This is a genomic window from Agromyces sp. NPDC058136 (genome assembly GCF_042884375.1).
Taxonomy (GTDB): Bacteria; Actinomycetota; Actinomycetes; order Actinomycetales; family Microbacteriaceae; genus Agromyces.
In genome coordinates, this window is record NZ_JBHVUA010000001.1 from 1 (window position 1) to 115343 (window position 115343).

A 115343-nucleotide genomic window follows, 5' to 3' on the forward strand; every position below is an offset into this window, starting at 1 on the left:
CGTCCGGTCACCTTCGGCTGGGGCCCGCGGTTCCTCCACTCGACCGGCCAGTTCCACAAGGGCGGCCCCGCGGTCGGCGTGTTCCTCCAGATCACCCAGACGCCCGCGACCGATGTCGCGATCCCCGAGCGCCCGTTCACCTTCGGCGAGCTCATCGCCGCGCAGGCGTCGGGCGACGCGAGCGTCCTCGCCGAGCACGGCCGACCCGTGCTCACCTTGACGCTCACCGATCCGGCCGCGAACATCCCGGCCCTCTTCGACGCCGTCGCCTGACCGACGAAAGGATCCGCATTGACTTCGGCAGAGATCTCGGCGCACCACAACCCGCTCCGCTCCCCGAAGGACTACCGACTCAATCGCATCGCGGGGCCCTCGAGCCTCATCATCTTCGGCGTGACGGGCGACCTGTCGCGCAAGAAGCTGATGCCCGCGGTGTACGACCTCGCGAACCGGGGGCTCCTGCCCCCCGGCTTCGCGCTGGTCGGCTTCGCGCGCCGCGATTGGGAGGACCAGGACTTCGCACAGGTGGTGCACGACTCGGTGAAGCAGTACGCCCGCACGGAATTCCGTGAGGACGTCTGGCAGCAGCTCGCCCGTGGCATCCGATTCGTCACCGGCACCTTCGACGACGACACGGCCTTCGACCGGCTGCGCGACGTCGTGGAGGAACTCGACCGCGAACGCGGAACGATGGGCAACCACGCGTTCTACCTGTCGATCCCGCCGAAGTCGTTCCCGATCGTGACCGAGCAGCTCAAGCGCTCGGGCCTCACCGAGCAACGGGCCGGCCAGTGGCGCCGCGTGGTCATCGAGAAGCCGTTCGGCTCCGACCTCCAGACGGCGCGCGAGCTCAACGACGTCGTCGCGAGCGTCTTCCCGCCCGACTCGGTGTTCCGCATCGACCACTATCTCGGCAAAGAGACGGTGCAGAACATCCTCGCGCTGCGCTTCGCGAACCAGCTCTACGAGCCCATCTGGAACGCCAACTACGTCGACCACGTGCAGATCACGATGGCGGAGGACATCGGCGTCGGCGGCCGAGCCGGCTACTACGACGGCATCGGCGCGGCGCGCGACGTCATCCAGAACCACCTGCTGCAGCTCCTCGCCCTCACGGCGATGGAGGAGCCGATCTCCTTCGACGCCGCCGACCTGCGCGCCGAGAAGGAGAAGATCCTCGCCGCGGTGCGTCTCCCCGACGACCTCGCGACCGGAACGGCGCGCGGCCAGTACGCGGGTGGGTGGCAGGGCGGTGAGAAGGTCATCGGCTTCCTCGACGAGGACGGGATGAACCCCGAGTCGACGACCGAGACCTACGCCGCCATGAAGCTCCTCATCGGCACGCGCCGTTGGGCCGGCGTGCCGTTCTACCTCCGAGCGGGCAAGCGTCTCGGGCGACGCGTCACCGAGATCGCGGTCGTGTTCAAGCGTGCGCCGCAGCAGGTGTTCGCCGACAGCCAGACCTCCGAGCTCGGGCAGAACGCGCTCGTGATCCGGGTGCAGCCCGATGAGGGCGTCACCATCCGCTTCGGCTCGAAGGTGCCGGGCGCGGGCATGCAGGTGCGCGACGTGACGATGGACTTCGGCTACGGTCACGCCTTCACCGAGGCGAGCCCCGAGGCGTACGAGCGGCTCATCCTCGACGTGCTCCTCGGCGACCCGCCGCTCTTCCCCCGTCAGGAGGAGGTCGAGCTCAGCTGGAAGATCCTCGACCCGATCGAGGAGTTCTGGGCCACGCAGGGCCAGCCCGAGCAGTACCGCCCGGGCACCTGGGGGCCGAGCTCCGCCGACGAACTGCTTGCACGCGACGGACGGAGCTGGAGACGCCCATGATCGTCGAACTTCCCGACACCACCACGAGCCAGGTCTCGAAGACCCTGGTGAAGATCCGCGAGGACGGCGGCGTCGTCGCCCTCGGACGTGTGCTCACGCTCGTCATCGCCACGGCGCCGGGCGCCGAGGAGGAAGCGATCGAGGCGGCGAACGACGCCTCGCGCGAGCACCCGATGCGCGTCATCGTCGTCTCGACGGAACCCGGCACCGAGACCGCGGCGGTCGCGCCGCGGCTCGACGCGGAGATCCGCGTGGGCGGCGACGCCGGCGCGAGCGAGGTCATCATCCTGCGCGCGAGCGGCGATGCCGCCCGCGACGAGGAGAGCCTCGTCATGGGCCTCCTCCTCCCCGACGCGCCGGTCGTCACCTGGTGGCCCGGCGCCGCTCCGGCGGTACCCGGTCGCTCACCGCTCGGTCGCATCGCGCAGCGTCGCATCACGGATGCCTCGGCGCAGCCCGACCCGCAGGCCGCCCTGCATGCGCTCGCCGACAGCTACACCCCCGGCGACGCCGACTTCGCATGGACGCGGCTCACCCTGTGGCGGGCCCAGCTCGCCGCGGTACTCGACCAGCCGCCATACGAGCCGATCACGCGGGTGCACGTGAGCGGAGCGATCGACTCGCCGTCGACCACGCTCCTCGGCGCCTGGCTGCGACTGCAGCTCGAGTGCGCGACGAGCGTGGAGCTCACCCCCGTCGAGGACGGCTCGCACGGCATCCACGGGGTGCAGCTCGAACGGCCCAGCGGGCTGATCGAGCTGGTCCGCGACGTCCCGGGCATCGCGACCCTGCGTCAGCCGAACCAGCCGCTCCACGACGTCGCCCTCCCCCGCCGCAGCCTCCGCGACTGCCTCGCGGACGAGCTCCGCCGCCTCGACCCCGACGAGCTGTACGGTGAAGTGATCGCGAAGGGGCTGGCGCTCCTCGACGGAGCCCAGGAGGTCACTGCGTGACGAACGAACGACGGGTGCTCGTGCACCCCGACAAGGCCACCCTCGCGGGGGCGGTCGCCGCCCGCTTCATCACGAAGACGCTCGATCTGCTCGACGCGCAGCCGATCGTGCACATCGTGCTGACCGGCGGCTCGATGGGGTCGGCCGTGCTCGAAGCGGTCGCGGCATCGCCAGCCCGCATGTCGATCGACTGGTCGCGCGTCCACTTCTGGTGGGGCGACGAGCGATGGCTGCCCCGGGGCGATGCCGAGCGCAACGACCGGCAGGCGTTCGACGCCCTGCTCGACGACCTCGACCTCCCGGCCGACAACCTGCACCCGTTCCCGGCCTCCGATTCGGGGCTCACGCTCGACGAGGCCGCGGTCGACTACGCCGCCGAGCTCGCCGACCACGCCGCCGAGGGACTCGCGCACCCGGTGTTCGACATCACCTTCCTCGGCGTCGGCCCCGACGGCCACATCGCCTCCCTGTTCCCGCACCGTTCGGGCATCGAGGTCACCGACCAGACGGTCATCGCAGTGCGCGAGTCGCCGAAGCCGCCGCCCGAGCGACTCAGCCTGACGCGCCCCGTGATCAACAGCTCGCAGCGGGTCTGGATGGTGCTCGCGGGTGCCGACAAGGCCTCTGCGCTCGGCCTCGCCCTCGCGGGCGCGAGCCGCGACGAGGTGCCGGTCGCCGGCATCAAGGGGCGCCGGCGCACGGTCTTCTTCATCGACTCCGACGCGGCGGCCGAGGTGCCCGAGGCACTCATCGCACGCGACTACTGATCGACGCGTCGCCGACGTCTCCCACGAGGTCGCACGACGACGAAAGCGGGGCGGGCCATTCGGCCCGCCCCGCTTTCGTCTGCTCGCGTCCGCGAGCGGTGGTCAGTCTTTCGACGTGCCGCGGCGCTCGCGCAGCTGCGTGAGCGCGTCGTCGAGCAGCTGTGCCGCCTCGTCCTCGGTGCGGCGCTCCTTCACGTACGCGAGGTGCGTCTTGTACGGCTCGAGCTTCGACACCGACGGCGGGTTCTCGCGGTCGCGACCGGCGGGAAGTCCCGTCGAGGGGCTGTCGATGATCTCGGGGATCTCCTCCGCGGGGAGGGTCGCCGAGAAGTAGCGAACGGTCTCGTTGCCCTGCGCGTCCCAGTAGCTGACGGCGACGCGATCGGCGTGGAAGCCGCGATCCTGCTCGCCCATGGGGCCGGCGCCGACCCGTGAACCACGAATGGCGCTGTTACCTGATGCCATGTCGTCTCCTCGTCAGATGCCGGCGTCGAACTTGGTGATCAGCCCGAGCACCACGATGCAGGTGACCCAGACGAGTCCGAGGATCACCGTGATGCGGTTCAGGTTGCGCTCGGCGACACCGGAGGCGCCGAGACTCGAGGTGACGCCGCCGCCGAACATGTCGGACAGACCGCCACCGCGGCCCTTGTGCAGCAGGATGAGCAGCGTCAGCAGGAGGCTCGTGAGACCGAGCAGGACCTGCAGGACGACCTGGAGAATCTCCACGGTGAACCTTTCCGGGCACGACGCAGGGGGTCGATGCCGCTGATCAGACTATCAGCACGGCCGAGATTCGGCGGGCGGACTCGTCGGGGTGGGGCCGTTCGCCCCACCCCGAGCGAATCAGGCGCCGACGTGCTTCTTGAAGCGGACGATGCTCGAGAACTCGTCGATGTCGAGGCTCGCGCCGCCGACGAGCGCGCCGTCGACGTTCGGCTCGCGGAGGAAGGAGGCGATGTTCGCTGCCTTCACCGAGCCGCCGTACAGGATGCGCGTCGACGCGGCGATCTCGTCGCCGGCGATCTCGACGAGCACGGCGCGCAACGCGGCCGCGACCTGCTCGGCCTGGGCCGGCGTCGCCGCCTGCCCCGACCCGATTGCCCAGACCGGCTCGTACGCGACGACGAGCCCCTTCGAGGCGTCGACGCCCTCGAGCGCCGCACGAAGCTGCGCCACGGGCACGGCGCTCGCGCCGTGCTGCTCGAGATCTTCGGCCGTCTCGCCCACGCACAGCACCGGCACGAGACCGTGACGGTGCGCGGCGATCACCTTCGCGTTGACGTCGGCGTCGCTCTCAGCGTGCAGCGTGCGCCGCTCGGAGTGACCGATGATGACGTAGCGGCAGTCGAGCTGCTTGAGGAACGCGCCCGAGATCTCGCCGGTGTAGGCACCCGAGTCGTGCTTCGAGAGGTCCTGCGCGCCGTAGCCGATCGGCAGCGAGTCCGCCGCGACCAGCGTCTGCACACTGCGCAGATCGGTGTACGGCGGGAACACCGCGACCTCCGCGTCGGCGAAGTCGTGCTTCGCGTCGGCGAGCGCCCATGCGAGCTTCTGCACGAACGCGATCGACTGCAGGTGGTCGAGGTTCATCTTCCAGTTTCCCGCGATGAACGGGGTGCGCTTCACTGCCATCCGAGGACCTCCAGTCCGGGGAGCTTCTTTCCTTCGAGGAACTCGAGGCTCGCGCCTCCGCCCGTCGAGATGTGTCCGAATCGTTCGTCGGCGAACCCGAGCTGGCGCACGGCCGCAGCCGAGTCGCCGCCGCCGACGACGCTGAGGCCGTCGACCTCGGTGAGCGCCTCCGCCACCGCCAGGGTGCCGGCGGCGAAGGGGGCGAGTTCGAAAACGCCCATCGGGCCGTTCCAGAACACGGTCTTCGAGTCGCGAACGAGGGCGGCGAAGTTCGCCGCGGTCTCGGGTCCGATGTCGAGGCCGAGTCCGGATGCCCCGAACGGCGTGTCTTCGATGGCGTCGGCCGCGGCGACCACGTGCTCGGCGTCCGCCGAGAAGGCGGCTGAAACGACGACCTCGCTCGGCAGCACCAGTTCGACCCCGCGCTCGGCGGCTTCGGTGAGGTAGCCCTTCACCGTGTCGATCTGGTCGGCCTCGAGCAGGCTCGAAGCGACCTTGTGGCCCTGCGCGGCGAGGAAGGTGAAGAGCATGCCGCCGCCGATGAGCAGGCGGTCGACGCGTGGCAGCAGGTGCGCGATCACACCGAGCTTGTCGGAGACCTTCGACCCGCCGAGCACCACGGTGTAGGGGCGCTCGGGGTTCTCGGTGAGGCGGTCGAGCACGTCGAGCTCGGCGGCGATGAGGAGGCCCGCGGCGCTCGGCCGCAGCTGCTCGAGCTCGTAGACGCTCGCCTGCTTGCGGTGCACGACGCCGAAGCCGTCCGAGACGACCGCGTCGGCGTACGCCGCGAGCTCGCCGGCGAAGGCGGTGCGCTCGGCCTCGTTCTTCGAGGTCTCCCCCGGGTTGAACCGGAGGTTCTCGAGCACGAGCACCTCGCCGTCGGCGAGGGCGGCGGCCTTGGCCGTGGCATCCGCGCCGACGGTGTCGCTCGCGAACGCCACCGGGGCGTCGAGGAGCTCGCCGAGTCGCGCCGCGACCGGGGCGAGGCTGTAGCGCGCGTCGGGCGCCCCCTCGGGGCGGCCGAGGTGCGAGATCACGATCACGCGGGCGCCCTGCCCGAGGAGGGCCTGGATGGTGGGGACCGACGCCCGCACGCGGCCGTCGTCCGTGATGATCCCGTCCCGGAGGGGGACGTTGAGATCACAACGGACGACGACGCGCTTGCCGGCGAGCGGACCCAGGGAATCGATGGTTCGCAGGGTCATTCAGTGCTCTTTCAGAGACGGTCGGCGACGTACTCGGTCAGGTCGACGAGACGGTTGGAGTAGCCCCACTCGTTGTCGTACCAGGCGGACAGCTTCACCTGGTCGCCGATGACGCGGACGAGGCCGGCATCGAAGATCGACGAGTGCGGGTCGGAGACGATGTCGCTCGAGACGATCTCGTCCTCCGTGTACTTGAGGATGCCCTTCAGCGGACCCTCGGCGGCGGCCTTGTAGGCGGCCTTGATCTCGTCGACCGTGACCGGCCGCGACGCGGTGACGGTGAGGTCGGTGATCGAACCGGTGGGCACGGGCACGCGCAGGGCGAAGCCGTCGAGCTTGCCGACGAGCTCGGGCAGGACGAGGCCGATGGCCTTCGCGGCGCCCGTCGACGTCGGCACGATGTTGATCGCGGCGGCGCGCGCGCGACGCAGGTCGCGGTGGGGGCCGTCCTGGAGGTTCTGGTCGGCGGTGTATGCGTGCACCGTCGTCATGAGGCCGCGCTCGATGCCGAAGGCGTCGTTGAAGACCTTCGCGAGCGGCGCGAGGCAGTTCGTCGTGCACGAGGCGTTCGAGATGATGTGGTGCCGCTCGGGCACGTAGCTGTCTTCGTTCACGCCCATGACGAAGGTCGCGTCCTCATCGGTGGCGGGCGCCGAGATGAGCACCTTCTTCGCGCCTGCTTCGAGGTGCTTGCGTGCGTCGGCGGCCTTCGTGAAGAAGCCCGTCGACTCGATGACGATGTCGACGCCGAGCTCGCCCCACGGGAGATTCGCGGGATCCCGCTCCGAGAAGGCCTTGATCGCCTTGCCGTCGACGTAGATGTTCTCGTCGTCGTAGTCGACGGGCACGTCGAGTCGGCCCGTGATCGAGTCGTACTTCAGGAGGTGTGCGAGGGTCTTGTTGTCAGTGAGGTCGTTCACCGCGACGATCTCGAGGTCGGCGCCCTGGGCGAGAGCCGCGCGGAGGTAGTTGCGGCCGATGCGACCGAAGCCGTTGATGCCGATCTTTACAGACACAGATGTCTCCTGGATGACGTGGCGCGAGCGCCGTTGCACGGATGGACTGCTCGGACGACGGTGTCCCCGGACAGGTCCGGGGACACCATCCGTTTACGACAGTAGCAGCAGCCCTGAGGTCTTCTCACCAGCTGCGGTGAAGCGGCGCTGGACGTTCTCCCAGTTCACGATCGTCCAGAACGCCTTCACGTAGTCGGCCCGCACGTTCTTGTAGTCGAGGTAGTACGCGTGCTCCCAGACGTCGAGCATGAGCAGCGGCACGATGCCGGCGGGCAGGTTGCCCTGCTGGTCGAAGAACTGCACGATGATCAGGCGCTGCCCGAGCGAGTCCCAGGCGAGCACCGCCCAGCCCGAGCCCTGCACGCCGAGCGCGGTGGCGGTGAAGTGCGCCTGGAACTTGTCGAACGACCCGAACTGGTCGTCGATCGCCGCGGCGAGGTCGCCGGTCGGCTTGTCCCCGCCCTCGGGCGAGAGGTTGGTCCAGAAGATCGAGTGGTTGACGTGCCCGCCGAGGTTGAAGGCGAGGTCCTTCTCGAGCTTGTTCACGTTCGCGAGGTTGCCCGAGTCGCGCGCCTCGGCCAGCTGGGCGAGCGCGGTGTTCGCACCGGTCACGTAGGCCTGGTGGTGCTTCGAGTGGTGCAGCTCCATGATCGCGCCGCTGATCGCCGGCTCGAGCGCCGAGTAGTCGTAGGCGAGATCGGGGAGGGTGTAGTCAGCCATAGCTTCTCCTTGTCAGGTGCGCCGGGGCACCCGGGCGTCTCCCCGGGTCTCCGCGGCGGCTTTTCGAGTCTATGCCCGCGGGGCGGTGCCGTGCCGGGTCGCGTCGCCCGGTGACAGGGGTCGCGGATGCCACGGGGCAGGAGTACCCTCCCTCCCCCGTCGCCGCCCGCGGTTCGAGCCCCGGGCGCCGCTCAGACCTCGTCGAGGTCGGCGGACTTCGTCCCCGCTCAGACCTCGGCGGGCACTGCAGGGCACAGCCTGGCTTCGTCCCCGCTCAGACCTCGTCGAGGTCGGCAGGCAGGCTGGCCTCCGTGCCCGGCACGCCGAGGTCGGCCGCACGCTTGTCGGCCATCGCCAGCAGGCGCCGGATGCGACCGGCGACCGCGTCCTTCGTCATCGGCGGGTCGGCGTGGTGTCCGAGTTCGTCGAGGCTCGCCTCGCGGTGCGCGAGGCGCAGTTCGCCGGCGTACTTCAGGTGGTCGGGGATGTCGTCGCCGAGGAGTTCCATCGCACGCTCCACCCGGGCGCACGCGGCGACGGCGGCCTGCGCCGAGCGGCGGAGGTTCGCGTCGTCGAAGTTCACGAGCCGGTTCGCGGTCGCCCGCACCTCACGGCGCTGGCGCAGCTCCTCCCAGTTGCGGACGGTGGTGCTCGCGCCCATCGCGGCGAGCATGGCGCTGATCGCCTCGCCGTCGCGGATCACGACGCGGTGGACCCCGCGCACCTCGCGGGCCTTCGCCGAGATGCCGAGGCGGCCGGCCGCGCCGACGAGCGCCATCGCGGTCTCGTTGCCCGGGCAGGTCACCTCGAGCGCCGCCGAACGGCCGGGGTCGGTGAGGCTGCCCTGCGCGAGGAACGCCCCGCGCCAGATCGCCGCGACCTCGTCGCGCGAGCCGGTGGTGAGCTTGTTCGGCAGGCCGCGCACCGGGCGGCGGCGTGCGTCGAGCAGGCCGGTCTGCCGGGCGAGCGTCTCGCCGCCCTCGAGGATGCGGACGAGGTAGTTGTTGGTGCGGCGCACGCCCGTCGGCGACACCACCGAGACGTCGGGGCGAACCCCGTAGATCTCGCCGAGGTCGCGGGTGACCCGCCGGGCGACGTTCTTGGAGTCGAGCTCGGCCTCGATCGCGATGCGGTTCGAGATGATGTGCAGCCCGCCGGCGAATCGCAGCACCGAAGCCAGTTCGGCGATGCGCACGCTCGTCTTCGAGACCTCGACCCGTGCGAGCTCTTCTTTCACCTCAGCGGTCAATGCCACCTGTCATCCAATCTGTGTTGCGGGGACCCGACGTCATTCGCGACCGAGGTCGCGATGCTTGACGCTCACGACGACGCCGGGCATCTTCGCGACCCGCTCGGCCAATTCGCGGACCATTGCGACGGAACGGTGTTTGCCGCCCGTGCAGCCGATCGCGATCGTCGCGTGTCGCTTGTTCTCTCGTTGATAGCCGGCCACCACGGGCTCGAGTGCCCGCGCGTACGCGTCGAGGAACTCTCTCGCTCCGGGCTGGCCGAGCACGAACTCGCTCACCTCGGCGTCCTCGCCGGTGAGGTGCCGCAGCTCGGGGTTCCAGAACGGGTTCGGCAGGAACCGGGCGTCGGCGATGAGGTCGGCATCGGTCGGCGCCCCGTACTTGAAGCCGAAGCTCTGCATCGTCACGCGGAGGCCTGCGTGATCGGCACCCGCGAACGTCTCGGTGACGAGATTCGCGAGCTGGTGGATGTTGAGGTCGGAGGTGTCGACGACGAAGTCGCTCGCCTCGCGGAGGGTCGCGAGGCGCGCCCGTTCGGCACCGATGCCGTCGAGGAGGGTGCCGTTGCCCTGCAGCGGGTGGGGCCGTCTGACCGACTCGAAGCGCCGCACGAGGACGGCGTCGTTCGCGTCGAGGAACACGACGCGGACGTTCACGCCGGCGCGGAGGGCCTGGATGATGTCCTGCAGTTCGGAGAAGAAGTCGCGGCCGCGGATGTCGACGACCGCCGCGATGCGCGGCAGCGAGGTGCCGGCGCGTTCGACGAGTTCGACGAGCGGGCGCAGCATCTGCGGCGGGAGGTTGTCGACGACGTACCAGCCCAGGTCTTCGAGCGCGTTGCCCACGGTCGATCGACCGGCGCCGCTCATCCCCGTGACGATGAGCATCTCCTGCTCTTCGGGCTCCCCCGCGGTCATCCCGGCCCCCTTCTGCGTACCGACTTCCCAGCCTATCTGGGTGCCGGGGCCAGATCGGCGTGAAGCCGGGCGTACACGGTCGCGGCGAGCGTCGGGCCGACCCCCTTGACCTCGGCGATCGCCGCCTCATCGGCCGCCTTCAGACGTGCGACGGAGCCGAAGTGCCGCAGCAGCTCCTTCACCCTGGCGGGGCCGAGCCCCGGGATCTCGGAGAGCACCGAGCCGATGTCGCGCTTGCGTCGCTGCCGCTGATGCGTGATCGCGAAGCGGTGCGCCTCGTCGCGCACCCGCTGGAAGAGGAAGAGGGCGTCGCTGTTGCGCGGAAGGATCACCGGGAAGTCGGACTCGGGCGTCCAGATCTCCTCCAGGCGCTTGGCGATGCCGCACAGGTAGATGCCCTGGACGCCCGACTCGCGCAGCGCCCGCTCGGCCGCGGCGACCTGCGGCTGCCCGCCGTCGACGATGAGCAGGTTCGGGCGGTACGCGAACTTCTTGCGTCGCTCGGCGACCTCGGGCGCGTCGTCGACGGCGGATGCCTCGCCGTCGGCCTCGATCGCGTCGATCGACTCGATCGCCTCGGCGAGCTCGTCTCGAGGCTCGGCGCCGGAGAGGTAGGCCAGACGGCGGGTGAGCACCTGGTGGATCGAGTCGGTGTCGTCCGTCGAGTTCGGGATCGTGAAGCGGCGGTACTCGTCTTTGCGCGGCAGGCCGTCCTCGAAGACGACCATCGAGGCGACGATGTTCGTGCCGCTGAGGTGCGAGACGTCGTAGCACTCGATCCGGAGCGGCGCGTCGGCCATGCCGAGCGCCTCCTGGATGTCTTCGAGCGCACGGGACCTCGTCGTGAAGTCGGCGCTGCGCCGGGTCTTGTAGAGCATGAGCGACTGCTTCGCGTTCTGCGTGGCGGTCTGCAGCAGCGAGGCCTTGTCGCCGCGCTGCGCCACGCGCAGGCGCACCTTCCGCCCGGCGCGTTCGCCGAGCCACGACTCGAGCGCCGAGGCGTCGTCGGGCAGCTCGGGAACGACCACCTCTCCGGGAGGACGGAGGTCGTCGCCGTACGCGTTCTGCACGACCGAGTCGACGAGCTCGCCGAGCGGCACATCGAGCTCTTTGTCGACCGTCCACGAATGGATGCCTCGGACACGACCGCCGCGCACGATGAACAGCTGCACCGCCGCGGAGAGCTCGTCGTGCTCGATGCCGAACACGTCGAGGTCGACCTTGTCGCCGAGCACCATGGCGCTCTTCTCGAAGAACGCCGTCGCGGCGACGAGTCGGTCGCGGTAGCGCGCCGCCGCCTCGTACTCCTGTGCGGCGGCGGCCCGGCGCATCCGCTCGTCGAGCTCGCCGAGGATCCGGCGATCCTGGTTCTGCATGAACGAGACGAATCGATCGACGTTCTCCCGATGCTCGGCGATCGTGACCTTGCCCGAGCACGGGCCGAAGCAGCGCCCGATCTGCCCGGCGAAGCAGGGCTTGCCGGTGGCCATCGCCCGACGATAGTCGCTGTCTTTGCAGGTGCGGATGGGGAACAGCTTCAGCAGGATCTCGAGCGTCTCGTTGATCGCCCACACCTTGGGATACGGCCCGAAGTAGCGGGCACCGCGCAGCTTGCGGTTGCGGGTGACGAAAGCGCGCGGCGCCTCGTCGGCGAGCGTGACGGCGAGATACGGGTACGACTTGTCGTCCTTGAACCTCACGTTGAACGGCGGGTGGAACTCGTTGATCCACGTGATCTCGAGCTGCAGCGCCTCGACCTCGCTGCCGACGACCGTCCACTCGACGGAGGCGGCACTCGTCACCATGCGCCGCGTGCGCTCGTGCAGGCTGCGGAGCGGCGCGAAGTAGTTCGAGAGCCTCGCCCGCAGGTTCTTCGCCTTGCCGACGTAGAGCACCCGCCGCTCGGCGTCGCGGAACCGGTAGACCCCGGGATCGGTCGGGATCTCCCCGGCCTTCGGCCGATAGGGGACGCTCTGCTCGGACGGGTTCGCGCTGCTCATCGCCTCAGCTGGCCACGTCGGCGCGCTCGGCCGCGGCGTCGAAGATCTCGCGGAGGAAGTACCCCGTGTGACTCTCGGGCACCGTGGCGACGTGCTCGGGCGTGCCGGTCGCGACGAGCTGACCGCCGCCCGATCCGCCCTCGGGGCCGAGGTCGATGATCCAGTCGGCCGACTTGATGACGTCGAGCGAATGCTCGATCACGATGACCGAGTTGCCCTTGTCGACGAGCTTGCCGAGCACCTTCAGGAGCTTCTGAACGTCTTCGAAGTGCAGACCCGTGGTCGGCTCGTCGAGCACGTAGACGCTGCGCCCGTTCGACCGGCGCTGCAGTTCGGTCGCGAGCTTCACACGCTGCGCCTCACCGCCCGAGAGGGTGGTCGCGCTCTGACCGAGCTGCACGTAGCCGAGGCCCACGTCGACGAGGGTCTTGAGGTAACGGTGGATCGCGGAGATCGGCTCGAAGAACTCGGCCGCCTCGCTGATCGGCATCTCGAGCACCTCGGCGATGTTCTTGCCCTTGTAGTGCACCTGCAGCGTCTCGCGGTTGTAGCGCTGGCCGCCGCACACCTCGCAGGCGACGTAGACGTCGGGCAGGAAGTTCATCTCGATCTTGATCGTGCCGTCGCCCGAGCATGCCTCGCACCGGCCACCCTTGACGTTGAAGCTGAACCGGCCGGGCAGGTAGCCGCGCGCCTTCGCCTCGTTCGTCTCGGAGAAGAGCGTGCGGATGCGGTCGAACACGCCCGTGTAGGTCGCGGGGTTCGACCGCGGGGTGCGGCCGATCGGCGCCTGGTCGACGTGTACGACCTTGTCGAGGTGCTCGAGCCCGGTCACCCGACGGTGCTTGCCCGGAACCTTGCGGGCGCCGTTCAAGCGGTTGGCGAGCACCCGGTAGAGGATGTCGTTGACGAGCGAGGACTTGCCGGAACCGCTAACGCCGGTGACCGCCGTCAGCACCCCGAGCGGGAACTCGACGTCGACGCCGCGGAGGTTGTTCGCCTCGGCGCCCTGCACCGAGATCATGCGCTCGGGATCGATCGGACGTCGGTGGGCGGGGATCGCGATCTCGCGTCGGCCCGACAGGTAGTCGCCCGTGAGCGAGCGCGTGTTCTTGAGCAGCTCGGCGTAGCTGCCCGAGTGCACGACGGTGCCGCCGTTGATGCCGGCGCCCGGACCGATGTCGACGATCCAGTCGGCCGTGCGGATCGTGTCCTCGTCGTGCTCGACGACGATGAGCGTGTTGCCGAGGTCGCGAAGCGCGACGAGCGTGTCGATGAGGCGCCGGTTGTCTCGCTGGTGCAGACCGATGCTCGGTTCGTCGAGCACGTAGAGCACGCCCGTGAGCCCGGAGCCGATCTGGGTCGCGAGGCGGATGCGCTGCGCCTCGCCGCCCGAGAGCGTGCCCGCCGCGCGGGCGAGGTCGAGGTAGCTGAGGCCGACGCGGATGAGGAAGTCGAGTCGCAGCTTGATCTCGCGCAGCACCTGCGCACCGATCTTCTGCTCGCGCTCGGTGAGTTCGAGGCGGTCCATGAAGGCGCGCGCATCGGTGAGGCTCAGGAGCCCGACGTCGGCGATGCTGTGGTCGTGGATGAGGACCGAGAGCACCTCGGGCTTCAGCCGCTTGCCGTCGCAGACCGGGCAGGGCACCTCGCGCAGGTACTCGGACCAGCGCGCACGCTGCACGTCGGTCTCGGCCTGCAGGTACTGGCGCTCGATGTACGGGACGACGCCCTCGAAGCCCGAGCTGTAGCTCATCTCGCGGCCGTAGCGGTTGCGCCAGCGGACCTTGACCTCGAAGTTGTCGCCGCGGAGCACCGCGTTGCGGGCGTCGTCGGCCAGTTCCTCCCAGGGGGTGTCGAGGGAGAAGTCGAGATCGCGGGCGAGCCCGTCGAGCAGCTTCTCGTAGTAGTTGTAGAGGCTCTTGCCCTGCGAGGTCCACGGGAGGATCACGCCCTCGGTGATGCTCAACGCAGGGTCGCCGAGCAGGAGCGCCTCGTCGACCGACATGCGGGTGCCGAGGCCCGAGCACTCGGGGCAGGCGCCGAACGGCGCGTTGAACGAGAAGGTGCGCGGCTCGATCTCGGTGAGCTGGATGGGGTGCTGGTTCGGGCACGAGAGCTTCTCGGAGAAGGTCGCCCACGCTGCGGGCCCCTCTTCGTCGACGTAGTTGACCTGCACGAGCCCGTCGGTGAGGCGCAGCGCCGTCTCGAGCGAATCGGTGAGCCGGCCGAGCACGTCGGGGCCGGCGACGAGCCGGTCGACGACGACCGAGATGTCGTGCTTGATCTGCTTCTTCAGCTTCGGGGGTTCGTCGAGCCGCACCATCTCGCCGTCGACGACGGCGCGGGAGTAGCCCTGCGCGGCGAGCTCGCGGAAGAGGTCGACGAACTCGCCCTTCTTCTTCGAGACGACCGGGCTCAGGACCTGGAACCGGGTGCCCGCCTCGAGCTCCATCAACTGGTCGGCGATCTGCTGCACGGTCTGGCGCTGGATCTTCTCCCCGCAGACCGGGCAGTGCGGCACGCCGATGCGCGCCCAGAGCAGACGCATGTAGTCGTAGATCTCGGTGATCGTGCCGACCGTCGACCGCGGGTTGCGGTTCGTGGACTTCTGGTCGATCGAGACCGCCGGGCTCAAGCCCTCGATGAAGTCGACGTCAGGACGGTCGACCTGCCCGAGGAACTGCCGGGCGTACGCCGAGAGCGACTCGACGTAGCGGCGCTGCCCCTCGGCGAAGATCGTGTCGAAGGCGAGCGACGACTTGCCCGAACCCGACAGGCCCGTGAACACCACCATCGCGTCGCGAGGAATCTCGACATCGACGTTGTGCAGGTTGTGCACGCGGGCACCGCGGACACTCAGGCGCGAATGGGCATCGAGACGTGAAACTGGCACCCTTCGAGTCTACGAAGCACCACCGACATCGTCGGCCGGCCTGCACGCGCTCTCAGCGAACATATGTTCGATCCTCGCTCTGCGGCCGACTGGACGCGGGCGGCGGCGGCCCCGGGTTTCAGCCCAGGTGCCCCGCCTTCTCCATCTGCCGGAGCTCGCGCTTGAGCTCGGAGACCTCGTCGCGGAGCCGCGCCGCGAGTTCGAACTTCAGCTCCCCGGCGGCCTCGAGCATCTGCTCGTTGAGGTCGCGGATGAGCTCCTCGAGGTCGTTCGCCCCCTCGGCGGCGATCCCCTCACGGCGGAGGTTCGGCACCGGGGACTTCTTGCGGCCGTCGCGGCCGGCGAGGAGCTCGGCGGTGTCGGCCTCTTCGCGGGCGAGCAGCTGGGTGATGTCGGCGATGCGCTTGCGGAGCGGCTGCGGGTCGATGCCGTTGACCCGGTTGTACTCGAGCTGCAGCTCGCGACGCCGTGTCGTCTCGTCGATCGCCTGCTTCATCGAGTCGGTGAGCACGTCGGCGTACATGTGCACCTCGCCCGAGACGTTGCGCGCCGCGCGACCGATCGTCTGGATGAGCGAGGTCGCCGAACGCAGGAACCCCTCTTTGTCGGCGTCGAGGATGGCGACGAGCGAGACCTCGGGGAGGTCGAGGCCCTCGCGCAGCAGGTTAATGCCGACGAGCACGTCGTAGACCCCCGCGCGCAGTTCGGTGAGGAGTTCGACCCGTCGCAGCGTGTCGACGTCGGAGTGGAGATAGCGCACCCGCACACCGGCTTCGGTGAGGAAGTCGGTGAGCTCTTCGGCCATCTTCTTCGTGAGGGTCGTGACGAGCACGCGCTCGTCGCGCTCGGCGCGCGTGCGGATCTCCTCGAGGAGGTCGTCGATCTGGCCCTTCGACGGCTTCACGACGATCTCGGGGTCGACGAGGCCGGTGGGGCGGATGATCTGCTCGACGATGCCGTCGGCGATGCCCATCTCGTAGCGGCCGGGCGTCGCCGAGAGGTACACGGTCTGCCCGACCCGGTCTTTGAACTCGTTCCACTTCAGGGGGCGGTTGTCGAGCGCACTCGGCAGCCGGAACCCGTGCTCGACGAGCGTGCGCTTGCGCGACGAGTCTCCCTCGTACATCGCACCGATCTGCGGGACGGTGACATGCGACTCGTCGATCACGACGAGGAAGTCGTCGGCGAAGTAGTCGAGCAGGCAGTGCGGCGCCTCGCCGGGCGCTCGCGCGTCGATGTGCCGCGAGTAGTTCTCGATTCCCGAGCAGAAGCCGATCTGCTCCATCATCTCGAGGTCGAAGGTCGTGCGCATGCGCAGCCGCTGAGCCTCGAGCAGCTTGCCCTCGCGCTCGAGCTCGGCGAGCCGTTCGTCGAGCTCGGTGCGGATCGTGCCGATCGCGCGCTGCATGACCTCGGTCGAGGCGACGTAGTGCGACCCGGGGAACACCGGCACGGCGTCGAGCTTCTCGATGACCTGGCCGGTGAGCGGGTGCAGGCTGTAGAGCGCCTCGATCTCGTCGCCGAACATCTCGATGCGGATCGCGAGCTCTTCGTAGATCGGGATGATCTCGATGGTGTCGCCGCGCACGCGGAAGTTGCCGCGCGAGAAGTCGACGTCGTTGCGCTGGTACTGCATCGAGACGAACTTGCGGATCAGCCAGTCGCGGTCGACCCGCTGCCCCACCTGCAGCGGCATCATCGCGTTGAGGTACTCCTCGGGCGTGCCGAGGCCGTAGATGCACGACACGGTCGACACGACCACGACGTCGCGCCGGCTGAGGAGCGAGTTCGTCGTGGAGTGCCGCAGCCGCTCGACCTCGGCGTTGATCGAGCTGTCCTTCTCGATGAAGGTGTCGGTCTGCGGGACGTAGGCCTCGGGCTGGTAGTAGTCGTAGTAGGAGACGAAGTACTCGACCGCGTTGTTCGGCAGCAGTTCGCGGAACTCGGTGGCCAGCTGCGCCGCGAGCGTCTTGTTGTGTGCGAGCACGAGGGTCGGCCGCTGCACCTGTTCGATGAGCCACGCGGTCGTCGCCGACTTGCCGGTGCCGGTCGCGCCGAGCAGCACGACGTCGGTCTCGCCGGCGTTGATGCGGCCGGCGAGCTCGGCGATCGCCTGCGGCTGGTCGCCGCTCGGGCGGTACTCGCTGACGACCTCGAACGGACGGACTGAACGCGTGGCCTGCATGGTGCAAGTCTAGGATCGGCCACCGACACCACGGCCGGCGTTCGCCTCGGGCGGAGCGCCGGGCCGCACTCCCCCGAACAGCCGACCGAGCGCCGCGCGACGATTCAGGCGCGCGCAGCCCGCCGCGCTGCGATGTCGGCCCAGAGCGCGTCGGTCTGGCTCATCGTGTGCGCGAGGGTGCCGTCGGTGTCGATCACGACGTCGGCGATCTGCAGCCGACGCGTGTTGTCGACCTGCGCGTCGACCCGCGCCTCGGCCTGGTTGAGGTCGAGCCCGCGTTCTTCGACGAGTCGCTTCACCTGGGTCTTGCGCGGTGCGTTCGTCACGACGATGAGGTCGAACGGGTGATCGACGGATGCCTCGACGAGGAGCGGCACGTCGTACACGACGACCGCGTCGGGGTTCTCGGCCTCGGCCTTCGCGATGAGCCGACCCGAGAGTTCGCGCACCGCGGGGTGCACGATGGCGTTCAGCCGTGCGCGGGCGGCGTCGTCGTTGAAGACGAGCTCGCCGAGCTTCGCGCGGTCGAGCGAGCCGTCGGCCTGAAGCACCCTCTCGCCGAACTCGGCGACGATCGCCGCCAGACCCGGCGTGCCGGGGGCGACGACGCGACGCGCGAGCTCATCGGCGTCGAGGTGAACGGCGCCGTGCTCGTAGAGGCGCCGCGCGACGGTGGATTTTCCTGAGGCGATGCCGCCCGTGAGGCCGATCAGATACACGTGACCACTCTAATCGTGCGACACTCGACTCGTTCGATGAGGAGGCGGCATGCTCGAACTGCTCACCGGGACGGGGCTCGCCCTCGCCGCCGGTCTCAATGCATGGATCCCCCTGGTGATCCTCGGGGCGCTCGACCGCTTCACCGGGCTCGTCGAGCTGCCGACGGCCTGGGCATGGCTCGCGAACGAATGGGTGCTGCTCATTCTCGTGGTGCTGCTCGTCGTCGAGTTCGTCGCCGACAAGATCCCGGGCCTCGACTCCGTCAACGACCTCGTGCAGACGGTCGTGCGCCCGACGGCGGGCGGCCTCGCGTTCAGCTCGGGCATCGGCTCCGAGACGGTCGCCGTCACCGACCCCGAGACGTTCTTCGCGTCGTCGCAATGGGTGCCGATCGCCGTCGGCGTCGGCCTCGCGCTCCTCGTGCACCTCGCGAAGGCCGCGGCCAGACCGGTCATCAACACCGCGACGGCCGGCGTGGGCGCCCCCATCGCGAGCGCGGTCGAAGACGCCGGAAGCTTCACCCTCGCGTTTGCCGCGATCCTCGCACCGGTGCTCGTGATCCTCGGAATCGTACTCCTCGCGATCGCCGTCGTCCTCGTCGTCCGCCGCCGTCGCCGCACACGTCGGGCGCGGAGCGCGGAGCATCCGCTGCCCGCCCCCTGAACGGCGGCGCACTCACCGCCGCAGGGCGAGGTACGCCCCACCAACGCCGGAAGGCCGGCCCCCGAGGGGACCGGCCTTCCGTCTTCTCGCGAAATGCGATCAGTTGTTGCTCGAGAGCTTCTCGCGCAGCGCCGCGAGCGACGCGTCGTCGGCGAGGGTGCCGGCACCGGCCGACTCGCTCGAGTACGAGGCACCGCCGGCCGAGAACGAGTCGTCGGCAGCCTGAGCGGCGAGCGAAGCAGCAACCTGCTTCTTGTGCGCCTCCCAGCGAGCCTGAGCGGCAGCGTAGTCCTGCTCCCACTTCTCGCGCTGAGCCTCGAAGCCCTCGCGCCACTCGTTGGTCTCGGGGTCGAAGCCCTCAGGGTACTTGTAGTTGCCCTGCTCGTCGTACTCGGTGAGCATGCCGTAGAGCGCCGGGTCGAACTCGGTGCCCTCGGGGTCGACGCCCTCGTTCGCCTGCTTCAGCGAGAGCGAGATGCGGCGACGCTCGAGGTCGATGTCGATGACCTTGACGAAGACCTCTTCGCCGACCGACACGACCTGCTCTGCGAGCTCGACGTGCTTGCCCGACAGCTCGGAGATGTGGACGAGGCCCTCGATGCCGTCGGCGACGCGAACGAACGCACCGAACGGAACGAGCTTCGTGACCTTACCCGGGGCGACCTGGCCGATCGCGTGGGTACGGGCGAAGACCTGCCACGGGTCCTCCTGCGTCGCCTTGAGCGACAGCGAGACGCGCTCGCGGTCGAGCTCGACGGAGAGCACCTCGACGGTGACCTCCTGGCCGACCTCGACGACCTCGCTGGCGTGCTCGATGTGCTTCCACGAGAGCTCGGAGACGTGGACGAGACCGTCGACGCCACCGAGGTCGACGAACGCACCGAAGTTGACGATCGACGAGATGACGCCCTTGCGGATCTGGCCCGGGTGGAGGTTCGCGAGGAACGTCGAACGCGACTCGGACTGCGTCTGCTCGAGGAGCGCGCGGCGCGAGAGCACCACGTTGTTGCGGTTCTTGTCGAGCTCGAGGATCTTCGCCTCGATCTCCTGGCCGAGGTACGGCGTGAGGTCGCGCACGCGGCGGAGCTCGATGAGCGACGCCGGGAGGAAGCCACGGAGGCCGATGTCGACGATCAGGCCGCCCTTGACGACCTCGATGACCGAACCGGTCACGACGCCATCGGCTTCCTTGATCTTCTCCACGTCGCCCCATGCGCGCTCGTACTGAGCACGCTTCTTCGACAGGATGAGGCGGCCTTCCTTGTCCTCCTTCTGGAGAACGAGGGCCTCGACGGTGTCGCCGACGCCGACGACCTCGCTGGGGTCGACGTCGTGCTTGATCGAAAGCTCGCGCGAGGGGATGACGCCCTCGGTCTTGTAGCCGACGTCGAGGAGGACCTCGTCGCGGTCGATCTTCACGACGGTGCCCTCGATGAGGTCGCCGTCGTTGAAGAACTTCAGAGTCTTTTCGACCGCGGCAAGGAAGTCTTCAGCAGATCCGATGTCGTTGATGGCGACCTGCTTGGGTGCCTTGGTCGTTGCGGTTGTCATGTAGTGAATGCTCCGTAAAGGACAATATCGAGCCCATCGCTCGGTAGAGCGTTATTGTGTTTCCGCGATGGGCATGCGGACAGGGATGTCACAAGAGTGACATTGCATCCTAACGGAATCCGTCGGCTCTCGGCAACCGCGGCGGGCCGGGCCGGGCGTGCAGTCCGGCCGCCCGCCCGCACCGATCAGCCGAGCAGCGCCGAACGCAGCGTGTCGAGCCCCACGCCGCCGAGCGCGAGCGCGCTGCGGTGGAACTCGCGGATGTCGAATGCGTCGCCCTCACGACGCGCGACCTCGTCGCGCAGCTGCTCCCAGATGCGCTGCCCGACCTTGTACGACGGCGCCTGCCCCGGCCAGCCGAGGTAGCGGTTGACCTCGAAGCGCACGAAGCCCTCGTTCATGTTCACGTTCTCCGCGAGGAACTCGAAGGCGTACTCCCCCGTCCACGCGCCCTGCCCGTCGGGACGCTGCTTGCCGAGGTGCACGCCGATGTCGAGCACCACCCGGGCGGCGCGCATGCGCTGGCCGTCGAGCATGCCGAGGCGGTCGGCGGGGTCGTCGAGGTAGCCGAGCCCCTCCATCAGACGCTCGGCGTAGAGCGCCCAGCCCTCGGCGTGCCCCGAGGTGCCGGCGAGCTGGCGCCGCCACGTGTTCAGCTGCCCGCGGTTGACGACCGCCTGGCCGATCTGCAGGTGGTGCCCGGGAACACCCTCGTGGTACACGGTCGTGAGTTCGCGCCAGGTGTCGAACTCGGTCACGCCCTCGGGCACCGACCACCACATGCGGCCGGGTCGGGTGAAGTCGTCGCTCGGCCCGGTGTAGTAGATGCCGCCCTCCTGTGTGGGGGCGATCATGCACTCGAGCGTGCGGATCTCCTGGGGGATGTCGAACTGGGTGCCGGCGAGCTCGGCGACCGCGCGGTCGCTCGTCTCCTGCATCCACCGCTGCAGGGCGTCGGTGCCGTGGAGCTTGCGCGAGGGGTCGCGCTCGAGGTGGGCGATGGCCTCGGCCACGGATGCGCCGGGCAGGATCTCCTTCGCGATCGACTCCTGCTCGGCGACCATGCGGGCGAGCTCCTCGATGCCCCACTCGTAGGTCTCGTCGAGGTCGATCACGGCCCCGAGGAAGTGGCGCGACTGCAGCGCGTAGAGCTCACGCCCCACGCCGTCCTGCTCCCCGGCGACGGGCTGCAGCTCGCCCTCGAGGAACGCGGCGAGGCGGCCGTACGCCGCGGTCGCCTCCGCAGCGCCCTCGCCGAGGTGCCGTCGAAGAGGTTCGGGGAGCTCGGCGTCACCGGCGCGCGCCTCGGCGGCGAAGCTCGTGAAGAAGCCGTCGGCCCGGGCGATGCGGTGCGCCTGCGCGGCGACCTCGCGGACCTGTCGGACCGCCGGAACGACACCCGCACCGATGCCGGCGCGCAGGGTCTCGATGTAGCCCTCGACCGCGCCCGGGACCGCGCCGAGGCGGCTCGCGACGCGCTCCCAGTCGGCCGTCTCGGCCGTCGGCATGAGGTCGAAGACCTCGCGGATGTCTTGGGCGGGGCTCGCGATCACGTTGAGGTCGCGCAGGTGGAGCGCCGCGTCGTGCCGCTCGAGGGCGAGCTCGAGCTCGGCGCCGAGGTCGGCGACCGTGATGCGGTCGACGTCGTCGACGGGGGTCGCCGCCCGGAGTGCCGCGAGCGTCTCACGGGTCGCGGCGATCTCGCGCTCGTGCCCCTCGGGCGAGTAGTCGGCGAGCCGGTCGTCGTGGCTCGTGCGACCGATGTAGGTGCCGACGCCCGGGTTCAGTTCGACGAGTGTGTCGACCCACCCTTCGGCGATCCGGTCGACGTCGGACGGGGTGCGCTCACGAGAGGTCATCCCCCGAACCTAGGACAGCGGGTGTCAGTCTGTCGACGTCGAGGATCCCTCGCTCAGTGGCCCGCGTCCTCCCAGTTGGGACCGCGCCCGACCTGCACCTCGAGCGGAACGAGGAGATCGGCGGCGCTCGCCATCTTCTCGCGCACGAGCAGTTCGAGCGGCTCGCTCTCACCGTCGGCGACCTCGAAGATGAGTTCGTCGTGCACCGTCATCAGCATGCGGCTCGCGAGGCCCTGCTCGACGATCGCCCGCTCGACGCCGACCATCGCGATCTTCATGATGTCGGCGGCCGAGCCCTGGATCGGCGAGTTGAGCGCTGCGCGCTCGGCGTTCTCGCGGTGCACCCGGTTGGGGCTGTTGAGGTCGGGGAAGGGGCGGCGACGACCGAAGATCGTCTCGGTGTAACCGTCGATCTTCGCCTGCTCGACGACGCCGCGCAGGTAGTCGCGCACCGCGCCGAACCGCTCGAAGTACTCCTTCATGAGCTGGGTCGCCTCGGACCGGTCGATGCGCAGCTGCTTCGAGAGGCCGAAGGCGCTGAGCCCGTACGCGAGCCCGTACGACATCGCCTTGACCTTCGTGCGCATGAGCGGGGTGACGTCGGCCGGCTCGACCCCGAAGACGCGGGCGCCGACGAAGCGGTGCAGGTCTTCGCCCGCATTGAAGGCCTCGATGAGGCCCGGGTCGCCCGAGAGGTGCGCCATGATGCGCATCTCGATCTGCGAGTAGTCGGCGGTCAGCAGCTCGGTGTAGGCCTCGCCGTGGCGGAACGCCTTGCGGATGCGACGGCCGTCCTCGGTGCGGATCGGGATGTTCTGCAGGTTCGGGTCGTTCGACGACATGCGACCGGTGGCGGCGCCGATCTGCCCGTACGTCGTGTGGATTCGCCCGTCGGGGGCGATCGCCTTGTCGAGCGACTCGACGATCTGCCGCAGCTTCGTCGCGTCGCGGTGTTCGAGCAGATAGCCGAGGAAGGGGTGCGGGTTCGACTCCTGCAGGTCGGCGAGGGCCGCGGCGTCGGTCGTGTAGCCCGTCTTCGTCGCTCGGGTCTTCGGCATCGCGAGCTGGGCGAAGAGCACCTCCTGGAGCTGCTTCGGCGAGCCGAGGTTCACCTCGCGACCGATCTCGGCGAAGGCGAGCTGCGCGAGCCCGGCCGCCCGGTCGCCGAGCTCGGCCGACAGCGCCGCGAGCTCTCCGTGGTCGACCGTGACGCCGCGCAGCTGCATCGCGGCGAGCACCGGCACGAGCGGCATCTCGACCTCGGCGAGCAGCCTGCGCGTCGGCTCGGGCAGCGCCCGCAGCACGAGGGGCGCGAGCCGGAGGGTGAACCACGCGTACTCGGGGGCGCCCGCGTCGCTGCCCTCTTCGGGCACGAGCTGCGACGGGTCGGACTGCGGCACCGTCTCGCCGAGGTATCGGTCGACGAGGTCGGCCAGGGTCTTCTCGGTGAGGTTCGGCCGGGCGAGCCACGCGGCGACGAGAGTGTCGAGCACGAGCCCGTCGAAGGCGAGACCGGAGCGCTCGAGCGCCTCGAGCTGCGGCTTCGCGTCGGTCATGACCTTCGGCGCATCGCTCGCGAGCCACGCCTCGAACGGCGCGTAGTCGCTTCGACCGGCCTGCCACGGCAGGCGCACGGTCTCGGAGGCGGTGGCGATGCCGGCACCGATGACGCGACCCTCGAAGATCTCGAGGCTGAGGCCGAGCCCTGCGGGCTCGGCGGCGACGGCCTTCGAGAGCCACGCCTCGAGTTCTTCGTCGAGCAGCAGACGCGGCGTCGGGATCGGCGCCGCCTCGGCCGCCGGCTCCGCAGCCGCGGCGACCGCGCCGTTGCCGTTCGCGCCACCGTTGCCGTTGCCGTTCGCGTCACCCTCGGCGAGCTTGCGCAGTCGTTCGAACAGGGTGCGGAACTCGAGACGCTCGAACACCGGGCGCACCGCCTCGATGTCGATCGGCTTCGCCGCGAGCTCGCCGATGACGACATCGAGGTCGACGTCGGTCACGAGCCGGTTCAGGCGGCGGTTGCGGATCGCGTTCTCTTTCTGGTCGCGCAGGTTCTGCCCGACGACGCCCTTGATCTCCTCGGCGTGGGCGAGGATGCCGTCGAGGTCGCCGTAGAGCCCGAGCCACTTGAGCGCCGTCTTCTCGCCGACCTTCGAGATGCCGATGAGGTTGTCGCTCGTCTCGCCGACGAGGGCCGCGATGTCGGGGTACTGCTCGGGGCGGATGCCGTAGCGCTCCTGCACCGCGGCGATGTCGTAGCGCTTCAGCTGCGACACGCCCTGCGTGTTCGGATAGAGCAGGGTGACGTCGTCGTTGACGAGCTGGATCGTGTCGCGGTCGCCCGAGACGAGCAGCACCCGGTACCCCTCGGCGCGGCCGCGCGCGGCGAGCGTCGCGAGGATGTCGTCGGCCTCGAAGTCCTCCTTCTCGAGCGTCGTGACGCCCATCGCGTTCAGCGCGTCCTGCAGCAGCGGCACCTGGCCCTTGAACTCGGCCGGCGTCTCGCCGCGGGTGCCCTTGTACTCGGGGTACTCGCGAGTGCGGAACGAGTGCCGCGAGATGTCGAACGCGACCGCGAGGTGGGTCGGCTTCTCGTTCTGCAGGAGCAGCAGCAGCATCGACAGGAAGCCGTGGATGGCGTTCGTGTGCTGGCCGTCGCGGGTCGTGAAGCTGTCGACCGGGAGGGCGTAGAAGGCTCGGAAGGCCAGCGAGTGGCCGTCGACGACGAGGAGGGTGGGCTTATCTGCGTCCGTCACTCGACAAGACTACAAGCGGCCGCCGACACCGCCCGACGCGCTCCGCTCCCCCGAAATGCGAACGACGGATGCCTCGACGACACGTGTCGTCGAGGCATCCGTCGTTCGGGGCGCGAAGCCCTACTTCTTGGCGGCGAGCTGCTCGATGATCGCCTGCGAGACGTCCTTCATGGTGAGGCGCCGGTCCATCGACGCCTTCTGGATCCAGCGGAACGCCTCGGGCTCGGAGAGGCCCATCTTCTCGTTGAGGAGGCCCTTCGCCCGGTCGACGAGCTTGCGGGTCTCGAAGCGCTCGACGAGGTCGCCGACCTCGGCCTCGAGCGCGATGATCTGGGCGTGCCGGGCCAGCGCGATCTCGATCGCGGGCAGCAGGTCGTTCGGCGTGAACGGCTTCACGACGTAGGCCAGGGCCCCCGCCTCGCTGGCGCGCTCGACGAGCTCCTTCTGGCTGAACGCCGTGAGGAGGACGACCGGGGCGATGTGCCCCTTCGAGAGACGCTCTGCGGCGGAGATGCCGTCGAGCTGGGGCATCTTGACGTCCATGATGACGAGATCGGGGCGCAGTTCGGTGGCGAGTGCCACGGCAGTCTCGCCGTCACCCGCCTCGCCGACGACCTCGAAGCCGTTGTCGCGCAGGATCTCGACGATGTCGAGGCGGATGAGCGACTCATCCTCCGCCACGACCACGCGGCGCGGAGCTGCCGGCTGAGTAGATTCGGTGTCTGTCACGGAGGAAAGCCTACGGTATTCTGGGCGAGGCCCAAGGCCGGTGTGGCGGAATGGCAGACGCGGAGCACTCAAAATGCTTTGCCCGAAAGGGCGTGTGGGTTCGACCCCCACCACCGGCACCACGAAGATCCCCGCCGGGGATCACACCTCACCCAGCGCCGCGAGATGCCGGTTGCGCCGCTCGATGAGTCCTTGCAGGTACGGAGCGAGCACGAGCTCGGCGAGGCGCCCGACCGGGCCGAACGGCGCCGAGAACGCGACCTCGTCGATCATCAGCGTCGCCCGGTCGCCGGCCGGTTCGAAGCAGTGCACGTGCCGGAATGCGTGGAACGGTCCGCGCACCTGCTCGTCGACGAAGCGCGAAGGGCGCTCGAGCTCGGTGATCCGGCTCGTCATGCGCCAGACGAGCCCGAAGTGGCGCGCACGCCAGGTCACCTCCTCGCCGAGGCCGATCGTCCCCGCGGTCACTCCCCCGACCGCGCGCTCGCTCGTGTGCGACATCGAGGCGAGGTGCTCGTCGATGTCGAGCGAACGGTCGAACGCTTCCGCCGGGGACATCGCCAGCATGGTCCGGCACTCGAATCGCACACTCACCCCTGCAGTGTGCCACGGCGGCACCCGGTGGCATCCGCCCCCGAACGCCGAAGGAGCCGGCCCTCGTGGGCCGGCTCCTTCTCATGGCGGGGTCTAGAGCACCTCGCCGACGACGTGCACGCGCACGTCGTTCGTGGTGCCGGGGATTCCGGGAGGGGAACCCGAGATGATGACGACCTTCTCGCCCTTGACGGCCTTGCCGGTCTTCGCGAGCGCCTCGTCGACCTGGCCGACCATCTGGTCGGTGTGCGTGACGCGCGAGACGACGAACGACTCGACGCCCCAGTTGAGCGCCATGCGGCGACGGATCGCGGGGTCGGGCGTGAACGCCAGGATGGGGATCTTCGAGCGGAGGCGCGTCATCCGGCGCACCGTCTCGCCCGACTCGGTGAACACGCAGAGGTACTTCGCCTCGACGAAGTCGGCGACCTCGACGGCCGCTGCGGTGATCGCGCCCGACTGGGTGCGCGGCTTCGTGCCGAGCGGCGCGATGCGGTCGAGGCCGTGCTGCTCGGTCGACTCGACGATGCGCGCCATGGTCTGCACCGTGATGACCGGATACTCGCCCACGCTGGTCTCACCCGAGAGCATGACCGCGTCGGCGCCGTCGAGGACGGCGTTCGCGACGTCGGAGGTCTCGGCGCGCGTCGGCACCGGGCTGTGGATCATCGACTCGAGCATCTGCGTCGCGACGATGACGGGCTTCGCGAGACGACGGGCGATCTCGACGGCGCGCTTCTGCACGATCGGCACCGCCTCGAGGGGCAGCTCGACGCCGAGGTCGCCGCGGGCGACCATGACGGCGTCGAACGCCTCGGTGATCTCCTCCAGCGCGTCGACGGCCTGCGGCTTCTCGACCTTGGCGACGACGGGCACGCGACGGCCCACCTCGTCCATGATCTCGTGCACGCGGGTGATGTCGGCGGCGTTGCGCACGAACGACAGCGCGATGAGGTCGGCGCCGAGCTCGAGGCCCCAGCGCAGGTCGGCCTCGTCCTTCTCGGAGAGGGCCGGCACGTTGACCGCGACGCCGGGCAGGTTGATGCCCTTGTTGTTCGAGACGGGGCCGGCGACGACGACCTTCGTGGTGACGACGGTGCCGTCGGTCTCGACGACCTCGACGCGCACCTTGCCGTCGTCGATCAGGAGGAAGTCGCCCGGCTTCACGTCCTGCGGGAGGCCCTTGAACGTCGTGCCGACGATCTCCTTCGTCCCGAGGATGTCTTCAGTGGTGATCTTGAAGATGTCGCCCTCGGCGAGCTCGTGCGGTCCGTCGGCGAACTTGCCGAGACGGATCTTCGGCCCCTGCAGGTCGACGAGGACTGCGACCGCGCGACCCGAGTCGCTCGCCGCCTTCCGCACGTTCTGGTAGACGCCCTCGTGGACGTCGTAGGTGCCGTGGCTGAGGTTCATCCGCGCGACGTCGACGCCCGCATCGATGATCGCCCGGATCTGCTCGTAGCTCGATGTCGCCGGCCCGAGGGTGGCGACGATCTTCGCTCGTCTCATGTGATTGTGCTCCCGGTGTTCCGCGCCGAAGCGCTGGTGTTGGTACGGAGACGCGCCGACGGCGCGCCGGGTTCAGACGGCGAACGCGCGCGCGTTCGCCGGGATCGGGCTCGGCAGCGAGGTCTCGCCTTCAAGGTACCGGTCGACGGCCGCGGCCGCTGCACGACCCTCGGCGATCGCCCAGACGATGAGCGACTGGCCGCGGCCCGCGTCGCCCGCGACGAAGACGCCCGGCTGGGCCGTGGCGTACGCGGCGTCGCGATCGAGGTTGCCCCGGTCGGTCACCGCGAGCGAGAGCTGCTCGTCGAGTTCACGGCTCTCGGGGCCGGTGAACCCGAGTGCGAGGAGCACGAGGTCGGCCGGGATCTCGCGCTCGGTGCCCGCCTTCGGCACGCGGCGCCCGTCGAGGTACTCGGTCTCGGCGACCCGGATGGCCCGGAGCTCGCCCGCGTCGTTCGCGATGAACTCGACCGTGGAGACGAGGTACTCGCGGTGCCCGCCCTCCTCGTGGGCGCTCTGCACCTCGAAGAGCGTCGGGTGCATCGGCCACGGCTGGTGCTCGGGGCGCGCCTCGCCGGGCTGCTTGCCGATCGCGAGGTTCGTCACCGAGAGCGCGCCCTGGCGGTGCGCGGTGCCGATGCAGTCGGCGCCCGTGTCGCCGCCGCCGAGGACGACGACGTGCTTGCCCTCTGCCGAGATCTGGTCGAAGACCTCGTCACCGGCGAGGTGCCGGTTCGACTGCACGAGGTACTCCATCGCGAAGTGCACGCCGGGGAGGTCGCGCCCGGGGATCGGCAGGTCGCGCGGCACCATGGCGCCGGTCGCGACCACGACGGCGTCGTACCGCTCGCGCAGCTGCTCCCAGGTGATGTCGACGCCGATGTTCATGCCAGCGCGGAAGCGGGTGCCCTCGGCCGTCATCTGCGCGAGACGCTGGTCGAGGTGCTTCTTCTCCATCTTGAAGTCGGGGATCCCGTACCGCAGCAGACCGCCGATGCGGTCGTCGCGCTCGAACACGGCGACCGTGTGGCCGGCGCGCGTGAGCTGCTGCGCCGCGGCGAGTCCCGCGGGTCCCGAACCGACGACGGCGACCGTCTTGCCGGTCAGGCGCCCGGGGGGCTGCGGCTGCACCCAGCCGCTGCCGAAGGCCTGGTCGATGATCGAGACCTCGACCTGCTTGATCGTCACGGCGGGCTGGTTGATGCCGAGCACGCACGCCGACTCGCACGGCGCCGGGCAGAGCCGACCCGTGAACTCGGGGAAGTTGTTCGTGGCGTGGAGACGCTCGCTCGCCGCGCGGCCCTCGCCGCGGTACATGAGGTCGTTCCACTCGGGAATGAGGTTGCCGAGCGGGCAGCCCTGGTGGCAGAACGGGATGCCGCAGTCCATGCAGCGGCCCGCCTGACGACGCAGCTGGGCCGGGTCCCCCTGCTCGTACACCTCCTTGAAGTCCATGATCCGGACCGGCACGGGCCGCCGCTTCGGCAGCTCGCGCTCGGTGACCTTCAGAAAGCCCTTGGGGTCAGCCATTCGTCACCTCCACGGTGGTCGTCGATGCGGTGTGCTTCGGTGCGGCGTCGGGCCGCGGGTATGCGAGATCGCCGTCAGCCATTGGTGACCTCGAGGATGCGCGACCAGACCACGTCGCCGTCGGGGTCGAGCCCCTCGTCGACCGCGCTCTGGCGCGTGCGGAGCACCGCGGCGTAGTCGCGCGGCAGCACCTTGGTGAAGCGGTCGAGCCCCTCGTCGCCGGCCGCGAGCAGCGCGGCCGCGACTGCGGAGTCGGTCTCGGCGACGTGCTGCTCGAGCAGGTCGCGCACGATCTCGCGGTCTGCGCCGCCGAGCGGGAGGAGCTCGAGCTCGCCGCTCGTGAGCGACTCGCGGTTCACCCGCTCTTCGCGGAGACCGAGCACGTACGCGGTGCCGCCCGACATGCCGGCGCCGAGGTTGCGGCCGGTCTCGCCGAGGATGAGCGCGAGCCCGCCGGTCATGTACTCGAGCGCGTGGTCGCCCACGCCCTCGACGACCGCGGTCGCACCCGAGTTGCGCACGAGGAACCGCTCGCCCACGATGCCGCGGATGAACATGCTGCCGCTCGTCGCGCCGTAGCCGATGACATTGCCGGCGATGACGTTGCGCTCGGCGACGAAGCCGCTGTCTCGCGAGGGGCGCACGACGATCCGGCCACCCGAGAGGCCCTTGCCGACGTAGTCGTTCGAGTCGCCCTCGAGGCGCAGGGTGATGCCGCTCGGCATGAACGCGCCGAGCGACTGCCCGGCCGACCCGCTGAGCGTCACGTCGATCGACCCGGCCGGGAGCCCCTGCTCGCCGTGGCGCGCCGTGACCTCGTGGCCGAGCATGGTGCCGACGGCCCGCTCGGTGTTCTTGATCGGCAGCGAGATCTCGACCGCGCCGCCCTCCTCCAACACGATGCCGCTGCGGCGGATCAGCTCGTTGTCGAAGTGCTCGTCGAGCTCGTGGTCCTGGGCGCGACCGTTGCGGCGGGGCTCGGACTCGGAGAAGTCGGGGCCGACGAGCACGGGGGTCAGGTCGAGACCGGACGCCTTCCAGTGGTCGAGCGCACGGTCGACGTCGAGGAGCTCGCGCCGCCCGATGATCTCGTCGATCGAGCGGAACCCCAGCTCGGCGAGGTACTCGCGCACCTCCTGGGCGATGAACTCGAAGAAGTTGACCACGAACTCGGGCTTGCCCGTGAAGCGCTTGCGCAGTTCGGGGTTCTGCGTCGCGACGCCCACCGGGCAGGTGTCGAGGTGGCAGACGCGCATCATGACGCAGCCCTCGACGACGAGCGGAGCCGTCGCGAAACCGAACTCCTCGGCGCCGAGCAGCGCACCGATGACGACGTCGCGGCCCGTCTTCAGCTGACCGTCGACCTGCACCACGACGCGATCGCGCATGCCGTTCAGCATGAGCGTCTGCTGCGTCTCGGCGAGGCCGAGCTCCCACGGGGTGCCCGCGTGCTTCAGGGAGTTGAGCGGGCTCGCCCCCGTGCCGCCGTCGTGCCCCGAGACGAGGATCACGTCGGAGAGCGCCTTCGCGACGCCCGCGGCGACCGCGCCGATGCCCGACTGGCTGACGAGCTTCACGTGGATGCGCGCCTTCGGGTTCGCCCGCTTCAGGTCGAAGATCAGCTGCTTGAGGTCCTCGATCGAGTAGATGTCGTGGTGCGGCGGCGGCGAGATGAGCCCCACGCCCGCGGTCGCGTGCCGGGTGCGCGCCACCCAGGGGTAGACCTTCGTCGGCGGCAGCTGTCCGCCCTCGCCGGGCTTGGCGCCCTGCGCGAGCTTGATCTGGATGTCGTCGGCGTGCGTCAGGTACATGCTCGTGACGCCGAAGCGGCCCGAGGCGACCTGCTTGATCGCGCTCCGGCGCTCGGGGTCGAGCAGTCGGTCGAGGTCTTCGCCGCCCTCGCCGGTGTTCGACTTCGCGCCGAGTCGGTTCATCGCGATCGCGAGCGTCTCGTGCGCCTCCTTCGAGATGGAGCCGTAGCTCATCGCACCGGTCGAGAACCGCTTCACGATGGATGCCACGGACTCGACTTCGTCGATGGGCACGGCCGGGCGGGTGCCCGTGCGCAGCGCGAACATGCCGCGGAGCGTCGCGAGCTCCTCGGCCTGCGAGTCGACGAGCGAGGTGTACTCGCGGAAGACGTCGTAGCGGCGGTTGCGCGTCGAGTGCTGCAGGCGGAACACCGTCTCGGGGTTGAAGAGGTGCGGTGAGCCGTCGCGGCGCCACTGGTACTCGCCGCCCGTCGCGAGCCGCTCGTGCGCGCGCACCGCGACGTCCTCGGGGTAGGCCTTCGAGTGCCGGTCGAGGTTCTCGGCGGCGATGACGTCGAGCCCGACGCCGCCGAGCTTCGACGTGGTGCCGGTGAAGTACTCGTCGATGAACCGCTGGTCGAGGCCGACGGCCTCGAACGCCTGGGCGCCCGCGTAGGAGGAGATCGTCGAGACGCCCATCTTCGACATGATCTTCAGTACGCCCTTGCCGAGCGCCTTGATCACGTTGTGCACGGCGTCTTCGGGGCTGACGCCCGTGATGACGCCCGCCCGGACGAGGTCCTCGCAGCTCTCCATGGCGAGGTACGGGTTCACCGCGGAGGCGCCGTAGCCGACGAGGAGCGCGATGTGGTGTACCTCGCGCACGTCGCCCGCCTCGACCACGAGCCCGACCTTCATGCGGTTCTCGGCGCGGATGAGGTGGTGGTGCACGGCCGACAGCATCAGCAGCGACGGGATGGGCGCCAGGTCCTTGTTGGAGTCGCGGTCGGAGAGCACGATGAACTTCGCACCCTGCTCGATCGCCTCGTCGACCTCGCCGCACATCGCGGCGATGCGGTCGCGCATGGCGTCGGGGCCCTCGTCGAAACGGTAGAGGCCGCGGATCGTGACGGTCGTGCGACGACCGGGCATCGGGTCGATGTGCACGATCTTCGCCAGCTCGTCGTTGTCGATCACCGGGAAGGTGAGCGAGACCTGACGGGCGTGCTCGGGGCCGGCGTCGAGCAGGTTGCGCTCGGGCCCGAGCGAGGTGCCGAGGGAGGTGACGACCGCCTCGCGGATCGAGTCGAGCGGCGGGTTCGTGACCTGCGCGAACTGCTGCGTGAAGTAGTCGAAGAGGAGGCGCGGGCGCTTCGACAGCACCGCGATCGGCGTGTCGGAGCCCATCGCGCCGAGCGGCTCCTGCCCGGTGCGCGCCATCGGCGCGAGCAGGATCTTCACCTCTTCCTCCGTGTAGCCGAAGGTGCGCTGTCGGCGGTTGACCGACGCCGGCGGGTGCACGATGTGCTCGCGCTCGGGCAGGTCGGCGAGGCGGATGCGCCCCTCCTCGAGCCAGTCGCCCCACGGCGCAGAGGTCTCGAGCTGCGACTTGATCTCGTCGTCCTCGATGAGTCGCCCCGCCTCGGTGTCGACGAGGAACATGCGGCCAGGCTGCAGGCGGCCCTTGCGCACGATCCGGGACTGCTCGAGGTCGAGCACGCCGATCTCGCTCGCGAGCACCACGAGGCCGTCGTCGGTGACGACGTAGCGGCCAGGACGGAGGCCGTTGCGGTCGAGCGTCGCGCCGACGAGCGAGCCGTCGGTGAAGACGATCGCGGCGGGGCCGTCCCACGGCTCCATGAGCATCGAGTGGTACTCGTAGAAGGCGCGACGCTCGGGGCTCAGCTCGGCCTGGTTCTCCCACGCCTCCGGCACCATCATCATGATCGCGTGCGGCAGGCTGCGCCCCGCGAGGGTGAGCAGCTCGACGACCTCGTCGAACGAGGCGGAGTCGCTCGCTCCCGGGGTCACGATCGGCATGACGGGGGCGAGGTCGCCGAGCACCTCCGACTCGAGCTGCGACTGACGAGCCCGCATCCAGTTGCGGTTGCCCTGGATGGTGTTGATCTCGCCGTTGTGCGCGATCATGCGGAACGGCTGAGCGAGCGGCCACGACGGGAAGGTGTTCGTCGAGTACCGCGAGTGCACGAGCGCGAGCTTCGAGGTGAAGCGCTCGTCGGAGAGGTCGGGGTAGAACGGCTCGAGCTGGAGCGTCGTCACCATGCCCTTGTAGACCATCGTGCGGCACGACAGCGAGGCGAAGTAGAGCTCGAGCTCGCGCTCGGCGCGCTTGCGGAGCCGGAATGCGAGACGGTCGAGCGCGATGCCCTCCAGCCGCGCGCCCGCCGCCGTCGTCGCGCTCGACTGCAGGAACAGCTGCTGCACCGCCGGCATCGCCGCGCGGGCGAGCGTGCCGAGCTCTTCGGGTCGCACGGGCACCTCGCGCCAGCCGAGCACCTCGAGCCCCTCGGAGGCGGCGAGCTCGGCGAGCTGCCGCTTCACCGAGCTGCGCGTCGTCGGGTCGACGGGGAGGAAGGCGTTGCCCACGACGTACGAACCCGCCGCGGGCAGCGGGAAGCTCGCCACCGCACGCAGGAACTCGTCGGGGATCTGGGTGATGATGCCGGCGCCGTCGCCCGTGCCCGCGTCGGAGCCGACCGCACCACGGTGCTCGAGGTGACGCAGTGCGTCGAGCGCCGCCGTGATGATGTCGTGCCCCGCGGTGCCGCGGAGCGTGGCGACCATCGCGAGGCCGCAGGCGTCTTTCTCGGCCGCCGGGTCGTACATGCCCTGGGCAGGGGGGATCGTTCCGAACCGCGAGAAGGGTGGGGTGAGCGACACAGGGACCGTCCTCATCGTCAAAGGGATGCGGGGACATCGTCGGCCCTACGCGGGGATGCGCGACGCATGGTGCGGCGTCGCTTCGGAGAACGTGGTGTGGGGCGGCCTGCCTATGAGGTGGAACGGCTGGGGCTTGTGGCCGCCGTCTCGCCCGGGGATTCGTTCTGAACCTCGACGCCGTCGTCGAGAGAGTCTGAGTCGGACTCGATTTCGTCTGAGTCTACCTCAGCGTCGGGGCCCTTCCATTCACGTCCGGGCACATACGGGCTCGGCTCGATTCCGGTGTGCCGGCGACGCTGCACGATCAGGATGACGATGCCCAGGACGACCGCGGCGAGGGACGCCCACACGTTGACCCGGATGCCGAGGAACATCTCGCTCGGGTCCACGCGGATCGACTCGAAGAACGAACGGCCGAGGCCGTACCAGATCAGGTAGACGGCGAAGGCCTTGCCCCAGCGCAGGTTGACCCGGCGCTCGAGGAGCACGATGAACGCCGCACCAAGGAGGTTCCAGACGAGCTCGTAGAGGAAGGTCGGGTGGAACAGCGTGCCCTCGACGAGGCCCTGCGGCCAGGCCGCGTTGTCGTACTCGATCTCGAGACCCCAGGGCAGGTCGGTGGGGGCGCCGTAGAGCTCGTGGTTGAACCAGTTGCCGAGGCGGCCCACGGCCTGCGCGACGAGGAGGCCGGGCGCGAGCGCGTCGGCGAAGGTGAGGAAGCGCAGGCCGGTGAACCTGCACCCGATCAGAACACCGATGGCACCACCGATGAGCGCGCCGTAGATGGCGTTGCCGCCCTCCCAGATCGCGAAGACCGTCCACCACTCTTGGCCGGCGAAGTAATCGTCCGGGTGTGTGAACACGTGGTAGAAGCGGGCGCCGATGATGCCGAGAGGCACCGCCCAGAGGGCGATGTCGAGGACGACGCCGGGCTCTGCGCCGCGCTTGGTCAGACGACGCGAGGTGATGATCACCGCGAGGATGATTCCTGCGAGGATGCACAGCGCGTACGTCTGGATGGGCAGGGTGCCCCAGGGCACGGGGATCTCGAGCGTACGCCAGTCATAGTCGGGGCTCGGAATGCTGATCGGGGCGATCACTCGGGCTGCTGCCTTTCCTCGGGAGAAACTCGGCCGCGTGGGCCTCAGTCAGCGTACTTCACTCGCCGCGGGTACCGCGCGCGAGCTCGGCGGCGAGCTGACCCGCCGCCTGCACCCCGCCGTCGGCGAGGGCCTTCACGAGCGCGGAGCCGACGATGGCGCCGTCGGCGTACCCGAGCACCTCGCGCACCTGCGCGGACGTCGAGATGCCGACGCCGACGCAGCTCGCGGGCGCCCCGGCCGACTGCAGACGTTCGACGACCGAACGCGCGGCGCGATCGACGTCGGCGCGGGCGCCGGTGATGCCCATCGTCGACACCGCGTACACGAAGCCGCGGCTCGCCTCGACGACCTGCTCGATGCGGGCCTCGGTCGAGGTCGGCGCGGCGAGGAACACCCGGTCGAGCCCGGTGCGCTCGGAGGCGGCGATCCACTCGGCGCCCTCGTCGGGGATGAGGTCGGGCGTGATGAGCCCGGCTCCCCCGGCGGCGGCGAGGTCGTCGGCGAAGCGCTCGACGCCGTACTGCACGACGGGGTTCCAGTACGTCATGATCAGCACCGGGGCATCCACCCGCTCGGTGACGCGGCGCACCGCCTCGAAGCCGTCGGCGAGGCGGAAGCCGTTCGCGAGCGCCTGCTGGGTCGCCGCCTGGATGACGGGACCGTCCATGACGGGGTCGGAGTACGGCAGTCCGAGCTCGAGCACGTCGACGCCGTTCTCGACGAGCGCGACCGCGGCTTCGACGCTCTCGTCGAGCGTCGGGAAGCCCACGGGCAGGTAGCCGATGAGAGCGCCGGATGCCTCGGCGTTGCGCCGTGCGATGACCGGGCCGACCGTGTTGCGAGCGCTCATTCGGCGGCCTCCGCGTCGTACAGCTCGAAGTACCGGGCTGCGGTGTCCATGTCCTTGTCGCCGCGACCCGAGAGGTTCACGAGGATCGTGGCGTCGGGGCCCAGCTCACGGCCGAGCTCGAGGGTGCCGGCGAGCGCGTGCGACGACTCGATCGCGGGGATGATGCCCTCGGTGCGAGTGAGCAGGCGCAGCGCCTGCATGGCGGCGTCGTCGGTGACGGGGCGGTACTGCGCCCGCCCGATCGCCGCGAGCCACGAGTGCTCGGGGCCGACGCCCGGGTAGTCGAGGCCGGCCGAGATCGAGTGCGACTCGATCGTCTGGCCGTCTTCATCTTGCAGCATGTAGCTGCGGGCGCCGTGCAGCACGCCCGGGCGGCCCTTCGTGATGGTCGCCGCGTGACGCGGGGTGTCGACGCCCTCGCCGCCCGCCTCGAAGCCGTAGAGGCCGACGCCCTCGTCGTCGAGGAAGGCGTGGAAGATGCCGATCGCGTTCGATCCGCCGCCGACGCACGCCGTGACGGCGGTCGGCAGCGCACCGGTGAGGTCGAGCACCTGCTGGCGCGCCTCTTCGCCGATGATCTTCTGGAAGTCGCGCACCATCTCGGGGAACGGGTGGGGCCCGGCGACCGTGCCGAAGATGTAGTTGGTGGTCTCGACGTTCGTGACCCAGTCGCGCATGGCCTCGTTGATCGCGTCCTTCAACGTCCGCGAGCCCGCCTTCACCGCGACGACCTCGGCGCCGAGGAGGCGCATGCGGGCGACGTTGAGCGCCTGCCGCTCGGTGTCGACCTCGCCCATGTAGATCGTGCACTCGAGGCCGAAGAGGGCCGCAGCGGTGGCCGTCGCGACGCCGTGCTGGCCGGCGCCCGTCTCGGCGATCACCCGCTGCTTGCCGATGCGCTTCGTGAGGAGCGCCTGGCCCAGCACGTTGTTGATCTTGTGCGAGCCCGTGTGGTTGAGGTCTTCGCGCTTCAGGATGATGCGGGCGCCGCCGGCGTGCTCCGCGAATCGAGGCACCTCGGTGATGATCGAGGGGCGCCCCGTGTAGCTGCGTCCGAGCTCGGCGAGCTCGGCGCCGAACGCCGGGTCGAGCTTCGCGAGGTCGTAGGCCTCGCCGAGCTCGTCGAGGGCGGCGACCAGGGATTCGGGCACGAAGCGCCCACCGAAGTCGCCGAAGTACGGACCGGTCTGCGCTCGAAGCGCCATGTCACACCGCCAGGAAAGCTGAGAGGTTGGCAATCGGGTCGCCCGTGACGAGGGCCTCGCCCACGAGCACGACGTCGGCACCCGACGCCCGGTAGTGGGCGACGTCGGCGGGCGAGAGCACCGCCGACTCGGCGACGCGGATCGCACCCTCGGGGAAGCGATCGGCGAGGCGGCCGAAGAGGTCGCGGTCGAGCTCGAAGCTCGAGAGGTCGCGGGCGTTCACGCCGATGAGCCGGGCACCGAGCGCCGCGGCCCGGTCGAGCTCTTCGGCGGAGTGCGTCTCGACGAGCGGCGTCATGCCGAGCGAGACGATGAGGTCGAACAGCTCGCGGAGCGTCGCGTCGTCGAGCGCCGCGACGATCAGCAGCACGAGGTCTGCGCCTGCGGCGCGCGCCTCGAACACCTGGTACGGCGTCGCGATGAAGTCTTTGCGCAGCACCGGCAGCGCCACCGCGGCGCGCACCGACTCGAGGTCGGCGAGCGATCCGCCGAACTTGCGGCCCTCGGTGAGCACGCTGATCGCGCTCGCCCCGCCGAGTTCGTAGCTGCGGGCGAGCGCAGCCGGATCGGCGATCGTCGCGAGCGAGCCGCGTGAGGGGCTCGAACGCTTGATCTCGGCGATGACCTTGACGTGCGCGGCGGGCCTCAGCGCTTCGAGGGCGTCGAGTGCCGCAGGACGCGCGAGCGCGGCGGCCTCGACCTCGGCGAGCGAACGGAGCTCACGGCGCGCGGCCGCATCGGCGACCGCGTTCGCCGTCAGTTCGGCCAGCACCTAGTGCGCCTTTTCAGCGACCTTCGAGCCGCCGACACCGTAGCCGACACGGGCGAGGACCCAGCCGACGAGGAGACCGACGACGAGGAGACCGGCCGACGCCCAGACGAGCCACTGGGTGTCGAAGTAGAACGCGACCGTGCCGATCACGAATGCGATGAGCATGATCGTGACGGCCGTCCATGCCGCGGGCGAGTGTCCGTGGCCGGGGTCTGCGGTCTCAGTGCTCATGTTGCTCCTTCGTGCGGGGTTTCCGCCAGCCAGTCTAGCGGTTCGGTTCGGGGTCGTTCGTGTCATCGGTCGGGTCGTCGCCGCGGCTGAGTTCGTCCCAGTCGTCGATCGCGCGGTCGGATGCCGCGCGCTCGGCTGCGGGTGAGGCGCCGCCCGTCGGCGCGGTGTCGCCGTCGACGGGCTCGAGGCCGCTGCGGTACCGGCGGGTCGAAGCGGGCCAGCGGGTTCCGGTGACGAGGACGAGCACACCGGCGACGACGACGAGGACGCCGCCGACGATCGCCACGATCGGCCAGATCGTCGCGGCGGCGGCGCCGACGAGTTCGGCGGTGGGCGCTTGGCCGGCGACTCCGGTGGCTTCGGTCACCGCTGGCGACACCGAGCCCACCGGGTCGCCGAGCGAGAGCGCGGCAGCGAGCACGAGGCATCCGCCGAGGAGCACCTCGAGCACGCCGAGCACCAACCGGATGCCTGGGCCCGCGAGCGAGAGCGCCGCCGCGAGCGCGAGCCCCGCGAGCGAGAGCGCGGCGATCGCCGGCGAGGCGACGCTGCCGGGCACCGCGATCACCTCGGCGGTGACGTGCGCGCCTGCGCCCGCCGCGAGGACGAGGTCGAACCACGTCTGGCTCCACGCGAGCAGCCCGAGCCCGGCGCCGAGGATCGTCACGACGATCACCGGCAGCTTCATGCGCGCGGCGCTCACGAGCCGAGCCTGCGCATCGCGTTCGCGACCGCGACCGCGCGCAGCGGTGCGGCGGCCTTGTTCCGCGACTCCTCGAACTCGCTCAGCGGGTCGGAGTCGGCGACGAGGCCGGCACCCGCCTGCACGCGGGCGATGCCGCCCGAGATCGTCGCCGTGCGGATCGCGATCGCGAGGTCGGCGTCGCCGCCGAAGCCGAAGTAGCCCACCACTCCCCCGTAGACCCCGCGCTGCGCGGGCTCGAGCTCGTCGATGATCTCGAGGGCGCGCGGTTTCGGCGCGCCCGAGAGGGTGCCGGCCGGGAACGTCGCCCGGAACACCTCGATCGCGTTCGTCCCGGGCACGAGGTCGCCCTCGACCGACGAGACGAGGTGCATGATGTGGCTGAAGCGCTCGACCCGCATGAACTCGGTCACCTCGACCGTGCCGGCCGCGCACACCTTCGCGAGGTCGTTGCGCGCGAGGTCCACGAGCATGAGGTGCTCGGCCTGCTCCTTCGGGTCGGCGACGAGCGCGGACTCGAAGTCCGCGTCCTCCTCGGGGGTCGCGCCGCGCGGCTTCGACCCGGCGATGGGGTGCGTGAAGACGCGGCCGTGCTGCACCTTGACGAGCGCCTCCGGCGAGGAGCCGACGATCCAGTACGGCTCGCCGCCCGCGTTCTCGAGATGCACGAAGTACATGTACGGGCTCGGGTTCAGGCTGCGGAGGACCCGGTAGACGTCGATCGCGGGCGCCGTGGCCTCGTGCTCGAAGCGCTGCGAGATGACGACCTGGAACACGTCGCCGTCGCGGATGAACTCTTTCGAACGATCGACCGCCGCGAGGAAGTCGGCCTCCTCCGTGCGGTGCGTGGGCGCTGCGGCACGGCCCAGGTCGATCTCGGCGAGCCACGCCTCGGCGGGCGCGGCGAGCGCCGCCTGCATCGCGTCGAGCCGCGCCTGTGCCTCGCCCCAGAGCTCGTCGGCGGTCGCATCGGTGTCGTTCAACGCCGAGGCGATGAGCTGCACGGTGCCCGTGCGGTGGTCGATGACGACGAGTTCGGCGACGAACGAGAACGCCTGCCCGGGAACCGTCGACTCCGCCGGCGGCCGGTTCGGGAGGTGCTCGATCTGCCGCACGGCCTCCCAGCCGATGAAGCCGACGAGGCCGCCGGTGAGCGGCGGCGCCCCCGGGACGTCCTCCGTCTGCCAGCGTTCGAAGAGCGCTTCGAGCGCCGCGAGCGGCGGCAGGGCGGATGCCTCGCCGAGCGCCCGCTCGGCCGGCAGCCCGTAGTCCTGCCAGACCACCCGGTCGTCGTGCTCGGTGAGGACCCCGTACGAGGAGACGCCGACGAAGGAGTAGCGCGACCAGATGCCGCCCTGCTCGGCCGACTCGAGGAGGAAGGTGCCGGGGCGGCCCTGTGCGAGCTTGCGGTAGATGCCGACGGGCGTCTCGCCGTCGGCGAAGAGCTCGCGCACGACGGGCACGACGCGTCGGCCCTCGAGCAGGGCGCTGAACTCGTCGAAGCTCGTCGTGGCGGCGGTCATCGTGTCTCCTCGTCGCGTCAGTCGGTCGGCGGGCGCCCGGTGACGACCTCGATCGGGTCGCCGTCGAAGCAGGTGCGGGTACCGGTGTGGCAGGCCGCGCCGATCTGCTCGACCTTCACGAGCAGCGTATCGGCGTCGCAGTCGAGCGCCGCTTCGCGCACGTACTGCGCGTGCCCCGAGGTGTCGCCCTTGCGCCAGTACTCCTGCCGCGAACGCGACCAGAAGGTGACCCGCCCCTCGGTGAGCGTGCGGCGCAGCGCCTCGCGGTCCATCCAGCCGAGCATGAGCATCTCGCCGGTGTCCCACTGCTGGATCACCGCGGGCAGGAGGCCCTGCTCGTTGAAGACGGCGCGCTCGAGCGCCTGCTCGGCCGTCGACTCCGGCACGTTCGACGATCCGCTCATCGCACGACCCTCCCGTCGGCGGCCAGGGCCGCCTTGACCTCGCCGATCGTCACCTCGCCGTTGTGGAACACGCTCGCCGCGAGCACCGCGTCGGCGCCCGCCGCGATCGCCGGTGCGAAGTCGGCCACCCGGCCCGCACCGCCGGAGGCGATCACGGGCACCGTCGAGAGCTCGTGCATGAGACCCGTGAGTTCGAGGTCGAACCCCGCCTTCGTGCCGTCGGCGTCGATCGAGTTGACGAGCAGTTCGCCCGCACCGAGCTCGATCGCCCGACGCGCCCACTCGAGGGCGTCGAGCTCGGTCTCGGTGCGACCGCCGTGGGTCGTCACCACGAAGCCCGACGGCGTGCGCTCCGAGCGCTTCACGTCGAGCGAGAGGACGCACACCTGCGCGCCGAAGCGGTCGGCGATCTCGGCGATGAGCTCGGGCCGCGCGATCGCCGCACTGTTCACGCCGATCTTGTCGGCGCCGTGGCCGAGCAGACGCGCGACGTCGTCGGTCGACCGGACACCGCCGCCGACCGTGAGCGGGATGAACACCTGTTCGGCGACCCGCTGCACCATCTCGTACGTCGTCGAACGGTCGTCGACCGTCGCCGTCACGTCGAGGAAGGTGAGCTCGTCGGCGCCCTGCACCGCGTAGCGCGCGGCGAGCTCGACGGGGTCGCCCGCGTCGCGCAGGTTCTGGAAGTTGACGCCCTTCACGACCCGGCCGGCGGCCACGTCGAGACACGGGATGACCCGGACGGCGAGACTCATGCGCGGCCCCTCACAGACGGGCGGCGTGGATGGCGGACACGAGGATCGCCCGTGCGCCGAGCGCGTAGAGCTCGTCCATCACGTGGTTCATCTCGGCTCGCGGGATCATGACCCGGACGGCCACCCACTCGGGGTCGTGCAGCGGCGACACGGTCGGCGACTCGAAACCGGGGGCCGCGGCGGTCGCACGCTCGAGGAACTCGACCGGCACGTCGTAGTCGAGCAGCACGTACTGGCGGGCCACGAGCACGCCCTGCAGACGTCGCAGCAGCGTGGAGGCGCCGGGCTTCTCGACGCCCGAGCCGATGAGCACGGCCTCGGACTCGAGGATGACGGGGCCGAAGATGTCGAGCCCCGCCGCGCGGAGCGTCGCACCGGTCGACACGACGTCGGCGACCGCGTCGGCGACGCCGAGGCGCACGGCCGACTCGACCGCGCCGTCGAGCTTCACGAGCTTCGCCGGGGTCACGCCCTGGCGTTCGAGGAACGCGCCCACGAGCCCCGGGTAGCTGGTGGCGACGCGGACCCCCTCGAGGTCGGCGAGCTCGCCGAACGACTCGGCCGGCCCGGCGAAGCGGAAGGTCGAGTCGCCGAATCCGAGCGGGGCGATCTCCGTGGCATCCGACCCGGAATCGAGCAGCAGATCGCGACCCGTGATGCCGACATCGAGCGCGCCGGAGCCGACGTACGTCGCGATGTCGCGGGGGCGGAGGTAGAAGAACTCGACCCCGTTGCGCGGGTCGGCGGTGTGCAGTTCGCGCGGATCGCGGCGGCCGGTGTACCCGGCCTCCCACAGCATCTGCGCGGCGGTCTCGGACAGCGAACCCTTGTTGGGCACGGCGATTCTGAGCATTTTCGGTACTTTCGTGTCGACGGTCTGACGGGCCGGGGCGCGATCAGAGATGTCGGTACACGTCGGCCGGCGAGAGCCCCTTCGCGAGCATGAGCACCTGCAGGTGGTAGAGCAACTGCGAGATCTCCTCAGCGGTCTCGGCGTCGCTCTGGTACTCGGCGGCCATCCACACCTCGGCCGCCTCCTCGACGATCTTCTTGCCGATGGCGTGCACGCCGGCGTCGAGCTCGCGCACGGTGCCGGAACCCTCGGGGCGGGTGCGGGCCTTGTCGCTCAGCTCGACGAAGAGTTCGTCGAAGGTCTTCACCGCTCCAGACTACCGGTGCGCGACGGCCCTCAGTGCGCGTGCGTCGCCGCGGCCGCGCGGAGCGCCGCGATCTGCTCCTCGGGCACGCCGCGGAAGACGGCCGACCCGGCCACGAAGGTGTCGGCACCGGCCTCGGCCGCGATCCCGATCGTGTCGACCGTGACGCCGCCGTCGACCTGCAGCCACACGTCGAGCCCGGCCGCACGCACCGCATCGGCGACGCGCCGCAGCTTCGGCATGGTCTCGGGCATGAACGACTGACCGCCGAACCCCGGCTCGACCGTCATCACGAGGACCTGGTCGAACTCGTGCAGGACGTCGAGGAACGGCTCGACATCGGTGCCCGGCTTCAACGCGATGCCCGCCCGTGCCCCGATCTCGCGGAGGCGACGCGCGAGCCGCACCGGGTCGGCCGCGGCCTCGACATGAAACGTCACACTCGCCGCACCGAGCTCCGCGTAGCCAGGCGCCCACCGATCGGGGTCGTCGATCATGAGGTGCACGTCGAGCGGGATCGGGCTCGTCTGCTGGATGCGCTCGACCATCTGCGGTCCGAAGGTGAGGTTCGGCACGAAGTGGTTGTCCATCACGTCGACGTGCACGAGATCGGCCGTCGCGATGCGCGCGAGCTCGTGCTCGATGTTCGCGAAATCGGCGGCGAGGATGCTCGGGTTGATGCGCGTCGTCATGGTTCGAAGCCTACCGAGCGTTCGAAGGCGATCGAGTGCGGATGCCGCGTGCCGCCGCCGCCCCCGCGCTCAGCCCGTGCGGCGCACGAGTGCGATGAACATCGCGTCCGTGCCGTGCCGGTGCGGCCACAGCTGCACCGTCTCGGGGGCGCCCGCGAGGTCGAGCGGTTCGCGCACGAACGACTGCACGACCGCTCGGGTGTCGAGCTGCTCGAGCTCGCCCTGCCAGCGGCGGAGTCCCGCGGCGAGCGTACCGTGCGTCTCGGCCGTGTGCGGCGAGCACGTCACGTAGGCGAGCACGCCGCCGGGCGCGAGGAGCCGCACCGCCTGGTCGAAGAGCTCTCCCTGCAGCTGCGTGAGCTCGGGCACGTCGCCGGGCTGCTTGCGCCAGCGCGCCTCGGGGCGGCGACGCAGTGCGCCGAGCCCCGTGCAGGGCGCGTCGAGCAGGATCCGGTCGAAGCCGCCGTCGGAGCCCAGCTCCGAGGCATCCGTCTCCCGGCCGTCGCCGACGGCGACGCGCACCTCGAGCGGGACGCCCGCGATCGCCCGGCGAACGAGCTCGGCACGAGCCGGGACGAGCTCGTTCGCGACGAGCACCGCGTCGCTCGCGAGCGCCTCGGCGGCGAGCACCGCCGTCTTGCCACCGGGTCCGGCGCAGAGGTCGAGCCAGCGCTCCCCCGGCGCGACCTCGCGCGCACGGGTCAGCGCGAGGGCGGCGAGCTGCGAGCCCTCGTCCTGCACGCGCACCCGACCCTCGTGGGCCGCGACGAGGGCGAGCGGATGCTTCGCGCCCACGCCGATCGGAGAGAAGCGGTTCGGCTCGCCGAGCTCCTCTGGCGTCTCGTCGCCGAGGCCGGGCAGCACCGCGAGGTTCACGCGCGGAGCGAGGTTGTCGGCGTCGAGCAGCGCTTCGAGCTCTTCGCCGCGCCCCTCTTTCACGAGGGCCTGGCGCAACGCCCGCACGACCCACTCGGGATGCGAGGCGAGCACCGAGATGCGGGCGTCCTCGCTCGTCTCACGGGCGGCGATCTCGTCGCGCCACGACTCGAGGCTCGACCGCGACACCGTGCGGAGCACGCCGTTGACGAAACCGCTCGCCTGGGGTGCGAGGCGCTTCGCAAGCACGACCTGCTCGTTCACGGCCGCGTGCGTCGGCACCCGCGTCGCGAGCAGCTGGTGCGCGCCGAGCCGCAGGATGTCGAGCACCGGCGGGTCGATGCGATCGGCCGGCCGCCCCGCGGCGAGCTCGATCACCGCGTCGTAGAAGCCCTGCATGCGCAGGGTGCCGTAGGTGAGCTCGGTCGCGAGCGCCGCGTCGGCCTCGCTGAGCTTCGACCGCTCGATGCGCTTGGGCAGCAGGAGGTTCGCGTACGCCTCGTCGGCGCGCACCGCCTCGAGCACTTCGTAGGCGACGATACGGGCTGGCGACACGCGCACCTGGCGGGGTCGCTGCGGGCCGCGGTCTCGATCGGGGCGTCTTGCGGGGCGTTGCTGCTGCACCCGTCAACTGTACGCGGCGCGGGCCGCGTGCGGGCGGCTACGCGAGCGTGCGGAGCTCGGTGGCCAGGCCGCGACCCCAGTCGGCGGCGGCCATCGCCCCCTTGCCCGCGGGCTGCACGCGCACGAGTTCGATCGGGGCGTCCGCCGTGCCGACGAGCACCCGGCGTCGCTCGACGCGGAGCTCGCCCGGGGCGAGCGGCGCGGCGGCCCCGTCGTCGCCGTCGCCACCGGCCTCGCGCGCCTCGCGCGCCTCGAGCACCTTGAGCCGCTCGCCGCCGATCGTGGTCCACGCACCGGGCTCGGGCGTGACGCCGCGATAGCGGGCGAGCACCTCGCGAGCGCCTCGGCTCCAGTCGAGTCGCCCGTCGTCGATCGAGAGCTTCGGCGCGAGCGTCGGCTCGCCCAGCTGCGGCACCGCCGACGCGGTGCCCGCACCGAGCCCGTCGACGACCTCCGCGAGGAGATCGGCGCCGAACTCGGCGAGCATCTCGAGCGCGGCCCCAGCCGTGAGTCCCTCGTCGTTCGGCCGGCTGCGCACCGCGAACACGTCGCCCGCGTCGAGTGCGGGCACGAGCTGGAAGACGGATGCCCCGAGCTCGGCGTCGCCCGCGATGATCGCGTGCTGCACCGGCGCGGCGCCGCGCCAGTCGGGCAGCACCGAGAAGTGCAGGTTGATCCAGCCGAGCCGCGGGGTCGAGAGCAGCGGTTCGCGCACGAGCCCGCCGTACGCGACGATCACCCCGAGATCGGCGTCGAACGCCGCGATCGCCGCGGTCGCCTCCTCGTCGAGCCGCGCCGCCTTCACGATCGGCAGCCCGTGCGCCTCGGCGGCCGACCCGACCGGCGATGGGGTCAGCACGCGCTTGCGCCCGAGCGGCGCATCGGGCCGGGTGACGACCCCGACCACCTCGTGCCCGCTCGCGACGAGCCGTTCGAGGCTCGGAACGGCGGCGGCAGGGGTTCCGGCGAAGACGAGGCGCAATGGGGTCACCTCACCATTGTTCCGGATACCGCGCAGCCGGTCGAACCCCGATCGCCGGTGCTGTTCGGCCTACGGCACCTCGGGGTCGTCGAAACGCACGCGCAGCACTCTCGGGCGCTGCGGGCGTCGGCCCGCGACCGGCCGCCGCCGCTCGGTCGCCACCCGGATCATCTCGGCGCGGAGCGCCCGTGCCACCGCAGCCCCGGCCGAGTAGTCGAAACGCACGATCGCCCGCTCGAGCTCGTCGTCGACCGGCGTCGGCCCCAGCACATCGACCCCCGGCGCGGCCTCCGTCGCCGCCGTGATCGCCCGCTCGAGGCTCGCGTGCGCCGCCGTGACGCTCGCCACCCGCACCGCGGGCGGAAACCGCAGCGCACGACGGGCGGCGAGCTCGGTGCCCGCCCACTCGAGCTGCCGCCACCCCGCGAGCGCCTGCGCGAGCGCGCCCGCCACACCCACGAGGAACACCGGCGCACCGGGCGTGGCAAGTGCGACCGCGTTCGACCACCACCGGAGGCAGTCCTCGGCGACGCGTAGCGACTCGCGCAGCAGCATCCGCTCGCCGTCGAGGAGGAGGATCGCGCGGTACCCGCCCTCGGCGACCGGTTCGGCGCCGCGCGTCGCGACGACCAGCGCCGGCTCGGCACCGACCCGCAGCACCGTCTTCTCGCCGTCGGAGAGGATGACGCGAGCGCGCGGGAACGCCCGCCCGAGCTCGTCGGCGGTGCGGCTGGCACCGATGGTCGCCGCGCGCAGCTTCGTCGACTCGCACACCGGGCACTGCCAGGTCGCGGCGCTCGTGCCGCAGAGCGTGCACCGGGGCAGCCCGCCCGTTCGTGGCACCGCGAGGGCACCGCTGCACGCCGTGCAGCGCGCCGGCTCGCGGCAGCGGTCGCACACGAGCATCGGCGTGTGCCCCGGTCGCGCGACCTGCACGAGCACCGGGCCGTGTGCCAGCGCCTCCTGCGCCTGACGCCATGCGGCCGACGGTATGCGCGCCGAACCGGGCTCGGGTGACGCCTGCTGCTCGGTCGGGATGACCCGGGGCCGCACGTGCCGGTGCGCGGCGACCGGCACGACCCACCCGATCTCGACGAGCCGCTCGACCTCCACGCTGCGCGTGTGCCCGAGGAAGACGAGGGCCGCGCCCGACTGCTCCTGACGGATCAGCGCGACGTCGCGGGGGTGCACGCCCGGGCTCAGCGGCTCGTTCATGAGCGCGTCGCCGTCGTCCCAGAGGGCGATGAGACCGAGCCTGGGCGCCGGGGCGTACACCGTCGATCGGTTGCCGATGATCACGCGCGCGGCCTCGCCCGAGGCGTCGAGGAACGCCCGGAACCGGGCCCCGCCCGTCTGCCGGGCATCGGTGCGCAGCACCCGCCGCGGATCGACGAGCGCCGCGAGCGCCGCCTGCAGCTGCTCCTGGTCGCGGTAGTCGGGCACGACGAGGAGGCTCGAACGATCGCTCGCGAGGGTCGCCGCGGCGGCCTCGGCGAGCGTCACCGCCCAGGCGCCCACCCACTCCCCCGACGGCAGCTTCACCGGTCGCGGATCGGCGGCGAGGGCCATCCGCTCGCCGCGGGCGATGCCCGCTTCGACGACGCCCTCGGCGAAGCCCGTGACCGCCGTCGCACCGGGCAGCTCGCCCGGGTCGGGCTCGGCGGCCCGCCACGCGCGCTCGACGCGCACGTACCGGCTCGGGATCGCGAGCCGCAGGACATCGCTCGCGTTTCCGGCCGCGCGATCGGCGACCGCCCGCGCAAGCGCCCACACCTCGGCGGAGAGCAGCGGCACCTCGGAGACGACGAGGTCGAGCTCGGCCAAGCGGCCCTCGAACTCGCTCGAATCGGCCAGCTCGACGAGCCAGCCGTCGGCGATCCGCCCGCCCGAGCGCAGCGGCACGCGCACGCGGACGCCCGGCTTCGCCTCGTCGGCGAGCCGTTCGGGCACGCGGTAGTCGAAGAGCTGGTCGAGCTGCGGCAGCGGCGAATCGACGAGCACTCTGGCGACCGGGCCGCCCGTCACCTCAGAGCCCGGCGGCGGTACGGAGGTCGTCGACGCGGTCGAGGCGCTCCCACGTGAAGTCGGGCAGCTCGCGACCGAAGTGGCCGTAGCTCGCGGTCTGGGCGTAGATCGGGCGGAGCAGGTCGAGGTCGCGGATGATCGCCGCGGGGCGCAGGTCGAACACCTCGCGGATCGCACCGATGATCTGCTCGTCGGGCAGCAGCCCGGTGCCGAAGGTCTCGACGTAGAGGCCGACCGGGGCCGCCTTGCCGATCGCGTACGCGACCTGCAGCTCGAGCCGGTCGGCGAGGCCCGCGGCGACCGCGTTCTTCGCGACCCAGCGCATGGCGTACGCCGCCGAACGGTCGACCTTCGAGGGGTCCTTGCCGCTGAAGGCGCCGCCGCCGTGGCGGCTCGCGCCGCCGTAGGTGTCGATGATGATCTTGCGACCGGTGAGCCCGGCGTCGCCCTGGGGGCCGCCGATCTCGAAGCGGCCGGTCGGGTTGATGAGCACGGCGAGCTCGGGGCGCGCGAGTTCGACCTGGTCGAGCACGGGGCGGATGACGAGCTCTTCGACTTCGGCGCGCAGCTGCTCGTTCGAGACGGCGGGCGAGTGCTGCGTCGAGAGCACGATCGTCTCGATCGTCTTCGGCGTCGGTCCGTCGTACCCGACCGTGACCTGGGTCTTGCCGTCGGGGCGCAGGTAGTCGAGCTCGCCGGCCTTCCGCACATGGGCGAGACGCTCGGCGAGACGGTGCGCGAGCCAGATCGGCACCGGCATGAGCTCGGGGGTCTCGCGCGTGGCGTAGCCGAACATGATGCCCTGATCGCCGGCGCCCTGCCGGTCGAGCGCGTCGTCGCTCGCGCGCTCGCGCGCCTCGAAGGCGTGATCGACGCCCTGGGCGATGTCGGGCGACTGCCCGCCGATCGACACCGACACGCCGCACGAGCGACCGTCGAACCAGACGTCGGAGGAGTCGTAGCCGATCGAGGTGACTCGCTCGCGCACGATCGCCGGGATCTCGACGTAGCCCGAGGTCGTGACCTCGCCGGCCACGTGCACGAGGCCCGTGGTGACGAGGGTCTCGACGGCGACCCGGCTGTACGGGTCTTCTGCGAGCAGCGCATCGAGGATCGAGTCGGAGATCTGGTCGCAGATCTTGTCGGGGTGGCCTTCGGTCACGGACTCGGAGGTGAACAGGCGGAGGGCGCTCATGCGGGGTCTGCTGCTTTCGTGGTGCGGTCGTCGGTGGTGTGCGCGAACTTCGAGGCAACCACATCGAGGATGGCACCGGCCACCGACAGTTTCGTTCCGTGAAGTCGTGTGACGATCTCGTCGTCGGAGCCGAGGATGACGACCGAGTTGTCGTCGCTCGCGAAGCCCTCCGTCCAGCCGACGCGATTGACGACGAGCACGTCGGCGCCCTTCGCACGTCGCTTCGCGCGGCCGAGTTCGAGCAGACGCTCGTCGTCGGGTTCGGTCTCGGCCGCGAAGCCGACGAGGAGGGTGCCGTCGTGCGGGGCGTGCCCGAGGCCGGCGAGGATGTCGGGGTTGCGGACGAGCTCGATCGTCAGGCCGTCGTTCGAGGCGTCCTTCTTGATCTTCTGCTCGCTGACGTTCGCCGGACGGTAGTCGGCGACGGCCGCGGCCATGATCACCGCGTCGGCGCCGCGCGCCGCCTCGGTGACGGCCGCCTGCAGTTCGATGGCGCTCGACACGGGGCGCATCTCGCAGCCGTTCGGGTCGGCGACCTCGAGGTTCGCGGCGATGAGGACGACCTCGGCGCCGCGGGCGCGGGCGGCCTCGGCGATCGCGACGCCCTGCTTGCCGCTCGAACGGTTGCCGAGGAACCGCACGGGATCGAGCGGCTCGCGGGTGCCGCCGGCGGTGACGACGACGCGGCGACCGGCGAGGTCGCCGGGCTGCGCCGCACTGCGGGATGCCGCGACCGCGAGTGCCGCGGCGACGATGACCTCTGGCTCCTCCATGCGGCCGGGGCCGCTGTCGGTGCCCGTCAGCTGGCCGACGGCGGGGCCGACGACGGTGACGCCGCGGGCCTCGAGCGTCGCGATGTTGGCCTGGGTCGCCGGGTGCCGCCACATCTCGGTGTGCATCGCCGGGGCGATGACGACGGGCGCCTCGCTCGCGAGCAGGCTGTTGCCGAGCAGGTCGTCGGCGAGGCCGACCGCCATCTTCGCGATCGTGTTCGCGGTCGCCGGAGCGATGACGATGAGATCGGCGGCCTGTCCGATCGCGACGTGCCGAACCTCGGCGACGCCCTCGTACAACTCGGTGTGCACCGGGTTGCGCGAGATCGCCTCCAGGGTCGGCTTGCCGACGAACCGCAGCGCGCCCTCGGTGGGGAGCACGTGCACGTCATGGCCGGCGAGCACGAGCGCCCGCACGACGCCGACGGCCTTGTACGCCGCGATGCCGCCGGTGATGCCGACGACGATGTTGAGGGTCACGCGGCCCCCGACGTCACTCGCCCAGGGGGCGGAGCCGGAGCTTGTCCTCGTTGATCTCGTGCATGGCGACCGAGAGCGGCTTGTCGTCGATCGACGAGTCGACGAGCGGGCCGACGTTGTCGAACAGGCTGCCCTCGTGCAGGTCGGCGTAGTAGTCGTTGATCTGGCGGGCGCGCTTCGAGGCGAAGATGACCAGCTGGTACTTCGAGTCGACCTTCGAGAGCAGGTCGTCGATGGGCGGGTCGATGATGCCGGAAAGCTTCTCAGCCATGGAATGACTCCTTGTTTCGTGGGTGCGCGCCCAGCGCGCGAAAGCTCGTGGCGAGGGGATCCGAGCCGCGACGGCTCAGCGACGCCCCTTGCGCGGTCTCATCAAGTCTACGACCTTCTGCGCGGCCTCGCCGACTTCGTGGTTCACGACCTGGTGGTCGAACTCGTCGACGGCGGCCAGTTCGACCTTCGCCGTCTCGAGACGGCGCTGTTGTTCCGCCGCCGTCTCGGTGCCGCGACCGACGAGTCGACGCACGAGTTCGTCCCACGTCGGCGGCAGCAGGAACACGAGGGTCGCATCGGGCATCGCGCGGCGCACCGAGCGGGCGCCCTGGATGTCGATCTCGAGCAGGACGCTCTGGCCGGCGGCGATCGCCGCCTCCACCGGGCCGCGCGGCGTGCCGTAGCGGTACGCGTTGTGCACGGTCGCCCACTCGAGCAGTTCGCCCGCCTCGACCATGCGGTCGAACTCGGTGTCGTCGACGAAGAAGTAGCTCTCCCCCTCGACCTCGCCGGGGCGCGGCGCGCGGGTCGTCGCCGACACCGAGAGCTTCACCTCGGGGTGGTGCTGCCGGATGTACCCGGCCACGGTGCCCTTGCCGACCGCGGTCGGGCCGGCGAGCACGACGAGCCGGTCGCCGGTGCCGCCGTGCGCGGCGACCCACTCGGCGATGAACTCGCGCAGGCGTCGGCGCTGGAGCCGGCCGAGCCCGCCGAGTCGCTTCGACGTCGAGATCTCGAGCTCCTGCATGATGCGGGCCGACTTCGTCGAGCCGATCGCGGGGATCGAGGTGAGGAACTCGGTGACGCGCAGGCGCCCCTCGACGCCGTCGGGCTCCTCGAAGGCGACGCGCAGCACGTCGAGCGGGCTGCGGCGACCCGAGGCGACCTCGGCCTTCACGCTCGCGCGCGCACGGCGGGCGGCGACGGCGGCGCGCGATGCGGCGACGCGGTCGACCTCGGGTGGGGTGGATGCAGCAGGACGGGCGTCAGACATCGACGCTCCCCACTTCGTCCGCACGACGGGCCACGGCGTCGGCGAGCCCGTCGGGGCCCGCCGCGAGCAGCGAACGCGACTCGCTCACGATGACGCCCGCGCTGTACGCGCCGTAGATCGAGCGCAGCTCGCGGAGCTCGCCGCCCTGGTGGCCGAAGCCCGGCGCGAGCACCGGCAGCCCCGGTCGGGGCGGTTCGCCGTCACGGTCGAGGCCGGCCGCACGCAGGTCGACGGTGGCCCCGATGACGACGCCGATGGAGCCCATCGACCGCTCCGTGGCATCCGCTCGCCCCTGGTTCCAGGCGACGACGCCCGCGGTGATCGCACCGGCGACCGTCGAACCCTCACGGCTCGACTGCTGCAGCACGGCGCGCTGCACGGCGGCGGCCTCGGGGTTCGAGGTCGCCGCGAGCACGAAGAGGCCCTTGCCCGCGCGCTCGGCGGCGACCATGACCTGCTCGATCGAGCCGAGGCCCTGATAGGCGCTGATCGTCATCGCGTCGGCTTCGAGCGTGGAGCCCGGCCGCAGCCACGCCTCGCCGTAGGCGTCGACGCTCGACCCGATGTCGCCGCGCTTCGCGTCGGCGATCACGAGGAGCCCCGCGTCGCGGGCCTCGGCGAGCACCCGCTCGAGCGCGGCGTAGCCCGCCGCGCCGTGCCGCTCGAAGAACGCGACCTGCGGCTTCACGATGCCGGCGCGGCCGGCAGCCGCGTCGACCGTGCGCAGGCCGAACTCCCGCACGCCGGCGGCCGAGTCGTCGAAGCCCCACGAGGCGAGCAGGGATGCGTGCGGGTCGATGCCGACGCAGAGGCGACCGTACGCGGCGAAGACGGCTTCGAGCCGTTCGCCGAACGGCAGCGGTTCGACACTCACGCCGAGGCCTCCCGCTTCAGCCGGTAGTCCTGCAGGCTCGTGACCTCGAAGCCGTCGCCGTTCACGTCGAGCGACGCGACGGCGGCCGACAGTTCGGCGATGGTCGTGAACAGCGGGATGTCGGCGGCGACCGCCGCTGCGCGGATCTCGTAGCCGTCGGCGCGCGCCGAACGACCGCTCGGGGTGTTCACCACGATGTCGACCTCGCCGCGGTTGATGAGCTCGACCACCGAGACGGCGTCCTCGCTCTGCTTCTCGCTGAACTTGCCCACCTCGCGGGCGCCGATGCCGTTGCGGCGCAGCACCTCTGCGGTGCCCTCGGTCGCCGTGATCTCGTAGCCGAGCTGCTGCAGACGCAGCACCGGCAGGATGATCGCGCGCTTGTCGCGGTCGGAGACCGAGACAAAGACGGTGCCCGAGTCGGGCATGCCGCCGTACGCGGCGAGCTGGCTCTTCGCGAACGCGCGCGGGAAGTCGCGGTCGATGCCCATGACCTCGCCGGTCGAGCGCATCTCGGGGCCGAGCACCGAATCGACCATGATGCCCTCGCGGGTGCGGAAGCGGTGGAACGGCAGCACGGCCTCCTTGACCGCGACCGGGGCGTCGAGCGGCACGCGCGAGCCGTCGGTGGCGGGCAGCATGCCCTCGGCGACGAGCTCGGCGACGGTCGCGCCGACCATGATGCGGCTGGCCGCCTTCGCGAGCGGGATGCCGAGCGCCTTCGACACGAACGGAACCGTGCGGCTCGCGCGCGGGTTCGCCTCGAGGACGTAGAGCACGCCCGCGCCGATCGCGAACTGCACGTTGAGCAGACCGCGGACGCCGATGCCCTCGGCGATGGCACGGGTCGCCTCGCGCACCCGGTCGACCTCGGCGCGGCCGAGGGTCACGGGCGGGAGGGTGCAGCTCGAGTCGCCCGAGTGCACGCCGGCCTCTTCGATGTGCTCCATGACGCCGCCGATGTAGAGGTCGGTGCCGTCGTAGAGGGCGTCGACGTCGATCTCGATCGCGTCGTCGAGGAACCGGTCGACGAGCAGCGGGTGGCTCGGGCCGACGATGCCCTGACCCTCGATGCGCGCGAAGTAGTCGGCGAGCGAGGCGGTGTCGTAGATGATCTCCATGCCGCGGCCGCCGAGCACGTAGCTCGGGCGCACGAGCACCGGATAGCCGATGCCCTCGGCGACGTGCACGGCGCCGGCCAGCTCGGTCGCGGTGCCGTTGCGGGGGGCGAGGAGGCCGGCGTTGTCGAGGATGCCGGCGAACAGGCCGCGCTCCTCGGCGAGGTCGATCGCCTCGGGAGTGGTGCCGAGGATCGGCACGCCCGCGGCCTCGAGGCCCTTCGCGAGCCCGAGCGCGGTCTGGCCGCCGAGCTGCACGACGACGCCGACGAGCTCGCCCGACTGGGACTCGGCGTGGATGACCTCGAGCACGTCCTCGAGCGTGAGCGGCTCGAAGTAGAGCCGGTCGCTCGTGTCGTAGTCGGTCGAGACCGTCTCGGGGTTGCAGTTGATCATGATCGTCTCGAACCCGGCGTCGGCCAGGGCGAACGAGGCGTGCACGCACGAGTAGTCGAACTCGACGCCCTGACCGATGCGGTTCGGGCCGGAGCCGAGGATGATCACCTTGCGGCGGTCGCTCGGGGCGACCTCGGTCTCCTGGTCGTAGCTCGAGTAGTGGTACGGCGTGAGCGCCGGGAACTCCCCCGCGCAGGTGTCGACGGTCTTGTACACCGGGCGGATGCCGAGGATGTGACGCACCTCGCGCGCGTCGGCCTCGCTGCCGAAGCCGCGGAGCTCGGCGACCTGCGCATCGGAGAAGCCGTGGTCCTTCGCGAGGAGCAGCGTGTCGTGGTCGAGCGCCTCGGCCGCGGCGACGTGCGCGGCGACCTCGTTGATGAGCACGATCTGGTCGAGGAACCACGGGTCGATCTTCGTCGCCTCGAAGGCCTGCTCGATCGTCGCGCCCTTGCGGAGCGCCTGCTGCACGAGCACGATCCGACCGTCGGTCGGTACCTTCGACTGCTCGAGCAGTTCCTCGACGGTGCGCGCCTCTTCGCCCCAGTGGAACGACGAGCCGCGCTTCTCGAGCGAACGGAGCGCCTTCTGCAGCGCGGTCGCGTAGTTGCGGCCGATCGCCATCGCCTCGCCGACCGACTTCATGGTGGTCGTGAGCGTCGGGTCGGCCGCCGGGAACTTCTCGAACGCGAAGCGAGGCACCTTGACGACGACGTAGTCGAGCGTCGGCTCGAAGCTCGCGGGCGTCACCCGGGTGATGTCGTTCGGGATCTCGTCGAGGCGGTAGCCGATGGCGAGCTTCGCGGCGATCTTCGCGATCGGGAAGCCGGTCGCCTTCGATGCCAGCGCCGAGGAGCGCGAGACGCGCGGGTTCATCTCGATGACGATGATGCGGCCGTCGGCCGGGTCGATCGCGAACTGGATGTTGCAGCCGCCGGTGTCGACGCCGACCGCGCGGATGATGTCGATGCCGATGTCGCGGAGCTTCTGGTACTCGCGGTCGGTGAGGGTGAGCGCCGGCGCGACGGTGATCGAGTCGCCCGTGTGCACGCCGACGGGGTCGACGTTCTCGATGGAGCACACGACGACGGTGTTGTCGTGCGTGTCGCGCATGAGCTCGAGCTCGTACTCCTTCCAGCCGAGGATCGACTCCTCGAGGAGCACCTCGGTGGTGGGCGAGTCGTGCAGGCCCTGGGTGACGATGCGGACGAGGTCTTCCTCGGTGTAGGCGAAGCCCGAGCCGAGGCCGCCCATCGTGAACGAGGGGCGCACCACGAGCGGGTAGCCGAGGTCGAGGGCGAACTCCTTCGCCTCGTCGAGCGTCTTCGCGACGTGCGAGCGGGCGACGTCGGCGCCGCACTCGACGACGAGGTCCTTGAAGAGCTGGCGGTCTTCGCCCTTGCGGATCGCCTCGACCTTCGCGCCGATGAGCTCGACGCCGTGCTTCTCGAGGATGCCGGCCTCTTCGAGCGCGATGGCCGCGTTGAGGGCGGTCTGGCCGCCGAGCGTCGGGAGCACCGCGTCGGGGCGCTCCTTGATGATGATCTTCTCGATGATCTCGGGCGTGATCGGCTCGATGTACGTCGCGTCGGCGAAGTCGGGGTCGGTCATGATCGTGGCCGGGTTCGGGTTCACGAGGATGACTCGGACGCCCTCGGCGCGGAGCACGCGGCAGGCCTGCGTGCCCGAGTAGTCGAACTCGGCCGCCTGGCCGATGACGATCGGCCCGGAGCCGATGACGAGGACGGAGTTGATGTCGTCGCGCTTGGGCATTAGTTGCCTGCCTCCTGGCTGGTTTCGTTGGACTTCGCCGCGATGACCATGTCGCGGAACCGGTCGAAGAGGTAGTTCGCGTCGTGCGGGCCGGCCGCCGACTCGGGGTGGTACTGCACGCTGAACGCGGGGATGTCGAGGCAGTTGAGCCCCTCCACGACGTTGTCGTTGAGGCCGACGTGGCTCACCTCGACGCGGCCGAAGCCCTCGGTGGAGTCGCTCACGCGGTCGATCGGCGCGTCGACGGCGAAGCCGTGGTTGTGCGCGGTGATCTCGACGCGGCCGGTGGCCCGGTCGAGGACGGGCTGGTTGATGCCGCGGTGACCGAACGGCAGCTTGTAAGTGCCGAAGCCGAGCGCGCGGCCGAGCAGCTGGTTGCCGAAGCAGATGCCGAAGTACGGGACGCCCGCGCGGAGCGCGGAGCGGAGGATCTCGACGTGACGGTCGGATGCCGCGGGGTCGCCCGGTCCGTTCGAGAAGAACAGCGCGTCGGGGTGCAGCGCGAGCACCTCGTCGGCAGTCGTCGTCTGCGGCAGCACGTGCACGTCGAAGCCGCGCTCGGCGAGGTAGTTCAACGTCGACGTCTTGACGCCGAGGTCGAGCACGGCGACCGAGCCGACCCGCTCGCCCTGTGCGGGCAGCGAGTAGGGCTCGACGGTCGAGACCGCGCCCGAGAGGTTCTGCCCGGCCATCTCGGCACCCGACTGCACGACGGCGAGCTGCTCGCCGGCGCTGAGGGCCGCGTCGTCACCCGAGAAGATGCCGGCGCGCATGGAGCCCGCCGAGCGCAGGTGGCGGGTCAGCGCGCGGGTGTCGATGCCCGAGATGCCGACGACCCCCGAGGCGACGAGGTCGTCGTCGAGGCTGCGCTGTGCGCGGAAGTTCGAGACGACGCGGGAGGGGTCGCGCACGATGAAGCCGGCGACCCAGATGCGGTTCGACTCCTCGTCGGCGTCGTTCATGCCGGTGTTGCCGATGTGCGGCGCCGTCATCATGACGATCTGGCCCGCGTAGGACGGGTCGGTGAGGGTCTCCTGGTAGCCGGTCATGCCGGTCGCGAAGACCGCCTCGCCGACGGTGCGGCCGAGGGCGCCGTAGGCGCGCCCTTCGTAGCGCTTCCCGTCCTCCAGGACGAGCACGGCGGGGGCCGACGTGCGGGTGTGGGTCTCAGTCATCCGAGGCCTCGCTCTCGTGTTGTTCCGGCCGCGGTGCGGCGGGCGCCGCGGCGATGTCGTCGATGGCCCGGAGGATTCGGGCCTGGTCGCCCGGGTACCGGGCGCGGAGGTAGCTGTCGACGCGGGGCGGTCCGGCCTCGGTCGTTTCGCTGGTCGCGGCGATCCAGCTGATCGCGATGAGCCCTTCGGGCTCGACGCCGCGGTCGATGGCGTAGCTCGCAGTGGCCGCACCCGTCAGGCGGTCGGCGGGGATGAAGCTCACCGGCTCGCCCGCGATGCGGAGGGCGACGCCCTCGGGCATCACCTCGACGCGGCCGGCGCCGCGGAAGGCGAGGCCCTGCACGGCGAGGCGTTCGAGCGGTTCGTCGACGGGCGTCGTGGCGACGTAGAGGATCTCGGCCTCGAAGGTGGTCGCACCGCGGGAGGCGGGCACGGGGTAGGCCGAGAGCACCGAGTCCCGCTGCGCGCGCCTGCGCCACGAGCGCACCATGAGCCACGCGATGACCGCGAGGACCAGGATCGCGACGAGCGCGCCGATCCACTTATCCATGCGCACCCCCGTCGACGGCGGCCGCGAGCTCCGCGATCTCCTCGGCGGGACGGACCCGGCCGTCGAGGAGGGTCGCGTAGCCCTGGTGGAACGTCGCGACGACCCGGCCCGGCAGCGTGCGACCGAGGTAGGGCGAGTTCGTGCTGCGGCCGGCGAGCCGGTCGAGGTCGAACACCCCGGAGGCGTTCGGGTCGTACAGCGTGATCTCGGCGGCCGAGCCGACCGCGATCGCCTCGCCCTGGCCGCGCAGGCGGCCGATCCTCGCGGGCGTCTGCGAGAGCACGCGTGCGACATCGCCCCAGCCGAGCTGCCCCGACGCGACGACCGAGGCGTGCACGACCGACAACGCCGACTCGAGCCCGACCATGCCGTTCGCCGCGGCGTCCCACTCGCTCTCCTTCGCCTCGACCGGGTGCGGTGCGTGGTCGGTGGCGACGATGTCGATGGTGCCGTCGGCGAGGGCCTCGCGCAGCGCGAGGGTGTCTTCGGTGCGGCGCAGCGGCGGGTTCACCTTGAAGCGCGGGTCGTAGCCGCGGATGAGGTCTTCGGTGAGCAGCAGGTGGTGCGGGGTGACCTCGGCGGTCACGTCGATGCCACGGGCCTTCGCCCAGCGGATCACCTCGACCGAGCCCGCGGTGGAGACGTGGCAGACGTGCAGTCGGCTGCCGACGTGCTCCGCGAGCAGCACGTCGCGCGCGATGATCGATTCCTCGGCGACCGCCGGCCATCCGGCCAGACCGAGCTCGCCGGAGAGCGCACCCTCGTTCATCTGGGCACCCTCGGTGAGGCGCGGCTCCTGCGCGTGCTGCGCGATCACGCCGTCGAAGGCCTTCACGTACTCGAGCGCCCGCCGCATGAGCAGCGGGTCGGAGACGCAGAAGCCGTCGTCGCTGAACACGCGCACGTTCGCCCGCGAGCGGGCCATCGCGCCGAGTTCGGCGAGCTCGGAGCCCTTGAGGCCGACGGTGACGGCGCCGATCGGCTGCACGGTGGCGTAGCCTGCGGTGCGGCCGAGGCTCGCCTCCTGCTCGACGACGCCGGCGGTGTCGGCGACCGGGAACGTGTTCGCCATCGCGAAGACGGCCGTGAAGCCGCCCGCTGCGGCGGCCTGGGTGCCCGTCAGCACCGTCTCGCTCTGCTCGTAGCCGGGCTCGCGGAGGTGGGTGTGCAGGTCGACGAGGCCGGGCAGCGCGATGAGCCCGTCGGCGTCGTGCACGGTCGCGCCCGCGGCGCTCGAGATCGAGCCGAGCTCGACGATGCGCCCGCCGTCGATGAGGAGGTCGGCGCGTTCGCCGCTCGGGAGGGTCGCTCCGGTGATGAGGTGACGCGTGGACATCAGGCCTCACCCCGTTCGCCCGACATCAGCATGTAGAGGGCGGCCATTCTCACTGATACTCCGTTCGCGACCTGTTCTCGCACCGTGGACTGGGATGAATCCGCCGCGCGGGCCGAGATCTCGAGCCCGCGGTTCATGGGCCCGGGGTGCATGACCATCGTAGTGGCGGGCAGCTGGGCGAACCGTGCGTCGTCGAGGCCCCAGGTGCGCGCGTATTCGCGGCTGTTCGGGAAGAACGCGGCGTGCATCCGCTCGGCCTGGATGCGGAGCATCATGACGACCTCGGGGCCGCCGGCGAGTGCCGCGTCCAGGTCGTAGCCGACCTTCGCGGGCCAGGCGCCCGTCGCGACGGGCACGAGGGTCGGCGGCGCGACGAGCTCGACCTCGGCGCCGAGGGTCGTGAGCAGCCACACGTTCGAGCGGGCGACGCGGGAGTGGAGGATGTCGCCGACGATGACCACGCGGATGCCGTCGAGACCGCGGCCCCGGGAGGATGACCCGTGCAGCCGCCGGCGGATGGTGAAGGCGTCGAGCAGTGCCTGAGTGGGGTGCTCGTGGGTGCCGTCGCCGGCGTTGACGACGCCGGCGTCGATCCATCCGCTCGTCGCGAGCGTCTGCGGCGCACCGGAGGCGTGGTGGCGGATCACGACGCCGTCGGCGCCCATCGCCTGCAGCGTCTGCGCGGTGTCCTTCAGGCTCTCGCCCTTCGAGACGCTCGAGCCCTTCGCGCTGAAGTTGATGACGTCGGCCGAGAGTCGCTTCGCGGCGGCCTCGAACGAGATGCGCGTGCGGGTGGAGTCCTCGAAGAAGAGGTTGACGACGGTCTTGCCGCGGAGCGTCGGGAGCTTCTTGACCTCGCGCTCCTGCACCGCGGCCATGTCCTCGGCGATGTCGAGGAGTGCGATCGCCTCGTCGCGCGCGAGTTCGCGGGTGCCGAGCAGGTGCTTCACTCTGCGCCTCCCGCGGTCGCGACGTCCTCGATGGAGACGGCGTCGTCGCCGTCGCCGTCGATCTCGACGAGGTGCACGTTGATGCGCTCCCGCGTCGAGCTCGGCAGGTTCTTGCCGACGAAGTCGGCGCGGATCGGGAACTCGCGGTGGCCCCGGTCGACGAGCACGGCGAGCCGCACCGCGCGGGCCCGGCCGAGGTCGGCGAGGGCGTCGAATGCGGCGCGGATCGTGCGCCCCGAGTAGAGCACGTCGTCGACGAGCACGACGGTCTTGCCGTCGATGCCGCCCGGCGGCAGCTCGGTCGGCGAGGGCGTGCGCAGCCGCGTGTGCGAGAGGTCGTCGCGGTACATCGTGACGTCGAGCGCCCCCGCGAGCACGGGCGGCGCATCGGGTTCGATGCGGGCGATCGTCTCGGCGATGCGACGGGCGAGGATCACGCCACGGGTCGGGATGCCGAGGAGGACGAGATCGTTGGAACCGCGATTGGATTCGAGGATCTCGTGCGAGATGCGGGTCAACGCCCGCTGGATGTCAGCCTGACTGAGCACAGCACGTGCCATGGACCGACTCCCTTCTCCGTCTCACAGGACGGCTTTAAAGGTTGCCAACTCCCCCATGCTATCAGCGCGCACGGATGCCACGGGGCCGACGTCGCGAGACGTCGACCCCGTGGCCGCCGATTTCAGAGTTCTCCACTCTTGGTCACATCACGTGCAAGAAGCTCCCCCAACCGTTACCGATCTTCACCGGCGCCGAGAGACCCGACCCGTTGTGCGGGTAATAGTACAGATCGCCCGCCGCGTCCACTCCGAGCACGTCGGCTGCACCGTCGCCGCTGAAGTCGGAGGCGATCACCTGCTTGAAGCTTCCCCAGCCGTTACCAATCTTCACTCGAGTGGAGAGGCCCGACCCGTTGTGCGGGTAGTAGTACAGATCGCCCGCCGCATCGACACCGAGCACATCGGCGGCACCATCACCGCTGAAGTCCGCTGCCATCACGTGCTTGAAGCTGCCCCAGCCAAAGCCGATCTTGACCGGCGTAGAGAGCGTCTGACCGTTGTTCGGGTAGTAGTACAGGTCACCGGCCGCATCGACTCCGAGCACATCAGCCGCACCATCACCGCTGAAATCTGCTGCCATCACATGTTTGAAACTGCCCCAGCCGTTCCCGATCTTCACGGGCGCTGAGAGTGCAGACCCGTTGTGCGGGTAGTAGTACAGGTCACCGGCCGAGTTGACTCCCAGCACATCAGCCGCCCCGTCGCCACTGAAGTCCGCAGCCATCACGTGTGGGAAGGAGGCCCATCCCTGGCCGAGACGCACCGGCATCGACAGCGTCTGCCCGTTGTTCGGATAGTAGTAAAGCTCTCCAGCCGCGTTCACTCCGAGCACATCCGCCGCACCATCACCACTGAAGTCTGAGACATTCACCGGCGTCGAGCCCGAGCCCGAGCCCGAACCCGCTCCTGAGAGGACTGCACGGATGATCGGCGCGGGATCACGAACGTTGCCTGTGTTGAAGCCCGTCGCGGTCGAAGAGTTCGTGAGGTGCAGGTGCGAGCCACTCCAACACGATCCGGTGACCTGCCCCGAACGCGCAGTCTCACCGATCGAGTCGCCCTGCCGCACACTCCCGGACGTCCGCGTGTTCACAAGATGCGAGTACCCGTCGAAGTCGCTCGTCCCGACCTTGACAATCACGTAGTTGCCGAGGCAGCTGCTCGTTCCTGCTGCGACGATGGTGCCGCCCCGCAACGCGGGCACGGGAGTGTTCGAATAGCCGGGAACCACAATGTCGATCCCCTGATGGTTACGGCTACCGCCGAACTGATCGCCCCAGTGGCTTGTGTCGTAGAAACCAGACACGCCCGCCCAGGTCGTCGACGCTGACGCAGGGGCCGCCGTGAGGGTTGCAGATGCGGCGATCGCGATCGCACCGATCACGATCGCGAGGCGGCGGCGGAGAATCCGCCAACGCGAGAGTGCTCCCTGGTCTTTCATTGCTCTCGTCATTCAAGGTGCCTTTCTGTAGGGTCCCCACCTGATGACACTTGGAAGGTCGAAGCGGCCCGTCCGCGTGCCTCGATGGGCGCGGCCAGCCTATGAACGGGACGGTGGTGCGGAAATCAGGAGAGACCCCGACGACGACGCACTCGACCTGTGGTAGGCACCGGACTCAAACGACCGCCGGATCAACATTCCCAGCTGCTGTCTGTCACCGGGCGGCCTCGCAACGTCGTGTCAACCTGACGGTGTCTTACCCGATCCCACTCAAGACGGGCGGATGCCACGGGGCCGACGTCGCGAGACGTCGACCCCGTGGCATCCGGATCGTTCAGCGACGGCCGATCGGGCGCGTGAGCGCCTTGGCCGCGACGACCACGGCGGCTGCGACGAGCACGACGTCCTTGAGGATGTACTGCGCGGTGAGCGTCGGGCCGGCGCCCGTGAAGAGTTCGCCGGCGAAGAACACGAGCGGCGAGAAGATGCCGACGAAGGTGCCGGCGAGGGCGAGCAGGCCGATGCGGAGGAGGAACCCGGTGATGAAGGTCAGGCCGACGAAGACCTCGAGCGAGGCGGTGAGCGCCATCGCGGCGTAGCCGTCGACGATGCCGAACGAGAGGGCGTTCCAGGTGCGCATGACGAGATCCTCGACGGGGCTCGCGCCCGGGAGGAACTTCAGCGCGCCGAAGACGACGAAGACGAGGCCGAGCGAGACGCGCAGCGCCGGGACGCCGACGCGGGCGAAGAAGCGCTGGACGACGGCCTGGGCGTCGTTGGCCCGTTCGAGCACGGAATCGAGTCCCGAAGCCGTCGAGACGCGTCCGGTGCCGAGAGTGGTGCTGGACATGGTGGATCCTTTCGGTGCGTGCGATGAAGGGGGATGTGGCAGCCGGATGCGGCAGCACGTCCATCACACCGGTGCGGGCGCCCCGGGTCGCCATGGCGACCGCTGAAACGGGTTCGTGGCCCGCCCCGAATCGCGTCTCAGGGTTGTGCCCGCCGTACCCCCCGAGCGCGGGGCGCGCCGCGACCGTCCGCCGTGGTGCAATGGCGCCATGGCAGAGGTGATGATCGCGGTCATGCCGTTCCACGGCCACGTCGCACCCATGGCGGCGGTCGCCGAGGCTTTCCTCGCCGCCGGGCACGGGGTGCGCGTCTACACGGGCGCCGCCCACGCCTCCCGGTTCGAGGGTCTCGGGGCGCGTGTCATCCCCTGGAACGCCGCGCCCGACTTCGACGAGCACGACCTGCCGGCCACCTTCCCCACCCTCCGCGGCCGCAAGGGCCCGCGCCAGATGCTCGCGAACGTCGAGGAGGTCTTCGTGCGCACCGCGGCGGCGCAGGCGGTCGACCTGACCCGGGCGTACGACGAGCAGCGGTGGGACGCCATCGTCGCCGACGGCCTGAGCGTCGGCGCGCATCTCGCCTCCGAACTGACCTCGACACTATGGGTGACGGTGAGCATCGTGCCGCTCACGATCCCGAGCCGCGACCTCCCACCGCCGATCTTCGGCCTCCGACCGGCCCGCAACTTCGCAGGGCGGCTTCGCGACCGCGCGCTGCGCTCGTTGTCGGGGGTCGCGTCGCGGGGCATCAGCCGCGCGTACGCCGAGCAGCGCACGATCGCCGGCCTCCCGCCCGACGGACTGAAGCTCGAGCAGGCGTTCATGTCGCCCGACCTCGTGTGCGCCTCGGGGGTGGCCGAACTCGAGTACCCCCGCTCCGACCTCGCGACCCAGGTGGTCTTCGTCGGCGAACTCACGAGACCACGCCCCGACGACACCCCGCTGCCGGTGTGGTGGCCCGACGTCGAGTCGTCGGCGCTGCCGATCGTGCACGTCACGCAGGGCACCCTGAACGTCGACCCGCACGACCTGATCGAGCCCGCCTTCGCCGCCTTCGGCCGGCAGCGCGTGCTGCTCGTCGCCGCGACCGGCCGGGCCGACGCCCCCGGACTGCCGTTCCCCGCGCCGTCGAACGCGCGGGTCGCGGGACTCGTCCCCTACGCGGTGCTGCTCCCCCGGCTCGACGTCATGCTCACCAACGGCGGCTGGGGCGGCGTCCTCGCCGCGCTCGGGCACGGCATCCCGCTCATCGTGGCCGGCGGCGACCTCGACAAGCCCGAGATCGCCGCGCGCGTCGCATGGGCCGGAGCCGGGGTGAACCTCCGCACGGGCCGTCCGCGTGCCCGGGCGGTGCTCAGGGCGTGGCGGCGGGTGAATGCCGATCCCGGCTATCGCGCGAACGCGCGTCGGATCGCCGAGTCGCTCGCGGCGCACGACGGGCCTCGCGAGGTCGTCGAGCACACTCTGCGGCTCATCGACGAGCCGTCGAGCACGCCGGCCCGAACGCCGCCGACGGCCCCGCGACCGCGCTCATGACGACGGCGGCCGACCGCGCGTGTGCGCGATCGGCCGCCGTTGCAGAACCGGAGCGGTCAGGCCTTCGAGTGCGAGATGGCCGCGAGGAGCCCGTTCACGAAGCCCGCCGAGTCGTCGGTGGAGAGTACCGTGGCCGCCTCGACGGCTTCCGAGATCGCGACCGCGTCGGGCACCTCGTCGTTGTAGACGATCTCCCAGACGCCGATGCGCAGGAGCGCGCGGTCGACCGCGGGCATGCGCTCGAGGGTCCACCCGCGCGAGTTCGTCTCGATGAGCTCGTCGATCTCGGCGCGGTGGTCGACGATGCCGTCGACGATCTCGCGCGCGTAGAGCCACGACGCGGCCCGCTCGGGCTCGTTCGCGGCCTTCTGCGCCTCGACGACGAGCATCTGCTCGACCGGCACCTGGCGCATGTCGGCCGAGTACAGCATGTCGAGCGCGCGCTTGCGCGCCTTGGTACGGGCGCTCACTAGTCGTTCACGCGGCCGAGGTAGTCACCCGTGCGGGTGTCGACCTTGACCTTGGTGCCCGTCTCGAGGAAGAGCGGGACCTGGATCTCGTAGCCGGTCTCGACGGTGGCCGGCTTGGTGCCGCCGGTCGAACGGTCGCCCTGCAGGCCCGGCTCGGTGTAGGTGATCTCGAGGACGACCGAGGCGGGCAGGTCGATGTACAGCGGGTTGCCGTTGTTCAGGGCGATGGTGACGGCCTGGTTCTCCAGCATGAAGTTCGCTGCGTCGCCGACGACCGTGGCCGAGACGGTGATCTGGTCGTAGTCGGTCGCGTCCATGAACACGAAGCCGTCGCCGTCGTTGTACAGGTAGGTGAAGTCGCGGCGGTCGACGTTCTCGATCTCGATCTTCGCGCCCGCGTTGTAGGTGCGGTCGACGGTCTTGCCGCTGACGACGTTCTTGAGCTTGGTGCGCACGAACGCACCGCCCTTGCCCGGCTTGACGTGCTGGAACTCGATGACGCTCCAGAGCTGGCCGTCGATCGAGAGGACGACGCCGTTCTTGATGTCAGCGGTGCTTGCCATGCGTATACGTTCCATTCAGTTGCGAAGAGGCTCGGCCGGATTCGGCCCGAGAGTTCAGTCGATCGAGTGTAGTCGCTCAGCTCCGAGCGCGCCAATGCGAGCCGATGCGAGCGGATGCCACGCGGCCCGCCGTCGGGGATGCCCTAGCCTGACGGGGTGATCGACACCCCGCGCTCCGGCCCCCGTCCGACCGTCTCGACCGAGGGCCCGCAGCGTCAGCTCGACCAACGGTCGACGCCCGAGTTCTGGGGCCGGCTCGTCGCCGAGGTGTTCGCGCTCGACGGCGTCGTCGAGGGGCACAGCCAGGTCTCGCCGAAGTCGTCGCGCGCGGTGTTCCTCGAGGGCGTCGAGACGGCGCGCGCGCCCGAGACCTCGCTCTTCCCCGAGGGGCGGCTCGAACCGGTCCACCTGCACGGGGTCACCGACACGAGCGTGCACCTCGTCCTCCGCGCCGAGCGGGGCGCGCGGCTCACCGAGCTCGGGTGGGCCGAGCCCCACCAGTACGAGGACTTCGGCACCGAGTTCATGGTCTACGGCCCTCGCGATGCCGACGAGCTCGCGGTCGTCGTCTCGATCGTCGAGGAGAGCCTCGCCTACGCGCGAGGCGACTGACGCACGGCGCGGCCCGCTCAGCCCTCGGCGCGACCCGTGATGACGTCGAGGAGCAGCCGCACGGCCGTCGCGTAACCGGGCACGCCCTCGCCCACGACGTGCACGGACGCGATGTCGGCGACGTACGAGTGGTGACGGAACTCCTCGCGCTGCCGCACATCGGAGATGTGCACCTCGGCGACCGGCAGGTCGACGCCCGCGAGCGCATCGCGCAGCACGACGGAGGTGTGCGTCAGCCCGCCGGGGTTGATGACGATGCCGGCGCAGTCGAGCCGCGCCGCATGGATCGCGTCGAGGAGCACGCCCTCGTGGTTGGACTGCACGGCCCGCACCTCGAAACCGCGTGCGGCCGCGGCATCCGCGACGACCTGCTCGACGTCGGCGAGCGTCTGCGAACCGTAGATCTCGGGTTCACGGGTGCCGAGCAGGTTGAGGTTCGGGCCGTTGACGAGCAGCAGCCGGCGTTCGGTCACGAGCCGATCTCCTGGTAGGCGGCGAACAGCAGCGACTGGTCGGGCGCCTGCATGACCGTCGGCTTCGCGAGGTCGTCGAGCACGATGAAGCGGAGCTGGCCCGCGCGCGACTTCTTGTCGCGCTGCATCGTCGCGAGCAGCGTGTTCCATCGGCCGGCCGGGTAGCTCGTCGGCAGGCTCAACAGGTCGAGCACCCGGCGGTGCCGGTCGGCGACGTCGTCGGAGAGACGCCCCGACAGTCGCCCGAGCTCGGCGGCGAACATCATGCCGACCGAGACGGCCGCACCGTGCCGCCACTGGTAGCGCTCGGCGTGCTCGACGGCATGGCCGAGGGTGTGACCGTAGTTGAGGATCTCGCGGAGGCCCTGCTCGGTCAGGTCCTCCGACACGACATCGGCCTTCATCTGGATCGCGAGCTCGACGACGCGCCGGAACTCGGGCGTCGTCGGGTCGGTCGCGACCTCGACATCGGCCTCGACGATGTCGAGGATCTCGGGGTAGCGGATGAACCCGGCCTTCACGATCTCGGCGAAGCCCGCGAGGATCTCGTTCTTCGGCAGCGTGTCGAGCAGATCGAGGTCGCACAGCACGGCGGCCGGCGGGTGGAAGACGCCGACGAGGTTCTTGCCTTCGTTCGTGTTGATGCCCGTCTTGCCGCCCACGGCCGCGTCGACCATGCCGAGCACCGTCGTCGGCACCTGCACGACGCGCACGCCGCGCAGCCACGTCGCGGCGACGAAGCCCGCGAGGTCGGTGATCGCTCCCCCGCCGAAGCCGACGATCGCGTCGCTGCGGGTGAAGTCCGCCTGGCCGAGCACCTGCCAGCAGAACGCCGCCACCTCGACGCGCTTGCCGGCCTCGGCGTCGGGCACCTCGGCGAGGAGCACCTCGAAGCGGTCGGACAGCTCTTCACGGAGCGTCGCCGCCTTCGCGCCGAGCGTCGCCGGGTGCACGACGAGCACCTTCTTGACCGACGAGCCGAGCGCGTCGCCGAGGTCGCCGATGACGCCGCGGCCCACGACCACGTCGTAGCCGGTCTCGCCGCCGACTCGGATCGTCGTGCGCTCGTCTGCCGTCATCGTTGTCCTCCGAAGTGCCCGGTGATGTCGTCGACGATCCGCCCGACCGAGCGTCGGGAGGTGTCGATGGCGAGGTCGGCGACCGCGGTGTACAGCGGGCGCCTTGCCTCGAGGATGGCCGACCAGCGGTCGAGACCGCCGTCGGCGATGAGCGGGCGGTTGCCGCCGGCCAGTCGCGGGGCCACCGCCTCGCGGGAGACCTGCAGCCACACGACCGAGAGCCCTGCGAGGTCATCGCGGGTGTCGTCGTGGAGCACGGCGCCGCCCCCGAGCGAGACGACGGCCTCCTCGCGGAGGGCCTCGGCGACGACCTCGCGCTCGATGACGCGGAAGTACTCCTCGCCCTCACGGGCGAAGATCTCATCGATCGCGCCGTAGCGTTCGACGATGCGGGCATCGGTGTCGACGAACGGTGCGCCGACCGCCGCTGCGAGCCGCTGACCGACCCGCGACTTGCCGGCGCCCATCGGCCCGACGAGCACGACGGGAAGCCCGATGCGGGGCTGGTCAGACACGAGCGTCGGCCGCGCCCGTCGCGACCCCGGTGCGGAGCGTGTCGGGGATGGCGGCGAGGTAGGACTCGAGGTTGCGGCGGGTCTCGACGACCGAGTCGCCGCCGAACTTCTCGAGCACGGCGTTCGCAAGGACGAGCGCGACCATCGCCTCGGCGACGACGCCCGCCGCGGGCACCGCGACGACGTCGGAACGCTGATGGTGGGCGGGCGCGGGCTCGCCCGTTGCGACGTCGATCGTCGGCAGCGCGTGCGGCACCGTCGCGATCGGCTTCATGCCGGCGCGGACGCGGAGCACGGTGCCGGTCGACATGCCGCCCTCGGTGCCGCCCGCACGGTCGCTCGCGCGCTCGATGCGGCCGTCGCCGGGGTGGAGTTCGTCGTGCGCGACCGAACCGCGTCGCCGGGTCGTCTCGAAGCCGTCGCCGACCTCGACGCCCTTGATCGCCTGGATGCCCATGAGCGCGGCGGCGAGCTGCGCATCGAGCCGGCGGTCCCAGTGCACGTGAGAACCGAGCCCCGGCGGCAGGCCGTAGGCGAGCACCTCGACGACGCCGCCGAGCGTGTCGCCCGACTTGTGCGCGTCGTCGACCTCGGCGACCATGCGGGCGCTCGTCTCGGGGTCGAAGCAGCGCAGCGGGTCGGCGTCGACCGTCTCGAGGTCGCCGGGCAGCGGCAGCGCGGCCCCCTCGGGCACGCGGACGGGCCCGATCGAGAGCGTGTGCGCGATGGTCCGGATGCCGAGTTCGGCGAGGAACGACTTCGCGATCGCGCCGAGGGCGACGCGTGCGGCCGTCTCGCGGGCGCTCGCGCGCTCGAGCACGGGGCGGGCCTCGTCGAAGCCGTACTTCTGCATGCCGACGAGGTCGGCGTGGCCCGGGCGGGGCCGGGTGAGGGGCGCGCCGCGACCGCGACCGAGGCGCTCGGCATCGATCGGCTCGGGGCTCATGACCTCCTGCCACTTCGGCCACTCGGTGTTGCCGACGCGGACCGCGACGGGGCTGCCGAGGCTCAGGCCGTGGCGCACACCGCCCGAGATCGCCAACTCGTCCTGCTCGAACTTCATGCGCGCACCGCGGCCGTAACCGAGTTTGCGGCGCGCCAGATCGGCGCGGATCGAATCGAGCGAAACGGGGATACCGGCGGGAAGACCCTCGAGGATCGCGACGAGCTCAGGGCCGTGCGACTCTCCGGCAGTGAGCCAACGGAGCATGACTCCTATCCTTCCACAGCGTCAGGCGACGGATTCGCGCATGACGTCGAGCACGTCGTGCTCATCGGGCAACGGCGAGAACGGGTCGCCGTGCACGAAGATGCGGATCTGCAGGAGCGCCTGGTGCAGCAGCATGCCGAGCCCGTGCACGACTCGCCCGTCGCCGGCCTGCCAGGCGCGCCCGAGCGGGCTCGGCCACGGGTCGTAGGCCACGTCGAGCAGGGCCGCGTTCGCGACGAGCTCGGGTGAGGGCTCGACTCCGAGGTCGGTGCCGCCGGGGCGCGGTCAGTTGACGAGTTCGGCAGCCGTGCGGTCACCGGCCTGATCAACGAACGAGGCGATGGGATGCTTCGTTGGGACTTGGCGTTGCCGGTTCCAGCAATGCCCCACCGTCGCCAGGACATTTGCGAAGTCCTACAGGTCGGCGGCGTACGTGAAGCGGCGCACATTGCTACGAACGTGATGTGGTGTGCATCGTCATCGTGGCTGAAGACTACGTGAGGCGCTCACGTGGACGGCATACGATACAGAAGGACCTCCTGGCTGGCAACGGGCCTGAGCAGCTCCGCCTCCAACGCAGGAGGCCCTCGCCGGTCTACAAATGACCGCGGTCATCCGCAGATCCAACGTCTCGGGGCACGGTCCCGGAGATCGCGCCTTGATTCAGTACTTGTAGCCGAACTGCCAGTATCCAAATGTGTTCTGGAAGCACGTGCGCCAGATGGTGTATCCCTCTGCTCGGTACGTCTGCATCGAGCTGACGCACGTCGAACTCAGACGGTACTCAGGTGAGTACGTTGTGGTAGCAGCAGATGCGACACCAGCACCCCCAAGGGAAAGAGCCAACCCAACCGCGACGGCGGCACCTGCGCTCGACAGTCTTCTCACACTCTTCTTCACATATCTCCCTCTGTTAGGCCGAGTACTCGGCGGCGATTCTTGGCCGCCAACCTATCAGAGCTGAGTATTCCCTGAGCGTGCAATTTGAGGCGAGAGCTACAACCAAGGTCCAATTCGGTCAATTGGCGGCTGGTCAACTTCTCAGCGCGGAGCGCATAACCGTCAGTATTCCTGATTCGTCGGAAAGCACGGCGGCCGGATCACCGCCCGCAAAAATGCGCACCTGCAAGAAAGCTTGCTGCAGCAACATGCCGCTGCCGTCGATGACCCGTCCTCTGCCTTCGATCCACCACTTCGCGAGAGGAGTCGGCCAGGGCGCGTACGCGACATCGAGCAAGAGTGCACTCGACACTAGTTCAGCGGGCACCTCTGAGCCGGTGTCCGTTCCACCAGGCAGTGTACTGACGACGAGATCCGCCGGCCCAGCATGGGCGAGCGCGCCGAGATGGTCGACGTCCACGATCAGCCCGACCGAGCGTCCAAGATCAACGAGTTTCGCTCCCGCCTCGGGCCGCCGAAGCAATACCCTCACGTGGGCAACGCCGAGCTCCGCGATCGCAACCATCGAGGATGCCGCGGTGGCGCCGCCCCCGATGATGATCGCAGTTCGGGCCACCTCAAGGCCCGCCTCGGCCAGCGACCGAACAATCCCACCAACATCCGTGTTGAAGCCGAGGCGCCGGCCGCCTTCGAAAAGCACGGTGTTGGCCGCACCCGTCAGCTGCGCCAGCTCGTCGACCTCGTCGAGGAGCGGCAGGACGTCCTGCTTGAGCGGCATCGTCAGCGAGAGGCCCCGCCACGAGGCATCCAGCCCCTCGAGGAACGCCGGAAGCCGGTCGCCGGTCATCTCGACCGCCGTGTACTCCCAGTCGAGGCCGAGCCGCGCGTAGGCGGCGCGATGCAGCGCCGGGCTCTTCGAGTGGGCGATCGGCGAGCCGAGCACCGCGAGGCGCGCCGTGGGCGACGACTCAGCCATACTCGGGGTGCTCCTCCATCCAGGCGAGCCACTTCTCGACGGCGGCGTCGTGCTCCTCGACCGCCTCGGAGAAGATCGTCTCGCCCGTGTCGAGGTTCCACGTCACGAAGAACAGCCACGGGCCGTCGGCCGGGTGCACGGCTGCGTCGATCGCGAGATCGCCGGGGTTCGAGATCGGTCCGATCGGCAGCCCCGGGTGCACGTACGTGTTGTAGAGGTTCGACGCGTCACCGCGCTCGGCGTCGGTGGTCGTCACGAGGTGCGTGTTGCCCGTGCCGTACGCGACGGTGGCGTCGGACTGCAGGAGCCCGCTCTCCCACTTCGCCGGGTCGAGGCGGTTGAGGAACACGCGGGACACCTTGTAGAAGTCGTCCTTCAGCCCCGCCTCGCGCTGCACGAGCGCCGCGAGCACGATCGTCTTCCACCGGTCGGCGGGTGCGACGCCGGCCTCGTCGAGCGCCTGGAACTGCCGGTCGACGAGCGTCTGCAGCACGGCATGCGCGTCGAGGTTCGGGTCGAGCGTGTACGTCGCCGGGAACAGGAAGCCCTCGAGGTTCGTGGCCTCGGCGGGCAGCCCGTAGTTCGCCGGCGGCTCGGCCGCGGCGGCCTGCAGCTCTTCGAGCGGGATGCCGGTGCCCTCGGAGATGCGCGGCAGCGCATCGACGGTCGCCGTGCCCTCGGGGATCACGAAGGTGTTCTCGAGCTTGTTCGCCGGGTCGACGAGCGCGTCGAGCGCCGCCTTCGCGCTCATCTGCTCGGCCAGGCGGTACGCGCCCGGGTAGAACACCGGAGCCGTGGCGGCCTCGTCGATCGCCTCGAGGAAGGCATCGGTCGAGGCCACGACATCGTCGGCGACGAGGTTGTCGCCGATCGAGGAGCCCGTGTCGCCCTCGTGGATCATGAAGATCACCTCGCCCGTGCCCTGGCCCTCGTAGTCGGCCGCAGGCTCGAAGCGTTCGATGACCGCACGGATCGGCCCCTCGAGGAAGAAGTAGGCGCCTGCGCCGAGCCCGGCGACGATGAGGAGCGCCACGAGGCAGCCCCAGCCCCCGCGTCGCTTCTTCGGCTTCTCGTCGCCGTAATGGTCGTAGGGGTCGGATGCCGCGGCACGACGCTCGGCCCGTGAGGGCTTGCGCCGCACGGGCTCGTCGTCGGCCGCGTCGTGGTCGACGGACTGGTGCGGGTCGGCGAGGAGATCGGCGAACGGCGAGGCGGAGGAGGTCGCCGTCGCCGTCGCCCCGGTGACCGGCTGCGGCCGCTCGTTCGGGCTCGGCTGCGCCGCGCCGCGCCGCGGGCCGGGTGCCCCGGGCGCCAGGTGCGCGTCGAAGTCGAAGCGGGCGGGCGTCGGTTGCGGCGCCGGAGCCTGGGCCGCCGACGGGAACGGGGCCTGCGTCGCCGGAATCGGCGCCGGAGTCGTCGGTCGCGGCGCCGGGATCGGCTCGGCCGAGAAGCCGCCGGCCGCCGCCTCGGCCTGCGCGGCCGCGCGCTGCTCAGCCTCGCGGAGCTCGCGCCGCGTCATCGGACGGGCGGAGTCGGGGTGCTCTGGGGGGAGCTGGGTCACAGGGGTGAGAGCCCTTCGTCGAGGTCGAGCACGCGGCCGGGTGCGAGGCCTGCGGCCCGCTCGGCGTCGATCGCGTGTTGCAGAATGATAACGGCTGCGACTTGGTCGACGATGGGACGCTGCTTCTTCGACGACTTCCCGCTCGCCCTCAGCGCCTGCTGCGCGCTCACGGTCGACAGCCGTTCGTCGACGAGCCGCACCGGGATCGCGGCGCCCGAACGCCCGAGCCGTTCCGCGAACTCCAGCGCGTCCTCGGTCGACGGCGTCGAACCGCCCGAGAGCGAGAGCGGAAGCCCGACGACGAACTCGATCGCGTCGTACTCGGCTGCGAGCTCCGCGATCCGGCGCACATCCGCGTCGCCGTCGGCGGCGCGTGCCACGGTCTCGATCGGCACCGCGAGCATCCCGCTCGGATCCGACCGCGAGACCCCGATCCGCGCACGGCCGACGTCGATGCCGAGCCTCGCCCCGAAGCGCATGACGCGACTACCCTCCGAGACCGCGACGCACGGCCTCGAGCGCGGCGGGGATCGCCGCGACGTCGGTGCCGCCGCCCTGCGCCAGGTCGGGCTTGCCGCCGCCACCGCCGCCGAGCACGCCGGCCGCGGACTTCGCGAGCGCACCCGCGTTCGCGCCGTGGTCGCGAGCTGCGGGAGAGGTCGCCACGATCGCGAGCGGCTTGCCGCCCACTTCGCCCGCGAGCGCCACGACGCTCGCCGCATCGCCGAGCTGCGAGCGAACCGAGAGTGCGAGCGAACGCAGCTCGTCGCCCGAACCGAGCGAGCCGACCGACTCGGCCACGAGCAGCACGTCACCGACGCGGCCCGCCTTCGCCGCGAGCGCCGGCACGCGGTCGTTGAGCGCCTTCGCCTCGAACGCCTGGATCTTCTTCTCGGCCGCCTTGAGGCTCGTGACGAGCTCGCCGACGCGGTCGACGAGCTGTTCAGGACGAGTCTTCAGCGAGGAGGTGAGCTCGTTCACGAGCGCACGCTCGGCAGCGAAACGACGGAACGCCTCGAGGCCGACGAGCGACTCGACACGACGGTTCGACGCACCGACCGACGACTCGCCGACGATGTTGATCATGCCGATCTCGGCGCTCGTCGACACGTGGGTGCCCGCGCAGAGCTCGCGCGACCACGGGCCGCCGATGTCGACGACGCGCACGACGTCGCCGTACTTCTCGCCGAACAGCGCCATCGCGCCGAGCGCCTTCGCCTCGTCGAGCGGGAGTTCACGGGTGACGACCTGCAGGTTGTCGCGGATCGCGGAGTTCGAGATCTCCTCGAGCTCGCTGCGGGTCTCGGCGGACAGGGCGGAGTTCCACCCGTAGTCGAGGCGGAGGTAGCCGGCCTTGTTGAACGAGCCCGACTGGTGCGCGTTCGGGCCGAGCACCTGGCGCAGCGCCGCGTGCACGATGTGCGTGCCGGAGTGCGCCTGCGTCGCGCCGCGCCGGTAGTCCTCGTCGACGAGGCTCGTCGCACGCTCGCCGACGCCCACCTCGCCCGAGGTGACCTTCACCGTGTGACTGATCAGCCCCTTGACGGGCTTCTGCACGTCGAGCACCTCGAGCTCGAAGCCGTCGCCGACGATGCGGCCCTGGTCGGGGGCCTGGCCGCCCGACTCCGCGTAGAGCGCGGTCTCGGCGAGGATGACCTCGGCCGTCTGGCCCGCGACCGCGTGCTGCACGGGGCGACCGTCGACGAGGATGCCGAGCACGCTCGACTCGGTCGACAGCTCGGTGTAGCCCGTGAAGATGGTCTCGCCCTTGGCGCGGTAGTCGGCGTAGACCGAGAGGTCGGCGAGCACCTTCTTCTTCGACTTCGCATCGGCCTTCGCACGCGTGCGCTGGGCCGTCATGAGCTCGTCGAACGCACCGCGGTCGACCGCGAGGCCGGCCTCTTCGGCCATCTCGAGCGTCAGCTCGATCGGGAAGCCGTAGGTGTCGTGCAGCAGGAACGCGGTGTCGCCCGCGAGCTCGCCACGGCCCGAGTCCTTCGTCTTCGCGACCGCGAGGTCGAGGATCGAGGTGCCGGCGGAGAGCGTGCGGAGGAAGGTCTCCTCCTCGCCGAGCGCGAGCTGCTCGATGTGCGCGTAGTCGCGCGCGACCTCGGGGTACGCGGACTTCATCGCGTCGCGCGAGGCGGCGAACAGCTCGCGGAACGTCGGACCCTCGACGCCGAGCAGGCGCATCGCGCGGATCGAGCGCCGCAGCAGGCGGCGCAGGATGTACCCGCGACCCTCGTTCGACGGGCTGACGCCGTCGCTCATGAGCATGAGGGCGGAGCGCACGTGGTCGGCGATCACGCGCATGCGCACGTCGTCCTCGTGGTCGGCGCCGTAGCGTCGGCCCGAGATCTCGGAGGCGCGGTCGAGCACCGGACGCACCTGGTCGATCTCGTACATGTTGTCGACGCCCTGCTTGAGGAACGCGACGCGCTCGAGCCCCATACCGGTGTCGATGTTCTTCTTCGGCAGCTCCTTCACGACGGTGAAGTCGGTCTTCGACGTCACATCGGTGATGAGGTACTGCATGAAGACGAGGTTCCAGATCTCGACGTACCGGTCGTCGTCGGTCGCGGGGCCGCCGTCGATGCCGAAGGCGGGGCCGCGGTCGAAGAAGATCTCGGAGCACGGGCCGGCCGGGCCGGGCTGCCCGGTGTGCCAGTAGTTCGTCTCCTTGCCGAGCCGCTGGATGCGCTCGTCGGGCAGACCCGCGACGCGCTTCCAGATCTCGATCGCCTCGTCGTCGTCCTCGTAGACGGTCACCCAGAGGTCGTCGGGCGAGAACCCGTAGCCGCCGGCCGACTCGGGGCTCGTGAGCAGCTCCCACGCCATCGAGATGGCGCCTTCCTTGAAGTAGTCGCCGAACGAGAAGTTGCCGTTCATCTGGAAGAACGTGCCGTGGCGCGGCGTCTTGCCGACCTCTTCGATGTCGTTCGTGCGGATGCACTTCTGCACGCTCGTCGCGCGCGGGTACGGTGCGGGAACGATGCCCGTGAGGTACGGCACGAACGGCACCATGCCGGCGACGGTGAAGAGCAGCGTCGGGTCGTCGGAGACGAGCGAGGCAGAGGGGACGACGGTGTGGCCGCGCTCGGCGAAGAAGTCGAGCCAGCGCTGGCGGATTTCGGCGGTCTGCATGGTTCCGTTCTGGGGTCGAGCCCGGTCGCCCGGGCCGGAGGGAAGGGTGGTGCTCAGCGTTCGGCGGCGGCCGCGTCGCCCTCGGCGCGCAGCTCGGCGTCGCGGGCGTGGTAGCCCTCGGCGATCGCATGGCCGAAGGCCCGCGCCTTCGCATCGACCGAGGAGAAGAAGTCGCGTCCCTGCTTGGTCTGGTTGACCTGGTGCGCGACGACGAATCCGGTCGCGATGCCCACGGTGAACCACAGAATGCTCTTCACTGGTGCTCCTGTTCGATGTCTCTCGCCGGCGCGGTGGCGCTCGGCACGCCTCGAACCAGTCTAGTGGCGCGTCGGCGCGCCGCGTCCGGAGACGCAACAGGGGCCGCGGGAAACCCGCGACCCCTGTTCGAGACGACTCGCGTCAGCGAGCGGCGTAGTACTCGACGACGAGCTGCACGTCACAGGTCACGGGGACCTCGGCGCGCTTCGGGCGACGCACGAGACGCGCCTGGAGCTTGTCGAGCTCGACCTCGAGGTAGCCCGGAACCTTGGGGAGCACGTCGACGTGACCGCCGGCCGCGGCGACCTGGAACGGCTCGGTGCCCTCGCTGCGGGTCTTCACGTGGACGAGCTGGCCCGGCTTCACGCGGAACGAGGGGCGGTCGACGAGCTGGCCGTCGACGAGGATGTGACGGTGCACGACGAACTGGCGGGCCTGCGAGATGGTGCGGGCGAAGCCGGCGCGGAGCACGAGCGCGTCGAGACGCATCTCGAGCAGCTCGACGAGGTTCTCACCGGTCTGGCCGGCGGTGCGCTTGGCCTCGACGTAGGCGATCTTCAGCTGCTTCTCGCGGATGCCGTACTGGGCGCGGAGACGCTGCTTCTCGCGCAGACGAACGGCGTAGTCGCTGTCCTGCTTGCGCTTGGTGCGACCGTGCTCACCGGGAGCGTAGGGGCGCTTCTCCATGTAGCGGGCGGCCTTCGGGGTGAGGGCGACGCCGAGCGCGCGGGAGAGGCGGGTCTTGCTGCGTGACTGGTTCGACACGAATGTCCTTTCGGAAGAATCTCAAGTGAATCACCGGCGCGTTCGTGCGCCGGGGATCTGTGTCAGAGGGATTCGCCAAGGGTGGATCGGCTACAGATCGCACCCGTTCGCCGGTGACCCTCTCGCAGCCGCGCTCGAGGATCTGGCTTCAGGCCAGCGACCATGCTACCACGACGAACCGGGCGTGATCAGCGCCCGCCGCGCACGATGCGGCGCAGCTTCGCGAGCCGCGCCGAGACCTCGCGCTCGTTGCCGTGCTCGGTCGGCGAGTAGTAGACGGCGCCGCGCAGCGTGTCGGGCAGGTACTGCTGCTCGACCACCCCGATCGCGTCGTCGTGCGGGTAGCGGTACCCCTTGCCGTGCCCGAGCCGCTTCGCGCCCGAGTAGTGCGCGTCGCGGAGGTGCTTCGGCACACGACCGGCCTTGCCGGCGCGCACGTCGGCGATCGCCTGGTTGATGCCGAGGTAGGCGGCGTTCGACTTCGGCGCGGTCGCGAGGTGCACCACGGCCTGCGCGAGCGGGATGCGCCCCTCGGGCATGCCGATGAGCTGGACCGCGTCGGCCGCGGCGACCGCCACGACGAGCGCCTGCGGATCGGCGAGGCCGATGTCCTCGGACGCGAGCACGATGATGCGACGCGCGATGAACCGCGGGTCCTCCCCGGCCTCGATCATGCGGGCGAGGTAGTGCAGCGCGGCGTCGACGTCGCTGCCGCGCACCGACTTGATGAACGCGCTGATGACGTCGTAGTGCTCGTCGCCGTTGCGGTCGTACCGCAGCATCGCGCGGTCGACGGCGCGGGCGACGATGTCGGCGGTGATCACCGGCGGCGCGGATGCCACGGCGCCGCCCTCGTCGCGCTCGTCGATCTGGTCGTCGTCGTCCGTCTCGTCGTCATCGACGTCGTCTGCGGTCGCTTCCGCCTCCTCGGTCGCCATCGCCGCCGCCGACACCGCCGCCGCCTCGAGCGCGGTGAGCGCCCGCCTGGCGTCGCCCGACGCGAGCCGCACGATCGCCGCGCGCGCCTCGTCATCGAGCACGACCTTGCCCGCGAGCCCGCGCGGATCGGTCACCGCACGGTCGACCACCACCCCGAGGTCGTCGTCGCCCAGGAGCTCGAGCGTGAGGAGCAGCGAACGCGACAGCAGCGGCGAGATGACCGAGAACGAGGGGTTCTCGGTCGTCGCGGCGACGAGGATCACCCAGCCGTTCTCGACGCCGGGGAGCAGTGCGTCCTGCTGGGCCTTCGTGAAGCGGTGGATCTCGTCGAGGAACAGCACGGTCGACAGCCCGTAGAGGTCGCGGCTCGCCCGCGCCTCCTCCATCACCTGGCGCACGTCGCGAACACCTGCGGTGACCGCCGAGAGCTCGACGAACTTGCGCCCCGAAGAGCGGGCGATCGCCTGCGCCAGGGTCGTCTTGCCGGTGCCGGGCGGCCCCCAGAGGATCACCGAGACCGACCCGCTCTCGCCGGAGCGGTCGCCCGCGAGGGCGACGAGCGGCGAACCCGGCGTCAGCAGATGACGCTGACCGGCGACCTCGTCGAGGCTCGTCGGACGCATGCGCACCGCGAGCGGAGTGGCGCCGGAGCGCAGCCCCGTACCGGTTTCGACCATGGATTCAAGCGTAGTCGTGGCATCCGACACCACTGCCCGATGAACCTGCCGCCTGCCGCTGCACGGTGCGGCGATTGGTGCGGTCACGCCCGCTTAAGTAGAGTCGGCTCGCAGGATTCCGGAGAAGGAGCAGGCGTGGCATCGAACGACCGACAGGCGCGCGAAGAGCGTGCGCGCCTGCGCACCTACCAGGCACGGCAGGAAGTCCACGCCGGCAAGCAGAAGCGGCGCACCCGCGACAACGTGATCGCGGTGCTCGCGCTCGTCGTCGTGCTCGCGCTCGCGGTGGGCGCCCAGCTCTTCTTCTTCAACGGCGGCCCCGGCACTCCCGAACCCGTCGCGAGCGAGACCCCGGCGCCGACCGAGGCGGCGGGCGAGAACCAGGGCGACGTCCCCTCCCCCGAGCTGGCCGAGGGCCGCACCTGGACGGGCACCCTGACGCTCAACGACATCCCGCTCGGCATCGAGCTCGACGGCGCCGCCGCTCCGCAGGCGGTCGCGAGCTCGATCAGCCTCATCCGGTCGGGCTTCTACGACGGCGTCTCGTGCCACCGACTCACGACCGAGGGCCTCTACGTGCTGCAGTGCGGCGACCCCGAGGGCACCGGCAGCGGCGGCCCCGACTACAGCTACGGCCCCGTCGAGAACGCCCCCGCCGACAACCTGTACCCGGCGGGCACCATCGCCATGGCCCGCCAGTCGGGCAACGGCTACAGCCACGGCAGCCAGTTCTTCATCGTCTACGAGGACACGACGCTGCCCACCGACGCCGCGGGCGGGTACACCGTGATCGGCAAGGTCACGAGCGGGCTCGACGCCCTGCAGGCCGGAGTCATCGACGCGGGTGTCGCCGACGGTGCGAGCGACGGGGCTCCCGTCGTGCCCACCACGATCACCTCCGTCACGATCCAGTGAGCACGGCACCGCCGCCGAGCGGTGCAATAGGCTTGTCAGCACACGCCGCCGTACCGGTGGCATCCGACCTGCAAAGGGTGAGGCCGTGACCGAATCAGATCAGCAACCGTGGGGCCGCGTCGACGAGACGGGCACCGTCTTCGTTCGCACGAGCGACGGCGAGCGGGAGGTCGGCCAGTACCCCGACGCGACGCCTGAAGAGGCGCTCGCCTACTTCGAGCGCAAGTACGCCGACCTCGCGGGCCAGGTGGGCCTGCTCGAGCAGCGCGTTCGCCGTGGCGCGCCCGCCGCGGACGTCGCCAAGGCCGTCTCGACGCTCACCGCGTCGATCACCGACGCCCACGCGGTGGGCGACCTCGAGTCGCTCTCACGCCGCCTCGAGGCGCTCTCGGGCACGACGAAGGAGCTCACCGAGCAGCAGCAGGCCGAGGCGAAGGCCGCCCTCGAGGTCGCCGTCGCCGAGCGCACGACGATCGTCGAGCAGGCCGAGGCGCTCGCGGCGCAAGACCCCGCGAAGACGCAGTGGAAGCAGGCGACCGCCGACCTCGACGCGCTCTTCGCGGCGTGGCAGCGCCACCAGCAGGACGGCCCGCGCCTCCCGAAGAACGAGGCCAACGAGCTGTGGAAGCGGTTCCGTGCCGCCCGTTCGACGATCGAGCAGCACCGCAAGGCGTTCTTCGCCGAGCTCGACGCCGCCCACCGCGACGTGCGCACCCGCAAGCAGCGCCTCATCGAGCGCGCCGAGGCGCTCTCGTCGCGCGGTGCCGACGCCGTCGGCGACTACCGCAGCCTCCTCGACGAGTGGAAGCAGGCGGGCCGCGCCGGCAAGAAGCTCGACGACCAGCTCTGGGCGAAGTTCAAGGCCGCCGGCGACGTGCTCTTCAACGCGAAGGCCGAGATCGACGCGAAGGACGACGAGGAGTACCGCGCCAACCTCGACGAGAAGCTCGTGCTCCTCACCGAGGCCGAGACGCTGCTCACCGCCACCGACCCGAAGCCCGCCCGCGCGGCGCTCAACGCCATCCAGCGCAAGTGGGACGAGATCGGCAAGGTCCCCCGCGACCAGGTCCGCAATGTCGAAGACCGCCTCCGCAAGGTCGAGAACCACGTCCGTTCGCTCGAGGACGAGCGTTGGCAGCGCGAAGACCCCGAGAAGAAGGCCCGCTCCGAGGGCATGCTCGGCCAGCTGCACGATGCGATCGAGAAGCTCGAGTCCGAGGTCGCCGCGGCCGAGGCCGCGGGCGATGCGAAGGCTGCGGCCGCCGCTCGCGAGGCGCTCGACGCCCGCCGTGCGTGGCTCAAGGCCGTCGGCGGCTGAGCCGACGACTTCTCCGGCACGTCTCGAAGGGGGCGGGATTCTCCACAGGATCCCGCCCCCTTCGGCATCCAGCCCTCGGATGCCCCAGCATGGGGTCATGGCTCGCCTCCCCGTGGTGCTCGGCACCCACGATCTCCCGCTCGCCGAACTCTGCGCCGCCCGCATCGACGGCGAGCTCTTCGCGATCGACGAAGGCTGGGCACCGGTCGACGAACCCGACCTCCCGAGCTTCCGCGCCGCGGTCGTCGCCCTGCGGATGCCACGGCGGTTGATCATCGAGCGGCTCTCGGCCGCCTGGGTGCACGGCGCACTCGATGCACCGCCTCGCACGGCGCAGTTCTGCGTGCCCCTGCACGAGCGCATCGCCGTTGCGCCCGCGCTCGGCACGATCGTACGCGAGGTGGTCGTGAGCGACGCCGAGCTCGTCGAGCTGGCCGGGGTGCGCTGCACGAGCGTCCCGCGGACCGCATTCGACCTGCTCCGCGATCAGACGCTCGACGACGCGACCGCCGAGCGCGTCGTCGCACGGCTCCTCGGCCAACGACCGGCGCTCGATGAGGAGGTGTCGGTGCTGTTCGCAGCCGCGAGGCGGATGCCGCGGATCACGCTCGCACGTGCCAGGTTCGCACGAGCGAGCGACGTGGCCGTCTCGTCGGGCCCGATCGGCGGTCAGCCGTCGCTGACGCGGTAGACGTCGTAGACGGCGTCGATCCGGCGGACGGCGTTGAGCACGCGGTCGAGGTGGGTCGTGTCGCCCATCTCGAACACGAACCGGCTGAGCGCGAGCCGATCGGTCGAGGTCGAGACGTTCGCCGAGAGGATGTTGACGTGATGCTCGCTGAGCACGCGTGTCACATCGGAGAGGAGACCGGCACGGTCGAGCGCCTCGATCTGGATCTGCACGAGGAACACGCTCTTCGAGCTCGGCGCCCACTCGACGTCGATCATGCGCTCGGGTTCACGCAGCAGCGACTGCACGTTGTGGCAGTTCGCCTGGTGCACCGAGACGCCGGCGCCGCGCGTCACGAAGCCGACGATCTCGTCGCCGGGCACCGGAGTGCAGCACCGGGCGAGCTTCACCAGGATGTCGGGGGCACCGCGGACGAGCACGCCCGACTCGGCGTGGCGAGGCAGCGGCCGCGTGCGAACGGGCAGCGGCAGATCGGGCTCATCGACGTCGTCGACGTCGCGCACGAGCGCGACGACCTTCTCGAGCACCGACTGCGTCGAGACGTGCCCCTCGCCGACCGCGGCGTAGAGCGATGAGACGTCGTCGTACCGCAGCATCGCCGCGACCTCGGCGAACGACTCCTGGCTCATGAGCTTCTGCAGCGGCAGGTTCTGCTTGCGCATCGCCCGCGCGATCGAGTCGCGACCCTGCTCGATCGCCTCGTCGCGCCGCTCCTTCGTGAACCACTGACGGATCTTGTTGCGAGCACGCGGGCTCTTCACGAAGTTCAGCCAGTCCTGGCTGGGGCCCGAGTCGGGGTTCTTCGAGGTGAACACCTCGACGACATCGCCGCTCGACAGCTCGCTCTCGAGCGGCACGAGCCGGCCGTTGACCTTCGCACCCATGGTGCGGTGCCCGACCTCGGTGTGCACCGCGTAGGCGAAGTCGACCGGCGTGGCACCCGACGGCAGCCCGATGACCCGCCCCTTCGGCGTGAAGACGTAGACCTCCTTCGCACCGATCTCGAAGCGCAGCGAGTCGAGGAACTCCCCCGGGTCGGCCGTCTCGGCCTGCCAGTCGGAGATGTGCGCGAGCCACGCCATGTCCGTCTCGTTCTGCATCGCCGGGCCGCCCGACGACTTGCCCGTCGTCTGCTCCTTGTACTTCCAGTGCGCGGCGACACCGTACTCGGCGCGCTGGTGCATGTCGTGCGTGCGGATCTGGATCTCGACCGCGCGGCCCTTCGGGCCGAGCACCGTGGTGTGCAGCGACTGGTAGAGGTTGAACTTCGGAGTGGCGATGTAGTCCTTGAAGCGCCCGGGCAGCGGGGTCCACCTCGCGTGGATCGCACCGAGCACGGCGTAGCAGTCGCGCACCGAGTTCACGAGCACGCGGATGCCGACGAGATCGTAGATCTCGTCGAAGTCGCGGCCGCGCACGATCATCTTCTGGTAGATCGAGTAGTACTGCTTCGGCCGGCCGACGACCTTGCCGCGGATCTTCGCCGCCTTGAGGTCGTCGTTGACGAGGTCGATGACGTTCTGCACGAACTCCTCGCGCTGCGGCGTGCGCTGCTTCACGAGGCTCTCGATCTCGGCGTAGAGCTTCGGGTAGAGCACCGCGAAGGAGAGGTCTTCGAGCTCCCACTTGATCGCCTGGATGCCGAGCCGGTGCGCGAGCGGCGCGTAGATCTCGAGCGTCTCGGTCGCCTTCCGGCTGGCGGAGGCGGCCGGGACGAAACCCCAGGTGCGCGCGTTGTGGAGGCGGTCGGCGAGCTTGATGATGAGCACGCGGATGTCTTTCGACATCGCGACGATCATCTTGCGGACGGTCTCGGCCTGCGTCGAGTCGCCGTACTTGACCTTGTCGAGCTTCGTGACGCCGTCGACGAGCATCGCGATCTCGTCGCCGAAGTCGGCACGCACCTCATCGAGGGTGTACGCCGTGTCTTCGACCGTGTCGTGCAGCAGCGCCGCCGCGACCGTCTTCGACCCGATGCCGAGATCTGCGAGGATCTGCGCGACCGCGATCGGATGGGTGATGTACGGTTCACCGCTCTTGCGCTTCTGCCCCTCGTGCGCCCGATCGGCGACGGTGTAGGCGCGTTCGATGAGCGCGAGGTCGGCCTTCGGATGATGCATCCGCACCGTCCGCAGGAGCGTGTCGACGGCGCCCGTCGGCTGCGCCTTCGAGAAGATCCTCGGCACCAGCCGCCGCAGCGAAGCTGTCGAGTTGACCCCGGTCTCCGTCACGCCTCACCTCCAGAACTCAATTATCACCGCTCCGGAGGGTGAGGCGTGCACGGCGATGCGCGCCGGGGGCGAACGTCATGCGGTGGCGATCGCCTCGGGGGTGCTCGCACCGGCGGCGCGCTCGCGCTCCTTCAGCACCTTCTGGTCATGGCGACGGATGTCGGTCTCGCCCTCGCGCAGTTGCGAGTACAGCGGCGCGGCGAGGAACACCGTCGACCAGGTTCCGACGAGGATGCCGATGAGCAGCGCCAGCGAGATGTCGCGCAGCGTGTCGGCACCGAGGACACCGGCACCGATGAACAGGATCGCGGCGACCGGCAGTGCGGCGACGACGCTCGTGTTGATCGAACGGACGAGGGTCTGGTTGACGGCGAGGTTCACCGACTCGGCGAAGGTGCGACGCGACTCCAGGCCGTCTTCCGCGGTGTTCTCACGGATCTTGTCGAAGACCACGACGGTGTCGTAGAGCGAGTAACTGAGGATCGTCAGGATGCCGATCATCGCGGCGGGGCTGATCTCGAAGCCGAACGCGGCGTAGAGGCCGGTCGTGACGACGAGGTCGACCATGAGGGCGAGGATCGCGGCCGCCGACATCTTCCAGGTGCGGAAGTACAGCGCCATGATCACGGCGGCGAGCAGCACGAAGGCGATGAGGCCGAGGACCGCCTGCCGGGTGACGTCGGCACCCCAGCTCGGCCCGATGAACGAGCTCGTGACCTCGGACTCAGGCACGTCGTACGCCTCGGCGAGGGCCGTGGTCACGTCGTGGGAGTCGTCCTGCGAGAGCTGGTCGGTCTGCACACGCACGCCGGTGTTGCCGACGATCGTGACCTTGACGGTCGCCTCGGGCACGACCGACGCGACGGCCTCGACCGCGGGCTCGGGCGTCGCGTTCTCGACGTCGGCGATCTGGAACTGGGAGCCGCCGCGGAACTCGATGCTGAAGTTCACGCCGGTGAACAGCGGGATGACGACCGAGAGGAGCACGAATACCCCGATGATCGTGTACCACTTCTTGCGGCCGCCGACGAAGTTGAACGAGCGCTTGCCGGTGTAGAGGTCATTACCGAAGGTGGTCAGACGGTTCGCCATCAGGACTCCTTCCCTTCGTTCGAGGTATCGCCGGAGCTCGAGCCCGCGCCGATCGCCGCGGCCTTGCGCTCGGCGATGGTCTGCCGGCGCTGCGCCTCCTTGGCACTCGACGCCGCCTTCTTGCCCGCCACCGCGGCGGTGGGCTTGCGGAACTCGGCACGGCCCCGGTACACGGCACCGAGCGCGTTCGGGTCGAGACCCGACCACGGGTTGCCGCTCGAGAAGAAGCGCGTCTGCGCGAGCAGCTGCAGCATCGGGTGCGTGAAGAGGATCACGACGATCACGTCGATGACCGTGGTGATACCGAGGGTGTACGCGAAGCCCTTCACGCTGCCGACCGCGAGGATGAACAGCACGACCGCGGCGAGCAGGTTCACGCCCTTCGACGCGAGCACGGTGCGGAAGGCGCGCTTCCACCCGGCCTCGACCGCCCCGACGAGCGGGCGCCCGTCACGCAGTTCGTCGCGCACGCGTTCGAAGTAGACGATGAACGAGTCGGCCGTGAAGCCGATCGCGACGATCAGACCCGCGATACCCGCGAGCGACAGGCGGTAGCCCTCGCGCCACGACAGGATCGTGATCGTCAGATACGTGATGATCGCGGCGATGATGAGCGACGCGATCGTCACCGAGCCGAGGGCGCGGTACTGGAACAGCGTGTAGATCACGACGAGGATGAGGCCGATGAGGCCGGCGAGCAGACCCGACTGGAGCTGCGAGGTGCCGAGGGTCGGCGAGATCGTCTCGGCGGACTGCACCGTGAAGCTGATCGGCAGCGCACCGAACTTGAGCTGGTCGGCGAGGGCCTTCGAGCTCTCCTGCGAGAAGTTGCCGGTGATCTGCGGGCGGCCGTCGGTGATCGCACCGTTCATCTGGGGTGCGGTCAGCACCTCGCCGTCGAGCACGAACGCGAACTGGTCGCGCGGCGACTGCCCCTGGCCCTGCAGCCCGAAGAGGCGGGTCGAGACCTTGGCGAAGTCCTCGGTGCCTTCGTCGTCGAAGACGATGTTGACGGCCCACTGGCCCGTCGATGCACCGGTCTGCGTCTGCACCGTGCCGTTCGTGGCATCGACGATGTTCTCGCCGCTCGCCTCGACCGGGCCGAGCAGGTACTTGACCTCGCGGTTGCGGTCGCAGGTGACGAGCGGCTCGTCGGCGGGGGCGACCTCGGTGTTCTCGTCGGCCTGCGAGCAGTCGTACGAGTCGAACTCGGCCTGCAGCGCGGGCGTCACCCACGCGAGGTCGCTGCCGTCGGTCGGCTCGGCGGTCGGCGTCGACTCGAGCTCCTCTTCGGCGCCGTCGGGCGACGGGCTCGCGCTCGGCTCGATCGACTGGTTCGAGGCGACGTCGGCGAGCAGCACGGCGCGGAGTTCGAGCTTGGCCGACTGCTCGATCCGGGCGCGGGTCTGGTCGTCGAGTTCGCCCGGGATGCGAACGACGACGTTCTCACCCTCGGTGTTGATCTCGGCTTCGGCGACGCCCGAGGCGTCGACGCGCTGGCGGATGATCGAGACCGCCTGGTTCAGCTGCTCCTGCGACACGGAGGTGCCGCTCTCGACCTGGGGCGCGAGGATGATCTGCGTGCCGCCCTCGAGGTCGAGCGCGAGCTTCGGGGCCCATGAGCCTTCGCCCCAGATCACCCCCGCCGCGTTGATGCCGAACAGGAGCGCGATGATGACACCCAGCCAGGTGAGGGAGCGCCACGCCTTGCGGACGGGCGCCGGCCGGGATGACCGCTTCGATGGTGCAGCCACAGGTTCTGCTTTCTCTGCAGGAGCCCGCGCAGCAGTGCGCGGGCCCAGCCTCGGGGGTGAGTCTTAGTCGTCCGACTTCTTGTTGTCGGGCGTCTCGTCGGTGGTCGGAGCCTCGTCGGCGGCGTCGGAGACGCGCTCACCGAACTCGGGCTCGCCCTCGACCGGCGCGGACGCCTCGTCGGTGCTCTCGTCTGCGACGGGGTCGACCACGCGAGCCACGGTCTGGCGGTGCACGGCGAGCACCGTGCCCGGCGTGGTCTCCAGGAGCACCTCGTTCGCCTCTTCGTCGATCGACAGGATGGTGCCGAAGACGCCGAAGTTCGTCATGACCTTCGCCCCCACCTGCACCTTCGACTGCAGCTCGCGAGCCTCGGCCTGACGCTTGCGCGAGTTGCGGAACATGAAGAAGATGAGCACCGCCAGGACGGCGAGCATGATGAGAGTGAACGGGTCGAACGTCATGAGGGAGCGATACCTTCCGGTGTGCGCGGGCGCACGAAGTCATTGGCGTTGAGGGACGAGCCTCAATGGATTATAGGTCATCGATCGGAAGCGCCGCTGCCGCGCCGGGAGCGCTCTCGGCGAGCCCGAAATGCCGCCACGCCGAGGGCGTCGCGACACGGCCGCGCGGGGTGCGCGTGAGCAGGCCGATCCGCACGAGGAAGGGCTCGACGACCGCCTCGATCGTCTCGGCCTCCTCGCCGACGGAGACGGCGAGCGTGTTGAGCCCCACCGGGCCCCCGCCGAACCGGGTGAGGATCGTCTCCATGACCGCACGATCGAGCCGGTCGAGGCCGAGCGGGTCGACGTCGTAGAGCTCGAGTGCCGCGCGCACGGCGTCGAGGTCGGCGCGGCCCGTGTGCACGAGCGCGTAGTCGCGCACGCGCCGCAGGAGGCGGTTGGCGATGCGCGGCGTGCCGCGGCAGCGCCCGGCGATCTCAGCGACCGCTGCGCCGTCGATCTCGAGGCCGAGCATGACCGCGGCGCGCGCCAGCACCTGCTCGAGCTCGGACTCGGCGTAGAACTCGAGGTGGGCCGTGAAGCCGAAGCGGTCGCGCAGCGGGTTCGGCAGGAGGCCGGCACGCGTCGTCGCTCCGACGAGCGTGAACGGCGCGAGGTCGAGCGGGACCGAGGTGGCGCCGGCGCCCTTGCCGACCATGATGTCGATGCGGAAGTCCTCCATCGCGAGGTAGAGCATCTCTTCGGCCGAGCGCGCCATGCGGTGGATCTCGTCGATGAAGAGCACCTCGCCGGGAACGAGCGAGGAGAGGATGGCCGCGAGGTCGCCGGCATGCTGGATCGCCGGGCCGCTCGACATGCGGAGCGGCCGACCGCCCTCGTGGGCCACGATCATCGCGAGCGTCGTCTTGCCGAGACCGGGCGGCCCGGCGAGCAGGATGTGATCGGGCGTACGCTGCTGCAGCGTCGCGGCCGTCAGGAGCAGCTGGAGCTGCCCCCTCACCCGGGTCTGCCCGACGAACTCCTGCAGGCTGCGGGGGCGGAGCGCCCCCTCGAACGCGAGCTCGGCCTCGGAGGCGAGCACAGGGTCGGTGAGGTCGTCGCCGTCGCTCATCGACTGCGCCCGCTCTGCTGGGCCGGCCCGAGCCGGGCGAGCGTGAGCCGCAGCAGGGTGGGCACGGAGGCCTGCTCGACGTCGCTCGCCGCGGCGAGCGTCTCGTCGAGCGCGTCGGCGGCGACCCGTTCGGACCAGCCGAGCCCGGTGAGCGCGGCGAGCACGCTGTCGCTCACCCCGCCCGCCGCGATCGGCGCCGCGACGGTGCGGGTCGTGGGCGGGGCGAGCTTGCCCGCGAGCGAGACCGTGATGAGCTTCGCCGTCTTCGGCCCGATGCCGCTGACCTTGCGGAACACCGCGTCGTCGTCGTTGTGCACCGCTTCGGCCACCTGCTCGGGCGAGATCGAGGAGAGCACGCCGAGCGCCGACTTCGGCCCGACGCCGGTGACGCCGATGAGGAGTTCGAACACGTCGAGCTCGTCGCGCGTGCCGAAGCCGAACAGGGTCATCGAGTCTTCGCGCACGATCAGGGTCGTGTGCACCGAGAGCTCATGGCCCTCACGCGTCGCGAGCACGAGCGCCGGCGTGGTGTTGACCTGGAAGCCGACGCCGCCCACGTCGATGACGACCGAGCTACCGGCGGCGGCCAGCACCCGGCCACGGAGAGAGGAGATCACTCCTTCAGCCTACGGGCGGCCCCCGACACCGCCGCGGAGCGTTCGGCGGCGAGCCATGCCCGTTGGGCGGGCGTCAGCCCCGCGGCATCCGCACCGACCGCCGAACCCGGCGCTCCCCCGCGCTTCGCGTCCGTGACGGCGGCGCCCGCGACACCGCCGGTGCGCCAGGCGTGGCAGATCGCGAGCGCGAGCGCGTCGGCGGCGTCGGCGGGCTTCGGCACGGCCTCGAGGCCGAGGATGCGCGCGACCATCGCGCCCACCTGCTTCTTGTCGGCCCGACCGTAGCCCGTGATGGCGGCCTTCACCTCGGACGGGGTGTGCAGTGCCACCGGCAGTTCGCGGCGTGCGGCGATGAGCATCGCCACCCCCGAGATCTGCGCCGTGCCCATGATCGTCGACACGTCGGACCGGGCGAACACCCGCTCGAGCGCGACCGCCTGCGGTCGGTGCTCCTCGAAGATCGCCTCGAGGCCGTCGGCGATGCGCGCGAGTCGGCGTTCGATCGGCGCGTCGGTCGGAGAGCGCAGCACGACGACGTCGACGAGCTCCGCCTTGCGGTTCGGCGACACGTCGACGACGCCGACACCGCAGCGGGTGAGCCCGGGATCGATGCCGAGCACCCGCACGGCGATCGCCCTACTCCGCCTCGAGCTCGGCCTGGACCTCGGCCGTGAGGTCGAAGTTGCTGTAGACGTTCTGCACGTCGTCGCTGTCTTCGAGGGCGTCGATGATGCGGAACACCTTGCGTGCCGTCTCGGCGTCGATCTCGACCTTGAGGTTCGGCACGAACTCGATGTCGGCCGACTCGTAGTCGAGCCCGGCCTCCTGGAGGGCCTTGCGCACCTCGACCATGTCGGACGGGTCGGTGATGACCTCGAAGCCCTGCGCGTGCGGCTCGATCTCTTCGGCGCCGGCCTCGAGGGCGGCCATCATCACGTCGTCTTCCGTGGTGTTCTCGCCCGAGACGACGATGACGCCCTTGCGGGTGAAGTTGTACGCGACCGAACCCGGGTCCGCGAGCGTGCCGCCGTTGCGGCTGAGTCCAGTGCGGACTTCTGCTGCGGCGCGGTTCTTGTTGTCGGTCAGCACCTCGACCATCATGGCCACGCCGCCGGGCGCGTACGCCTCGTAGGTGATGCTCAGGTACTCGACCGCTTCGCCGCCGATGCCGGCGCCGCGCTTGATGGCACGGTCGATGTTGTCGTTCGGCACCGAGGTCTTCTTGGCCTTCTGCACCGCGTCGTACAGGGTCGGGTTGCCGTTCAGGTCGGCGCCGCCGAGCTTGGCCGCGACCTCGATGTTCTTGATGAGCTTCGCGAACGACTTCGCACGGCGCGCGTCGATGACGGCTTTCTTGTGCTTGGTCGTCGCCCACTTGGAATGCCCGGACATGACTCTCCTGTATCCGCTTCGTCGACGGGTCCGCCCGCCGAGGAACCATTCTAGACGAGCAGGGATGCCGCGACCCGGCAGGCGGGACGTTCGCTCACGCGGTGCCCTACCCGAGCACCTTCAGGAGGGTTCGCAGGTTGCGGTTGGTCGTGGTGGGTTTGTACCGGGCCTTCGCGATGAGCTTCGCGAACGGCGTGTCGGTGGTGGTGCCCTTCACGGGGTTCCAGTACACGACGCCCTCGCCCCGGGCGATCGGGTCGACCGCGGGGTCGAGCGCGAGCTCGCCCGCCGACGCCAGCAGGTCGTCGATCACCTCGCCCGACACCGCGAAGATCACCCACGGCTGGCGCGAGGCGTCATCGGCGTCGAAGGGGAACGCGGCGACGGCGCGTTCGACCTCGGCCCGAGTGACGAGCACGACCGAGGCCGCGTACCCGAACCGCTCGGAGAGCGCCCGCTCGAGCCGCGAGGTCAGCGCTGCGCGCTCCGTCGCGGTCTCGTCGCCCGTGAAGACGACGTTGCCGGTCGCGAGCACCGTGCGCACCGAACCGAATCCCAATTCGCGGAACAGCTCGGCGAGCTCGGCCGACCGCACCGTGACGCCGCCCACGTTGACTCCGCGCAGCAGCGCGATCCACTCGGTCATGGGCCCGAGCGTAGCGTGCACCCCCGACGCCCTGCCGGGTGCAGCTCAGACGAGCGCCGGCATCCCCTCGGGGAACACCGCGCGCTGCCAGGCCGTGTACTTGCGTCGCATGAGCAGCGCCCAGAGCATCCTGATCGGCGCAGGCAGGTTCTCGCGGAGCCACTCGTCGCGCTCGGCGGCGGGCACCGCGTCGATCATGAGCCCGAGCTGGATCGGCATCGCCTCCTTCGGGAGCGCGGCGCGCCCGTGCTCGCCGACCTCGTCCCACTCGGCCTGCGTGAACACGCGCGCGACGATCGGGACGACGTCGGTCTCCTCCCGCCCGAGATGGACGCCGAGGGTGGTGCCGACCTCGTCGAGCGCGGCGGCGAGTCGCTCGCCGGACTCGGGGTCGGCGGTCGTGCGCCATTCCGCCAGTCGCGCATCGGCGACGTCGAGCAGTTCGGCGACCTGGGCGTGCTGCGCGCGCATCACGTCGACGTGGAACGAGCAGCCCGGCTCGCGCCGCTCGAGTCGATCCCAGATGAACTCGTCCTCGCCCTCGTGGTGCACGTGCAGCCCCTGGTCGATGAGCGCGACGGCGGCGCCCACGGTCGCGGCCCGTTCGAGGTCGCCCGGCGCGACCTCGCGCACCTGCCGCGGCAGCTCGCGGTAGCCCCACCGGAAGATGCGGTGGACGAGGAAGATGTCGCTGGTGTCGCAACCCGACTCGTCGACGGCGCGGCCGTCGGCGCCGGTGCTCGGCAATCGTTTGGTCATGACGGCGAAGCTACGCAGCGCGGCGCCGGCCGGAATCGGTGCCGGCACTGAACGGCCACCCCCGGTTCTGGGGGTGGCCGGCAGTTCAGACGAGCGATCGGATGCGGGCGCGCACCTTCCCGAGGAAGTACTCGTGGAAGCGGTGCTCCCCCGTGATCTCGGGGTGGAAGCTCGTGCCGAGGAGGTTGCCCTGCTCGACCGCGACGACGCGCCCGTCGTCGAGTCGCGCGAGCGCGGTGGCATCCGGCCCGACCGATTCGACGACCGGACCGCGGATGAACGCCGCGCGCACCGGTGCCGCACCGAGCGCGGGGATGTCGAGCTCGGTCTCGAACGACTGGTTCTGCGAGCCGAAGGCGTTGCGTCGCACGACGACGTCGAGGCCGCCGAACGACTGCTGGCCCTCGATCGCGTCGAGCACGGAGTCCGCGAGCATGATGAGCCCGGCGCAGGTGCCGTACACCGGCAGCCCGGCCGCGATCGCCTCGCGGAGCGGCTCGGCGACGCCGAACAGGCGTGCGAGCTTGTCGATCACGCTCGACTCGCCGCCCGGGATGACGAGGCCGTCGATCTCGGCGAGCTCTTCGGGGCGTCGCACGAGCGACACCGAGGCGCCGAGCCCCGCGAGCACGTGGGCGTGCTCGCGGAAGTCGCCCTGCAGCGCGAGCACGCCGACGCGGGGGCCGGCCGGAGCCTGCTCCCCCGCGTCGACGCTCTCGTCGCGGAGGGTGGACGTCACCATCCGCGCTCGGCGAGTCGGTGCGGCGCCGCGAGGTCGGCGACGTTGATGCCGACCATCGCCTCGCCGAGGCCGCGCGACACGTCGGCGATCACCGTGGCGTCGTCGTAGAAGGTGGTCGCCTTGACGACCGCGGCGGCGCGCGCCTCGGGGTTGCCCGACTTGAAGATGCCGGAGCCCACGAACACGCCGTCGGCGCCGAGCTGCATCATCATCGCGGCGTCGGCGGGGGTGGCGACACCGCCTGCGACGAAGAGCACGACGGGGAGCTTGCCGGTCTCGGCGACCTCGAGCACGAGCTCGTACGGCGCCTGGAGCTCCTTCGCGGCGACGTAGAGCTCGTCGCGCGTCATCGACTTCAGGTGGTTGATCTCGGAGTTGATCTTGCGGATGTGCTTGGTCGCCTCGGAGACGTCGCCGGTGCCGGCCTCGCCCTTCGAGCGGATCATCGCCGCGCCCTCGTTGATGCGGCGGAGCGCCTCGCCGAGGTTCGTCGCACCGCAGACGAAGGGCGTGTTGAAGCCCCACTTGTCGATGTGGTTGACGTAGTCGGCGGGCGAGAGCACCTCGGACTCGTCGATGTAGTCGACGTCGAGCGCCTCGAGCACCTGCGCCTCGACGAAGTGACCGATGCGGGCCTTCGCCATGACGGGGATCGAGACCTCGGCCTTGATCGCGTCGATGAGGTCGGGGTCGCTCATGCGGGCGACGCCGCCCTGCGAGCGGATGTCGGCCGGAACGCGCTCGAGCGCCATGACGGCGACGGCGCCGGCGTCCTCGGCGATGCGGGCCTGCTCGGGGGTGACGACGTCCATGATGACGCCGCCCTTCAGCATCTCGGCGAGGCCGCGCTTCACGCGGTTCGAGCCCGTCTCGGATACGGTCACAGGGGAATCCTTTCGGCGGTGCGCTGGGACGTGTGCGCAACTTGCAGACAAAGGGAGAGTTTGTCCTAGGCCAAAAGATAGCATGGCCTGAGACATGGAGAAGGGCGAGCTGTGATCACAGACATCGAGGGGCGCTCGGCGGCCGAGATCGCCGAGAGCCTGCGCGCCCTCATCGAACGCGGCGCCCTCCGCCCTGGCGACCCGCTGCCACCGGTTCGCGCCCTCGCCGAGCATCTCGGCGTCAATCGCAACACGGCGGTCTCGGCCTACCGGCAACTCATGAACGCGGGCGTCGTCGTCACCCTCGGGCGCGGCGGCACCCGGGTCGCCGGCACCGCCCCCGTCGCCCAGGAGGGCTTCGCCGCCGACACCGCACTCCGCGACCTCGGCACCGGCAACCCCGACGCGCGGTACATCCCCGACCCCTCGGCGGTGCTCGCGAGCATCGCCCGCCGCCCCGTGCTCTACGGCGAGCCCGTCATCGACCCCGGTCTCGACGCCTCCGCGCGCGCGTGGATGAGCGCGGACCTGCCCGCAGGCACCCCGTTCCGGCTCACCGTGACGAGCGGTGCCGCCGACGCCGTCGAGCGTCTCCTCGCGCAGGCCCTCACCCGCGACGACGCCGTCGCACTCGAAGACCCCTGCTTCCTCACGAGCATCCACACCGTGCGCATCGCCGGGTACCGTCCCGTGCCCGTTCCCGTCGACGAAGCGGGCATGACGGTCGACGGCCTCCGCGCCGCACTCGAGCAGGGCGTGCGCGCCGTCATCTGCACCCCTCGCGCGCAGAACCCCACGGGCGCGAGCCTCACCGAGCAGCGCGCCGCCGAGCTGCGGGCCGTCCTCGCCGAGCATCCCTACGTGCTCGTCATCGAGGACGACCACTACTCCTTGCTCTCCCAGCAGCCGCACCACACCCTCGTCGGCCCCGAGCACCGCCGCTGGGCGCTCGTGCGCTCGGTGTCGAAGTTCCTCGGACCCGACATGTGCCTCGCCGTCACCGCCTCCGACCCCGAGACCGCCGACCGCCTCGCGATGCGGCTCACCCCCGGCACGACCTGGGTGAGCCACCTCCTGCAGCGACTCGTCCACGCGCTCGCCACCGACCCCGAGGTCGCGGCCGGAATCCGCGCGGCGGGCGAGCACTACGCCGCCAGGAACGCGGCGTTCGCCTCGCAGCTCGCCGCCGCCGGCCTCACGGCCGACCCCGGCGACGGACTCAACGTGTGGGTGCCCCTCGGCGCCCCGGCACGCGCCGTCTCCGAGCAGCTCATGCGCCGCGGCTGGCTCGTGCGGCCCGGCGACGAGTTCGCACTCGGCGACCACGGGGCATCCGAGCACCTGCGCCTCACCGTGCACGAACTCGACGACGCCGAACAGCACCGCCTCGCCGTCGACCTCGCGGCCTCGGTGCGCGCCGTGCGCGAGCGAAGTGCGATGATCGAGCGGTGAAGATTCTCTCGATCCAATCGGCGGTGGCCTATGGCCACGTCGGCAACTCCGCCGCCGTCTTCCCCCTTCAGCGCATCGGCGTCGAGGTGCTGCCGGTCTACACGGTCAACTTCTCGAACCACACGGGCTACGGCGCGTGGCGCGGGCCGCTCATCTCCCCCGACGACGTCCGCGAGGTGATCGCCGGCATCGAGGACCGCGGTGTGCTCGACCAGATCGACGTCGTGCTGTCGGGCTACCAGGGCGGCGAGGGCATCGCCGACGTGATCCTCGAGGCCGTCGCGAAGGTCAAGGCCGCGAACCCCACCGCGATCTACGCGTGCGACCCGGTCATGGGCAATGCGAAGTCCGGATGCTTCGTGGCCCCCGCGATCCCCGTGCTGCTGCGCGAGCGCGTCGTGCCCGCCGCCGACCTCATCACGCCGAACCAGTTCGAGCTCGGCTACCTCACGGGCACCGAGCCCGACACGCTCGAGTCGACGCTCGCCTCGGTCGACCTCGCCCGCGCCGGCGGCCCCTCGACCGTGCTCGTGACGAGCGTCGAGCGCCCCGACCGCGCGGAGGGCACCATCGAGATGCTCGCCGTCGACGAGCGCGGCGCATGGATCGTGCAGACCCCGCGCCTCCCGATGAAGGCGAACGGCTCGGGGGATGTCACGGCAGCCCTGTTCACGGCCCACTACCGCCGCACGGGCGACGCGGCCGACGCCCTCGCCCGGACGACCTCGAGCGTCTTCGACCTGCTCACCCGCACGCACGAGTCGGGCGAGCGCGAGCTGCAGCTCGTCGAGTCGCAGGAGTCCTACGCGCACCCGCGCATGCAGTTCGAGGTGCGGCAGGTGCGCTGAGCGCGACCTCCGTCGGTCGAGTAGCGAAGCGTATCGAGACCTCTTCCAGGGTCTCGATACGCGCTCCGCGCTCCTCGACCGACTTCGGCGCTACTCGGCCTTCGGCCAGGCGTCGGCGATCTCCTGGCGCACCTCGCCGAGCAGGCGCGGCAGCGCCTTCGTCCCGGCGATGATCGGGAAGAAGTTCGAGTCGAGCGCCCACCGCGGCACGATGTGCTGGTGCAGGTGCTCGGCGATGCCGGCGCCCGCGATGCGCCCCTGGTTCATGCCGATGTTGAAGCCGTCGCAGCGCGAGACCTCTTTCACGACGCGCATCGCGATCTGCGTGAGCAGCCCGATCTCGGCCACCTCTTCAGGGCTCGCGTCGTCGTACGTCGCGATGTGCCGGTACGGGCACACGAGCAGGTGGCCGCTGTTGTACGGGTAGAGGTTCAGCAGCACGTAGGCGTGCTCGCCTCGCGCGACGATGAGCGACTGCTCGTCGCTCATCTCGGGGGCGCGGCAGAACGGGCACGAGTGCTCGTCGGGCTGCTGACCGTGCTGGATGTACACGAGCCGGTGCGGGGTCCAGAGGCGCTGGAACGCGTCGGGAACCCCGGCCATGTCGGCCGAGAGATCGGTCGGCACGCCGTCGAACTCCTCGGTGCCGTAGCTCCGGTCGTCGCCCGCCCCGTCGCCGGTCATGCGAACAGGTCGTCCCGCGTGTTCACCTGCAGGCGCTGGGCGATCGCATCGCGCACCTTCTCGACCGCCGCGGCGATCGGGACCCCGTTCTCCTGGGTGCCGTCGCGGAAGCGGAAGCTGACCGTCTCGCCCGAGCGGTCGTTCTCGCCCGCGATGAGCTGGAGCGGCACCTTCTGCGTGGTGTGGTTGCGGATCTTCTTCTGCATGCGGTCGTCGCTCACGTCGAGGTCGGCGCGAACGCCGTACCCCTTCAGCTGCTCGATGATCGCGCCGAGGTAGGGCGCGTACTCGTCGGCGACGGGAATGCCGACGACCTGGACGGGCGCGAGCCACACCGGGAAGGCACCCGCGTAGTGTTCGAGCAGGATCGCGAAGAACCGCTCGATCGAGCCGAAGAGGGCACGGTGGATCATGATCGGGCGCTTCTTCTGCCCGTCGCGGTCGGTGAACTCGAGGTCGAAGCGCTCGGGCAGGTTCGGGTCGACCTGCACGGTCGAGAGCTGCCAGGTGCGGCCGATCGCGTCGCGCGTCTTCAGGTCGATCTTCGGGCCGTAGAACGCCGCCTCACCGGGCATCTCGGTGAGCTTCAGGCCGCTCGCCCGGGCGACGTTGCGCAGCGCGTTCGTCGAGTACTCCCAGAACTCGTCGGAGCCGATCCACTTGTCCTTCTCGTCGTCGCGCATCGAGAGCTCGAGCTCGAAGTCGTCGAGGCCGAAGTCGCGCAGCATCGAGATGACGAAGTCGATGACCTTGGTCGCCTCTTCTTCGAGCTGCTCGGGGGTGACGAAGAGGTGCGAGTCGTCCTGGGTGAAGCCGCGCACGCGGGTGAGGCCGTGCAGGGCGCCCGAGAGCTCGTTGCGATAGACGGTGCCGTTCTCGGCGAGCCGCATCGGCAGGTCGCGGTAGCTGCGTCCGCGCTCCTTGTAGATGAGGATGTGCATCGGGCAGTTCATGGGCTTCAGGTAGTAGTCCTGGCCCTGCTTCGTGATGTTGCCCTCGGCGTCGCGCTCCTCGTCCATCACGATCGGCGGGAACATGCCGTCCTTGTAGGTGACGAGGTGGTTCGAGGTGAGGAAGAGGTCCTCCTTCGAGATGTGCGGCGTGTACACGTAGGTGTAGCCGCCCTCGATGTGCCGGCGACGGGCGTGCTGCTCCATCTCCATGCGGACGACGCCGCCGCGCGGGTGCCAGACCGAGAGGCCCGACCCGATCTCCTCGGGGAAGCTGAACAGGTCGAGGTCGCGGCCGAGCTTGCGGTGGTCGCGCTTCGCCGCCTCCTCGAGGCGGTGCTGGTAGGCGCGCAGCTCGTCCTTCGTGGGCCACGCGGTGCCGTAGATGCGCTGCAGCTGCGGGTTCTTCTCGGAGCCGCGCCAGTACGCCGCCGCGATGCGGGTGAGCGACCAGCCGTTGCCGATCATGCGGGTGTTCGGCAGGTGCGGGCCGCGGCAGAGGTCCTTCCAGACGGTCTCGCCCGTCTTCGGGTCGACGTTGTCGTAGATGGTGAGCTCGCCTGCACCGACCTCGACGCTCTCGCCAGAATCGCCGGGCACCGTGTCGCCCGTCGAAGCGGAGCCCTTGAGGCCGATGAGTTCGAGCTTGTACGGCTCGTTCGCGAGCTCGGCGCGGGCCTCGTCGTCGGTGACGACGCGCCGCATGAAGCGCTGCCCCGCGCGGATGATGCGCGCCATCTCCTTGTCGAGCGCCTTCAGGTCCTCGGGGGTGAACGGCTCGGCGACGTCGAAGTCGTAGTAGAAGCCGTCGGTGACGGGCGGGCCGATGCCGAGCTTCGCCTCGGGGTTGATCGACTGCACCGCCTGCGCGAGCACGTGCGCGGCCGAGTGCCGCAGGATGTTGAGCCCGTCGGGCGAGTCGATCGTGACCGGCTCGACGACGTCGGCGTCGGTCACCGTCGTCGCGAGGTCCTTGAGCTCGCCGTTGACGCGCATCGCGACAACGGAACGGTCGGTGAAGAGCTCGAAGCCGTCAGCCACCTGGATCCACTCCTTGGATTTTCTCGAAACGAACCCTTCAACTGTAGTCGTGCGCGCACCTCGCCCCGCGCAACGCCCACGACGCCGAAAGGGTGGTACTCGCCTGCTGCACTGCCCCTCGGCGTTCACCGCCCACGAAAGCCCGCGGGGAGCTCTGCGGTGAACGTGCTGCGGATCGCAAGGTGTTCACGGGGCGGCGACCGCGATCACCCTTGGTCTCCAGCGCGAGAGTCACCCGATCCGGGGAGACCTCAGTGCCCGAGCAACGCGCCGATCAACTTGAACGGAGCCGAGATCACCGTCCAGAGGATGCGCCCGATCACCACCCAGACGATTTCCGAAACGATCGCCTCCCCGGCGCTCGACCAGACCCTTGCCCGGGGCGCGACACGCTTCCATTCCGCTCCGTCCACGGTGGAGACAATCCGCCAGCGTCGATCGCACACCGGACACGTCCAGCGACGCCGGAGACGCGCATCGTTCGCGTCAGGGCGAGCACATCGATGGCGCGCGCCAGCGGGCTGCGGGTCGGTCACGATCGGCAGCCTATGGCACCACGGCGTCGGAGCCGAAGGACCGCCGACATCCCTAGCTCGGTCTTGCGCGACGCACCTACGCGACACGGTGCGACGAGCACGGAAACGACGAGAGCCCCGGCATCTCTGCCGGCGCTCTCTGTGCCTCGTCTCTTGGCCGCCTCTCCTCGGATCACCCGTCGCCGTCAGCGCTCGTACAGCACGATCGTCGACCGGTTCGTCTCGAACTCGCTGACCGCGGCGAATCCCTGCACCCCCAGCACATACGGCGCCCCGCGGAGGTCCCCGGCCGAAGGCGCCCCCGCCGTGACGAGCCACAGCCGGTCGATCCCGTCGAGCCTCGACCCGAGCCGGTCGAACTCGACCGTGATGTCGGAGAAACCGCCCGTCTCCTTGAACGAGCGGACGAACGCGACGTCGGTCGTGTTCGCGAACGCGGCCGGATAGCCGGAGAGCGCCAACCGCGGCTGCGTGTTGCCGAAGTTCGAGTCCTCCAGGAACACCCCGTCGCCCGGCTCGGCGTGTCGCTCGATGTAGTCGGCGATCTGGGCGAAGTCGCTTCCGTCGTTCTTGGCCAGGGGCGTGCGCTGGGCGAGGTAGCCGGGTGCGCACGCGAGCGCGAGGGCCGCAACCAGCAGCCAGGCCACCGGCTTCCGGGGAGTGATCGTGAACGCGAGCGCGAGGAGCACGGCGACCGCCGGCACCGCGAAGGACAGGTAGCGGGGGGTGAACACCGATCCGACCGCGGCATCCGCCATCAGCAGGACGAGCAAGGGGACGAAGAACCAGGCGAGCGCGAGTCCGAGCAGGCGGCGTCGAGCGGCCGAGAGGCGGCGGGCGAAGCAGAGGGCCAGCACGAGGGCGACCACGCTCACGCCCGTGGCCACATCCCGGGAGAGCTGGAACGCGGGCTCCGAGAGGATCCCCCACAGATCCCGGCCGGGCTGGTAGGCGATCCACGAGATCTGCTTCTTCTGCTGGAGACCCTCCTGGATCAGCGGGAGCGTGACCAGACCGGCGAGCACGGCGGCCGCCAGCCAGGCGAGAACCGCTCGGCGCCCGCGATGGCGGCGCCAGAGGAAGAACCCGTGGACCGGGATCAGAAGCAGCGAGTAGAGGAAGACCGCCGCCCCGACGATGAGCATGGCCGCATAGGCCCACCACCAACGACGTCGCCCGCTGCGGAGTGCGACCAGCAGGACGACGGTGGTCCACACGGCGACCGCTGCGCTCAGGGCGTAGGAGCGCGCCTCGACCCCGATGAAGGTAACGTGCGGCAGCACCGCGAAGATCGCACCGGAGACGACCCCGACATGCAGGCTCGTGAACATCGAGACCAGCACGACCAGGCCGGCGGCCGCCGCACCGATGGCCAGTGCGGAGAGCGACCGGGTGGCCGCCTCGGACTCGCCGAAGACGCCGATCCAGACCTTCATCAGCGAGTAGTAGCTCAGGTGGACGACATCGATGTACTCGGTGAAGGCGAACAACTCCCGCCAGCTGAGCCGGGCGGCCATCAGCGTGGCGACTTCGTCGAACCAGTACGAGGGAACCCACGAGCCGGCGAAGGAGACGATGAACGCGACGAGCCCGACGGCGCTCGCCGCGCGGTTCCGCCGCACCGGGAAGGGAGTCCGTCGACGCAGCAGCCGCTCCGGTGCAATCGTCGCTGTGTGCACGAGGCTCCTCTCTCACGGATCTCGGGAGAGGATATCGGCGAACCGGTGCACCTGATCGCGAGGCACGCGATCGCGGAACGGCACGGGAGCCCGCCTGGGCCTCATTGCCCGGAAACGACGAAAGCCCCGGCATTTCTGCCGGGGCTTTCTGTGGTGGGCGATACTGGGATCGAACCAGTGACCTCTTCCGTGTCAGGGAAGCGCGCTACCGCTGCGCCAATCGCCCAGAATCGAGTGCGAGGCTCTCGATCTGGAGGTGGATACGGGATTCGAACCCGTGTATACGGCTTTGCAGGCCGCTGCCTCGCCTCTCGGCCAATCCACCGTGTATGGGTTCTCCACCAAAAGAACAGGAGTCAAGCTTGCGCTTGATCCTGATCAGAGCGGATGACGAGATTCGAACTCGCGACCCTCACCTTGGCAAGGTGATGCGCTACCACTGCGCCACATCCGCGTTGCTTTCGCATTTCTGCGTGCAGAGAAGACTTTATACACACTTCGAGCGATTCACAAACTGAACGGCAGGTGAACGGGATTCAGGCCGGTCACACCACCATTCCAGCACTGATTCCCGGGCGTGTCGAGGCCTGGATCCGAGTCGAGGCCCGCTCACATCCCGCTCGATGTGCATTCGCCCCCGATCGTCGGCTAGTATCAAGTCCGCGGTCACCGAGAGGTTCCGCGAAATCCCTTCAGGGCGATTGGCGCAGCTGGTAGCGCGCTTCCTTCACACGGAAGAGGTCGTCGGTTCGAGCCCGGCATCGCCCACACAGAGAAACCCCCGGCAGTCGCCGGGGGTTTCTGCGTTTCCGGGCGGATGCCTCCGCCTCAGGCGGTCGCTCAGTTCCAGCCGTACCGCCGCGAGAGCGCATCGGCGACGCGCTCGAAGCGCGCAGGGTCGAGCGAGGCCGCCTCGCGACGCATCCCGCCGGCGCGGACACGGAACACCCGGTCGGTCTTCGCCCAGCTCGGCCGCCCCGAGGCATCCCAGGGCCCCTCGCCGAGCGAGACGTAGTCGCGTTCGCCGTCGTGCGCCTTGCTCGTGAGCTGCACGGCCAGGTAGTCCCCCGCCTGCGAGGCGGCGACGATGACGACCGGGCGGTCCTTTCCGCGGCCGTCGCGCTCCTCGTAGGGCACCCAGGTCCACACGACCTCACCGGGGTCGGGATCGCCGTCGGGCGTCGGCGCGTAGCGCAGCTCGACGCCGCGCAGCCGGTCGGGGTCGATCTCGATCGTGGCGTCGTCGCCGAACTGCCCCGGAGAGGATTCGCCGGCGAACGGCGCCGGCCGCGGGGCATCCGCCGTCGACGGCGAAGCCGAAGTACTGGTCGGCGAAGCCGTCGACGATCGGGTGGACGCGGGCGAGAGGATCGCCCGCAGCACGCGCCCGAGGGCGGTGAGGAAGCGGCTGGTGTCTGACACACCGGCACACTACCCCACCGCCCTCGGGCGGCCGGAGGGGGCTCAGACGGTCTCGAGCTTGTAGGCGTCCTCTCCGTGCACGACGGTGTCGATGCCGGCGATCTCGTCCTCGTTCTTCACGCGGAAGCCCATCGTCTTCTGGATGATCGTGCCGATCGCGAAGGTCAGCACGAACGAGTACGCGAGGACCGAGGCCGCGGCGATCGCCTGCACCGCGAGCTGCGTGAAGTCGCCGCTGTAGATGAGGCCGGTGCCGTTGGCGAAGATGCCGAGGTAGAGCGTGCCGATGAGGCCGCCGACGAGGTGGATGCCCACGACGTCGAGCGAGTCGTCGAAGCCGAACTTGAACTTCAGGTCGATCGCGAGGGCGCACACCGCACCGGCGACGAGGCCGAGCACGATCGCCCAGACCGGCGTCAGCGAGGCGCAGGCCGGGGTGATGGCGACCAGGCCCGCGACGGCGCCCGAGGCGGCGCCCACCGAGGTCGGCTTGCCGTCCTTGATCTTCTCGACGAGGAGCCAGGCGAGCAGGGCCGCCGCCGGGGCCGCGATCGTGTTGACGAAGGCGAGGGCAGCCGTGCCGTCGGCGGCGAGCTCGGAGCCCGCGTTGAAGCCGAACCAGCCGAACCACAGGAGGCCGGCGCCGAGGAGCACGAACGGCGGGTTGTGGGGAACGTGCGCCCCCTTCGAGAAGCCGACGCGCTTGCCGAGCACGAGCGCGAGGGCGAGGGCCGCCGCGCCGGCGTTGATGTGCACCGCCGTGCCGCCCGCGAAGTCGATCGCGCCGACGCCGAAGAACTCCTGCATGCCGTACGTGATCCAGCCGCCGTAGGCGAAGCTGCCGTCGTCGGCGAGGCCGAAGTTGAACACCCAGCTCGCGACCGGGAAGTAGACGATCGTCGCCCAGATGCCGGCGAACACCATCCACGCGCCGAACTTGGCGCGGTCGGCGATCGCACCCGAGATGAGCGCGACGGTGAGGATCGCGAACGTCGCCTGGAACGCCACGAAGGCGAGCGGCGGGTACGCGGCGCCGTCTGGGGTCTCGAGGAGGCTCGACAGGCCGATCGCCGACCAGTCGATCGACCAGGGTGCGACGAGGCCCTCGGCGCCCGGGAACGCGATGGCGTAGCCGTAGAGCACCCACAGGACGCCGATCAGGCCGAGTGCGCCGAAGCTCAGCATCATCATGCTGATGACGCTCTTGGCCTTGACGAGCCCGCCGTAGAAGAACGCGAGCCCCGGCGTCATCAGCAGCACCAGGGCTGCGGCGATCAACAGGAACGCGGTGTTGCCTTGATCCATCTCTCGAACCTCTCTCGGAATACAGGGCGGGGGACCCTGTGCGCCCCAGTTTCATGAGGCTTCGTTTCGAGAGGGATCGTGCGATGTTTCGTGCCCGTTACGGCTCGCGGAGCTGTGTGAACAGCGCGTTTCGGGATGCTTCGCATCGGCGAGGAACTCGCCGTGGAATCGCCCGGCCGTGCGCGCAGCTCAGTCGTGCGGCGGCAGCTCGCCCGAGGTCAGCGCGATCATGCGCGAGATCGCCCGGAGGTACTTCTTGCGGTAGCCGCCCGACATCATGTCGCCGCCGAACACCTCGTCGAGCGGGATGCCGCTCGTGATGATGGGCACCTCGGCGTCGTAGGCCCGGTCGATGAACGCGACGAGGCGGAGCGCGGCGTTCTGGTCGGTGAGCTCGTGCACGCCCTGCAGCGCGATCGTGTCGAGCCCCTGCACGAGCTTCACGTACTTCGAGGGGTGCACGGTCGCGAGATGCGCGATGAGGGCGTCGAAGGTGTCGAGCGAGACGGTGTGCTCGCGGGCGGCGAGGGCCTGCGCCGTGCGGGCGACCTCGTCGTCGGTCGCAAGCGCGAGCGCATGCCCTTCGGTGTCGCGGCGGCGGTAGTCGAGCCCGTCGATGCGGAGCGTCTCGAAGTTCGAGGAGAGCGCGTGGATCTCGCGGAGGAAGTCGGCCGCGGCGAACCGCCCCTCGCCGAGGGCGTTCGGCGGCGTGTTCGACGTGGCCGCGACCCGCGTGCCGCTCGCCATCAGCTCGCCGAGGAAGCGAGTCATCAGCATCGTGTCGCCCGGGTCGTCGAGCTCGAACTCGTCGATGCAGATGAGCTTCGCCCCGCGCAGCAGTTCGACGGCCGGCTGGTAGCCGAGCGCGCCGACGAGCGCGGTGTACTCGATGAAGGTGCCGAAGTACTTCGGGCCGTGCGCGACGTGCCAGAGGGCCGCGAGCAGGTGCGTCTTGCCGACGCCGAACCCGCCGTCGAGGTAGACGCCGGGCAGTTCGATGCGAGCCGGTCGCTTGCGAGAGAAGAAGCCGCCCGGGCGCTGCGCTGCGCGCCATGCGCCGGCGAACTGGTTGAGCCGCTCGAGAGCCGCCTGCTGCGAGGGGAAGTCGGGGTCGGGGCGGTACGACTCGAAGGAGGCGTGCTCGAACTGCGGCGGCGGCACGAGCTCCGACGCGATCTCGGCCCCCGAGATGACCGGGTTGCGGTCGACGAGGCGGATGGGGTCGTGGCTGGAGGCCGTGGTCATGCTGGTGAGCTCCCGTGTTGCACCGGATGACGGGTGCCGTGACTGCGCCCCGCGGGCCGCGTAGATTCGAGGGTGGACAGGTCATCAGCCTAGTCCGCTCCCCCGCCCCGCCCGCCGACCAGGCGATCACAGGAGGTCACATGTCCGCCGAGTTCGACTCCGCCGCGAAGTTCGCCGAATACGCCCACCCCGAGCGGCTCGTCTCGACCTCCTGGCTCGCCGAGCATCTCGACGACCCGGGTCTCGTCGTCGTCGAGTCCGACGAGGACGTCCTCCTCTACGAGACCGGCCACATCCCCGGCGCGGTGAAGATCGACTGGCATCTCGACCTCAACGACCCGGTCGTGCGCGACTACGTGAGCGAGGAGCGGTTCGCGGCGCTCCTCGGCTCGAAGGGCATCTCGCGCGACTCGACGATCGTCGTCTACGGCGACAAGAGCAACTGGTGGGCCGCGTACGCGCTCTGGGTGTTCACGCTCTTCGGGCACGCAGACGTGCGCCTCCTCGACGGCGGTCGCGACCTCTGGATCGCCGAGGGCCGACCGCTCACGACCGACGCCCCCGAGGTGACCCCCGTCGATTACCCGGTCGTCGCCCGCGACGACTCGGGCGTGCGCGCCTTCAAGGAGGACGTGCTCGCGCACCTCGGGCAGTCGGCGGCCGGCGGGAGGGCGCTCGTCGACGTCCGCTCCCCCGAGGAGTACAGCGGAGAGCGCACGACCGCCCCGGCCTACCCCGAGGAGGGGGCGCTCCGTGCGGGCCACATCCCCACCGCGGCATCCGTGCCGTGGGCTCGCGCTGCTGCGGGCGACGGCACCTTCAAGTCGCGTGCCGAGCTCGACGCGATCTACCGCGACGAGGTCGGCCTCGCCGACGACGACGACATCGTGGCGTACTGCCGCATCGGCGAGCGGTCGAGCCACACCTGGTTCGTGCTGCAGCACCTGCTCGGCTTCGAACAGGTGCGCAACTACGACGGCTCCTGGACGGAGTGGGGCAGCGCGGTGCGAGTGCCGATCGTGACGGGCACCGAGCGGGGCGAGGCGCCCGCGCGCTGAATCCCTGCGCGCTGATCGGCCCGCGACCGGCGGTCACGGGCGACGCGCAGTCGGCACGTGGGAGGATTGATCCGATGGAACAGACCACTCTTCCCGAGCTCCTCGCCGAGACCCGCGACGACTTCCTCGCGCTCGAGGTTCGCGATCGACTGCAGTTGCTGCTCGAGTTCTCGAACGAGCTTCCCGAGCTGCCCGAGCGCTACGCCGAGCACCCCGACCTGCTCGAGCGCGTCGAGGAATGCCAGTCGCCGGTGTTCATCTTCGTCGAGGTCGAGAACGGCGTCGTGCACCTGTTCGCGACGGCGCCGGCCGAGTCGCCGACGACGCGGGGCTTCGCGTCGATCCTCGTGCAGGGCCTCGCTGGGCTCACCGTGCAGGAGGTGCTCGACATCCCCGCCGACTACCCGCAGTCGCTCGGGCTCGGGGCGGCCGTGTCGCCGCTCCGCGTGCGCGGCATGACGGGCATGCTCGCGCGGGTGAAGCGGCAGCTGCGCGAACGCACCGCCGTCGCCTGATCAGCCGACGATCTCGACGGCCTCGTCGTCGTGATCGGCCGGGGTCCGCGCGGCGAGCCAGGTGGTGATGAGCGCGTTCCAGCGCTCGGGGTCGTGGTTCCACAGCTTCGTGTGCCGGGCTTCGGCGAACTCCTCGAACTGGATGAGATCGGGTCGGGATGCCGCGAAGCGGCGTGACCCGTCGATCGGCACGAACCCGTCGTCGACGCTGTGCATGAGCAGGATCGGCACCGTGAACTCCTCGGCGCGCACGACGGGATCGAGGTCTTCGAGGTCGATCGGGGCGGCGAGGCCCGTGAGCCCGCCGCCGTAGGGGGCGCCGAGGAGACGGGCGACGACGTCGCCGAGGCCGCGCGGCAGCCCGAGCGCCCCGCCCTGGAACCGGAGGATGTCGACCCAGTCGATCGCGGGCGACTCGAGGATGATGCCGACGAGGCGTTCGCGCACCTCCGCGGAGCGGAGCACCGCCTGCAGGGAGATCATGCCGCCCATCGACCAGCCCATGAGCACGATCTCGCTCGCGCCGCGCTCGATCGCGTACCCGACGGCGGCGACGACGTCGACCCACTCGGTGCCGCCGAGGCCGTAGCGCCGATCGCTGCTCGCCGGGGCTTCGCCGTCGTTGCGGTAGGAGATGAGGAGGCTGTTCCAACCGGCCGCCCGCGTGGCATCCACCGCGCGAAGCGTCTCGTGCCGCTTCGCACCGCGCCCGTGCACCTGCACCACCCACCGATCGCTCGGGGAGTCGGGCGCGAACACCCAGGCCGGCGCGGGGCCGAGCTCCGTCTCGATGAGGACGTCCTCGTAGGGCAGGTCGAGCTCCCACGGGCCGAGGTGGTACCAGCCGTTGATCCGCCCGCGCGTCGCACGCTCGGGCCGCCCGAAGTCCGTCGCGGTGAGGTGCCTGCGGACCCGGCCGTCGTGCTCCTCGATGACGTCGCCGAGGCGGGCGTGCCCCGAGTCGTGCTCGAACCAGAGCCCGTACGGCCCGCGCATTCGCGCCTCCGCGTTCGCGGCGAGGGTGATCTCGTGGGCGACGGTGTCGACCGAGAGGATCCGCAGATCCTGTTCGCGGCGCGTCGGCGGCGTGACGACCTTGCGGGCGAAGACGACGGCGAGCATCGCCGCCGCGGCGCCGGTCGCGAAGGCGAGTGCGGCGGCGAGCAGCGCCGCGGCGCCGACCATCGTCCGCGCCGATCCTCGTTGCTTGCTGCGCTCCGCCATCGGCATCCTCCCCGGTCAACCGTCTCGTGTGCGTCGCGATGCGGCGTGCCGCCGTCATCGGCTCCCGTCGAGACTCTAGTCTGCACTCGTGCCCGACCACCCGTCCTCGCTTCCCGCCGAGTTCGAGGCAGCGCTCGCCTCGATTCGAGCCGCCGTCCCGCGTGCCGAACTCGCGGTCACGGAGATTCCGGCGCCCGGCGGACTCGCGCCGCATTCGCTCGCCCTGTCGGCCGATGTCTCCCCCACGAGCCACGGCGATGACTCCGAGCTGGGTACCGGCCGGTTCATCCTGCTGTACGACCCGAGCGAACCCGAGGCCTGGGGCGGCCGGTTCCGCGTCGTGTGCTTCGCCCAGGCACCCCTCGAGACCGACATCGGGCTCGACCCGTTCCTCGCCGACGTCGCCTGGTCGTGGCTGATCGACGCGCTCGACGCGCGGGGCGCGCACTACATCGCCGCGTCGGGCACGGCGACGAAGATCCTCTCGACCGGATTCGGCGAGTTGGCCGCGCAGGGCGACGGGGCGCAGATCGAACTGCGAGCCTCGTGGACCCCCCTCGATTCGGAGATCGCCGCCCATGTGGAAGGCTGGAGCGAGTTGCTGTGTATGCTCGCAGGGCTTCCGCCCCGTTCGGACGGGGTGACCGCACTGCCCCGTCGGAGGTCGAATCGTGGATGACTACCGGGTGATCGAGACGCCCGCGGAGTTCGACGACGCCGTCGCGACCCTCCTCGGCGGCGAAGGACCCATCGCGGTCGACGCCGAACGTGCGAGCGGCTTCCGCTACTCGCAGCGGGCCTACCTCATCCAGATGTACCGGCGCGGCTCGGGCGTCTTCCTCTTCGATCCGCCGCAGATCCCCGACTTCTCGGAGCTGCAGGCCGGCATCCATGCCGATGAGTGGGTGCTGCACGCCGCCAGCCAGGATCTCGCGTGCCTGCGCGAGGTCGGCCTCGACCCCGACCGCATCTTCGACACCGAACTCGCGGCGCGACTGCTCGGCATGCCGCGCGTCGGGCTCGCCTCGGTCGTCGAGGAACTGCTCGACATCAAACTCGCCAAGGAGCACTCGGCGGCGGACTGGTCGACGCGGCCGCTGCCGCAGTCGTGGCTCAAGTACGCCGCGCTCGACGTCGAACTCCTCGTCGATGTACGCGACCGGCTCGTCGAGCGTCTCGCCGACGCCGGGAAGACCGAGCTCGGCGAACAGGAGTTCGACGCCGTGCTGCACCGGGCGGCGAAGCCGGCCTCCGCCGAGCCCTGGCGGCGGCTCTCCGGCATCCATGCGATGCGCAGCGCGCGCAACCTCGCCGTCGCACGCGAGCTCTGGCTCTCCCGCGACGAGCTGGCCTCCTCGACCGATGTCGCTCCCGGCCGCCTCGTTCCCGACGCCTCCGTCGTCGCCGTCGCGAAGGCGCTGCCGTCGACGCGTCGTGCGCTCGCGGACCTCCGCGAGTTCACGGGGCGCGCGAGCCGCAGCGAGCTCGACCGCTGGTGGACGGCCGTGGAGCGCGGACTCACGACGAGCGAGCTCCCGGCGGTCCGGGTCCCGAACGACGCGCCTCCGCCACCACGCGCCTGGGCCGGCCGGAACCCCGAGGCCGACGCGCGCCTGAAGCTCGCGAAGACGGCCGTCGCCGAGGTGGCCGAGTCGCTCGTGATGCCGGTCGAGAACCTGCTGACCCCTGATTTCCTGCGGCGCGTCGCGTGGACGCCGCCGAAGCCCGCCGATGCCGAATCAATCGGTGCGGCGCTCGCTGCGCTCGGGGCCCGGCCCTGGCAGGTTGACGCAACCGCACAGATTATCGCCGCCGCATTTGTCGAGGCGTCACAAGCGGTTCTCGACGCTACCTCAGCCGATTCGTAGGAACCGTCAAGCGATTCCGCGCCCCCGCGACCGCGTTCGTAGGATCGAAGCAATCCTGATCGAAAGTGAGCTGCAGCGTGGCTGATCAAGCTGAAGTCGTGTTCGTCGACGGGGTCCGCACCCCGTTCGGCAAGGCCGGCGAAAAGGGCATGTACTGGAACACCCGAGCCGACGACCTGGTCGTGAAGGCGATCGTCGGACTCCTCGAACGCAACCCGAACGTCCCGAAGGATCGCATCGACGACGTCGCGATCGCGGCGACCACCCAGACCGGCGACCAGGGTCTCACCCTCGGCCGCACGGCGGCGATCCTCGCCGGGCTGCCGAAGACGGTGCCCGGGTTCTCGATCGACCGCATGTGCGCCGGCGCGATGACCGCGGCCGCGATGATGGCGGGCTCGATCGGTTTCGGCATGTACGACCTCGCCATCGCCGGCGGCGTCGAGCACATGGGCCACCACCCGATGGGCTCGGGCGTCGACCCAAACCCGCGCTTCCTGAGCGAGCGTCTCGTGGGCGAGGACGCCCTCGTCATGGGCGCCACCGCCGAGCGCATCCACGACCGCTTCCCGCAGCTCACGAAGGAGCGCAGCGACCGCTTCGCCCTCGCGAGCCAGCAGAAGACCGCCGCGGCGTACGCCGCCGGCAAGATCCAGCAGGACCTGGTCCCCGTCGCCATCCGCACCGAGGAGGGCTGGGGCCTCGCCACCCGTGACGAGGTCATGCGCCCCGAGACGACGCTCGAGGGCCTCGCCGCTTTGAAGACGCCCTTCCGCCCCCACGGCCGCATCACGGCCGGCAACGCCTCGGGTCTCAACGACGGCGCGACGGCGGCCCTGCTCGCCTCGGGTTCGCTCGCGAAGGAGCTCGGCCTCGCCCCGAAGATGAAGCTCGTGAGTTTCGCCTTCGCCGGCGTCGACCCCGAGATCATGGGCATCGGCCCGATCCCCGCGACCGAGAAGGCGCTGCGCAAGGCGGGCCTCACGATCGACGACATCGACCTCTTCGAGATGAACGAGGCGTTCGCGGTGCAGGTGCTGTCCTTCATGGACCACTACGGCATCGACGACGAGGACCCCCGCGTGAACCCGTGGGGCGGCGCGATCGCGGTCGGCCACCCCCTCGCGTCCTCGGGCGTGCGTCTCATGAACCAGCTCGCGAGCCAGTTCGCCGAGCGCCCCGAACTGCAGTACGGCATCACCAGCATGTGCGTCGGCCTCGGCCAGGGCGGCACGATGATCTGGGAGAACCCGAACTTCGACAAGAAGGCGAAGAAGCGCGCATGACCGACTACTCGACGATCGACTTCGACTCGCTCGTCGCCCTCGCCGGCGACGACGAGGTCGTGACGCACTCCTACGTGCGCGACGTGCCGCTCTCGGGCGGCAAGACCCTCGCCCTCCTCACCCTCGACAACGGCCGCGACCACACCCGCCCGAACACGCTCGGCGCGGCGACGCTGCTCGAGTACGCGGCGAAGCTCGACGAGCTGAAGGCGCGCGCGGCGGCCGGCGAGATCCACGCCGTCGCCGTGACGGGCAAGCCGTTCATCCTCGCCGCGGGCGCCGACCTCTCGAAGGTCGCCGAGATCCCTGACAAGGAGACGGCGAAGAAGTTCGTGCAGCTCGGCCACTACGCCCTTGCGAAGCTCGGCGAGGTCGGCGTGCCGTCGTTCACGTTCTACAACGGGCTCGCGCTCGGCGGCGGCCTCGAGATCGGCCTCCACGCCGACTACCGCACGGTGGATGCCTCGGCACCGGCCCTCGCCCTCCCCGAGGTGTTCCTCGGGCTCATCCCCGGTTGGGGCGGCGCGACGATCCTGCCGAACCTCATCGGCATCGAGAACGCCCTCAAGGTCGTCATCGAGAATCCGCTGAAGCAGAACCGCACGCTCAAGGGCCAGGACGCCCTCGACCTCGGCATCGCCGACGCGATCTTCCCCTCGGTGAGCTACCTCGAGGACTCGATCCGCTGGGCCGACGACGTCGTCTCCGGGCGCATCAAGGTGAAGCGCCCCAACGAGCCAGGCAAGATGGAGCGCCTCGTCAAGTGGGACGCGGCGATCGGCATCGCGACGAAGATGCTGAAGAGCCGCATCGGCTCGGTGCCGCAGTCGCCGTACGCGGCGCTCGACCTGATGAAGGCGGCCAAGAGCGGCACCCGCGCCGAGGGCTTCCAGCGTGAAGACGAGGTGCTCGCCGACCTCATCGCGGGCGACCAGCTGCATGCGTCGATCTACGCCTTCAACCTCGTGCAGAAGCGCACGAAGCGCCCCGCCGGCGCCCCCGACAAGGCCCTCGCGAAGAAGGTCACGAAGGTCGGTGTGATCGGCGCAGGGTACATGGCGAGCCAGCTCGCGCTGCTCTTCGTGCGCCGCCTCCGTGTGCCCGTCGTGATCACCGACATCGACCAGGAGCGCGTCGACAAGGGCGTCTCCTACATCGCGGGCGAGATCGACGCGCTGCTCGGCAAGGGCCGCATCTCCCCCGACGAGGCGAACCGCCTGAAGGCGCTCGTCACGGGCACCACCGACAAGGCCGACTTCGCCGACTGCGACTGGGTCATCGAGGCCGTCTTCGAAGAGCTCGAGATCAAGCAGAACGTGTTCGCCGAGATCGAGCAGCACATCTCCCCCGAGGCCGTGCTCGCGACGAACACCTCGTCGCTCTCGGTCGAGCAGATCGGTGCGAAGCTCGCCCACCCCGAGCGGCTCGTCGGCTTCCACTTCTTCACCCCGGTCGCGGTCATGCCGCTCATCGAGGTCGTGAAGACGCCGTTCACCGACGAGGCGACGCTGTCGACCGCGATGGTCGCCGCGAAGAACCTGAAGAAGAACGCCGTCATCACGGCCGACACTCCGGGCTTCGTCGTCAACCGCCTGCTCGCGGTGCTCCTCGGCGAGGCGATGCGCGCCGTCGACGAGGGCACCTCGTTCGAGACGGTCGACCAGGCGATCGCCCCGCTCGGCCTGCCGATGGCGCCGTCGGTGCTGCTCGACCTCGTCGGCCTCAAGGTCGGCGCGCACGTCCTCGACACGCACCACGCGGCGTTCCCCGAGCGGTTCTACCGCAGCGAGAACCTGCACAAGCTCGCCGACTACGGCAAGCTGCTCGAGAAGGACGACAAGGGCAAGGTCAAGGGCTTCGACAAGGGCGCCCTGAAGATCGTGTCGGGCGGCAAGAACGCCCGCTCGGCCGAGGAGATTCTCGTCGCCCTGCAGGACGGTCTGGCCCGCGAGGTCAAGCTCATGCTCGACGGCGAGGTCGTCGCGGCCCCCGAAGACATCGACCTCTGCATGATCCTCGGTGCCGGGTTCCCGTTCCAGATGGGCGGCCTCACGCCCTACCTCGACCGGGTCGGCGCGTCCGAGCGGGTCTTCGGCGACACCTTCCACCACCCGCGCGTGGTGGGCGTCGGCGCCTAGTCGGCGCACCACGGTACGCGAACGCGGCCCCCGGCTTCGGCCGGGGGCCGCGTTTCGCATTCGAGCGGATGCCACGGCGCGCGCCGGTGCGCGCACTGCGGCGCGGGGGTATCCGATCGCCCTGAACCTCGATGAGCCGCGCGCCCGCGAACGCGGGCGCCGATCAGATGCGGGGCTGCGGGCTCGTGTCGGTGGGCACCGCTGCGGTCTCGGCGTCGGCGGCACGGGCGTGCGGCAGCTTCGAGCCGAGCACCATCGCCGTCACGTCGCGCGCGATGTGCTGCGGCGTCAGTCCGACGCGCTCGAGGATGTCGGCACGCGAGCCGTGCTCGAGGAACTCGTCGGGCAGACCCAGTTCGGTGACTGCCGTGTCGACGTCGGCCTCGCGGAGATCCTGGCGGATGCGGGTTCCGATGCCGCCGACGCGGATGCCGTCCTCGAGGCTGACGACGATGCGGTGCTCGGCCGAGAGGTCGATGACGCTGCGCGGCACCGGGACGACCCAGCGCGGGTCGACGACCGTCGCACCGATGCCCTGCGCCTCGAGACGCTCGGCGACGGCGAGGCCGATGCCGGCCATCGGGCCGACGGTGACGAGCAGCACGTCTTTGCGGTCGGACTCGGCGAGGACGTCGACACCGTCGTCGGTGCGCCGGACGGCGTCGTAGTCGACGCCGACGGTGCCCTTCGGGAAGCGCAGCACCGTGGGTGCGTCCTCGACGGCCACGGCCTCACCGAGCTCCTCGGCGAGTCGCACCGCGTCGCGGGGTGCGGCGATCCGGATGCCGGGCACGACCTGGAGGATCGAGAGATCCCAGACGCCGTGGTGGCTCGGGCCGTCGGGGCCGGTGACACCGGCGCGGTCGAGCACGAACGTCACGCCCGCCTTGTGCAGCGCGACGTCCATCAGCACCTGGTCGAAGGCGCGGTTGATGAAGGTCGCGTACACGGCGACCACCGGGTGCAGTCCGCCGAACGCGAGGCCCGCGGCCGCGGTCGCCGCGTGCTGCTCGGCGATGCCGACGTCGAACACCCGGTTCGGGAAGCGCTCGGCCATGCGGTGGAGTCCGGTCGGACGGAGCATCGCCGCGGTGATGCCGACCAGGCGTTCGTTCTGCTCGGCGAGGTGCACGAGCTCGTCGGCGAAGGCGCTCGTCCACGAGGGGCCGGCGGATGCCTCGAGCGACTCCCCCGTCTCTGGGTCGATCTGGCCGACCGCGTGGAACTGGTCGGCGACGTCACGGCGGGCCGGCTCGTAGCCGCGGCCCTTCTCGGTGATCGTGTGCACGATGACCGGTGCGCCGTAGGCCTTCGCCTGCCGCAGCGCCGCCTCCATGGCGTGCTCGTCGTGCCCGTCGACCGGGCCGATGTACTTGATGTCGAGGTTCGAGTAGAGCGCCTCGTTGTCGGTGAACCGGCTGAGGAACCCGTGCAGGCCGCCGCGGACACCGCGGTAGAACGCCTGCGCAGGGCCGCCGAGCTTGTCGAAGGCGCGACGGCTCGAGAGGTGCAGGTTGCGGTAGCCCTGCTTCGTGCGCACCGTGTTGAGGAAGCGCGCCATGCCGCCGATCGTCGGCGCGTACGAACGACCGTTGTCGTTGACGACGACGATGAGCTTGCGCGTGTTGTCGTCGGAGATGTTGTTGAGCGCCTCCCACGTCATGCCGCCGGTGAGCGCGCCGTCGCCGACGACCGCGATCACGTGACGATCGCTCTGGCCCGTCATCTCGAACGCCTTCGAGATGCCGTCGGCCCACGACAGCGAGCTCGAGGCGTGGGAGCTCTCGACGATGTCGTGCTCCGACTCGGAGCGCTGCGGGTAGCCCGCGAGTCCGCCCGTGCGGCGCAGCGACGAGAGGTCGGTGCGGCCGGTGAGCAGCTTGTGCACGTACGACTGGTGGCCCGTGTCGAAGACGATCGCGTCGCGCGGCGACTGGAACACGCGGTGGATGGCGATCGTCATCTCGACGACGCCGAGGTTCGGCCCGAGGTGGCCGCCGGTCTTCGACACCGACTCGACCAGATACTCGCGGATCTCTCTCGCGAGCTGCTCGAGCTGTTCCTGGCTCAACGCATCGAGATCGCGCGGGCCAGAGATCGTCGAGAGCAGGGTCATACGTGGTGCCTCCGGAGTGACGCGGCGGTGCCGCCGAACGGAACGAGTCTACGCCGGGCAGGCTGTGAGCCCGGGCAGACGAGGGGGCGATCGGCGGAATCGCCGATCGCCCCCTCGGAGAGTGTGCGTCGCGTCAGACGAGGCTGCGGAGCACGTACTGCAGGATGCCGCCGTTGCGGTAGTAGTCGGCCTCACCCGGCGTGTCGATGCGGACGACCGCGTCGAACTCGACGGGCTGCTTGCCCTCGGCCGAGAACTCGCTCGGCACGGCGGTGACGCGCACCGTCTTCGGGGTGACGCCTCCGTTCAGCTGCTCGAGACCCGAGATCGAGACGATCTCGGTGCCGTCGAGACCGAGCGACTCCCAGCTCTCGCCCGCCGGGAACTGCAGCGGGACGACGCCCATGCCGATGAGGTTCGAGCGGTGGATCCGCTCGAAGCTCTCGGTGATGACCGCCTTGACGCCCAGCAGGCTCGTGCCCTTGGCCGCCCAGTCGCGCGACGAACCCGAGCCGTACTCCTTGCCGCCGAAGATGACGAGCGGAGTGCCCTCGGCCTGGTAGTTCTGGCTCGCGTCGTAGATGTACGACTGCGGCCCGCCCGCCTGGGTGAAGTCGCGGGTGAAACCGCCCTCGACGACCTGGCCGTCGTTGACGGCCGAGACGAGGAGGTTCTTCAGACGGATGTTCGCGAACGTGCCGCGGATCATGACCTCGTGGTTGCCGCGGCGCGAGCCGTAGGAGTTGAAGTCCTTGCGGTCGACGCCGTGCTCGGTGAGGTACTGGGCCGCCGGGGTGCCCGCCTTGATGTTGCCGGCCGGGCTGATGTGATCGGTCGTGACCGAGTCGCCGAGGGTCGCGAGCACGCGGGCGCCCGAGATGTCGGCGACGGGCGTGAGCTCCATCGACATGCCCTCGAAGTACGGCGCCTTGCGCACGTACGTCGAGTCGGCGTCCCATTCGAAGATCGGGCCGGTCGGGGTGGGCAGCGTCTTCCAGCGCTCGTCGCCCTCGAACACGGTGGCGTACTGCTTGATGAACTGCTCACGCGAGATCGAGGAGTCGATGATCTCCTGCACCTCTTCGGGTGCGGGCCAGATGTCC

Annotated in this window: 101 protein-coding genes, 5 tRNA genes and 1 pseudogene (1 of these 107 running past the window's edge); 20 read left to right on the forward strand and 87 right to left on the reverse strand. The window is 70.3% G+C overall.

Annotated elements, in window-relative coordinates; genetic code table 11:
* The 4 genes and pseudogenes from ACFVTX_RS00005 to pgl all read left to right on the forward strand — a co-directional run.
* Positions 1–273, forward strand: a pseudogene (locus ACFVTX_RS00005) (glucose-6-phosphate isomerase); the annotation flags it as partial.
* A gap of 18 nt (positions 274–291) precedes the next feature.
* Positions 292–1833 carry a glucose-6-phosphate dehydrogenase gene (gene zwf, locus ACFVTX_RS00010; RefSeq protein ID WP_386896965.1) on the forward strand — a complete coding sequence of 514 codons (1542 nt, stop codon included), beginning with the start codon at positions 292–294 and terminating at the stop codon, positions 1831–1833.
* Positions 1830–2786 (forward strand): glucose-6-phosphate dehydrogenase assembly protein OpcA, encoded by a 957-nt coding sequence (locus ACFVTX_RS00015; RefSeq protein WP_386896967.1) that lies wholly within the window; start codon positions 1830–1832, stop codon positions 2784–2786. The genes zwf and ACFVTX_RS00015 overlap by 4 nt, the downstream gene beginning before the upstream one ends.
* Positions 2783–3553 (forward strand): 6-phosphogluconolactonase, encoded by a 771-nt coding sequence (pgl, locus tag ACFVTX_RS00020; RefSeq protein WP_386896969.1) that lies wholly within the window; start codon positions 2783–2785, stop codon positions 3551–3553. The genes ACFVTX_RS00015 and pgl overlap by 4 nt, the downstream gene beginning before the upstream one ends.
* Positions 3554–3655: 102 nt before the next feature.
* Here the strand turns inward: pgl and ACFVTX_RS00025 are convergent, their stop codons facing one another.
* From ACFVTX_RS00025 to coaE, 12 genes are all read right to left on the reverse strand, one after another.
* Positions 3656–4018: an RNA polymerase-binding protein RbpA gene (locus tag ACFVTX_RS00025; RefSeq protein WP_386896971.1), complete on the reverse strand. Its 363-nt coding sequence runs from the start codon at positions 4016–4018 to the stop codon at positions 3656–3658.
* A 12-nt stretch (positions 4019–4030) separates the two neighbouring features.
* Entirely contained in the window at positions 4031–4282 is a 252-nt protein-coding gene (gene secG, locus ACFVTX_RS00030; protein ID WP_108595410.1) for a preprotein translocase subunit SecG, read from the reverse strand.
* A gap of 117 nt (positions 4283–4399) precedes the next feature.
* Positions 4400–5188: a triose-phosphate isomerase gene (gene tpiA, locus ACFVTX_RS00035; protein WP_386896973.1), complete on the reverse strand. Its 789-nt coding sequence runs from the start codon at positions 5186–5188 to the stop codon at positions 4400–4402.
* Positions 5179–6393 carry a phosphoglycerate kinase gene (locus tag ACFVTX_RS00040; protein ID WP_386896975.1) on the reverse strand — a complete coding sequence of 405 codons (1215 nt, stop codon included), beginning with the start codon at positions 6391–6393 and terminating at the stop codon, positions 5179–5181. Before ACFVTX_RS00040 ends, tpiA begins: the two co-directional genes overlap by 10 nt.
* An 11-nt stretch (positions 6394–6404) precedes the next feature.
* Positions 6405–7409, reverse strand: coding sequence for a type I glyceraldehyde-3-phosphate dehydrogenase (gene gap, locus ACFVTX_RS00045; RefSeq protein ID WP_386896978.1), 1005 nt, complete (start codon positions 7407–7409; stop codon positions 6405–6407).
* A gap of 93 nt (positions 7410–7502) precedes the next feature.
* Positions 7503–8129: a superoxide dismutase gene (locus ACFVTX_RS00050; RefSeq protein WP_386896980.1), complete on the reverse strand. Its 627-nt coding sequence runs from the start codon at positions 8127–8129 to the stop codon at positions 7503–7505.
* Between the two features lie 274 nt (positions 8130–8403).
* Positions 8404–9384: a DNA-binding protein WhiA gene (gene whiA / locus ACFVTX_RS00055; protein ID WP_386896982.1), complete on the reverse strand. Its 981-nt coding sequence runs from the start codon at positions 9382–9384 to the stop codon at positions 8404–8406.
* A gap of 33 nt (positions 9385–9417) precedes the next feature.
* A complete protein-coding gene (gene rapZ / locus ACFVTX_RS00060) occupies positions 9418–10296 on the reverse strand; it encodes an RNase adapter RapZ (RefSeq protein WP_386896984.1) in 879 nt (292 codons plus the stop codon).
* 32 nt (positions 10297–10328) lie between these two features.
* Complete coding sequence (uvrC, locus tag ACFVTX_RS00065; RefSeq protein ID WP_386896986.1) at positions 10329–12296, reverse strand: excinuclease ABC subunit UvrC; 1968 nt, start codon at positions 12294–12296, stop codon at positions 10329–10331.
* A gap of 4 nt (positions 12297–12300) precedes the next feature.
* A complete protein-coding gene (gene uvrA, locus ACFVTX_RS00070; RefSeq protein WP_386896988.1) occupies positions 12301–15192 on the reverse strand; it encodes an excinuclease ABC subunit UvrA in 2892 nt (963 codons plus the stop codon).
* A 118-nt stretch (positions 15193–15310) separates the two neighbouring features.
* A complete protein-coding gene (gene uvrB / locus ACFVTX_RS00075) occupies positions 15311–17377 on the reverse strand; it encodes an excinuclease ABC subunit UvrB (protein WP_386896990.1) in 2067 nt (688 codons plus the stop codon).
* Positions 17378–17481: 104 nt separating this feature from the next.
* The gene (coaE, locus tag ACFVTX_RS00080; RefSeq protein WP_386896992.1) at positions 17482–18096 is read right to left on the reverse strand and encodes a dephospho-CoA kinase; all 615 of its coding nucleotides are present in this window, start codon (positions 18094–18096) and stop codon (positions 17482–17484) included.
* A gap of 49 nt (positions 18097–18145) precedes the next feature.
* On the opposite strand from coaE, the gene ACFVTX_RS00085 reads away from it, so the two are divergent.
* On the forward strand, positions 18146–18760 hold the full coding sequence (locus ACFVTX_RS00085; protein WP_386896994.1) for a DUF4126 domain-containing protein: 615 nt from the start codon (positions 18146–18148) through the stop codon (positions 18758–18760).
* Between the two features lie 99 nt (positions 18761–18859).
* On the opposite strand, the gene rpsA is transcribed toward ACFVTX_RS00085, so the two are convergent.
* The 4 genes from rpsA to ACFVTX_RS00105 form a co-directional block, all read right to left on the reverse strand.
* On the reverse strand, positions 18860–20311 hold the full coding sequence (gene rpsA, locus ACFVTX_RS00090; RefSeq protein ID WP_376945400.1) for a 30S ribosomal protein S1: 1452 nt from the start codon (positions 20309–20311) through the stop codon (positions 18860–18862).
* A 185-nt stretch (positions 20312–20496) separates the two neighbouring features.
* The gene (locus ACFVTX_RS00095) at positions 20497–22170 is read right to left on the reverse strand and encodes a DUF885 domain-containing protein (RefSeq protein ID WP_386896996.1); all 1674 of its coding nucleotides are present in this window, start codon (positions 22168–22170) and stop codon (positions 20497–20499) included.
* 53 nt (positions 22171–22223) lie between these two features.
* On the reverse strand, positions 22224–24926 hold the full coding sequence (polA, locus tag ACFVTX_RS00100; protein WP_386896998.1) for a DNA polymerase I: 2703 nt from the start codon (positions 24924–24926) through the stop codon (positions 22224–22226).
* A gap of 120 nt (positions 24927–25046) precedes the next feature.
* Entirely contained in the window at positions 25047–25655 is a 609-nt protein-coding gene (locus ACFVTX_RS00105) for an ANTAR domain-containing response regulator (protein WP_022888030.1), read from the reverse strand.
* A gap of 36 nt (positions 25656–25691) precedes the next feature.
* Here ACFVTX_RS00105 and ACFVTX_RS00110 point away from each other — a divergent pair.
* Positions 25692–25777 (forward strand) — tRNA-Leu (locus ACFVTX_RS00110).
* A gap of 19 nt (positions 25778–25796) precedes the next feature.
* On the opposite strand, the gene ACFVTX_RS00115 is transcribed toward ACFVTX_RS00110, so the two are convergent.
* The 32 genes from ACFVTX_RS00115 to ACFVTX_RS00270 all read right to left on the reverse strand — a co-directional run bounded on the left by ACFVTX_RS00115 (position 25797) and on the right by ACFVTX_RS00270 (position 62583).
* A complete protein-coding gene (locus ACFVTX_RS00115; RefSeq protein ID WP_386897001.1) occupies positions 25797–26222 on the reverse strand; it encodes an SRPBCC family protein in 426 nt (141 codons plus the stop codon).
* Between the two features lie 120 nt (positions 26223–26342).
* The gene (gene pyk, locus ACFVTX_RS00120) at positions 26343–27758 is read right to left on the reverse strand and encodes a pyruvate kinase (protein ID WP_376945408.1); all 1416 of its coding nucleotides are present in this window, start codon (positions 27756–27758) and stop codon (positions 26343–26345) included.
* A gap of 72 nt (positions 27759–27830) precedes the next feature.
* Positions 27831–29288 carry a glutamate synthase subunit beta gene (locus ACFVTX_RS00125; RefSeq protein ID WP_386897003.1) on the reverse strand — a complete coding sequence of 486 codons (1458 nt, stop codon included), beginning with the start codon at positions 29286–29288 and terminating at the stop codon, positions 27831–27833.
* Between the two features lie 74 nt (positions 29289–29362).
* Positions 29363–33886 (reverse strand): glutamate synthase large subunit, encoded by a 4524-nt coding sequence (gene gltB, locus ACFVTX_RS00130; protein WP_386898714.1) that lies wholly within the window; start codon positions 33884–33886, stop codon positions 29363–29365.
* Positions 33887–34050: 164 nt separating this feature from the next.
* Entirely contained in the window at positions 34051–35040 is a 990-nt protein-coding gene (gene lgt, locus ACFVTX_RS00135) for a prolipoprotein diacylglyceryl transferase (protein ID WP_386897005.1), read from the reverse strand.
* Positions 35041–35098: 58 nt separating this feature from the next.
* Positions 35099–35893, reverse strand: a complete 795-nt coding sequence (trpA, locus tag ACFVTX_RS00140) for a tryptophan synthase subunit alpha (protein ID WP_386897007.1) — start codon at positions 35891–35893, stop codon at positions 35099–35101.
* Complete coding sequence (gene trpB / locus ACFVTX_RS00145) at positions 35890–37098, reverse strand: tryptophan synthase subunit beta (RefSeq protein ID WP_386897009.1); 1209 nt, start codon at positions 37096–37098, stop codon at positions 35890–35892. The genes trpA and trpB overlap by 4 nt, the downstream gene beginning before the upstream one ends.
* A 1-nt stretch (position 37099) precedes the next feature.
* The gene (gene trpC, locus ACFVTX_RS00150) at positions 37100–37870 is read right to left on the reverse strand and encodes an indole-3-glycerol phosphate synthase TrpC (RefSeq protein ID WP_386897011.1); all 771 of its coding nucleotides are present in this window, start codon (positions 37868–37870) and stop codon (positions 37100–37102) included.
* Positions 37871–38101, reverse strand: coding sequence for a DUF6704 family protein (locus ACFVTX_RS00155; RefSeq protein WP_386897013.1), 231 nt, complete (start codon positions 38099–38101; stop codon positions 37871–37873).
* Positions 38102–38135: 34 nt separating this feature from the next.
* A complete protein-coding gene (locus ACFVTX_RS00160; RefSeq protein ID WP_386897015.1) occupies positions 38136–38804 on the reverse strand; it encodes a Trp biosynthesis-associated membrane protein in 669 nt (222 codons plus the stop codon).
* Positions 38801–40327: an anthranilate synthase component I gene (locus ACFVTX_RS00165; protein WP_386897017.1), complete on the reverse strand. Its 1527-nt coding sequence runs from the start codon at positions 40325–40327 to the stop codon at positions 38801–38803. Before ACFVTX_RS00165 ends, ACFVTX_RS00160 begins: the two co-directional genes overlap by 4 nt.
* A 17-nt stretch (positions 40328–40344) precedes the next feature.
* Entirely contained in the window at positions 40345–40731 is a 387-nt protein-coding gene (hisI, locus tag ACFVTX_RS00170) for a phosphoribosyl-AMP cyclohydrolase (RefSeq protein WP_386897019.1), read from the reverse strand.
* Positions 40728–41489, reverse strand: coding sequence for an imidazole glycerol phosphate synthase subunit HisF (gene hisF / locus ACFVTX_RS00175; RefSeq protein WP_386897021.1), 762 nt, complete (start codon positions 41487–41489; stop codon positions 40728–40730). The genes hisI and hisF overlap by 4 nt, the downstream gene beginning before the upstream one ends.
* 10 nt (positions 41490–41499) lie before the next feature.
* Positions 41500–42342, reverse strand: a complete 843-nt coding sequence (hisG, locus tag ACFVTX_RS00180) for an ATP phosphoribosyltransferase (RefSeq protein WP_386897023.1) — start codon at positions 42340–42342, stop codon at positions 41500–41502.
* A gap of 43 nt (positions 42343–42385) precedes the next feature.
* Complete coding sequence (locus tag ACFVTX_RS00185) at positions 42386–42649, reverse strand: phosphoribosyl-ATP diphosphatase (protein ID WP_157424159.1); 264 nt, start codon at positions 42647–42649, stop codon at positions 42386–42388.
* A gap of 29 nt (positions 42650–42678) precedes the next feature.
* Positions 42679–43338, reverse strand: coding sequence for a ribulose-phosphate 3-epimerase (rpe, locus tag ACFVTX_RS00190; protein ID WP_386897026.1), 660 nt, complete (start codon positions 43336–43338; stop codon positions 42679–42681).
* 69 nt (positions 43339–43407) lie between these two features.
* Entirely contained in the window at positions 43408–44775 is a 1368-nt protein-coding gene (locus ACFVTX_RS00195) for an RsmB/NOP family class I SAM-dependent RNA methyltransferase (protein ID WP_386898715.1), read from the reverse strand.
* Positions 44776–44875: 100 nt separating this feature from the next.
* Positions 44876–45820 carry a methionyl-tRNA formyltransferase gene (gene fmt, locus ACFVTX_RS00200; RefSeq protein WP_386898716.1) on the reverse strand — a complete coding sequence of 315 codons (945 nt, stop codon included), beginning with the start codon at positions 45818–45820 and terminating at the stop codon, positions 44876–44878.
* Positions 45821–45889: 69 nt separating this feature from the next.
* On the reverse strand, positions 45890–47845 hold the full coding sequence (locus ACFVTX_RS00205; RefSeq protein ID WP_386897028.1) for a primosomal protein N': 1956 nt from the start codon (positions 47843–47845) through the stop codon (positions 45890–45892).
* Position 47846: 1 nt separating this feature from the next.
* Positions 47847–49040, reverse strand: coding sequence for a methionine adenosyltransferase (gene metK, locus ACFVTX_RS00210; protein WP_386897030.1), 1194 nt, complete (start codon positions 49038–49040; stop codon positions 47847–47849).
* Entirely contained in the window at positions 49037–50293 is a 1257-nt protein-coding gene (gene coaBC, locus ACFVTX_RS00215) for a bifunctional phosphopantothenoylcysteine decarboxylase/phosphopantothenate--cysteine ligase CoaBC (protein WP_386897032.1), read from the reverse strand. Before coaBC ends, metK begins: the two co-directional genes overlap by 4 nt.
* 13 nt (positions 50294–50306) lie before the next feature.
* Positions 50307–50564 (reverse strand): DNA-directed RNA polymerase subunit omega, encoded by a 258-nt coding sequence (rpoZ, locus tag ACFVTX_RS00220; RefSeq protein WP_376945441.1) that lies wholly within the window; start codon positions 50562–50564, stop codon positions 50307–50309.
* 75 nt (positions 50565–50639) lie between these two features.
* Complete coding sequence (gene gmk / locus ACFVTX_RS00225; RefSeq protein WP_386897034.1) at positions 50640–51560, reverse strand: guanylate kinase; 921 nt, start codon at positions 51558–51560, stop codon at positions 50640–50642.
* A complete protein-coding gene (gene pyrF / locus ACFVTX_RS00230; protein WP_386897036.1) occupies positions 51553–52434 on the reverse strand; it encodes an orotidine-5'-phosphate decarboxylase in 882 nt (293 codons plus the stop codon). The genes gmk and pyrF overlap by 8 nt, the downstream gene beginning before the upstream one ends.
* Complete coding sequence (gene carB / locus ACFVTX_RS00235; RefSeq protein ID WP_386897038.1) at positions 52431–55721, reverse strand: carbamoyl-phosphate synthase large subunit; 3291 nt, start codon at positions 55719–55721, stop codon at positions 52431–52433. The genes pyrF and carB overlap by 4 nt, the downstream gene beginning before the upstream one ends.
* The gene (carA, locus tag ACFVTX_RS00240; RefSeq protein ID WP_386897040.1) at positions 55721–56896 is read right to left on the reverse strand and encodes a glutamine-hydrolyzing carbamoyl-phosphate synthase small subunit; all 1176 of its coding nucleotides are present in this window, start codon (positions 56894–56896) and stop codon (positions 55721–55723) included. The genes carB and carA overlap by 1 nt, the downstream gene beginning before the upstream one ends.
* Positions 56889–57446 carry a hypothetical protein gene (locus ACFVTX_RS00245; RefSeq protein ID WP_386897042.1) on the reverse strand — a complete coding sequence of 186 codons (558 nt, stop codon included), beginning with the start codon at positions 57444–57446 and terminating at the stop codon, positions 56889–56891. The genes carA and ACFVTX_RS00245 overlap by 8 nt, the downstream gene beginning before the upstream one ends.
* Positions 57439–58782: a dihydroorotase gene (locus ACFVTX_RS00250; protein WP_386897044.1), complete on the reverse strand. Its 1344-nt coding sequence runs from the start codon at positions 58780–58782 to the stop codon at positions 57439–57441. The genes ACFVTX_RS00245 and ACFVTX_RS00250 overlap by 8 nt, the downstream gene beginning before the upstream one ends.
* Entirely contained in the window at positions 58782–59732 is a 951-nt protein-coding gene (locus ACFVTX_RS00255) for an aspartate carbamoyltransferase catalytic subunit (protein WP_386897046.1), read from the reverse strand. The genes ACFVTX_RS00250 and ACFVTX_RS00255 overlap by 1 nt, the downstream gene beginning before the upstream one ends.
* Positions 59729–60292, reverse strand: a complete 564-nt coding sequence (pyrR, locus tag ACFVTX_RS00260; RefSeq protein WP_386897048.1) for a bifunctional pyr operon transcriptional regulator/uracil phosphoribosyltransferase PyrR — start codon at positions 60290–60292, stop codon at positions 59729–59731. The genes ACFVTX_RS00255 and pyrR overlap by 4 nt, the downstream gene beginning before the upstream one ends.
* Before the next feature lie 142 nt (positions 60293–60434).
* Positions 60435–61745: an FG-GAP-like repeat-containing protein gene (locus tag ACFVTX_RS00265; protein WP_386897050.1), complete on the reverse strand. Its 1311-nt coding sequence runs from the start codon at positions 61743–61745 to the stop codon at positions 60435–60437.
* Positions 61746–62067: 322 nt separating this feature from the next.
* On the reverse strand, positions 62068–62583 hold the full coding sequence (locus ACFVTX_RS00270; RefSeq protein ID WP_386897052.1) for a DoxX family membrane protein: 516 nt from the start codon (positions 62581–62583) through the stop codon (positions 62068–62070).
* A gap of 208 nt (positions 62584–62791) precedes the next feature.
* On the opposite strand from ACFVTX_RS00270, the gene ACFVTX_RS00275 reads away from it, so the two are divergent.
* Complete coding sequence (locus tag ACFVTX_RS00275; protein ID WP_386897054.1) at positions 62792–64117, forward strand: nucleotide disphospho-sugar-binding domain-containing protein; 1326 nt, start codon at positions 62792–62794, stop codon at positions 64115–64117.
* 56 nt (positions 64118–64173) lie between these two features.
* Here ACFVTX_RS00275 and nusB read toward each other — a convergent pair whose 3' ends face one another.
* Positions 64174–64587 (reverse strand): transcription antitermination factor NusB, encoded by a 414-nt coding sequence (nusB, locus tag ACFVTX_RS00280; protein WP_386897056.1) that lies wholly within the window; start codon positions 64585–64587, stop codon positions 64174–64176.
* Positions 64587–65150 (reverse strand): elongation factor P, encoded by a 564-nt coding sequence (gene efp, locus ACFVTX_RS00285; protein ID WP_386897058.1) that lies wholly within the window; start codon positions 65148–65150, stop codon positions 64587–64589. Before efp ends, nusB begins: the two co-directional genes overlap by 1 nt.
* Positions 65151–65306: 156 nt before the next feature.
* Between efp and ACFVTX_RS00290 the strand changes: the two genes are divergently transcribed.
* Positions 65307–65762, forward strand: a complete 456-nt coding sequence (locus ACFVTX_RS00290; RefSeq protein WP_386897059.1) for a hypothetical protein — start codon at positions 65307–65309, stop codon at positions 65760–65762.
* A gap of 17 nt (positions 65763–65779) precedes the next feature.
* On the opposite strand, the gene aroQ is transcribed toward ACFVTX_RS00290, so the two are convergent.
* The 12 genes from aroQ to ACFVTX_RS00350 form a co-directional block, all read right to left on the reverse strand.
* Entirely contained in the window at positions 65780–66235 is a 456-nt protein-coding gene (gene aroQ / locus ACFVTX_RS00295) for a type II 3-dehydroquinate dehydratase (RefSeq protein ID WP_386897060.1), read from the reverse strand.
* A complete protein-coding gene (gene aroB, locus ACFVTX_RS00300; protein ID WP_386897062.1) occupies positions 66232–67314 on the reverse strand; it encodes a 3-dehydroquinate synthase in 1083 nt (360 codons plus the stop codon). The genes aroQ and aroB overlap by 4 nt, the downstream gene beginning before the upstream one ends.
* Entirely contained in the window at positions 67311–67829 is a 519-nt protein-coding gene (locus ACFVTX_RS00305) for a shikimate kinase (RefSeq protein WP_386897063.1), read from the reverse strand. Before ACFVTX_RS00305 ends, aroB begins: the two co-directional genes overlap by 4 nt.
* Positions 67822–69039 carry a chorismate synthase gene (gene aroC, locus ACFVTX_RS00310; protein WP_386897064.1) on the reverse strand — a complete coding sequence of 406 codons (1218 nt, stop codon included), beginning with the start codon at positions 69037–69039 and terminating at the stop codon, positions 67822–67824. The genes ACFVTX_RS00305 and aroC overlap by 8 nt, the downstream gene beginning before the upstream one ends.
* 21 nt (positions 69040–69060) lie before the next feature.
* Positions 69061–69252: a hypothetical protein gene (locus ACFVTX_RS00315; protein ID WP_386897065.1), complete on the reverse strand. Its 192-nt coding sequence runs from the start codon at positions 69250–69252 to the stop codon at positions 69061–69063.
* A gap of 820 nt (positions 69253–70072) precedes the next feature.
* Positions 70073–70915, reverse strand: coding sequence for a shikimate dehydrogenase (locus tag ACFVTX_RS00320; RefSeq protein WP_386897066.1), 843 nt, complete (start codon positions 70913–70915; stop codon positions 70073–70075).
* Positions 70908–72476 carry an endolytic transglycosylase MltG gene (mltG, locus tag ACFVTX_RS00325; protein WP_386897068.1) on the reverse strand — a complete coding sequence of 523 codons (1569 nt, stop codon included), beginning with the start codon at positions 72474–72476 and terminating at the stop codon, positions 70908–70910. Before mltG ends, ACFVTX_RS00320 begins: the two co-directional genes overlap by 8 nt.
* Positions 72473–72955 carry a Holliday junction resolvase RuvX gene (gene ruvX / locus ACFVTX_RS00330; protein ID WP_386897070.1) on the reverse strand — a complete coding sequence of 161 codons (483 nt, stop codon included), beginning with the start codon at positions 72953–72955 and terminating at the stop codon, positions 72473–72475. Before ruvX ends, mltG begins: the two co-directional genes overlap by 4 nt.
* Positions 72956–72962: 7 nt before the next feature.
* Positions 72963–75620, reverse strand: a complete 2658-nt coding sequence (gene alaS / locus ACFVTX_RS00335) for an alanine--tRNA ligase (protein ID WP_386897072.1) — start codon at positions 75618–75620, stop codon at positions 72963–72965.
* Positions 75621–75673: 53 nt separating this feature from the next.
* On the reverse strand, positions 75674–75877 hold the full coding sequence (locus ACFVTX_RS00340) for a hypothetical protein (RefSeq protein ID WP_386897074.1): 204 nt from the start codon (positions 75875–75877) through the stop codon (positions 75674–75676).
* A 142-nt stretch (positions 75878–76019) separates the two neighbouring features.
* Positions 76020–76643, reverse strand: coding sequence for a 30S ribosomal protein S4 (rpsD, locus tag ACFVTX_RS00345; protein WP_386897076.1), 624 nt, complete (start codon positions 76641–76643; stop codon positions 76020–76022).
* Between the two features lie 188 nt (positions 76644–76831).
* Positions 76832–78259: a replication-associated recombination protein A gene (locus tag ACFVTX_RS00350; protein WP_386897078.1), complete on the reverse strand. Its 1428-nt coding sequence runs from the start codon at positions 78257–78259 to the stop codon at positions 76832–76834.
* A 135-nt stretch (positions 78260–78394) separates the two neighbouring features.
* Here ACFVTX_RS00350 and ACFVTX_RS00355 point away from each other — a divergent pair, with 135 nt between their 5' ends.
* From ACFVTX_RS00355 to ACFVTX_RS00365, 3 genes are all read left to right on the forward strand, one after another.
* On the forward strand, positions 78395–79174 hold the full coding sequence (locus tag ACFVTX_RS00355) for a peptidylprolyl isomerase (RefSeq protein WP_386897079.1): 780 nt from the start codon (positions 78395–78397) through the stop codon (positions 79172–79174).
* Between the two features lie 85 nt (positions 79175–79259).
* A complete protein-coding gene (locus ACFVTX_RS00360) occupies positions 79260–80492 on the forward strand; it encodes a DUF349 domain-containing protein (RefSeq protein WP_386897081.1) in 1233 nt (410 codons plus the stop codon).
* A gap of 97 nt (positions 80493–80589) precedes the next feature.
* The gene (locus ACFVTX_RS00365; protein WP_386897083.1) at positions 80590–81183 is read left to right on the forward strand and encodes a hypothetical protein; all 594 of its coding nucleotides are present in this window, start codon (positions 80590–80592) and stop codon (positions 81181–81183) included.
* Here the strand turns inward: ACFVTX_RS00365 and ACFVTX_RS00370 are convergent.
* The 12 genes from ACFVTX_RS00370 to pdxS all read right to left on the reverse strand — a co-directional run bounded on the left by ACFVTX_RS00370 (position 81162) and on the right by pdxS (position 92873).
* A complete protein-coding gene (locus ACFVTX_RS00370) occupies positions 81162–83414 on the reverse strand; it encodes a RelA/SpoT family protein (RefSeq protein ID WP_386897085.1) in 2253 nt (750 codons plus the stop codon). The two genes, ACFVTX_RS00365 and ACFVTX_RS00370, sit on opposite strands and share 22 nt — an antisense overlap.
* A 75-nt stretch (positions 83415–83489) precedes the next feature.
* Entirely contained in the window at positions 83490–84506 is a 1017-nt protein-coding gene (gene secF / locus ACFVTX_RS00375; protein WP_386897086.1) for a protein translocase subunit SecF, read from the reverse strand.
* Positions 84506–86260 (reverse strand): protein translocase subunit SecD, encoded by a 1755-nt coding sequence (gene secD / locus ACFVTX_RS00380; protein WP_386897088.1) that lies wholly within the window; start codon positions 86258–86260, stop codon positions 84506–84508. The genes secF and secD overlap by 1 nt, the downstream gene beginning before the upstream one ends.
* A 63-nt stretch (positions 86261–86323) precedes the next feature.
* Positions 86324–86695 (reverse strand): preprotein translocase subunit YajC, encoded by a 372-nt coding sequence (yajC, locus tag ACFVTX_RS00385; RefSeq protein ID WP_386897090.1) that lies wholly within the window; start codon positions 86693–86695, stop codon positions 86324–86326.
* A 97-nt stretch (positions 86696–86792) separates the two neighbouring features.
* Positions 86793–87833 carry a Holliday junction branch migration DNA helicase RuvB gene (gene ruvB / locus ACFVTX_RS00390; protein WP_386897092.1) on the reverse strand — a complete coding sequence of 347 codons (1041 nt, stop codon included), beginning with the start codon at positions 87831–87833 and terminating at the stop codon, positions 86793–86795.
* Positions 87830–88450 carry a Holliday junction branch migration protein RuvA gene (gene ruvA / locus ACFVTX_RS00395; RefSeq protein ID WP_386897094.1) on the reverse strand — a complete coding sequence of 207 codons (621 nt, stop codon included), beginning with the start codon at positions 88448–88450 and terminating at the stop codon, positions 87830–87832. The genes ruvB and ruvA overlap by 4 nt, the downstream gene beginning before the upstream one ends.
* A complete protein-coding gene (ruvC, locus tag ACFVTX_RS00400) occupies positions 88447–89076 on the reverse strand; it encodes a crossover junction endodeoxyribonuclease RuvC (RefSeq protein ID WP_386897095.1) in 630 nt (209 codons plus the stop codon). Before ruvC ends, ruvA begins: the two co-directional genes overlap by 4 nt.
* Positions 89077–89086: 10 nt before the next feature.
* Positions 89087–89842 (reverse strand): YebC/PmpR family DNA-binding transcriptional regulator, encoded by a 756-nt coding sequence (locus ACFVTX_RS00405; RefSeq protein WP_386897097.1) that lies wholly within the window; start codon positions 89840–89842, stop codon positions 89087–89089.
* A gap of 106 nt (positions 89843–89948) precedes the next feature.
* Complete coding sequence (locus ACFVTX_RS00410; protein ID WP_386897098.1) at positions 89949–90488, reverse strand: DUF1697 domain-containing protein; 540 nt, start codon at positions 90486–90488, stop codon at positions 89949–89951.
* A 45-nt stretch (positions 90489–90533) separates the two neighbouring features.
* Entirely contained in the window at positions 90534–91247 is a 714-nt protein-coding gene (locus tag ACFVTX_RS00415; RefSeq protein WP_386897100.1) for a hemerythrin domain-containing protein, read from the reverse strand.
* Between the two features lie 85 nt (positions 91248–91332).
* The gene (gene pdxT, locus ACFVTX_RS00420) at positions 91333–91986 is read right to left on the reverse strand and encodes a pyridoxal 5'-phosphate synthase glutaminase subunit PdxT (protein ID WP_386898717.1); all 654 of its coding nucleotides are present in this window, start codon (positions 91984–91986) and stop codon (positions 91333–91335) included.
* Positions 91983–92873, reverse strand: a complete 891-nt coding sequence (gene pdxS, locus ACFVTX_RS00425) for a pyridoxal 5'-phosphate synthase lyase subunit PdxS (protein WP_386897101.1) — start codon at positions 92871–92873, stop codon at positions 91983–91985. Before pdxS ends, pdxT begins: the two co-directional genes overlap by 4 nt.
* 111 nt (positions 92874–92984) lie before the next feature.
* On the opposite strand from pdxS, the gene ACFVTX_RS00430 reads away from it, so the two are divergent.
* Together ACFVTX_RS00430 and pdxY are read left to right on the forward strand one after the other, a co-directional pair.
* Positions 92985–94325 carry an aminotransferase class I/II-fold pyridoxal phosphate-dependent enzyme gene (locus ACFVTX_RS00430; RefSeq protein WP_386897103.1) on the forward strand — a complete coding sequence of 447 codons (1341 nt, stop codon included), beginning with the start codon at positions 92985–92987 and terminating at the stop codon, positions 94323–94325.
* Positions 94322–95173, forward strand: coding sequence for a pyridoxal kinase PdxY (gene pdxY, locus ACFVTX_RS00435; RefSeq protein ID WP_386897105.1), 852 nt, complete (start codon positions 94322–94324; stop codon positions 95171–95173). The genes ACFVTX_RS00430 and pdxY overlap by 4 nt, the downstream gene beginning before the upstream one ends.
* A gap of 90 nt (positions 95174–95263) precedes the next feature.
* Here the strand turns inward: pdxY and ACFVTX_RS00440 are convergent, their stop codons facing one another.
* From ACFVTX_RS00440 to ACFVTX_RS00470, 7 genes are all read right to left on the reverse strand, one after another.
* A complete protein-coding gene (locus ACFVTX_RS00440) occupies positions 95264–95776 on the reverse strand; it encodes an HIT family protein (RefSeq protein WP_386898718.1) in 513 nt (170 codons plus the stop codon).
* 77 nt (positions 95777–95853) lie between these two features.
* Positions 95854–97803: a threonine--tRNA ligase gene (gene thrS, locus ACFVTX_RS00445; protein ID WP_386898719.1), complete on the reverse strand. Its 1950-nt coding sequence runs from the start codon at positions 97801–97803 to the stop codon at positions 95854–95856.
* A gap of 296 nt (positions 97804–98099) precedes the next feature.
* On the reverse strand, positions 98100–98384 hold the full coding sequence (locus ACFVTX_RS00450; protein WP_386897107.1) for a hypothetical protein: 285 nt from the start codon (positions 98382–98384) through the stop codon (positions 98100–98102).
* Positions 98385–98569: 185 nt separating this feature from the next.
* Positions 98570–100063, reverse strand: coding sequence for a hypothetical protein (locus ACFVTX_RS00455; protein ID WP_386897109.1), 1494 nt, complete (start codon positions 100061–100063; stop codon positions 98570–98572).
* Positions 100064–100214: 151 nt separating this feature from the next.
* Positions 100215–100289, reverse strand: a tRNA-Val gene (locus ACFVTX_RS00460).
* 25 nt (positions 100290–100314) lie between these two features.
* Positions 100315–100388 (reverse strand) — tRNA-Cys (locus ACFVTX_RS00465).
* 57 nt (positions 100389–100445) lie between these two features.
* Positions 100446–100517, reverse strand: a tRNA-Gly gene (locus ACFVTX_RS00470).
* 241 nt (positions 100518–100758) lie between these two features.
* On the opposite strand from ACFVTX_RS00470, the gene ACFVTX_RS00475 reads away from it, so the two are divergent.
* Positions 100759–100831, forward strand: a tRNA-Val gene (locus tag ACFVTX_RS00475).
* Between the two features lie 72 nt (positions 100832–100903).
* Here the strand turns inward: ACFVTX_RS00475 and ACFVTX_RS00480 are convergent.
* From ACFVTX_RS00480 to zapE, 3 genes are all read right to left on the reverse strand, one after another.
* Entirely contained in the window at positions 100904–101485 is a 582-nt protein-coding gene (locus ACFVTX_RS00480) for a type II toxin-antitoxin system PemK/MazF family toxin (protein WP_386897111.1), read from the reverse strand.
* Positions 101486–101527: 42 nt separating this feature from the next.
* The gene (locus tag ACFVTX_RS00485; RefSeq protein WP_386897113.1) at positions 101528–102790 is read right to left on the reverse strand and encodes an ammonium transporter; all 1263 of its coding nucleotides are present in this window, start codon (positions 102788–102790) and stop codon (positions 101528–101530) included.
* A gap of 189 nt (positions 102791–102979) precedes the next feature.
* Positions 102980–104035 (reverse strand): cell division protein ZapE, encoded by a 1056-nt coding sequence (zapE, locus tag ACFVTX_RS00490; RefSeq protein WP_386897115.1) that lies wholly within the window; start codon positions 104033–104035, stop codon positions 102980–102982.
* Between the two features lie 140 nt (positions 104036–104175).
* Between zapE and ACFVTX_RS00495 the strand changes: the two genes are divergently transcribed.
* The gene (locus ACFVTX_RS00495; RefSeq protein ID WP_386897117.1) at positions 104176–105093 is read left to right on the forward strand and encodes a sulfurtransferase; all 918 of its coding nucleotides are present in this window, start codon (positions 104176–104178) and stop codon (positions 105091–105093) included.
* Positions 105094–105167: 74 nt separating this feature from the next.
* Entirely contained in the window at positions 105168–105608 is a 441-nt protein-coding gene (locus ACFVTX_RS00500) for a SufE family protein (RefSeq protein ID WP_386897118.1), read from the forward strand.
* Here ACFVTX_RS00500 and ACFVTX_RS00505 read toward each other — a convergent pair whose 3' ends face one another.
* Positions 105609–106832: an alpha/beta hydrolase family protein gene (locus ACFVTX_RS00505; RefSeq protein WP_386897119.1), complete on the reverse strand. Its 1224-nt coding sequence runs from the start codon at positions 106830–106832 to the stop codon at positions 105609–105611.
* An 88-nt stretch (positions 106833–106920) separates the two neighbouring features.
* On the opposite strand from ACFVTX_RS00505, the gene ACFVTX_RS00510 reads away from it, so the two are divergent.
* From ACFVTX_RS00510 to ACFVTX_RS00525, 4 genes are all read left to right on the forward strand, one after another.
* Complete coding sequence (locus ACFVTX_RS00510) at positions 106921–107511, forward strand: DUF3000 domain-containing protein (RefSeq protein ID WP_386897120.1); 591 nt, start codon at positions 106921–106923, stop codon at positions 107509–107511.
* Positions 107504–108700, forward strand: a complete 1197-nt coding sequence (locus tag ACFVTX_RS00515) for an HRDC domain-containing protein (RefSeq protein WP_386897122.1) — start codon at positions 107504–107506, stop codon at positions 108698–108700. The genes ACFVTX_RS00510 and ACFVTX_RS00515 overlap by 8 nt, the downstream gene beginning before the upstream one ends.
* A 77-nt stretch (positions 108701–108777) precedes the next feature.
* Entirely contained in the window at positions 108778–109986 is a 1209-nt protein-coding gene (locus ACFVTX_RS00520; protein WP_386897123.1) for a thiolase family protein, read from the forward strand.
* The gene (locus ACFVTX_RS00525) at positions 109983–112124 is read left to right on the forward strand and encodes a 3-hydroxyacyl-CoA dehydrogenase NAD-binding domain-containing protein (RefSeq protein ID WP_386897124.1); all 2142 of its coding nucleotides are present in this window, start codon (positions 109983–109985) and stop codon (positions 112122–112124) included. Before ACFVTX_RS00520 ends, ACFVTX_RS00525 begins: the two co-directional genes overlap by 4 nt.
* A 163-nt stretch (positions 112125–112287) precedes the next feature.
* Here ACFVTX_RS00525 and dxs read toward each other — a convergent pair whose 3' ends face one another.
* Positions 112288–114240, reverse strand: coding sequence for a 1-deoxy-D-xylulose-5-phosphate synthase (gene dxs, locus ACFVTX_RS00530; protein ID WP_386897125.1), 1953 nt, complete (start codon positions 114238–114240; stop codon positions 112288–112290).
* Between the two features lie 133 nt (positions 114241–114373).
* Positions 114374–115343, reverse strand: the 3' end of a protein-coding gene (gene acnA, locus ACFVTX_RS00535; protein WP_386897126.1) for an aconitate hydratase AcnA. It continues 1859 nt past the right edge of the window; 970 of the gene's 2829 nt are visible here — the last part of the coding sequence; its start codon lies beyond the right edge, outside the window; it ends in the stop codon at positions 114374–114376.

Bases quoted from the DNA above. Each gene is read 5' to 3' on its own strand.
- ACFVTX_RS00025 (WP_386896971.1), bottom strand. From the start codon at position 4,018: ATGGCATCAGGTAACAGCGCCATTCGTGGTTCACGGGTCGGCGCCGGC.
- ACFVTX_RS00165 (WP_386897017.1), bottom strand. From the start codon at position 40,327: ATGACCGCCGCCACGACGAGCTTCGACGAGTTCAGCGCCCTGCTCGAG.
- ACFVTX_RS00085 (WP_386896994.1), top strand. From the start codon at position 18,146: ATGCTCGAACTGCTCACCGGGACGGGGCTCGCCCTCGCCGCCGGTCTC.
- ACFVTX_RS00505 (WP_386897119.1), bottom strand. From the start codon at position 106,832: ATGGCGGAGCGCAGCAAGCAACGAGGATCGGCGCGGACGATGGTCGGC.
- pyrR (WP_386897048.1), bottom strand. From the start codon at position 60,292: ATGGCACGTGCTGTGCTCAGTCAGGCTGACATCCAGCGGGCGTTGACC.
- ruvB (WP_386897092.1), bottom strand. From the start codon at position 87,833: ATGAGCGACGGCGACGACCTCACCGACCCTGTGCTCGCCTCCGAGGCC.
- ACFVTX_RS00095 (WP_386896996.1), bottom strand. From the start codon at position 22,170: ATGACCTCTCGTGAGCGCACCCCGTCCGACGTCGACCGGATCGCCGAA.
- ACFVTX_RS00040 (WP_386896975.1), bottom strand. From the start codon at position 6,393: ATGACCCTGCGAACCATCGATTCCCTGGGTCCGCTCGCCGGCAAGCGC.
- ACFVTX_RS00275 (WP_386897054.1), top strand. From the start codon at position 62,792: ATGGCAGAGGTGATGATCGCGGTCATGCCGTTCCACGGCCACGTCGCA.
- uvrB (WP_386896990.1), bottom strand. From the start codon at position 17,377: ATGCAGGCCACGCGTTCAGTCCGTCCGTTCGAGGTCGTCAGCGAGTAC.
- yajC (WP_386897090.1), bottom strand. From the start codon at position 86,695: ATGCTCGCCGTCCTGGCGGTGCTCATCTTCTTCATGTTCCGCAACTCG.
- trpA (WP_386897007.1), bottom strand. From the start codon at position 35,893: ATGAGCGCTCGCAACACGGTCGGCCCGGTCATCGCACGGCGCAACGCC.
- ACFVTX_RS00115 (WP_386897001.1), bottom strand. From the start codon at position 26,222: ATGCTGGCGATGTCCCCGGCGGAAGCGTTCGACCGTTCGCTCGACATC.
- rpsA (WP_376945400.1), bottom strand. From the start codon at position 20,311: ATGACAACCGCAACGACCAAGGCACCCAAGCAGGTCGCCATCAACGAC.
- thrS (WP_386898719.1), bottom strand. From the start codon at position 97,803: ATGCGCGTCAACGGCGAGCTCAAGGACCTCGCGACGACGGTGACCGAC.
- rpoZ (WP_376945441.1), bottom strand. From the start codon at position 50,564: ATGGCTGAGAAGCTTTCCGGCATCATCGACCCGCCCATCGACGACCTG.
- ruvX (WP_386897070.1), bottom strand. From the start codon at position 72,955: ATGCGCTTCGGGGCGAGGCTCGGCATCGACGTCGGCCGTGCGCGGATC.
- zapE (WP_386897115.1), bottom strand. From the start codon at position 104,035: ATGACCACGGCCTCCAGCCACGACCCCATCCGCCTCGTCGACCGCAAC.
- ACFVTX_RS00270 (WP_386897052.1), bottom strand. From the start codon at position 62,583: ATGTCCAGCACCACTCTCGGCACCGGACGCGTCTCGACGGCTTCGGGA.
- ACFVTX_RS00495 (WP_386897117.1), top strand. From the start codon at position 104,176: ATGTCCGCCGAGTTCGACTCCGCCGCGAAGTTCGCCGAATACGCCCAC.
- metK (WP_386897030.1), bottom strand. From the start codon at position 49,040: ATGAGCGCCCTCCGCCTGTTCACCTCCGAGTCCGTGACCGAAGGCCAC.
- dxs (WP_386897125.1), bottom strand. From the start codon at position 114,240: ATGACCCTGCTCTCGACGATCTCTGGCCCGCGCGATCTCGATGCGTTG.
- efp (WP_386897058.1), bottom strand. From the start codon at position 65,150: ATGGCAAGCACCGCTGACATCAAGAACGGCGTCGTCCTCTCGATCGAC.
- ACFVTX_RS00485 (WP_386897113.1), bottom strand. From the start codon at position 102,790: ATGGATCAAGGCAACACCGCGTTCCTGTTGATCGCCGCAGCCCTGGTG.
- rpe (WP_386897026.1), bottom strand. From the start codon at position 43,338: ATGACGACGCGCATCAACCCGAGCATCCTCGCCGCCGATTTCGCGAAC.
- ACFVTX_RS00245 (WP_386897042.1), bottom strand. From the start codon at position 57,446: ATGGATAAGTGGATCGGCGCGCTCGTCGCGATCCTGGTCCTCGCGGTC.
- carB (WP_386897038.1), bottom strand. From the start codon at position 55,721: ATGCCCAAGCGCGACGACATCAACTCCGTCCTCGTCATCGGCTCCGGG.
- pyk (WP_376945408.1), bottom strand. From the start codon at position 27,758: ATGAGACGAGCGAAGATCGTCGCCACCCTCGGGCCGGCGACATCGAGC.
- ACFVTX_RS00125 (WP_386897003.1), bottom strand. From the start codon at position 29,288: ATGGCTGACCCCAAGGGCTTTCTGAAGGTCACCGAGCGCGAGCTGCCG.
- ACFVTX_RS00415 (WP_386897100.1), bottom strand. From the start codon at position 91,247: ATGACCAAACGATTGCCGAGCACCGGCGCCGACGGCCGCGCCGTCGAC.
- ACFVTX_RS00500 (WP_386897118.1), top strand. From the start codon at position 105,168: ATGGAACAGACCACTCTTCCCGAGCTCCTCGCCGAGACCCGCGACGAC.
- ACFVTX_RS00050 (WP_386896980.1), bottom strand. From the start codon at position 8,129: ATGGCTGACTACACCCTCCCCGATCTCGCCTACGACTACTCGGCGCTC.
- ACFVTX_RS00015 (WP_386896967.1), top strand. From the start codon at position 1,830: ATGATCGTCGAACTTCCCGACACCACCACGAGCCAGGTCTCGAAGACC.
- ACFVTX_RS00320 (WP_386897066.1), bottom strand. From the start codon at position 70,915: ATGGCTGAGTCGTCGCCCACGGCGCGCCTCGCGGTGCTCGGCTCGCCG.
- hisG (WP_386897023.1), bottom strand. From the start codon at position 42,342: ATGCTCAGAATCGCCGTGCCCAACAAGGGTTCGCTGTCCGAGACCGCC.
- trpB (WP_386897009.1), bottom strand. From the start codon at position 37,098: ATGGCGCTTCGAGCGCAGACCGGTCCGTACTTCGGCGACTTCGGTGGG.
- hisF (WP_386897021.1), bottom strand. From the start codon at position 41,489: ATGAGTCTCGCCGTCCGGGTCATCCCGTGTCTCGACGTGGCCGCCGGC.
- ACFVTX_RS00265 (WP_386897050.1), bottom strand. From the start codon at position 61,745: ATGACGAGAGCAATGAAAGACCAGGGAGCACTCTCGCGTTGGCGGATT.
- tpiA (WP_386896973.1), bottom strand. From the start codon at position 5,188: ATGGCAGTGAAGCGCACCCCGTTCATCGCGGGAAACTGGAAGATGAAC.
- uvrC (WP_386896986.1), bottom strand. From the start codon at position 12,296: ATGAGCAGCGCGAACCCGTCCGAGCAGAGCGTCCCCTATCGGCCGAAG.
- ACFVTX_RS00155 (WP_386897013.1), bottom strand. From the start codon at position 38,101: ATGAGCACTGAGACCGCAGACCCCGGCCACGGACACTCGCCCGCGGCA.
- ACFVTX_RS00525 (WP_386897124.1), top strand. From the start codon at position 109,983: ATGACCGACTACTCGACGATCGACTTCGACTCGCTCGTCGCCCTCGCC.
- ACFVTX_RS00350 (WP_386897078.1), bottom strand. From the start codon at position 78,259: ATGGTCGAAACCGGTACGGGGCTGCGCTCCGGCGCCACTCCGCTCGCG.
- ACFVTX_RS00440 (WP_386898718.1), bottom strand. From the start codon at position 95,776: ATGGCCGGGGTTCCCGACGCGTTCCAGCGCCTCTGGACCCCGCACCGG.
- ACFVTX_RS00365 (WP_386897083.1), top strand. From the start codon at position 80,590: ATGGCTCGCCTCCCCGTGGTGCTCGGCACCCACGATCTCCCGCTCGCC.
- carA (WP_386897040.1), bottom strand. From the start codon at position 56,896: ATGACTGAGACCCACACCCGCACGTCGGCCCCCGCCGTGCTCGTCCTG.
- alaS (WP_386897072.1), bottom strand. From the start codon at position 75,620: ATGCAGACCGCCGAAATCCGCCAGCGCTGGCTCGACTTCTTCGCCGAG.
- ACFVTX_RS00250 (WP_386897044.1), bottom strand. From the start codon at position 58,782: ATGTCCACGCGTCACCTCATCACCGGAGCGACCCTCCCGAGCGGCGAA.
- aroC (WP_386897064.1), bottom strand. From the start codon at position 69,039: ATGCTCCGTTGGCTCACTGCCGGAGAGTCGCACGGCCCTGAGCTCGTC.
- gltB (WP_386898714.1), bottom strand. From the start codon at position 33,886: ATGTACGACCCGGCGGCCGAGAAAGACGCCTGCGGCCTCGCGATGGTC.
- gmk (WP_386897034.1), bottom strand. From the start codon at position 51,560: ATGTCTGACGCCCGTCCTGCTGCATCCACCCCACCCGAGGTCGACCGC.
- aroB (WP_386897062.1), bottom strand. From the start codon at position 67,314: ATGACGGCAGACGAGCGCACGACGATCCGAGTCGGCGGCGAGACCGGC.
- rapZ (WP_386896984.1), bottom strand. From the start codon at position 10,296: ATGACCGCGGGGGAGCCCGAAGAGCAGGAGATGCTCATCGTCACGGGG.
- hisI (WP_386897019.1), bottom strand. From the start codon at position 40,731: ATGAGCGGATCGTCGAACGTGCCGGAGTCGACGGCCGAGCAGGCGCTC.
- ACFVTX_RS00405 (WP_386897097.1), bottom strand. From the start codon at position 89,842: ATGTCCGGGCATTCCAAGTGGGCGACGACCAAGCACAAGAAAGCCGTC.
- ACFVTX_RS00410 (WP_386897098.1), bottom strand. From the start codon at position 90,488: ATGACCGAGTGGATCGCGCTGCTGCGCGGAGTCAACGTGGGCGGCGTC.
- secF (WP_386897086.1), bottom strand. From the start codon at position 84,506: ATGGCGAACCGTCTGACCACCTTCGGTAATGACCTCTACACCGGCAAG.